The sequence below is a fragment of the Acidiferrobacterales bacterium genome (assembly GCA_028820695.1).
GTDB lineage: Bacteria > Pseudomonadota > Gammaproteobacteria > Arenicellales > JAJDZL01 > JAJDZL01.
In genome coordinates this window covers 115344-199121 of the sequence record JAPPIB010000055.1, presented here as the reverse complement: position 1 = coordinate 199121, position 83778 = coordinate 115344, and the positions used below count along the sequence as shown (strand labels likewise).

At 53.0% G+C, this 83778-nt stretch carries 68 protein-coding genes and 1 tRNA gene (1 of these 69 cut by a window edge); 34 read left to right on the top strand and 35 right to left on the bottom strand.

Going from position 1 to position 83778, the window contains the following annotated elements; translation table 11 throughout:
* Nucleotides 1-4948 (bottom strand): hypothetical protein (locus tag OXI60_11595; GenBank protein ID MDE0310453.1); only part of this gene is annotated, 4948 nt, incomplete at its 3' end.
* Nucleotides 4949-5564: 616 nt separating this feature from the next.
* Nucleotides 5565-5816, bottom strand: coding sequence for a hypothetical protein (locus OXI60_11590; protein ID MDE0310452.1), 252 nt, complete (start codon nt 5814-5816; stop codon nt 5565-5567).
* A 186-nt stretch (nt 5817-6002) separates the two neighbouring features.
* On the opposite strand from OXI60_11590, the gene OXI60_11585 reads away from it, so the two are divergent.
* The 4 genes from OXI60_11585 to OXI60_11570 all read left to right on the top strand — a co-directional run bounded on the left by OXI60_11585 (nt 6003) and on the right by OXI60_11570 (nt 9771).
* On the top strand, nt 6003-6632 hold the full coding sequence (locus tag OXI60_11585) for a hypothetical protein (GenBank protein ID MDE0310451.1): 630 nt from the start codon (nt 6003-6005) through the stop codon (nt 6630-6632).
* 335 nt (nt 6633-6967) lie between these two features.
* Nucleotides 6968-8062 (top strand): hypothetical protein, encoded by a 1095-nt coding sequence (locus OXI60_11580; GenBank protein MDE0310450.1) that lies wholly within the window; start codon nt 6968-6970, stop codon nt 8060-8062.
* A 25-nt stretch (nt 8063-8087) separates the two neighbouring features.
* Nucleotides 8088-8828, top strand: a complete 741-nt coding sequence (locus OXI60_11575; GenBank protein ID MDE0310449.1) for an SDR family oxidoreductase — start codon at nt 8088-8090, stop codon at nt 8826-8828.
* 37 nt (nt 8829-8865) lie between these two features.
* The gene (locus OXI60_11570) at nt 8866-9771 is read left to right on the top strand and encodes an NAD(P)-dependent oxidoreductase (GenBank protein MDE0310448.1); all 906 of its coding nucleotides are present in this window, start codon (nt 8866-8868) and stop codon (nt 9769-9771) included.
* A gap of 2 nt (nt 9772-9773) precedes the next feature.
* Here OXI60_11570 and OXI60_11565 read toward each other — a convergent pair whose 3' ends face one another.
* The 5 genes from OXI60_11565 to wrbA all read right to left on the bottom strand — a co-directional run bounded on the left by OXI60_11565 (nt 9774) and on the right by wrbA (nt 14590).
* On the bottom strand, nt 9774-11324 hold the full coding sequence (locus OXI60_11565) for a hypothetical protein (GenBank protein MDE0310447.1): 1551 nt from the start codon (nt 11322-11324) through the stop codon (nt 9774-9776).
* Between the two features lie 36 nt (nt 11325-11360).
* Nucleotides 11361-12176, bottom strand: coding sequence for a methyltransferase domain-containing protein (locus OXI60_11560; protein ID MDE0310446.1), 816 nt, complete (start codon nt 12174-12176; stop codon nt 11361-11363).
* Between the two features lie 3 nt (nt 12177-12179).
* Nucleotides 12180-12785 carry a dephospho-CoA kinase gene (coaE, locus tag OXI60_11555; protein ID MDE0310445.1) on the bottom strand — a complete coding sequence of 202 codons (606 nt, stop codon included), beginning with the start codon at nt 12783-12785 and terminating at the stop codon, nt 12180-12182.
* A gap of 1 nt (nt 12786) precedes the next feature.
* A complete protein-coding gene (mnmA, locus tag OXI60_11550) occupies nt 12787-13866 on the bottom strand; it encodes a tRNA 2-thiouridine(34) synthase MnmA (GenBank protein ID MDE0310444.1) in 1080 nt (359 codons plus the stop codon).
* 133 nt (nt 13867-13999) lie between these two features.
* On the bottom strand, nt 14000-14590 hold the full coding sequence (gene wrbA, locus OXI60_11545; GenBank protein MDE0310443.1) for an NAD(P)H:quinone oxidoreductase: 591 nt from the start codon (nt 14588-14590) through the stop codon (nt 14000-14002).
* Nucleotides 14591-15037: 447 nt separating this feature from the next.
* On the opposite strand from wrbA, the gene OXI60_11540 reads away from it, so the two are divergent.
* Entirely contained in the window at nt 15038-15325 is a 288-nt protein-coding gene (locus OXI60_11540; protein ID MDE0310442.1) for a co-chaperone GroES, read from the top strand.
* Nucleotides 15326-15366: 41 nt separating this feature from the next.
* Nucleotides 15367-16995, top strand: a complete 1629-nt coding sequence (groL, locus tag OXI60_11535; protein ID MDE0310441.1) for a chaperonin GroEL — start codon at nt 15367-15369, stop codon at nt 16993-16995.
* A 98-nt stretch (nt 16996-17093) separates the two neighbouring features.
* On the opposite strand, the gene OXI60_11530 is transcribed toward groL, so the two are convergent.
* Nucleotides 17094-18494 carry a tetratricopeptide repeat protein gene (locus tag OXI60_11530; protein ID MDE0310440.1) on the bottom strand — a complete coding sequence of 467 codons (1401 nt, stop codon included), beginning with the start codon at nt 18492-18494 and terminating at the stop codon, nt 17094-17096.
* A 1158-nt stretch (nt 18495-19652) separates the two neighbouring features.
* Here OXI60_11530 and OXI60_11525 point away from each other — a divergent pair.
* Nucleotides 19653-20279 carry a GPP34 family phosphoprotein gene (locus OXI60_11525; protein ID MDE0310439.1) on the top strand — a complete coding sequence of 209 codons (627 nt, stop codon included), beginning with the start codon at nt 19653-19655 and terminating at the stop codon, nt 20277-20279.
* A gap of 182 nt (nt 20280-20461) precedes the next feature.
* Here the strand turns inward: OXI60_11525 and boxB are convergent, their stop codons facing one another.
* The 6 genes from boxB to OXI60_11495 all read right to left on the bottom strand — a co-directional run bounded on the left by boxB (nt 20462) and on the right by OXI60_11495 (nt 27390).
* Complete coding sequence (gene boxB, locus OXI60_11520; protein MDE0310438.1) at nt 20462-21913, bottom strand: benzoyl-CoA 2,3-epoxidase subunit BoxB; 1452 nt, start codon at nt 21911-21913, stop codon at nt 20462-20464.
* Nucleotides 21914-21960: 47 nt separating this feature from the next.
* A complete protein-coding gene (gene boxC / locus OXI60_11515; protein ID MDE0310437.1) occupies nt 21961-23619 on the bottom strand; it encodes a 2,3-epoxybenzoyl-CoA dihydrolase in 1659 nt (552 codons plus the stop codon).
* Between the two features lie 224 nt (nt 23620-23843).
* A complete protein-coding gene (locus OXI60_11510) occupies nt 23844-24671 on the bottom strand; it encodes an alpha/beta hydrolase (GenBank protein MDE0310436.1) in 828 nt (275 codons plus the stop codon).
* Nucleotides 24668-26215 carry a benzoate-CoA ligase family protein gene (locus OXI60_11505; GenBank protein MDE0310435.1) on the bottom strand — a complete coding sequence of 516 codons (1548 nt, stop codon included), beginning with the start codon at nt 26213-26215 and terminating at the stop codon, nt 24668-24670. Before OXI60_11505 ends, OXI60_11510 begins: the two co-directional genes overlap by 4 nt.
* 483 nt (nt 26216-26698) lie before the next feature.
* Nucleotides 26699-27118, bottom strand: coding sequence for a type II toxin-antitoxin system VapC family toxin (locus tag OXI60_11500; protein MDE0310434.1), 420 nt, complete (start codon nt 27116-27118; stop codon nt 26699-26701).
* Nucleotides 27115-27390, bottom strand: coding sequence for a type II toxin-antitoxin system Phd/YefM family antitoxin (locus OXI60_11495; protein MDE0310433.1), 276 nt, complete (start codon nt 27388-27390; stop codon nt 27115-27117). Before OXI60_11495 ends, OXI60_11500 begins: the two co-directional genes overlap by 4 nt.
* A gap of 250 nt (nt 27391-27640) precedes the next feature.
* On the opposite strand from OXI60_11495, the gene pcaF reads away from it, so the two are divergent.
* Nucleotides 27641-28834, top strand: a complete 1194-nt coding sequence (gene pcaF, locus OXI60_11490) for a 3-oxoadipyl-CoA thiolase (GenBank protein ID MDE0310432.1) — start codon at nt 27641-27643, stop codon at nt 28832-28834.
* Nucleotides 28835-28889: 55 nt separating this feature from the next.
* Here pcaF and OXI60_11485 read toward each other — a convergent pair whose 3' ends face one another.
* The 4 genes from OXI60_11485 to OXI60_11470 form a co-directional block, all read right to left on the bottom strand.
* Entirely contained in the window at nt 28890-30224 is a 1335-nt protein-coding gene (locus tag OXI60_11485; protein MDE0310431.1) for a 3-hydroxyacyl-CoA dehydrogenase NAD-binding domain-containing protein, read from the bottom strand.
* Between the two features lie 132 nt (nt 30225-30356).
* On the bottom strand, nt 30357-30539 hold the full coding sequence (locus OXI60_11480) for a hypothetical protein (GenBank protein MDE0310430.1): 183 nt from the start codon (nt 30537-30539) through the stop codon (nt 30357-30359).
* 14 nt (nt 30540-30553) lie between these two features.
* Complete coding sequence (gene mlaE / locus OXI60_11475) at nt 30554-31348, bottom strand: lipid asymmetry maintenance ABC transporter permease subunit MlaE (protein MDE0310429.1); 795 nt, start codon at nt 31346-31348, stop codon at nt 30554-30556.
* The gene (locus OXI60_11470) at nt 31338-32144 is read right to left on the bottom strand and encodes an ABC transporter ATP-binding protein (GenBank protein MDE0310428.1); all 807 of its coding nucleotides are present in this window, start codon (nt 32142-32144) and stop codon (nt 31338-31340) included. The genes mlaE and OXI60_11470 overlap by 11 nt, the downstream gene beginning before the upstream one ends.
* 54 nt (nt 32145-32198) lie before the next feature.
* Here OXI60_11470 and lptC point away from each other — a divergent pair, with 54 nt between their 5' ends.
* From lptC to mgtE, 17 genes are all read left to right on the top strand, one after another.
* On the top strand, nt 32199-32660 hold the full coding sequence (lptC, locus tag OXI60_11465) for an LPS export ABC transporter periplasmic protein LptC (protein MDE0310427.1): 462 nt from the start codon (nt 32199-32201) through the stop codon (nt 32658-32660).
* Nucleotides 32661-32697: 37 nt separating this feature from the next.
* Nucleotides 32698-33210 carry a lipopolysaccharide transport periplasmic protein LptA gene (gene lptA / locus OXI60_11460; protein MDE0310426.1) on the top strand — a complete coding sequence of 171 codons (513 nt, stop codon included), beginning with the start codon at nt 32698-32700 and terminating at the stop codon, nt 33208-33210.
* A gap of 35 nt (nt 33211-33245) precedes the next feature.
* Nucleotides 33246-33995, top strand: a complete 750-nt coding sequence (gene lptB / locus OXI60_11455) for an LPS export ABC transporter ATP-binding protein (protein ID MDE0310425.1) — start codon at nt 33246-33248, stop codon at nt 33993-33995.
* Nucleotides 33996-34461: 466 nt separating this feature from the next.
* Nucleotides 34462-34683 carry an acyl carrier protein gene (locus tag OXI60_11450; GenBank protein ID MDE0310424.1) on the top strand — a complete coding sequence of 74 codons (222 nt, stop codon included), beginning with the start codon at nt 34462-34464 and terminating at the stop codon, nt 34681-34683.
* 118 nt (nt 34684-34801) lie between these two features.
* Entirely contained in the window at nt 34802-35533 is a 732-nt protein-coding gene (locus tag OXI60_11445) for a 4'-phosphopantetheinyl transferase superfamily protein (protein ID MDE0310423.1), read from the top strand.
* A 5-nt stretch (nt 35534-35538) separates the two neighbouring features.
* Complete coding sequence (locus tag OXI60_11440; protein ID MDE0310422.1) at nt 35539-36474, top strand: alpha/beta hydrolase; 936 nt, start codon at nt 35539-35541, stop codon at nt 36472-36474.
* 346 nt (nt 36475-36820) lie between these two features.
* Nucleotides 36821-47068: an SDR family NAD(P)-dependent oxidoreductase gene (locus tag OXI60_11435; GenBank protein MDE0310421.1), complete on the top strand. Its 10248-nt coding sequence runs from the start codon at nt 36821-36823 to the stop codon at nt 47066-47068.
* 100 nt (nt 47069-47168) lie between these two features.
* Nucleotides 47169-49343, top strand: a complete 2175-nt coding sequence (locus OXI60_11430; protein MDE0310420.1) for a SulP family inorganic anion transporter — start codon at nt 47169-47171, stop codon at nt 49341-49343.
* A 120-nt stretch (nt 49344-49463) separates the two neighbouring features.
* Complete coding sequence (locus OXI60_11425) at nt 49464-49688, top strand: hypothetical protein (GenBank protein MDE0310419.1); 225 nt, start codon at nt 49464-49466, stop codon at nt 49686-49688.
* Nucleotides 49689-50055: 367 nt separating this feature from the next.
* Nucleotides 50056-51432, top strand: coding sequence for an RNA polymerase factor sigma-54 (gene rpoN / locus OXI60_11420; protein MDE0310418.1), 1377 nt, complete (start codon nt 50056-50058; stop codon nt 51430-51432).
* 15 nt (nt 51433-51447) lie between these two features.
* Nucleotides 51448-51771, top strand: a complete 324-nt coding sequence (gene raiA / locus OXI60_11415; protein MDE0310417.1) for a ribosome-associated translation inhibitor RaiA — start codon at nt 51448-51450, stop codon at nt 51769-51771.
* A gap of 7 nt (nt 51772-51778) precedes the next feature.
* On the top strand, nt 51779-52309 hold the full coding sequence (locus tag OXI60_11410; GenBank protein ID MDE0310416.1) for a PTS sugar transporter subunit IIA: 531 nt from the start codon (nt 51779-51781) through the stop codon (nt 52307-52309).
* A 52-nt stretch (nt 52310-52361) separates the two neighbouring features.
* Entirely contained in the window at nt 52362-53252 is an 891-nt protein-coding gene (gene rapZ / locus OXI60_11405; protein ID MDE0310415.1) for an RNase adapter RapZ, read from the top strand.
* Nucleotides 53249-53521 carry an HPr family phosphocarrier protein gene (locus OXI60_11400; protein ID MDE0310414.1) on the top strand — a complete coding sequence of 91 codons (273 nt, stop codon included), beginning with the start codon at nt 53249-53251 and terminating at the stop codon, nt 53519-53521. Before rapZ ends, OXI60_11400 begins: the two co-directional genes overlap by 4 nt.
* Nucleotides 53518-55311 (top strand): phosphoenolpyruvate--protein phosphotransferase, encoded by a 1794-nt coding sequence (ptsP, locus tag OXI60_11395; protein MDE0310413.1) that lies wholly within the window; start codon nt 53518-53520, stop codon nt 55309-55311. Before OXI60_11400 ends, ptsP begins: the two co-directional genes overlap by 4 nt.
* Before the next feature lie 327 nt (nt 55312-55638).
* Entirely contained in the window at nt 55639-56043 is a 405-nt protein-coding gene (locus tag OXI60_11390; protein MDE0310412.1) for a hypothetical protein, read from the top strand.
* A 305-nt stretch (nt 56044-56348) separates the two neighbouring features.
* Nucleotides 56349-57695 carry a magnesium transporter gene (gene mgtE / locus OXI60_11385; protein ID MDE0310411.1) on the top strand — a complete coding sequence of 449 codons (1347 nt, stop codon included), beginning with the start codon at nt 56349-56351 and terminating at the stop codon, nt 57693-57695.
* Here mgtE and lnt read toward each other — a convergent pair.
* From lnt to OXI60_11340, 9 genes are all read right to left on the bottom strand, one after another.
* Nucleotides 57692-59176 (bottom strand): apolipoprotein N-acyltransferase, encoded by a 1485-nt coding sequence (gene lnt / locus OXI60_11380; GenBank protein MDE0310410.1) that lies wholly within the window; start codon nt 59174-59176, stop codon nt 57692-57694. The genes mgtE and lnt overlap by 4 nt on opposite strands.
* Before the next feature lie 40 nt (nt 59177-59216).
* The gene (locus OXI60_11375) at nt 59217-60068 is read right to left on the bottom strand and encodes a CBS domain-containing protein (GenBank protein ID MDE0310409.1); all 852 of its coding nucleotides are present in this window, start codon (nt 60066-60068) and stop codon (nt 59217-59219) included.
* The gene (gene ybeY / locus OXI60_11370; GenBank protein MDE0310408.1) at nt 60065-60526 is read right to left on the bottom strand and encodes an rRNA maturation RNase YbeY; all 462 of its coding nucleotides are present in this window, start codon (nt 60524-60526) and stop codon (nt 60065-60067) included. The genes OXI60_11375 and ybeY overlap by 4 nt, the downstream gene beginning before the upstream one ends.
* A gap of 2 nt (nt 60527-60528) precedes the next feature.
* Nucleotides 60529-61509, bottom strand: coding sequence for a PhoH family protein (locus OXI60_11365; GenBank protein ID MDE0310407.1), 981 nt, complete (start codon nt 61507-61509; stop codon nt 60529-60531).
* Nucleotides 61502-62863 carry a tRNA (N6-isopentenyl adenosine(37)-C2)-methylthiotransferase MiaB gene (miaB, locus tag OXI60_11360; GenBank protein MDE0310406.1) on the bottom strand — a complete coding sequence of 454 codons (1362 nt, stop codon included), beginning with the start codon at nt 62861-62863 and terminating at the stop codon, nt 61502-61504. The genes OXI60_11365 and miaB overlap by 8 nt, the downstream gene beginning before the upstream one ends.
* A 321-nt stretch (nt 62864-63184) precedes the next feature.
* Nucleotides 63185-64096 carry a cysteine synthase A gene (gene cysK / locus OXI60_11355; GenBank protein ID MDE0310405.1) on the bottom strand — a complete coding sequence of 304 codons (912 nt, stop codon included), beginning with the start codon at nt 64094-64096 and terminating at the stop codon, nt 63185-63187.
* Nucleotides 64097-64123: 27 nt separating this feature from the next.
* The gene (locus OXI60_11350; protein MDE0310404.1) at nt 64124-65299 is read right to left on the bottom strand and encodes an acyl-CoA dehydrogenase; all 1176 of its coding nucleotides are present in this window, start codon (nt 65297-65299) and stop codon (nt 64124-64126) included.
* Nucleotides 65300-65301: 2 nt separating this feature from the next.
* Nucleotides 65302-66501 (bottom strand): acyl-CoA dehydrogenase family protein, encoded by a 1200-nt coding sequence (locus tag OXI60_11345; GenBank protein MDE0310403.1) that lies wholly within the window; start codon nt 66499-66501, stop codon nt 65302-65304.
* A 161-nt stretch (nt 66502-66662) separates the two neighbouring features.
* Entirely contained in the window at nt 66663-67850 is a 1188-nt protein-coding gene (locus tag OXI60_11340) for a pyridoxal phosphate-dependent aminotransferase (protein ID MDE0310402.1), read from the bottom strand.
* Between the two features lie 472 nt (nt 67851-68322).
* On the opposite strand from OXI60_11340, the gene OXI60_11335 reads away from it, so the two are divergent.
* Complete coding sequence (locus OXI60_11335) at nt 68323-69555, top strand: benzoate/H(+) symporter BenE family transporter (GenBank protein MDE0310401.1); 1233 nt, start codon at nt 68323-68325, stop codon at nt 69553-69555.
* 35 nt (nt 69556-69590) lie between these two features.
* Here the strand turns inward: OXI60_11335 and OXI60_11330 are convergent.
* Nucleotides 69591-69667: transfer RNA gene (locus OXI60_11330), tRNA-Met, on the bottom strand.
* 87 nt (nt 69668-69754) lie between these two features.
* Nucleotides 69755-69976, bottom strand: a complete 222-nt coding sequence (locus tag OXI60_11325; protein MDE0310400.1) for a hypothetical protein — start codon at nt 69974-69976, stop codon at nt 69755-69757.
* Nucleotides 69977-70477: 501 nt separating this feature from the next.
* On the opposite strand from OXI60_11325, the gene xth reads away from it, so the two are divergent.
* A complete protein-coding gene (gene xth, locus OXI60_11320) occupies nt 70478-71248 on the top strand; it encodes an exodeoxyribonuclease III (GenBank protein ID MDE0310399.1) in 771 nt (256 codons plus the stop codon).
* Nucleotides 71249-71255: 7 nt separating this feature from the next.
* On the opposite strand, the gene prmC is transcribed toward xth, so the two are convergent.
* Together prmC and prfA are read right to left on the bottom strand one after the other, a co-directional pair.
* Entirely contained in the window at nt 71256-72113 is an 858-nt protein-coding gene (prmC, locus tag OXI60_11315) for a peptide chain release factor N(5)-glutamine methyltransferase (protein MDE0310398.1), read from the bottom strand.
* A complete protein-coding gene (gene prfA, locus OXI60_11310; GenBank protein ID MDE0310397.1) occupies nt 72110-73198 on the bottom strand; it encodes a peptide chain release factor 1 in 1089 nt (362 codons plus the stop codon). The genes prmC and prfA overlap by 4 nt, the downstream gene beginning before the upstream one ends.
* A gap of 218 nt (nt 73199-73416) precedes the next feature.
* On the opposite strand from prfA, the gene OXI60_11305 reads away from it, so the two are divergent.
* The 3 genes from OXI60_11305 to ispE are packed head-to-tail and all read left to right on the top strand — an operon-like array spanning nt 73417 to nt 76614.
* Nucleotides 73417-75138: a tetratricopeptide repeat protein gene (locus OXI60_11305; protein ID MDE0310396.1), complete on the top strand. Its 1722-nt coding sequence runs from the start codon at nt 73417-73419 to the stop codon at nt 75136-75138.
* Entirely contained in the window at nt 75138-75767 is a 630-nt protein-coding gene (lolB, locus tag OXI60_11300) for a lipoprotein insertase outer membrane protein LolB (protein ID MDE0310395.1), read from the top strand. Before OXI60_11305 ends, lolB begins: the two co-directional genes overlap by 1 nt.
* 40 nt (nt 75768-75807) lie before the next feature.
* A complete protein-coding gene (gene ispE / locus OXI60_11295) occupies nt 75808-76614 on the top strand; it encodes a 4-(cytidine 5'-diphospho)-2-C-methyl-D-erythritol kinase (protein MDE0310394.1) in 807 nt (268 codons plus the stop codon).
* 55 nt (nt 76615-76669) lie between these two features.
* Here ispE and OXI60_11290 read toward each other — a convergent pair whose 3' ends face one another.
* The 3 genes from OXI60_11290 to thrC are packed head-to-tail and all read right to left on the bottom strand — an operon-like array spanning nt 76670 to nt 79516.
* Nucleotides 76670-77221 (bottom strand): queuosine precursor transporter, encoded by a 552-nt coding sequence (locus OXI60_11290; protein MDE0310393.1) that lies wholly within the window; start codon nt 77219-77221, stop codon nt 76670-76672.
* A 24-nt stretch (nt 77222-77245) separates the two neighbouring features.
* Nucleotides 77246-78103 carry a M23 family metallopeptidase gene (locus OXI60_11285; protein ID MDE0310392.1) on the bottom strand — a complete coding sequence of 286 codons (858 nt, stop codon included), beginning with the start codon at nt 78101-78103 and terminating at the stop codon, nt 77246-77248.
* Between the two features lie 27 nt (nt 78104-78130).
* Complete coding sequence (gene thrC / locus OXI60_11280) at nt 78131-79516, bottom strand: threonine synthase (protein ID MDE0310391.1); 1386 nt, start codon at nt 79514-79516, stop codon at nt 78131-78133.
* Between the two features lie 455 nt (nt 79517-79971).
* On the opposite strand from thrC, the gene OXI60_11275 reads away from it, so the two are divergent.
* The 4 genes from OXI60_11275 (at nt 79972) to OXI60_11260 (ending at nt 83351) form a co-directional block, all read left to right on the top strand.
* Nucleotides 79972-80721 (top strand): transporter substrate-binding domain-containing protein, encoded by a 750-nt coding sequence (locus tag OXI60_11275; protein MDE0310390.1) that lies wholly within the window; start codon nt 79972-79974, stop codon nt 80719-80721.
* Nucleotides 80722-80889: 168 nt separating this feature from the next.
* Nucleotides 80890-81651 carry an amino acid ABC transporter permease gene (locus tag OXI60_11270; GenBank protein ID MDE0310389.1) on the top strand — a complete coding sequence of 254 codons (762 nt, stop codon included), beginning with the start codon at nt 80890-80892 and terminating at the stop codon, nt 81649-81651.
* Nucleotides 81648-82544: an amino acid ABC transporter permease gene (locus OXI60_11265; GenBank protein ID MDE0310388.1), complete on the top strand. Its 897-nt coding sequence runs from the start codon at nt 81648-81650 to the stop codon at nt 82542-82544. The genes OXI60_11270 and OXI60_11265 overlap by 4 nt, the downstream gene beginning before the upstream one ends.
* A gap of 84 nt (nt 82545-82628) precedes the next feature.
* Entirely contained in the window at nt 82629-83351 is a 723-nt protein-coding gene (locus tag OXI60_11260) for an amino acid ABC transporter ATP-binding protein (GenBank protein MDE0310387.1), read from the top strand.
* Nucleotides 83352-83768: 417 nt separating this feature from the next.
* Here the strand turns inward: OXI60_11260 and OXI60_11255 are convergent, their stop codons facing one another.
* On the bottom strand, nt 83769-83778 hold the final stretch of the coding sequence (locus OXI60_11255) for a hypothetical protein (protein ID MDE0310386.1). Its footprint extends 929 nt past the window's final position; the window shows 10 of its 939 coding nt (coding positions 930-939); its start codon lies off the right edge, out of view — the gene reads right to left on this strand; its stop codon occupies nt 83769-83771.

Genomic DNA, 83778 nt, shown 5'->3' with positions numbered 1-83778 from the left:
CCGTCAGCGTAGTCGGCGAAACCGTCACGCCCCGGGTGTCATCGTCAGTGATGGTCAGCACGACTTCAATCGGCCCGGCAATCACCTTGCCTTTATCGTCAACAAACACTGCATCATCGGTGACACTGTCACTTAGGTCAGACAGTCGAAACCGAAATGTCTCATCAGTCTCATCAACTTGATCACTGGTGGTATCGATGCTCACCACTGTGTTCGCGTCGTTTGCCAAATTCAGGACCTGCGTCTCACTCACTGCTGCGTAATCTGTTTCAGCTGCTGGATTGCTACCGTCGCTGTCTACGAGGGTCTGCCATTTGAGTGTCGCATTAATACTCTTGTCAGCTTCATTGCGCACGACTGTAATGTTTATCGTCTCACCTTCGGTCACCGGATCCGGCGTAGCGAGCTTTACCTCCACAGTGTTTACATCAGTGACGCTCACTTCAACGGGGGATTTTGAAACATATTGGTTGCCGTCTTCATCGACGGCTCTTACGACTACTTCGTAAACGTTGTCCTTATCTGCGTCCGTCGGCCTTTCGAAATTTTGTGCTGATAAAGTTAACTGACCGGTTTCTGCATTGATACTGAAAACCTTTGCATCTGCGCCTGATATGGTCCAGTTAACGTCCCCGTGTGGTTGACCAGACACAGTTGGTACGTTGGATCGCCAGATCTCGTTTTCTTCAATCGTAATGGATTCTTGATCACCAAAGCTGACACTGCCCGGATCATCGTCACGAATAGCGACTACTGCTGCATTAGGGCCCTTAATAACATTACTAGGTGTTACATTTATTACCTGTACATGAAAATCTTCGTCCGGCTCGTCTTTATCATCTTCCGTGGTTAGCACTTTAACTTTAGCTGTTGTTTCCCCAGCCTTGATCGTCAATGTAGATTTTGTTACCCCTGTATAATCTATACCGGCTTTAGCTTCTTTGTCACCTATATCTTCTGTAGACCAGTCAACAGTCACGTCATAATCACTTGCGCGGTTAAGACGTGCCGTTACCACAGCCTTATCACCTTCTTCTACAACAGTATCGACGAAGCTTACTTCGTGAATATCATTGTCTTCGATTGTGCCGATAGCTTTACCTTTGTTGGTTAATTCAAAGTCATAACCTTTGGAAGGCTTGCTTAACTTCAACGTGAATGTTTCGTCGGGTTCAAATTTGTTGTCCTGGGTGGTAGGAACAGAAATCGTACCCCAAGAATTAGACAGATCCGCTGGTGCTGTCAGAGTAATTTGACGGGGAATATCTACGGAAGTGTAATCTTTGAATTTTGTTGCGCTACCATCGACTGTGTTGTAGTAAAACGTCGCCGTATCGCCTGGCTTGGGTTTTGGGTCTTTCGGATCAACGAAAATTTTGAAGTCAACCGTATCACCTTCTTTCGCTCTGGCATTATCAACTTTGATTCGGTGCACATCATCGTCAATAATGGTAATTTCGTAGCGGAACAGTCTTGACTGTTCAGGTACTGTTCTAGAACTGTTGTATGGGTCTGTAATCTCAAACTGAAGAGTAAATTTTTCGTCGCCTTCTACTAAATCATCATCCGTTGTGATAATCTCTACCGTGTGCTCCCAGGGAGATGCAGATTTATTAAATCCAATAGAAACATAACTTCCAAGGCCTGCGTCTGATTTCACTCGGCAATGGTTGCCTTCGCCGGTGGGTGTAGATTTGGCAAGATATACATCATCGTCTTTTTTGATTTCTCCGCCACCTATGTTTGCTCGACCGTCTTCTGGCTTCTCTTTATAGTTTTCATAGCTTTCTATACCACCAATCAGGCAAACACGAAAATGATGTCGTAATAACGGTGTTCGATAGCGCTCGGCCCAACCTCCAAGTATGTGATCGATATTTTTCGGACGGCGTTCGAATCTGATTTTGATTTTCTTGCCCTCCTTGACAGTGTTGGGCTGACCGGGTGATATCAAATATCTGATGCCATCGTCGTCTAGGATAGTAACCATCCCAGTATCTCTAGCAGCGTCAATTTTTGCATTAGTAGCTTTATATAGTTGCAGGCGAAATACCTCATCATTTTCGATCTTTGTATCGTCATAAACTAGAACGCTGACTTCAGATTCTGGTCGTGTTTTGCCAGATTCAATGGTTATTTCCCCTTCCGCCTTTGATTTATCATACTCCCCCTGTCCACCACCGCTTCTAGGACTGGCTGGCCAACGCCCAAAATCATTACCATTAAGTATCCTAGCTTTGACTTTGACGTCATATGGGGCCGGTGCGGATAATTTGATATCGAAGTACACCGCCAGAGGCAGACCACCCATACCATCCCAAGATTCAGGAATACGACCACCGTCCAGTTCTACTCTTTTGTTTTTGTCTACACCACCATCAAGAAGTTCAAAGCTCGAAATCTTGTTGATATACACTGTCGGCATATCATCATCTTCAATAGTTCCGATACCTTCGCCATCGATGAGGGCCGCATTAGGCGCATGGGAAAGCAGCACTCTGAAGGTTTCGGAACTCTCCGGAACAACATCATCGTAGGTAGGAACCTGGATCTCGGCGCTAAGTTCTCCCGCCGGAATTGTCAGTGTTTGCTGTACAAAAAATTTGTAGTCTCGATCTTCAGCTTGTGCCGGGTTCTGACCGTTTCCATCAGCAGTTTGCCAGCGTACGGATACTGGCCGGTCTGACTCTTCGGACAAAGAAACTGTAAAGACGGCGGTGCCGCCTTCAGTAATAGTTGGCGCGTCGGCAATATTCATGCGAGGGCGAGCATCATCGTCTCGAATAGTGGCCTTTCCACGAGTCTGATCAATTTCAATATTTGTAGTGGATTTTTTTCCTTTTTGATCGACTTCAACTGCGGACTTAATCTTCAGATAGAACTCTTCTCGACCTTCATCGATATAATCCTGCAAAGTCTCCACCCGCACTTCCTTACGAGATTTGCCTGCTGAGATTATTACTTTTTCATCTGTCTTTACTTTATAGTCGTGGCCTTCACCGCTTCCAGTTGGAAGCCCGTCAGTAGCGCTTCCATCTTCGGTACCCAAGGTAATCTCGACATCTTTGGCAAGAGGTTCGGTTAGCTCGATTGGAAAAACAGCATCAGCACCCTCAGTGACCACTTCGGCATTAAGTACTGATACCGCGGTTCCGTCAAGTATCGTTCCTATAGCTTTGACGGCACTTGCAAAAGGTCCGTCTCCTTTAAGCACGAACTTCCCGGGTGGCCCTAAAAGTCCCAGCACGACAATATATTCCTCGATCTTTTCGTCTAATTTATCGCTCTTAATTTCCACGAGCAATGTTTTAACCGTTTCCCCTTGCTTGATAACACCCTCGCATGTAGCGTCACACGTAAACCCGTCCACGACCATAGAGAAGTCTAGTTCTATTGTTGCGTTTTTTTTGCTATTACCATAAGTTGGGCCGACGGTCCACCATTGAAACGCAATATCCTCTGACCAAGCTCGATCGAGCTCGATGCGAAACGTGGCTACTTCACCCTCCTTTGTAGCTGAACCCGGAGCACGCAAGGTTATTGTCAGGGGCGTATCATCATTCACGATAGTACCAACACCATCTAGATTTGCTCCACCACCTACAAAGGTGGCGTTTTCTGGGTTCTCTAGACGTAAAACTATGCGTTCGTTCTGTTCTTCGGTAGGATCGCCTTCAATCGTGATCTTTACAGTTTTTTCGATTTCACCTGGTGCAAAAGTAAACTTGCCATCTTCGACCCCAATGTAGTCATGAGTTGTGTTGGCTTTTTTGCCTGCTTCTTTGTTTTCATCGGCGGTTTTTTTGCTTGTAGCATCGCCTGAACGTTCAAATAAACGGTAATTGACCGTGACTCCTTTCTCGCTCGGGCGATCAAGTTTGATATTGAAGGACATTGTGCTAATTCCACTGTCGCCTTCTGGTACGATCGGGGACGTAACCGAAATTTCAGGATGTGGGTCGTCATCTTGGATAGTTACAAGTACCGATGGCCGCGTAGGGGAGTAAGGGGAAATTTTGCTAACATCCACCCCACTGGACCCGCCATGAGAAACAACCAATGCAAAAACTTCGTCTAGTTCATCGATATTGTCACTCGTTGTCGGAATTGAAATGTCTCGGTGCTGCTGCCCTTCCTTCCAAGTGATCAACTTAGAATTTTCATCTGAAAACGCGGAAAAGTCGTCGTTACTTGCTACGGTTTGATTTGTCTGTAAGAAATCTATAGGCGCCCTGATGTCTGTGAAAATCCTGGCTTGGGCATACTCACCTTCCTCAAGCGGACGCTCAAGCGAAAATCGGAACTTCGCCAAAGTTCCTTCAGCCACACGGGTGGACTTTTCTATGGACGTTGTATTTGGTTCGGTGTCGACTGTCAGAGCCAAAGTGTCGCTATTGTCGGTGATCCAAACTTTAAGCCGAAGTTCCTGAGCATCATTTGGGAATTTGATATTTCCCCCAGTCTTGGTGAATCGAATCTCAAATTGCTCTGGCCCTTCAATCCGTGTGTCATCTGCGATTACAATTCCGACCGCGTTTGAATTCGTTTTACCTGATGGACCTGTAATTACGCCATTTTTTATTGTCAACCTAGTCCTACTTCCACCACCAAGAATCTGAAAATCACCGTCAACATTTTGACCGGGTTGATCTACAGTCAATTTGTTTTCTGCTAAAGTTGTAAACTCCTGGGTTTCCACCAGATCAACCTGGATCTTTCCATCGGCATCAGCACCAACGTCAAGCTTCACCCAATGAAGTGCGTTGTTTTTCTGTTCAGTTACGTAAAGATAACCGGACGTTCGAATGTGCTCGTTAGGATCACTAATTGACACTTCGACGTCCGTTTGGCCAGAAGTATCCGCGTATGTCATGTGCGCAATGACAAAAAAGGGCACTGAAAAAATCAGTACCATTAATACTCCTGAGAATGTTCTTTTTTGACCCAATATTCTAACTCCTTCCTTTGAGACTGAAGGTTTTTCCTGTTTCAGCCACTACCTTCACTTCGATTTAACCAGTATGAATACTTAGACTATTTATGTTTTGTGTTTCAACATTTTAGGGTCGTCATATGCTAAAAATTCATATACATTCTCAATACTTAATTTATATTACCTGCATATTACTTGCATGCATGGAATATATTATTTATCTGTTTGTTTTAATGAGTTTTTTTGCATCATATTGGTCAATTTCGAACAAATATCTTCAAATTTAAAAGAAATCAGGAAAAAATTGAATTTTTGGGAAATGTTGCATTTTTGCAACGGCATCTAGCCCGGAAAACTCACCAAAAAACTGAAATGGGCTTTGTATTGTGATAAATTGCTAATAAATACAAGCAGTTAACACATCAAGAGACGCAAAGCCCATGACTACACAGTGTGCCACAGCCAGCATCGAATTTGACCGCTTGTTCAACCGCCAGGTTTCCGCCCGTTTCGATGGCGGACGGCTCACCTCAGATGCCGGAGGCTTGCTGCTTCGGGAAACCGAGCACAAGCTCAGCGTGTTTGAGCGACTTGCCGGGTGTTTCACCGATTCACCCCGAAGTGGGGAATTTCAACCGCTACTTCTGGGGATTTTGAGACCGTTACCTACATTGGCTTCCTTTTTGTTGTTGAGCACATAAGTCTTCACCCACCTTGTCGGCAACAACCGAACCGGTAGTCCCAACTCCTGAAACTTGCGACCCCAGTCATGTGCCCCACCACAAGCCTCCATCGCCACACAGCGGACCTTGGCTGCATCTAATCTGGCAAAATACCCCAACACCTGGTTGCGCTTAAGCTTGGCCTGACGGATCAATTTCATGTTGCGGTTCATCTCCGACAAGTAAAACACGTTCTTGGCCAAATCCAACCCAATGGTTGTGTTATCGTATGTAGTCTGCATTGTTAACCTCTCACTTTGTGTTAGTTGGTTGGTTCAACCTTATTCTAACTGCCAAGGTGAGAGGTTTCCATATCATCTAATTTGTTCACGGAGGATTCTTCAACTATGGACCAAGAGTCAGCGAAAGCAATACTTGAAAATGATTTGACAGACATCAAATCCAGTATTCATGACCCTGAAAACTACTATATACGCTCGTATCCATATCTATTGAGAAGTTGCAAAGTTCTTTATGAACAAACCAAATCTAATACTGAAACTGAAGATGATGCGATTCTGGCCATTGCGCACATAGCTTATAGTTGGATGCCAACAGTCCTGAAGTCTTGTGAATTGAAGGAAGCACAAATTGCGCAGCATAAAAAAGACCAAACTATTTTGGATGCTTTCAGAATCTCATGTGAAGAAGCGAAACATTTCGCAGCCGGATTCGAGCATTCACCAATTAACGATTCTTGGATTGGCCTTAGCAAGGCATTGCATTTCATCAATCCCAAAGTATTTCCGATTTGGGACAGCAATGTTGCTAGAAGTTTCGAAACAAATATTTCCAGTAGTAAAAAGAAACAGAAAAAAGATTATTTATGCTACTTTGAGTTTTGTCATTCACATTTGGATTTGCCGTCAGTTAAAAAAATACAGGATTACTTTGCTGAGCACAAGAAATATGAAATCTCAAGAATCAGAGCAGTAGAGTACATTCTGTTCATTTCAGGTCAAAAAAATAAAAAGTGAATAATTGCACGATAAATGAACATCAACATAAGATTTTCGCTAGTCGCGGTCCAGTGACATCAAGCGCAAAAGACACAAAGCCATGCACCCAGACCCGGAACATCGCGAGCACATTTTTGCGGAAGCTGATCGGTTATAAGCAGAGTACCTAATGAAAACATTCCTAATTTCAATACAGACCTCACGTAAGCAGTTATATGGACCCATCAATCAATCCTTATATGCCAGGTGCAGGCACGACACGCCAGAACTCGCCGGACGCGATTCTATGCTCAATGATGCGCGGGTCGCCGTAAAGCGCAGCAACTCCATGCGCTCATCGCGCAGTTTCATATTTGTCGGTTTGCGCGGGGTCGGGAAAAAATGTCCTGCTGAATGAAATTCAGGAGATTGCAGAAAGCGAAAACGCGATTACCGAATATATTGAGGTGAGCAACACAGAGCCTTTTCTCAAGTCGATTGTTCCCGCATTACGCTCGGTTTTACTGATACTGGACAACACCGGTAGAGTCAATGGGTACGTTAAATCGGGCCTACGGGTGCTTAAGAGTTTTGTTGAGACAATCAAGGTAAGAGTGGAAGGTGTTGAGATATCCTTGGATATTGATCCACAACGAGGTACCGCGGACAGCGGCGTATTAGCCCGGGATCTCGCTGAACTGTTTTTGGCAGTTGGTGAAGCGGCTAAGTGTCGAAACGTGTCAATCGTAATTCTTATCGATGAAGTTCAAAGTCTTCCTTCGAACGAGTTCGAAGCGCTCGTTATGGCCATGCATCGCACAAATCAAAAGAACCTGCCCATATTGGTGATCGGCGCGGGACTGCCTTCTCTGATTAAACTCGCTGGCAATGCAGGAACTTACGCAGAACGACTGTTTCAGTATCCAGAAGTTGGACCACTCAGTTCTGTCGACGCAAGGCGCGCACTCGTCGTTCCAGCCCAACGTGAAGACGTTGAATTTGAAAACAACGCTATAGACGACGTGTTCAGTCAAACCCAAGGTTATCCGTATTTTCTTCAGGAGTGGGGATACCAAGTATGGAATACAGCTCAGGGACCTGTTATCACCCTTTCCGATGTCAAAGACTCAAGTATTCTTGCCGCGCACCGACTGGATCAAAATTCTTTCAGGTCTCGTTACGCGCGGACTTCGGATACACAAAAAAATTATCTGCATGCAATGGCTCAATGCGAGAACAGACCGTATCGGACCGGATTAGCAGAAAAAATTCTGGGGAAAACTTCACAACAGGTCAGTTCCACTACAGAGGCATTGATCAGCAGCGGACTGATCTACAGCCCAAGTTACGGATTTACCGACTTTACTGTTCCGCTGTTTGATGAGTTCATCACTCGTGTTCACGGTGCGGTCAACAACGAACAAATACGTGGCGGACCGCAGAGGTATGTGAGAGTCGTACATCACTGATTTTATTGTTCACAGAGCGAATATTATGGACAGATTGGAAAACAAGATCGTGTTTATGACTGCTGCTGGAATGGGTATTGGCAGGGCCAGCGCGATTGCCATGGCCAATGAGGGCGCTACCGTATTCGCGTCGGATGTCGATGCACCTTCATTGACCAGTCTGGAAAAGGAAAGTGACAACATTCACTGCCTTCAGCTGGATGTGACCGACAGCTCAGCGATTGCCCGCTTACCACAGACAGTGCCGACACCTGACGTAGTATTCAACTGTGCCGGATATGTCCATCACGGCACACTAGAAGACGCTGATGATGACATCTGGGAAAAGTCACTTTCTATCAATGTCCGAAGTCATGCCAGAGTGATCGAGACGTTTCTTCCGGCGATGATCGAGAACGGCGGCGGTTCGATCATCAATATGGCAAGTGTTGTTTCTGCGATCACCGGTGCCGCCAGTCGCTGTGTATATGGCGCAACCAAAGGCGCGGTGCTTGGCCTGACCAAGGCTATCGCCCGCGACTATATCAAGCAGGGAATCCGATGCAACGCCGTATGCCCCGGGACCGTTCTGACTCCCTCACTCACAGAGCGGCTGAAAGCTCGCGGCGATTATGAGCAAGCCTACCAGGAAATACTCACCCGCCAACCTACAGGAAAGATGTCGCAACCGGAGGACATTGCTCCGATCATCGTTTATCTTGCATCGGATGAGTCGAAAGTCGCAACCGGTCAGTTCTTTGTTGTCGATGGCGGTTGGACAATCTGACAGCTCATAACAGGAACTTTGTGTTTAGCAGGCAGTGATGAGTGAACGGATTACGGTGATTGGACTCGGTGCCATCGGGTTTGGGATTGCATCGAACCTGCTCAAAGGCGGTCATCAGGTGTTCGTAACGGTGCATCGAAGCAAAGACAATGTGGATCGACTGGTTCAATTGGGAGCCCGGTTATGCAAGTCAAAGTCAGAGGCTGTCGAAGTCAGCGATATCGTAATTCTCTGTCTGCCAACCTCAGACGATGTGAGCAACACCATCACCGAGATATGGGCGGTCCTGAATGACCAGCATCTGGTACTGGATACCGGGACGTCATCAGTTGGCGCGACATTGGAGTTGGCGCAACGACTGACGGAAAGATCAGTGCTGTTCGCCGAGGCGCCGCTCGCTGGCGGAAAAGCCCAGTCCGATGCAGGTGAGCTCGGTGCATTTGTCGGTGCTGACGACGAGGTACTCGACAGGGTCGAACCGATCCTCAACAATTTCTGTTCATCGATTTTGCACTTCGGCCCCATCGGGTCCGGTGGACAAGCCAAACTGATCAGCAATTACCTCGTTTTGGGCATGGTACGCTCCATCATCGAAACCTTCCATGCCGCGGATGTGTTGGGAATCGACTGGGAGAAGTTTTACCGAATCATCTGCCGAGGATCAGGAAATTCGGTTGCTCTGGACAGGATAATCGGACAGATCGTCAATGATCATGACTACGGGGGCTATGTCTTCAGTGTGCAAAACGCGCTGAAAGATTCAAGATACATTGAGCAGGTGATCCGACAGGCAGGACTGGAATCATCAATGAGCGATTCGGCACTGAAACTCTTTGAGAATGCGACAGCCGCAGGACTTGGCGATCGGATGATCTCAGAACTTCTTGGCGAAGATTTGCGTACCGGATTGACGGCAATGCTGAATCGCGGCGACTCTCGCTGAGTTCACCGAAGTAATCGACGTTTCTCACGCGTTGGGATGGTGGATTTTTCCGGAGGCTCGCAACCGGTATCGCAACATTGACCGGGCTGCTTCGCGGTATTCCCGGAACTTTCATGAACACCGCGCTCAATGAGGCGCTGAACGAACTCCGCCTTGGCTGCGACCGGGTATTTCCTGTAAATTTCCCGTTTCATCGCTTCTGGTGACCCTCCGCCATGTACGCTGATTACCGAATACCAGGCTCCGGAATGGGAGGCTGTCAGATCCTCGATCAGTCGGGCGACAGTCGCACGGCGATGCGGTGGAATATCGGGACTCGCCGACATCAGTGTGTCCAGTTTGTGCATCGTATCAGGATTGTGGTCATCGTCTGGGTGCGGAAGTGTCACGATCAGGCCGCCCGAAACAGTGTTGGCGATTCGATGCATGTCATAGATTGAGTTCGCCAGCATCAGCTTGCCGATGTTCGAATAAACCGCATCCGGCTCGCAGTTGCCCGCCGCTGTCGTAGTGCAATACACCGACGCCGAAACACCGCATGCATAGAAACTCTCGACGGTCTTGATCAACTCCACCATCGAGTCTTTCAGATGCGGCTCAGCATTGGCATCAAGACCGTTGGTCTCGATCATCATCCCGGACGCCCCGATCAAAAGGTCGCCAAAACCGGCTCTGGCACCAATACAGGTATGGCGATGATGGTTGGCGTACGTCTTGGTCAGATACTCGGCGTGCTCCCATTCGCCGCACATATAGACCCGGTCATAGGGTACGAAGACGTTCTCGAAAATACACACCCCGGTTGACTGTCCGAATCTGCTGCTGAATTCGGCCGTGGGATCGCCGGGACGCCCCGCAGGCCGAGCTATGATCGTAAGTCCTTTCGCGTCAATCGGTACCTGACACGCGACCGCGAAGTCCTTATCCTCGCGGGACATGTTCCGACCGGGCAACACAAACAGCTCATGCACATAAGGTGCGGCGGTGACAATCGCCTTTACACCAGAGATCTCGATACCATCGGGTCTTCGATTCACAATGTGCAGATGACTGTCAGGCTTGGGCTGTTCGCTCGGTCGCAGCGAGCGGTCGCCTTTCGCATCAGTCATCGCGATGCCGACTGTCAGATCCTCTTGCTGGATACGATGCATCTGCTCGATAAGACGGGTGCTATATTCGGTGCCGTATTCCGCATCCATCTGATAGGTGGCCTGAAACAAGGCGTTCAGACCATCCATGGACAGATATCGCATCGCACATCCGGTCAGCTGACAAACCGCACGGACATATTCCAGCTTGCAAAGAAGATCGTCTGCATCGCGATTGATATGCACAAATCGATTGACGGTCCGACCTGAGGTGTGCTGTTCAGCGAGAGCGTAGTCCCGGTGTTCGGACATCCTGGCGAAGTCATAGGTCATCGCGATGGCGTTCACTCCGGGCGCAAGCATCGGATGGCTTGCCACACTATCCACTTTTGAGCCGCGAACATAAACATTCGGACTGTAACTGTCCAACGACTCGCAATACTCCTGAGATGTCATCAGATTCATGGAAACTCACCAATCGATCAGATATCGCCTGAACAGCTATGCCTGCACCGGATGAAAATGCACATGGGCAGTACTGCCGCCGGACTCATTTTTCCACGCAACTCCATAAATGACGTCTACGGTCAGCATGAAATTGTCGTTGCCATCCAGATCATGAAACTGTTCGGATAGTTCAGATTGTACGCTTTTTTTCGATAGCGGTCGGTGATCGCCCACCATCGCAGCGAATGCTCCAGACTGATCGAGAACTTGGATGAGGGATTGAATGTCGGGATAACGCACACGCCTGCAGTCAGTGTCAACAACCGGATTTGCGAAGCCGCCGGCCAGTAGCAGATCACCGATGTCGCGCATTTCGGGAAACCTCCCATCAATGAGCGCGATACCTGAATGGCGGCAGGCGAGGCGGAACTCCTCCAACGATCCAGCCGCGAACATCGAAAACAAAAGTGCGCCGTCCGCGCGCAGTATCCGATAGCATTCTGCAAAAAATGCCTTCGGATCGCAATATGAGGCCGAAAGATTGGACACGATCAGTCCTGCAGAGCCGTCCTCAAGTGACATCCGTTCCAGTTCAGATAAACTGTCCGGGCAACAGTCTGCGACCTTCCCCTGTTCTGTTTCAGGGCCTGACCGCGTCAGGGCATCGCCTGAAATGACCGACGCATCAGGAAAATTCGAGCGCAGCGACCGACTCAGCGGTCCGACACGACACCCGACATCGACGATCCGTTGCGGCTTGTTCGGGAGGAACTGCAATCGTTCGCCGAGTTCCTGCCCGCATTCTTCATGAAACCAACCTGTATCGGCAATCGAGCTGTGATCGGACCTGACTTCCTTGCGGTCGGACATCAGTCAGCATCCCATATCTTCGGCGATCGCCAGATACTTGCTGTGCAACTCATCCACTGCACTTGTGAGCGATTGCCTGGTGCCGGTGTTTGAGATGACATCATCCGCGACTCTCAACCGATCCTTTCGCGTCGCTTGCAGACTGATGATTTTTTCGACTTCCTGCGCAGTCTCACCGTCGCGATCGGACACCCGGCTGATCTGCAGCTGCGATGGTGCATCAATGACCAAGACCCGATCAAGCGGATAACTGCGTTTGCTTTCTGCCAGCAGCGGAATCACAACTACGGCGTACGGCGCTGACAGATCAGACAGCCGGCGCAAGATTTCTGCGTGAATCTCCGGGTGCAGGATGTCTTCAAGCCGGGTTATCTTTCCGGAGTCGGAAAACACCAGTTTTCTCAGCTTGCCGCGATCCAGTCCGCCGTCGGCGGCAGCGAATTCAGCGCCGAAAGTTTCGATCACTTTGCTGCATGCGGGTCGACCAGGCTCCACAATTTGCCGTGCAATCACATCGGCGTCGATGACAGGAACGCCAAGTTCGGCGAACCTGTCTGCGGCAGCAGACTTTCCACTGCCGATTCCTCCAGTGATTCCGACGGTAAGCATGTCAGGTTTGCGTGGCTTCGATTATCGCACCGCCCAGACAGATCTCATCGTCGTAGAAGACAATGGATTGCCCGGGTGTGACTGCGCGAACGGGTTGCTCAAATTCCACAAAATAGCCCTGATCCTGTGAATGACAGACAAGACAGTTTTGCTCTTCGCTCCGATAGCGCACCTTTGCCTGTGCCGCATGAGGCAAACTGTGCTGTATCGAGATCCATGCGGGTTTGGATATAGTGGCTTGCCGACTGTATAGGAGAGGGTGATCGTGACCCTGTACCGCCACCACCTTGTTGCCTGCAATATCCTTGTCTGCTACGTACCAGGCCTCACCCGGCCCGCCGACCCCAAGTCCGGTGCGCTGACCGATGGTGTATAAAAAGGCACCGTCATGTTTTCCGAGCACTGTACCTTGTGAATCGATGATCGGGCCTTCGGTCGATTCCAGGTAGCGGCTGACAAACGACTTGAAATTTCTCCGTCCGATAAAGCAGATGCCGGTACTTCCCTTTTTGTCATGAACTTCAAGACCCAGCTTTCGCGCCTTTGATCGCACCTGGTCCTTGGTCATCAAACCGATCGGAAACATCGCATTGTGGAGTGCGTCCGACTTCAATCCATAAAGAAAGTAGGTTTGGTCTTTGTCCCTGTCGACTCCCTTGAGAAGATTCAAGGTGCCGTTCTCGCGCACAATTCGCGCATAGTGACCGGTAGCGACGTAATCGGCACCGAGCCTCATCGCCCATTGAGGAAATTCGCGAAACTTGATCTCAACATTGCAGATGATATCTGGATTCGGTGTTTTTCCGCGTTGAAGATCTCTCAGGAATCCGGTAAACACGCGCTCCCAATACTCATATGAGAAGTTGACTGTCTTCAGGGGTATATCCAAAACATCACAGACAGCCTGGGCATCCGCCAAGTCCTCTGTCGCGCCGCACTCATCATCGTCATCCTCCTCCCAGTTTTTCATGAACAGTCCGATAACGTTGTACCCCTGTTCCAGCAATAACGCGGCGGATACGGACGAGTCAACACCGCCGGACATCCCGACTACGACTGTTTCAGCAGTATTTGAGGGCATGATTGTTACGGTTACGACACAATTCGAAATGATCGAATGAATTCATGGATGACAGAGCAAGCAGTTTGAAAGGATGCGGAACACCGTATGCAACGTGGCTTGTATTTGATGCTGAACTGGCCCAGTACTGATTTTACCGGAGTTTGGTTGCTATTCTCGCCAATCGTTCGCCCAGCGCCATGCACAACCTTTCCTCATCCTTGCTGAGAGTTGAGTTGCCGGTAAAGCCAGCAACATGAGAAGCGCCATACGGCGTTCCGCCGGTGGCGGTATCGGACAATTCCGGTTCAGTATACGGAATCCCAATCATGATCATGCCATGATGCAATAGCGGTGTCATCATCGAGATCAGTGTGGACTCCTGTCCACCGTGCATGGAAGACGTTGAGGTAAAGACACAGGCTGGTTTTCCGGCGAGTTCACCTGACAGCCACAGCGAACTGGTGGAATCAAGGAAGTACTTCAGCGGTGCCGCCATATTGCCGAACCGGGTGGGACTGCCAAGCGCAAGGCCGTCACAGCCCTCAAGATCCTCCAGCGTCACATACGGGTGGCCATGTGATGGGATTTCGTCGTCAACCGCTTCGATGGTCGTCGAGACCGGTGGTACGCACCTTAGTTTTGATTCGCATCCACTGACCTTGTTGACGCCGCGGGCAATCATTTTCGCGAGATTTGCAACACTGCCATCGCGGCTGTAATACAGAATTAGTATGCTGCTCATTGATGCTCCTACCCACCCCAACCGGAGAGGTGCATATTATAATAGGATGCACAATTTCGCACGGTTTATGGGTTTACTTAAAGCTGCAGCACATAACAGATTTGAGTATGCACGACCAATGTCCCGTAACCGGCAGCAGCCACAATTCGATCCATTTCTCGCTTGAACGCAATCCCGGCTGAGCCCGACTTCGATCTCAGCGCAATTTTTTCACGATAAATATTGACATTGATCATTTAATCCCTATAATTTGTTAGCACTCAATCGAGGTGAGTGCTAACAAACCTCGATTTTTTGTCGGAATTCACTGCCGAATGGTTGGTTCAACCGGTTCACTGGTTGAATCATTTTCGTTTTGTGTTCCGGATTAATTTGAATTGCTTGCTGAACATTCAGCATTGGAAATTCAAACCTAAAACTATTCAATCTGAAACTTGGAGGTTGTAAGTGAAAATTCGTCCACTTCATGATCGTGTAGTCGTTCGCAGGGTCGAAGACGAGCGTAAAAGCCCTGGCGGTATCGTGATTCCCGATACTGCGGCTGAAAAGCCGATGCAGGGTGAAGTCCTTGCCGTTGGTAATGGCAAGATTCAGGATGACGGTGGTGTTCGTCCTCTCGACGTCAAAGTCGGCGACAAGGTGCTATTCGGCAAGTATGCCGGTACCGAGTTCAGACAGGACGGCGAGGAAGTCCTCATGATGCGTGAAGACGACATCATGGCGGTAATCGAGTAAATCATTTATCTGCAACGATTAAATTTGGAGAAAAGCAAATTATGGCTGCTAAAGAAGTCAAGTTCGGCGAAAGTGCACGCAATCGCAAGATTGCCGGTGTAAATGTACTCGCCGATGCTGTAAAAGTCACATTGGGTCCGAAGGGCCGTAATGTCGTATTGGAGAAGTCTTTCGGTGCGCCGACAGTCACCAAGGATGGTGTATCAGTCGCTAAGGAAATTGAACTGAAAGACAAATTCGAAAACATGGGAGCCCAGATGCTGAAAGAAGTCGCTTCAAAGACTTCAGATGTGGCGGGCGACGGAACCACCACCGCAACAGTACTTGCGCAGGCGATGCTTCGCGAAGGACTGAAAGCGGTTGCCGCCGGCATGAATCCCATGGACTTGAAACGGGGCACTGACAAAGCTGTCAGCAAGGCTGTTGAGAGCCTGCTGGACGTGTCGAAGCCTTGTTCCGATTACAAGGAAATTGCCCAGGTTGGTACCGTTTCGGCAAATGCTGACGAAAAAGTCGGTGCGATTATTGCTGAAGCAATGGAAACCGTAGGCAAGGAAGGCGTGATCACAGTCGAGGAGGGTTCCACACTTGAGAACGAACTGGACACTGTTGAAGGTATGCAGTTTGATCGCGGATATCTTTCCCCTTACTTCATCAACAATCAGGACAGCATGTCAGTCGAGCTCGACAACCCGCTGATTCTGGTCCATGACAAGAAGATTTCCAACATCCGTGATCTGCTCGGCCTGCTGGAAGCGGTTGCCAAATCCGGACGTCCGTTGCTGGTTCTCGCCGAGGATATCGAGGGTGAAGCACTGGCGACTCTGGTTGTGAACAACATCCGCGGAATCGTCAAGGTCTGTGGTGTGAAAGCCCCTGGTTTCGGTGACCGAAGAAAGGCAATGCTTCAGGATATCGCAATTCTGACTGCCGGTCAGGTAATTTCCGAAGAGGTGGGCATGAGTCTTGAGAATGCCAAGATCGACGATCTTGGTTCCGCCAAGAAAGTTCAGATCACCAAGGAAAACACCACCATCATCGACGGTGCCGGTAAAACCGAGGACATCAACGCCCGTGTCAATCAGATTCGCGCCCAGATTGAGGAAGCGACTTCTGACTACGACCGTGAGAAGATGCAAGAGCGTGTTGCCAAGCTCGCCGGTGGTGTCGCAGTGATCAAGGTTGGTGCGGCAACGGAAGTCGAGATGAAGGAAAAGAAAGCCAGAGTCGAAGATGCGTTGCACGCCACCCGTGCCGCAGTCGAGGAAGGTGTTGTTCCTGGCGGCGGTGTGGCGATGGTGCGAGCGATCGATGCCGTTGCCGGTGTTGACGGTGCAAACGATGATCAGAACGTTGGAATCAGAATTGTTCAGCGTGCATTGGAAGAGCCGTTGCGACAGATTGTCGCCAATGCCGGTGAAGACAGTTCAGTTGTGTTGAACAATGTCAAGGAAGGTGAAGGTAACTACGGTTACGACGCCGCAACCGGTGACTACGGTGACATGATTGATCTGGGAATTCTGGATCCGACCAAGGTAGCCCGTACAGCACTTCAGAATGCTGCGTCAATCGCAGGATTGATGATTACGACGGAAGCTATGGTGGCGGAAATTCCAGAAGAGAAACCTGCCATGCCGGCAGGACCACCGGACATGGGCGGCATGATGTAATCCAACCGCTCAGTCGATCGGAAAAAGCCCTGCCTCTGCGCAGGGCTTTTTATTGGGACACAAGCACCGGTCAGTGATCAGGTCAAGTCAGTTTTCACTCAATCTGCCGACATCCTCGAAGAGGCAAGCAATGACTCCGCTCTTCGTCTCGCACGTTGTGCCTCATCAACACATTGCAACTGTTCCAATACACTCGCTGTCTTTTGCCAGATGTGCGGACTTGTCGGCTTTCTCGCAGCCCGCTCTGAAAGCAGCGATCGCGCTTGATTCAACCGACCGGCGCGAGCCGCGGATTCTATCAGCGTCTGCGGGATAAAGTCCCGTTGGGCGTGACTGCCGCCGAACTGATTGGCGATATAGCGGATCTTGCAAAGCAGATCGGTGCAAACCCCATAGTCACCCTTGCCGAATGCCACTATGGCCTCGCCAATCGGCAATCCAACATTTCGGATCATGCCGCCCGAGTCATTTGTATTCGATGCACTGCATCTGAGCTGACTGACCATCCTGTCGGCCAAGTCAAGCCTGCCGCTTCCAACGAAAGCCAGTATCGCATGCACATCATTGAAACAGTAGTATCCGGCTTTTTCTATCGTCTCAGCCCACTTGTCACTCAATACCTGCCAGCGGTTTCCGGTGTCGATCCCCATCAGATGCAATCGCCAGAGCAATGCACTTGCATCCAGCATCTCCAATGCGACAATACCGTCAAAGATTGTGTTGTCGTATATCTCCAATACCTTGTCAGTTCGGTAAAGGTCAAGATAGAAAAGAGCAAGATGCCACCAGTTGTGAACTGCAAACCCACTGTCGGAAGACCAATCGCTCACACGGGATTCATACCAATTAATGCCATCATCCTGTCGTCCTTGCATCTCCATGACATGCGCCACCGCGTGAGTCGCCCAGACATCAGCGGCGTTCATCTCAACCGCCTTCCTGCCGGTTTCTTCGGCGATCGAGTATTCATTGCATTCTTCCAATCCAAATGCGTACATTCCGAGCACGTAGCCATACTCAGCGTCATCTTCGGAGTACTGGGGCAATACCCGGGCTACGCGATCGCGAAGATTGTGCGCATCACCGCGGTAAAAATCACCGAGATGTGCGATCAGCAAAGCCAGAGTATCTCTCGGGTAGTCCACCAGCACGGACTCCAGCAACTCGGCCGCCTGGTTGAAATTTCCATCCAGCCATTTGCGTGCTGCCGCAATATGTTTTCGCTCGCGATCATTGGCTTTGCCAGCCAGCGCCTCAGCATGCGCTACAGATTCCCGCACCTGATCACAGAATGCGGCATCCACCATTACACCGCCGGCATGTGCGCGCAGACAGTGTCCCATCACAAACTCTGGATCTTCGGCAATGGCTTTATCAATCGTCCCGACCGAGTCACCCGAATAGGTGAGCATCTGGGAAAGCGCGGACTCGAAATTATCCACGACGGTCTGACTTGCAACTGTCATCGCAAGACCTCGGTTGTCTATTAACTGTGTCATACTCGATCAGCCTTCTGGGTTTCCTCGATGTTCCATCGTTGTGAACACGTTGACATTCCAACATGGCAATACGTCTCGACATCCTGCTGCCGATGGAGGCGCAAATTCTTGGGTCATTGTTTACAGGATATTGTTTTCACTTGTCAAGAACATATTCAGGATCTCGAATGAAAAACACTCTGCCTTGTCGCGGTACATTCGATGTTGTCGCCAAAGGAGATTGAATCGGCAGTCAAATCAAGCGCTGTTCGAAGTTCAAGCGGCTCAGACATGGAACATTTTCCGCAATCCATACCGAAGCCGCTTCAGTACGGCGGCGACATTTGCGCTTTCTCGATCTAATCTTGTGGTCTCATGGATGGTATCGATTCGGCGCGCTGCACAGATGCTCAAGCAGATCGGCATCTGGCAGAAAAATGTCCTTCAACGGCTAAAACTCACTGAGCGCCAAACACGTCGCCCGCAACGATATTGTTTTGAACGCGTTGGTCGACTCGAAATAAAATGTCGCCAATCCATTACCTCATTCCATCTGCCCGATTGAGTGCGTGTCTATGAATACCGCTGCGTCAGTCAGCGAACCGTTTTCGGAACGTTGATACCGTGGTATATCGAAAGCATTTAAAGTCATTCTGGCAGGGCAGCAGTGCGTTACCGGCTTTGGACGCGACAGACCTTAGTGATAGTACGACAGCTGTTCTGATCAAAAGAGGAGGCGAATTCCCAGAATTTTTGGGATCGGCATAATTCGTTCACAGAAGCGATGGAGTCGGCATATATCAGAATTTCGAACAAGAACAAGGCTGCGATATAGACAGGGCAATTGATCCTTCTTCCGATTCACCATGACTTTTGGCGGCAACCGCTTGCTCATTTGAACGGATTGCACAATCGCGGGCAATGCGATTGTCTGCTGGTCCACAACTTTCTTCGCTGTGAAACACCGTGCCGCTTTGCTGTTTTGGAAAAGTCTGATAATCCGTACCCGTTCATCCGCTGCAGCACTTCGCATAAAATAGTCAGAGGTGCGTATTTGTTCAGTGATATTGGACGATTTGTTTCATGACAGTCTATTCAGTTGACCTGTTAGCTTACGGACGTACCCGTTCGTCTATTTCCGATGGCACAATTACAAGTTCACGTGTTGGATAATTTCAGATGATCACGATCAGCGAGGAAATTTTCATCCTGATGCTGGATTCGGAAACCGGCAGACTGACAGACAGGCTGCCATCCGAAACCATCAGCAATACACTCAGCGGCGCACTCCTGATGGAACTCGCGATCAACAATCGCATAGATACCGACCTGGAAGGGTTGTTTGTGACCAGCAATGCATCGATGAGGGAGCCGTTGCTTGACATTGTGCTGGAACAGATTGCCGCTGATCCGAAAAAACGACCGACACGTTATTGGGTTCGTGTATTCGCGACAGGTGCCGAACGTATCGCCGACCGACTGACCGAAAGCCTGGTGGAACGCGGTATTCTCTTGCGCCAGCGCGATCGACTGCTGCGATTTATTGGCAACTATACCATCACCCATGAGTCCGGCAGATCAGATCGAGATGTCCTGCATCGAATCGCGGGCATTGTCCAGACCAACGACATACCAGCTCCAAGAGACATCATGATCATCGCATTGGCGGATGCCTGTGGTCTTTGGGAACTCGTATTCGGCCCTGATACATTTACAACTGTAGAACCGCGTATCAAGAGTTTCGCCGGTATCGAATTGATTGGACAGGCTGTCGTTCAGGAGATTGCCAAAGCGCGCACAGATTGAACAGCAAAACTCATAATTTATGAGTCTCCGGCACTGCCCCTGTCTGCTTCCTGATAACTGACCATGGCCCTATGACAGTCGACGGAAGATCGGTTGTCATCTTGAATGAAAAATCACTCCCGGTGTCCCCAGGCTGACGAACTTGCCGGATAACATTATTTTCGCTGGGAGTGCCTTGACGTTTACGCCATATGCAACCTGACGTACTCGAAGTCACCGGGCCTGTTGTTGATGCCCGCTCTGGGCGGAGCAATCCAACTCGCATATTCGCCCGGCTCATAGCAGGGCTCCATCAACGACTGGACAAAGTCCTCATCACCGCCCGTCGGCAACCATTCGCTGACATTCCGGTCCCACGTGCCCTGGTCGATCAGGTTTCCACCCACATCCGCATGAACAGCTGCAAACACGCCGATCTGACGATGGAAAGCCTCGCTGGGAAGTTTCATCTCGAACGGTATCCCGTTTCTTCGAATCAGACTATTCCATCGTTTGACACCCCGTGATGCGTCAACAATGTAGTCATCTCTCAACCGCATATTGATTGCGGTCAGCGCCGGAACCTGTTCGGAGACAATTTCACCATTCTTTACAGTTCGGACAGCATACGTCGCCTCCACAAGCCTGTGGTCGTCCTCAAGCTTGGACTCCATGTAACGCCCCTTGATTCCTGCATTGAAGGCGTTGGCGGCATTGGTTGACATTTCCTGACCGAACAGGTCAAGGCTGAGCGAGAAGTGAAGATTCAGTTTTTTCTGAATGGTCGGCAAGTCAATGACACCGAGCTTGCGAATCCCCTCGACATCATTCGGATTGTCGATACCGGCCCGGTTCATCGCCTCCAAGGTTGCCTGTATGGTCCGCATGATGCCGTTTTCGCCGACAAACATATGATGCGCCTCCTCTGTCAGCATGAAGCGGCAGGTTCGGCTCAGAGGGTCGAAACCGGATTGCGCCAGACTCTCCAGTTGCATTTTCCCGTCGCGATCAGTGCAGAACGTGAACATGAAAAACGACAGCCAATCCGGGGTCTTCTCATTGAACGCGCCGAGCAATCTCGGCGTCTCCGCAGAGCCGGACGAACGGCGCAGAAGGTCCTCGCCTTCTTCGCGACCGTCCCGCCCAAAGTACTTGAAAAGCAGGTACACCATCGCCCACAGATGACGGCTTTCCTCGACATTGACCTGAAACAGGTTGCGCATGTCATAGAGTGACGGGGCGCTCAGAGCAAGCAAGTGTTGCTGTTCCACAGACGCCGGTTCGGTATCACCCTGAATCACGATCAGGCGCTTGAGCATGTTCCGATACTCTCCCGGCACATCCTGCCACGCAGGCTCGCCGCAATGCTCACCACAGGGAATCGTGCGACCTTGCTGACGCGGCGCCAAAAGTACACCCCAGCGATAGTCCGGCATCTTCACATAGTCAAATTTTGCCCACCCTTTCGAGTCTGCGGAAATCGCGGTACGAAGATAGACCATGGACTGCTGATATCGCGCTGGAATCAGCTCATTCCACCAATCGATAAAACCAGGATGCCACTTCTCCAAAGCCCGAAGAACCTTTCGGTCGGCACTTAGCCCGACGTTATTGGGAATCCGTGTGTCGTAATCGACCTTTGTGTGATCTTCCACTTGACTGCCTCGAAATTTTTCTGAATCTGGTTTGCTCCGCAACCGACTCAAACCCGTTCCATGTCAAATCTGCCGCGCACTCCGCTGCCATAGCGTTGCAACGCACCTTCAGTTCCAACTGCATTGGGACGGTTGAATATCCAGTTCTGCCAAGCGGTCAGACGTCCGAAAATCCGTGTTTCCATTGTCTCGGGACCAGCGAATCTCAAATTAGCCTCCATTGCCGTCATGGCATCGGGACTGAAAGACGCACGCTCTTCTATGAAAATTCTCAGTTCATCTTCCCAGTCCAGTTCATCCAGCGACCACGTCACCAAGCCAAGTTCTTCAGCTGTCTGCGCATCAAGACTTTCACTTTTCCGCTGAATCGCAGTCTCGAGACAGTTTCCATCACCCAAGAATCGGGTCTGCAGCCGCGAAAGGCCGTTGGCCATCGGAAACATTCCGAAGTTCGCATCCGTCAATGAAATATGCGCAAACGGCCTATCGTCGTTCTCAAATTCATCCATCATCATATAGCTGCGATCAACAGCAAATATGATCTCCGCCAGAATTCCGCTGAAACACGAACCGTGTTCGATTGCTGCAATCATGGAACGCGACGTGATGTCGATACGTTTCAGAACTCGCTTCCACAACTTCAGCACTTCATTGACCAGCCAATGGTCAGTGTTATTCAACAACAAGGTCTCATGAGCAATGAACTGTTCGTGGCTGCCTTGCGACCTGAACACCAAAAGTCCGATCTCAAGTTCGTTCAGACGCAGATGAAGAACAGCATCGTCCAGTTCGCGGGCAAGACGGAGCAGATAGTTCTCCGCACCGTGCCTGACAAACGATTCGATGTCCGGGGGAGCTGAGTCGGGACCGAAAATGTCAATCGTGGCCTTTCTCGACGCACGATCAACCTCAACACTGACAGCAGAGTATTTCACATTTCCATCACGCTCAAAGGTTCGATCCAGGTCTGTCAGCACAATGCCCTGCGCGACTGCCGGCTTTTCGGACGCATCAGCAAACCCTGTCGCGCGTTCCAACACAGCCTGATTGAAGCTGGAATTGCTGACCACCTCATCGACCAGTCGCCACTCCTGCGCCCGCTTGCCCTTGACTCCCTCCTCCGTCGAACAGAAGACATCGGCCAAGTCGCGGCGGACTTTGCGCTTGTCTGTCAGACGGGTGAGACCGCCTGTTCCTGGCAACACGGCAAGAAGGGGCACTTCAGGAAGAGAGACTGAAGTGTTCCGATCGTCTGTCAGCATGATGTAATTGCACGCAAGGGCCAGTTCATAACCGCCCCCGGCACAGGAACCCCGGATCGCCGCAATGTATTTCTGACCGCTGTCAGATTCTGCAGATTCCAGAGCATTTCGTGTTTCATTCGTGAACTTGCAGAAGTTAACCTTGTGGCTGTGTGACGCGCCGCCCAGCATGCGAATGTTAGCGCCGGCGCAGAAAATCCGATCCTTGCCGGACTGAAGTACCACGACCTTAACCTGCGGATGCTCAAAACGCATCCTCTCAACAATATCCGCAAGTTCAATGTCGACACCAAGATCGTAGGAATTCAGTTTCAGTTCATATCCGTCAAATAGTCCACCTTCGTCGTCGACATCCATATAGATGCTGGCAATCGCACCATCATAATCGACGCGCCAGTGGCGGTATCTTGACGGGTCGGTCTGAAAGTTTATGAAATCTCTCAATTTTCCATCTCGATGTTAGTCAGCACCCTGAAACCAAACCGGCGGTGCAGATCAGTACAAATGCCCGCGTCTCAACCTGAAACCGAAATCAAGTCGACGCAGGTAAAGCCGGTGATCACCGAATCGAATTATAACGTCTCAACCGAACGACAGATTTTGCGCAGGTCGCATCTCATAGCACAGTGCAGCCATTCCGGCTCACGGCCAGCGCTGCACAGACGCAATCAAGTGGATTGAACAACTCCACTTTCGAACCTGTCAAACCGCATCGAGAACCTGGCGATTGCTGCAACCGTCTCTTGGGGCCGGCTCAGGTGGGGCGAGTGCTGGCACTGCGGCAGGATCAACTTCTCGAAAGGCGCATTGACTCGGCTTTCGATTTCTCTGACTTGCGCCAATGTCCCATACTGATCATCTTCACCCTGAATGGCGAGAACCGGAATACGCAGGTGATCGATCACGTCGCTCACATTCCATCTTACAAAATCAGGATGCAGCCACGCATCGTTCCAACCGCGGAATGCAACATCGGGATTTCGGTGATACTTGGCCATCTTGAGTCTCAGTTCGCCCGTCCTGAAAATTTCGGCAGCCCGTTGGATCTGCGATAGTCCGACCTCTTCAGCAAAAAAATGTGGCGCGATCAGAACAAGCCCTCGAATTCGAGGATCGGAAACTGTTCCTGCATAGATCGCGGAAATTGTTGCGCCATCCGAATGCCCAAGCAGTATTCCGCATCTCAGTCCTATCGAGTCGAGAACGTCCGGAAGAACGTCCTGTGCTTCAATCGTCATGTAGTCCAACGGTCGCGGCAACTCAACCGCATCAGACTGACCATAGCCGGCACGGGAGTAGGTGAAAACACCGAATCCGATCGATTGCGAAACCAATTCCGGGAAATCCCGCCACAGGCCCACACATCCGAGGCCCTCATGCAACATGACAATTGTCGGAGCGTCGTGCGGTGGCGGGCCGAAGCAGGCGAATTCGAGACGATGGCCGCCAGCGGAAATGAAACCTGTGGCACCGTCAGCCCACCGGACCTGGGTCATTGAGGTTCCCGCAGTTTGAATCGCTGAATTTTTCCAGTCGCTGTTTTTGGAAGTTCGTCAACAATATCAATCCAACGCGGATACTTCCATAGTCCGATCCTGTCTTTCACAAACTCCTTGAGAACGCCGCGAATGTCCGAATCATCCGCATCATGATTGAGTACGACGAATGCCTTCGGTTTCTCAAGTCCATCTTTGTCTCTCGCCGCCACAACCGCCGCCTCAAGGACAGCATCGTGAGACACCAGTGCCTGTTCCACCTCGAACGGCGAGACCCAGATACCCGAAACCTTGAACATATCGTCGGTTCGGCCGCAATAGACGTAACGGCCCCCGCCCGAGTATTCGAATTTGTCTCCGGTTCGTGTCCACTCGCCCTCGAATGTTGACCGACTTTTGCTGCGCTGGTTCCAATATCCATCGGCGGATGAGTCTCCTCGCACCAGCAACTCACCGATTTGCCCCGCCTGAACCTCTTTGCCATCCTCGTCAACACAACGCAGCTCGTAACCGGGTACCGCGGTTCCCGACGTGCCAAATACAACATCATCCGATCGGTTGCTGAGAAAAATATGCAGCATTTCGGTTGAACCGACCCCATCGAGAATGTCGACGCCCCAGATGTCCCGCCAACGAAGACCGATCTCCTCAGGCAAAGCCTCACCCGCTGATATGCAGACCCGAAGATTGGATGACGGCGTCTCACTGCCCTCCAACCTGGCAATCACCGCTGCATACAATGTCGGAACACCGAAAAACACGGTTGGCTGTTCCTGCTCGATGACTTGCAGCACCATGTCCGGGGTGGGTCGACCGTTAAACAAGACTGCGGTAGCGCCGACCGACATCGGAAACGTCATCGAATTTCCAAGCCCATAGGCAAAGAAAATCTTGGCCGCCGAGAAAACCACATCACCGCTGCGTATCCCAAGAACTTGTGCGCCATAGGTTTCTGCAGTCGCCCGCAGGGCGCTGTGGACGTGTCGTACACCCTTGGGATTGCCGGTTGATCCTGACGAATAGAGCCAAAACGCACACTCGTCTCCATCGACATCAATTGGCTGACGCGGTTTTGTATCCGTTATGAAGTCACTGTACACAGACATGCCCTGCGGTGCATCGCGGCCGACCACGACAACCTCGCGCAGGTAAGGGTTGCCCTCAACTGCTGGCATCACCCGGTCAAGTAACTCGGACGAGACAATCAGGCACACCGCCCGGCTGTCTTCAAGGATGGCGCTGTACACTGCTGTTGACAACAATGTGTTGATCAGCACAGGTACAACTCCCGACTTCAATGCTCCCCAGAACACTTCAGGGTATTCAATCTGGTCAAGCAAGAGACAGGCTACTCTTTCTTCGCGTCGGATATCCAGTTTGGAAAAAGCGTCCGCTACCAGACTGGAACGCTCGGCCAACTCACCATAGGTCAGAGTTCGGCTCTCATCCGACGCCTCCCGGAACGCCACCTTGTCGGACCTGCCCTGTTCGACATGCCGGTCGACAAACCAAAGCGCAGCATTTTTGTTGTTCGTGCTTTCCATAAACTCACTCGACAATGCTGAACATCTATCAATCAACACTCCCCCTGAAGAGTTTGTGGTTGAACATTATAAGTACGCCAGATCATTTGTATATGTTTGGGAAAAGTGTCGGAAATCCATGCCCTGCAAACCTTCTCGCAAGCACAAGCCTGCCGTGAGGCTGGGATTTCAGCAAAGATCAATCGTCTCTTGTGATCCAATGATCGCCGCGGCATTGCTTCTGCATCACGCGAACACTCATAGAAAATACTTGCGTCTTCCAATGCAGCATATCTGATGTCTGCAGCTCCGCGTTGAGGACGGCAACACGGGCTTAAGTCATGGCGAGAAAAGCATCAGGAATGCACGATCGCAGAGGCATGATCTTGGTGGGATTGCCGGTCAGATGTCCAGACGAAACAGCGGTAAGGGAGCGGTTTGCGCAGACAGGATGTCAACCGCCCTCAAATGTCCAAACTGGTATTCAGCTGACGTCTATACGAGTCAACACGACGTTCTCGGGAACTGCTCAGACGCGTCCAGCCGCTCAAGTTCGCCAGGCCAATCAAGGATACGTTTGTCAGCGGTAACCAGGCAATGGCCGTTGAGTGCGGCGGCAACGATCACGCGGTCGGCACGGTCAGTGTGAAAGTCAGCCAGACTGGCCGCTCGCAGGCTTATGCTCCCATCCACCTGAATCTCCACCACGCCCTGTTCCAGCAGGACGCGCCGCCAATTTCCAATGTTCTCAGATAGCCTGATTCTGTCTTTGCCTTGGAGCATGAAAATTTCCCAGAATGAAATCGAGCAGACAGCAATATCCTCCGATTGCCAAGCCTGATCGATCTTTTTCCGTGCAGCAGAACCCAGAGACTTCTCACCACTGCGAAGCCACAAGAGAACGTGCGTATCAAGCCGAATCAATTATCGACTTCCGTGGATTTGTCCGCATTTGCTTCCCATTTGACATCCACCGGTTCAATGATGTCCCCAAGAATCTCGATTTTACCCTTATCGATTCCATACAGGCTGACAGGCCTGCTTCGATAAGGCACGAGACGGGCGATCAAACGGCCATTTTTTGATATCACCAACGCTTCACCAGTGTTCGCGACCTCGTCCATCAACTTGAGACACTTCGCCTTGAATTCAGACGCCTTGATTGTTCTTTCACCAGTCGACTTGTCAATTTCCATCGGCTTGCTCCAAAACTGGATAGGATCGGATGGAATTGCATATTGACCATAGTCATGACTATAGACTTATTGTTACCTTGGAAGTTATTTGACCTTCGTCACGCCCGAAATCCGGCAGATGCAATGTCCTTTTCTGGAATACACTGATAGTGGATCGGGCAGTTCGAATCGCCGTCGGGGCACACGAGGATGTTTTTCCTGCCCAACACAAATGAGACAGGTTGTCAATTCAATTGGAGCTAAAACCCCCATGCCGGAATCCTTTATCTGTGATTACATCCGCACACCGATCGGCAGATTCGGCGGCACACTTTGCGATATCCGTACCGATGACCTCGCCGCCATTCCCATTCAGGCACTGCTCGAGCGCAATGACAGGCTCGATCCGGCAAGAATTGATGAGGTAATCCTGGGGTGTGCGAACCAGGCCGGAGAGGATAACCGAAACGTCGCTCGCATGGCACTCCTGCTCGCAGGGATTCCACATTCAGTTCCGGGTACAACCATCAACCGACTGTGCGGGTCCGGAATGGATGCATTGATCATGGCATCCCGCTCAATTCGCTGCGGTGATCTTGATCTCGTCATCGCCGGCGGCGTCGAAAGCATGAGCCGTGCACCATTCGTCATGCCAAAAGCCACCCGGCCTTTTTCGCGCAAAGCCGAAATTTACGACACGACCCTGGGCTGGCGCTTCGTCAATCCGCTGATCAGACAGCAATACGGAGTCGACTCGATGGCGCAAACTGCACAAATTGTTGCCGAAGAATATGGCATATCCCGCGATGACCAGGATCAATTCGCACTGAGAAGCCAGACCCGCGCCAATTCCGCCACAGCAAGACTTGCCACCGAAATTACTCCTGTCGAGGTTCCGCAGCCGCATACCGAACCCATTGCTGTCAGCAAGGATGAGCATCCACGCGAGACAACACTTGAGAGCCTGCGGGCGCTGCCGCCATTGTTTCGCGACAATGGCTGCGTCACCGCGGGCAATGCTTCCGGTGTCAACGATGGGGCTGCGGCATTACTGGTCGCGAGTGAAGACGCCGTGCGCCAGTTTGATCTGAAACCGATCGCCCGCATTGCCGGCGGCGCGAGTGCCGGCGTAGCGCCCAGAATCATGGGCGTCGGTCCCGTCCCGGCCACCCGCCGATTGTGCAACCAGCTCAACCTCACACCAAAGTCGTTCAGTGTGATCGAACTGAATGAGGCGTTCGCAAGTCAGGCGCTTGCAGTTCTGCGCGAGCTCCGTGTCGACGATGACGCCGGACATGTCAACCCGAACGGTGGTGCAATCGCACTCGGACACCCACTTGGAATGTCCGGTGCGCGCATTGCAGGCAGCGCCGCACTCGAACTGAAAAATGCCGGAGACTTCGCGTTGGCGACGATGTGTGTCGGTGTAGGTCAGGGAATAGCCATCGCGCTTGAGAAAGTCTGAACGGTACCTGCGCAGGACTGATTTGCCGACGGCAACCTGAAATCCCAATCGCGTCTCATGCGCGATAATCGGAGATTTTCAGGTTTTCGGCGGCACATGAATACAGTAGCGCACTGGGCACCCAGACCACTGGGTCCTGATTCCGAAGACTTTCCAGCCTGAGCACAATCTCATCAACACCAATCAAGTCAGCGTAGTGCATGAGACCACCGCGCCAGCGCGGAAATCCGTAGCCGAAAATCGTAACCAGATCGATGTCAGCCGCACAGTTCGCAATGCCCTCGTGCAGGATATCGGCCGCCTCATTGATCATCGCCAGCACCAGACGTTGTTGAACTTCATCTGGGGAAAATGAGGTGCGACTGACTGCCATCAGACTGGACTGTTCCAGTATCAATGCCTCAACCTGAGGATCGATCTGCTTTTCACGTGACGTCGGATAACGATACCAACCGAGTCCGGATTTTCTGCCGAGTCTGCCGCTTTCGACCATTTTATCGGCGATTGATACATATCGACGATTTGGATCGCGGCTTGCATCGCGTCGTCGACGGCTTGCGTAGGCGATGTCAAGTCCGGATAAGTCCTGTGCCTCGTAAGGTCCCATTGGATAACCGAAACTTACCATGGCCTGATCAACTTCCCAGGGCAATGCGCCATCCAGCAGCAGTGAGTCGGCGGCCTCCCGATAGCGGGCCACAATACGATTGCCGATAAACCCATCGCAAACACCCGCCAAAACCGGTACCTTGCCCAATCGTCGCGCTATGGCAAGCGCTGCAGAAATTACGCGTTCCGAAGTGGCGTCACCGCGGATGACTTCCAGCAGTTTCATGATGTGAGCCGGCGCGAAAAAGTGAAGACCGATCGCTCGAGACGGATCTTCAAGAACACTCGCAATCTCGTTCAGATCGAGATACGAGGTATTGGAAGCAAGGATTGCGCATTGTGCAACATTCGTCTCCAGCATCTTGAAGACGGATTGCTTGGTCTGCATATCCTCGTATACCGCCTCGATCGCGACCGATACGTCAGCAATACCCCCATAGCCTGAACTGACGACAAGTCGGGCACGACAATCTGAGCCCTCCGGCTGTGTGATGTAATTGCGTTGGATGCTGGCATCAATAAGCCTATGAACATTGGATTGCGCACGAACGCAGGACTCGGAATCGGACTCGATGATCGTCACCAGATAACCGGCAGTCAGCAACACATAGGCGATTCCTGAACCCATGTGTCCGCCACCGATGACCGCGACATGATCGTTCATTGCCGGTTCAGATTCAGAAAGTCGCATCGACCTTGCCTCGCGTTCGGCAGCAAGAACGTGTCGAAGCGCTCTTTCCTGATCGTCTGCTCCGAGCTCAAAAAACGCTTCCCGTCCCATATTCAAATCCTCGGCAGGCGGCAAATCGACGCCTGAAGCGAGACTGTCTGGCAGTCGAACTCCCTGATGTCCCTAGCGGCTCGCAAATCGTCTTTTCCCGCCAGTGTCACCCATGACACTGCTTCAGGACGCTCACGCTGTCTCATCGAATGCCGCAAGTCCAATCGCATTGACTTCAAACTGACCGATCCCGGCAACAGAACCTGATCGTTCGCGGTGGGTACAGACTGCCATGCTATCCATTGATCGGATGACGCCCGGACTGTCCGCATTATCGTCTTGCCAAAATGCAAGATCCGCAGGACACAGGTGCATGCGGGATTTTCCAGTCAGAACCTGAACATCAGCGCAGTGAGAATGTAGTCGACCCCCAGGACAGCCAAAGATCCCGCTACAACTGTGCGCGTTGTCGCACTGCTGATGCCTTCGGCAGATGGATAGGAGTCATAACCTTCAAACACCGCAATCCAGGTCACGATCACACCGAATACAACACTCTTGATCATTCCGTTCGCGACATCCTGGTGAAGATCCACACCATCGCGGATTGCCGACCAGTAAACACCCGCATCAACGCCGAGCTGCACGACCCCGATAAAGTATCCACCGAATATTCCGACAAAGGTGAACATTGCACACAGCAGGGGCACTGTGATGATTCCGGCCAATAGACGCGGGGCGACGACCCTCTGAATGGGGTTGACGGCCATCATTTCCAGGGCCGCCAGCTGTTCGGTGGTTTTCATCAGTCCGATCTCCGCAGTCAATGCTGACCCCGCCCGGCCGACATATAGCAAGGCCGACAAGACCGGTCCGAGCTCGCGTGTAAGGCTCAATGCCACGACCAGTCCGAGTGAACTCTCAGCACCAAAATCAACCAGAGTGTAATAACCCTGAAATCCAAGAACCATACCCACGAACGCACCTGCGACAATTGTGATCACCACCGTCAGCACACCGACCGAGTACAGCTGCTGGACAATCAAGGAGGGCCGCATGACCACTTTGGGGAATCGGGCCAGACACCGTGAAAGGAATACGACCGCGTAACCCAACCGTTCCACAACGCCCAATGCTGTTGCTCCGATGGAGCGGATCCAGTTTGTGAGGCGGTCAGCGTTCAAGCAGGTCGTCCCGGTAATCATTGGCCGGATAGTGAAACGGAACCGGTCCGTCGGGCAGGCCGTGCAGGAACTGTCTCACCTCCGGCTGGGAACTTGCCAGCAATTGTTTCGGGGTACCGCTTGCCAGCAGTGCGCCGTCCCCCAGCAGGTAGACGTAATCGGCGATGCTCAATCCCTCCTCGACATCGTGCGTCACCACTATGGAGGTTGTATTCAAGGCGTCCGTCAATTCCCTGACGAGCTTGGTGATCACCCCGAGAGAAACCGGGTCGAGACCGGTAAAGGGTTCGTCGTAAAGCAACAATTCCGGATCCATGACCGTCGCTCTCGCCAGTGCGACACGACGTGACATGCCGCCCGACAGTTCTGACGGCATGAGTGCCTGTGTGCCCCGCATGCCCACCTGCTCGAGTTTCATCAGCACCAGAGCCCGAATCAACTCCTCGGGCAGATCGGTGTTCTCGCGTACGGGAAATGCCACATTCTCAAAGACGCTCAGGTCTGTCAGCAGCGCATTGGACTGAAACATCATTCCCATTCTACGTCGCAACCGGAAAAGTTCCGGCTCGCTCAGATTCGAGACGTGATCTCCGAATACCCTGACATTGCCGCTGCTCGGACGCAATCTTCCGCAAATCAGGTTCAGCAACGTGGACTTGCCGCAACCACTAGGTCCCATGATCACACTGATACCACGAAGAGGTATTTCTATGTTAACATTACAGTAGACCTTCTTCTCACCAAAGAAGAAGCTGACCTCTTCGATTGAAACTATAGATTTACTTGATTCCGACAACGGACAAACAGTTGGGTAAGTGTCTGGTTTCGTTGGCCGATACTGCGATCTGAAATGAATGGACTTAAGGGTTTGCTGCGCGGACAACTGAGAAAGTTGGTAGGGTTGACCTCGATCGTCGCAATTGGTCTGATTGCTTTAACAAGCTTGACAATGCAAGAAGACGAGGAAAATTCGAACGATTCAGATTTTTTTCAACGCACCCGAGTCATTCAGGAAGTTGTGATCAACGGCATCGTACCTGATATGAATGTCAATTATACGATTGAAGCGAGCAGTCTGTTGCAGTTTCCTGAGAAGGGACATAGTGATCTGATCGAGCCGCGGGTACTGCAGATTGATGCAAAGGGATTCACACGCACGCTTGCGGCAAACAATGGAAGGTATTATGAGGATAGTCAGGAAATGTCGCTGACAGGCGATGTCACCATTTCCCTGGTCAACTCGGATGATGTGAAAATTTTTGATTCAACAACCACTAACCTTACATTTCAATTGGGTGACATGGGCCAATGAGCCTGAAATCGTGAAATGCGGATCGAATGGATGGAAAATGTATCTCAACAGTAATTTTGGCAGAACAGCAGCTGGCATTCTGGTCTGTTGCATAACAACTTGGCCAGCTGCGTTGCTTGCTGACGATGAGGTCAAGATCACAGCAGTGACAGCGACGTATGACCACGACAGGGAGACGACGGTATTCAAAGGTGATGTCGAACTTGTCAGTGAGGCCGTGATGCTGACCGCGGATCAGGTCGAGATAAAGACCCTGGAAGATGGTAACAATAACATCACCGCCACGGGGAATCCATTGGAGTTTATGGTCAACGAAGCGGATCAGGAGTCAGCCAGCGGCGTTGCTGATCAAGCTGTCGTGCAGTATTCAGACGATCAGATCAATCTGGTGGGGAATGTCACATTCGAACAGGGTGATGTCGTCATCAATACCCATGCGGTCGTGTACAACTGGTCAACCGGGGAGTTTCAGACATCTCAGCCCGAAGATGAAGCCAAGACCTCGCCCGACGAGGGTCGCACGACGGTTATCATCCAGTTGCAGAATTGAAGTCGAACCGTCTGGACGTGAGTTGAGCTGACAAAATGCTGTCAACCATGAACTCCGTAGCCAGCCGACTGGAAGTTGTCAATATTTCCAAATCGTTCCGGTCCCGGAAGGTTGTCGATTCAGTCAGTCTGCACGTCGATAGTGGTGAAATCATCGGTCTGCTGGGACCCAATGGCGCGGGGAAGACAACCTGTTTCAATGCCGTAATCGGGTTGGAAAAGTGCGACAGTGGATCCGTCCTGCTCGATGGGGATGATATCTCGGGGTTGCCGATGTACGCCCGGGCCCGAAAGGGTGTCGGTTATCTACCCCAGGATTCGTCGATCTTCCGTAATCTCACTGTCGAACAGAATATTACCGCAATGCTGGAAACCAACAGGTCCGTCACGCATTATCAGCGCCAGGAATGTCTGTATGACTTGCTGAGCGAGTTCCAGATCGAACACCTGCGCGACCAGAAAGCCGCAACACTGTCCGGCGGAGAACGACGGCGGGTCGAAATGGCGAGATCACTTGCACTGGAGCCGAGATTCATCTTGCTGGACGAACCGTTTGCCGGTATTGACCCCATCGCGGTGATCGAACTGACCGAACTGCTTCAGGCGCTGTGCAGGCGCAATGTCGGATTTCTCATCACCGATCACAATGTACGCGAAACGCTGACGGTCTGCCACCGCGCCCACATCATGAACGACGGCGTCGTCGTTGCCTCCGGAACTGCCCAGCAGATTATGGAGGATGAATCCGCAAAGAAATTCTATCTGGGTCATAGTTTCCGGATTTAGCAGAGCGTTGAGCAGAACCGGCTCAACTGACCGGATCACATATGTGCAGGCACACCGCCAGTGGAGAATCTCCTGCCGCGCGGCGTGACGCGTGGATACCGTTTCAAGAATTCTCAAGGACATCGGCTGATGAATTATGCAAGGCGCATCCCGTACGCTCGCATTCGCGGCTGTCAAAACGCCCCGACCGACTGTTTCGATATGCGATTCGCAAATTCAGCCAATCTGCATGCGCGAACACGGCACAGCCGGCATCGTAGAATCAGGGATTTTGGCAGCGAGACAATTGGACGCGTCCTTGCCCTTGAATGAGCGCCATCAGGCGAGCCCTCCACTGTGCCGAAATCAAGTTGTGATACCGCTCACATAATGAGAAAAATTAAACTACAATTGAAACTGCTTGAAGTTTGGCTGAGGTTGCAGCCACCTGGTAATTCATGTAAACATCAATTAAGGAGGTTTTGTCATGGGAAGCGTTGAGCAACGCGTAGGAGATTTAATTGAGCTGCACTTGGGCATATCCGATCGAGCCTTGCTGGATTCCAATTTTTCTGAACTAGGGGTGAATTCGATGGATGCTGTGAATTTTCTCAAAGTGATTAATGAGGAGTTCGACGTAACAATAACGAGCGATGTCGCTTCCGGTTTCAGCAGTTTACGAGATCTGATCAATCATCTTTCCGGATGAGACAGACTTCGATCAATTCTGGATAATTTAAATCGGCCCTGTTGTTGTATCAGAGGGCCGATTTTCATTAAGGGTAGACTGGCACGGCAAACAACGCATTTTTGAATGCAAGAGCATCATGCTTAACGAAGATGAGGATTTGTGGTTCAGATGTTTTTGTGAAGTTGCAGATGTGTCCGTTGTCCATGTTGATCTGACCCCGAATAAATCGCGTGAGGAGCGTGCCTTCTCGCAGCTTGACAAGTCTGAGCGGGAGCGCTGGCACCGGTATAAGTTTTCTCGTCCTCAGCGCGAGTTTGCGCTTTGTCGGGCAGCGTTGCGCATGAATCTTTGTCATAGGCTCGACTGTGACAACAGACTGCTTTCTTTTGACAATTTCGAATACGGGAAGCCGTTCGCATTGATCGACGGTGTGGCGGTTCAAACGAGTTTCAACCTAAGTCACAGTGGCATGCATGGGTTAATCGCGTTTGCTTCCGAAGGACGAGTTGGAGTGGATGTCGAGGAGCGCATCGACAGCAACGACTTTGATGGAATAGGCAAGATAGTGTTTGGTGAGCAAGAGCAAACCGAGTTGTCTTCCAGACAGGTTCGAGAAAAGCCTCACTTTTTCTATACCCTGTGGACACTGAAGGAGGCACTGATCAAAGCCCTTGGCACTGGATTTTCTCTTGATCCGTCCAGATTCCAAGTCCCGCCAAGCATGCGACATGGCGCCCGGTCCGCCACATTCAGGTTCCCGCACCTTCCGGATATTTTCTGGAAGCTTGAAGATATGGGCAACACTGATTTCGCTGCCGCAATTGCACACGAGTTGGTTCCAGCTATCGCTCGCATCGCGGATGAGTAATTTCCATGGCATGTAAAGATAGGGTATGGGAAGTGCCTGAGCCGCTTTCCGTGCACAGAATTCGCATGGACGACGGTACTGTCATCCATCTGCGGCAACATGGGAATCCAAACGGACCGAGGCTTGTATTGAGTCATGGCAACGGTCTTGCCATCGACTTGTATTATCCGTTTTGGTCGCTTTTAGCCCAAGACTTTGAGCTATTTGTTTTTGACCTTAGAAATCATGGCTGGAACGCCGTCGGCGCACAGGCAGATCACATTGTTCCAGCACTTGTTGATGATCACGACCGTATACTCGATGAAATTGATGTCAGGTACGGCAAGAAGCCGAAAATCGGAATATTCCATTCTGTTTCCGCTTTGGCCTCACTTGTCTCCTCCACCGGGAACTGTGATTTCGCCGCGCGCATTTTGTTTGATCCGCCATTGTGCAAACCTAATGACTACCCTGAAGAATACGATATAGCAACCAGACGGTCGACAGAAGCCGCCCTGCGTCGAACAGATACTTTCAAGTCCTTGGATGAGTTTGTCGATTTGCTTAGCTGGCTTCCTGTGTATCACCGCACCGTTCCTGGTGTACTCGATCTTGCAGCAAGAACAATGCTAAAAAAAAATGACGGGGGAGACGGCTACAGTTTGCGCTGCCCTCGTACTTATGAAGCACAGATCATCAACTACGCCAGGATGTACACAGTCTGGGTTGACTTGGAAGAGATTGACTGTCCGACCAAAGTTGTTGGTGCCGACCCGGTTCTCCCCTACTCATATCTTCCGACATTTGATTTGAGCCAAATCCACAGCTTGGATTACGATTTCCTCCCCGACACAACCCATTTGCTTCAACTCGAACAGCCCAAGGAATGTGTTGCTGTAATAAGGGAATTTCTCGAACAGCATAATCTATTGGACAATCGTAAAGTCCACATTGGTCAGTAGCCGGATTGAATGGTGGGCAGGTATCCGGCGAGTGTGATTCCGGTTGACAGGCTGTACTCGAAAACTTCCCGCCGACTAGTCCGACAAACTGTTTCAAGTCGCACCATCGCACCGGTGGGGCCCCGCACTGTCCGTTCGGCAAACGCCAGCGTGTGCACGTACAGAACCGTAAGGCAATATCGCAGCTTCGAATGATTCGAAACAATCCCGCTTTGGCCAAGCCTTATAATTCATTGGATTGATACCTGAATTGTCAACATGGGTACACATAAACAATAGCTTCAAATTTTCCAGCTATTCTGTGAAGGATCACGCAAGAAATTTACAACCTGTCCAACCAGTCGCAGTGATAGGAATGGCGTGCCGGTTTCCAGGTGCGTCGAGTATTTCTGAATTCTGGGAACTTCTTGAATCTGGCGGAAACTCGGTCTGCGAAATCGTCCCGGGTAGCGGAAACCAGCGCGTGGATGAACTATTTCCGGATCTTGAGGAATTGGACAGCGCCTGCCGTTACTGTGCCTTCGTTGATGGGATCGATGGTTTTGACGCTGGTTTCTTTCGAATTTCGCCTGTCGAGGCCGACTTTCTCGACCCGCAACAGCGAATGATGCTCGAGACCAGCTGGCACGCTCTTGAGGACGCAGGAATAGACCCTGATCAGCTGATGGGCAGCCGCACCGGCGTATATACAGGGATCAGCAACGACGAATACAGGATGCTGGTGGTGGGATCGAACAAGCCTGCCGAGGCTGCCGCCTGCCTTTATGCCCTCAGCGGCACCAACCTGAACGGAACCAGTGGTCGGGTCTCTTTCGTACTGGGACTCAGGGGGCCTTCGAAAGCGGTCGACGCCGCTTGCGCATCGTCCCTGGTTTCGGTCCACGATGCGGTTTCAGACCTTCAGCAGGGGAAGGCGGATCTGGCGATCGCAGGTGGTGTGCAGGCAATCTTGAGTGGCCGCATATTCGAACTGCGCGCAGATGCGATGATGCTTTCCCCGGATGGCCAGTGCAAGGCGTTCGACGATTCCGCGAACGGCTATGTGCGAGGCGAAGGCTGCGGTGCCGTTGTCCTCAAGCGGCTGAGCGACGCGGAACGCGACGGTGATCGAATTTGGGGCGTCATCCGAGGTTCAGCGGTCAATCACGGCGGTGCCAGCAGCGGGCTCACGGTTCCGCACACACCAGCGCTTGAGCAAGTCATGGAAGAGGCGCTCTCGCAGGCAGGAATCACCGCGTCGCAAGTCGATTATCTCGAGGCGCATGGTACCGGAACGTCGGTGGGCGATCCAATCGAGATCAATGCGGTAGCGTCAGTCTATGGAAACAATCGCATGGCCGACCGACCGCTTCTGGTCGGTTCTGTGAAAACCAACGTCGGTCACCTGGAGTCGGCCGCCGGAATTGCAGGCCTGATCAAGGCAGTGCTCGTCATGCAACGCGGTACGATTCCCAAGCACCTGCACTTCAACAATCCGAATTCGAGTCTGGATTGGAATCTTCTGCCTGTACAGGTCGTCACTTCGATGATGGACCTGCCGCAACACGACAGACGTCCGCGCCTTGCAGGAGTGAATTCTTTCGGAATTTCCGGCACGAACGCCCATATTGTCGTGGAAGAATATTGTGCACCTGACAAGGCACCTTACGAACAAGATCTGACGGCAGGATCTGCAAAACCTATCGCGGTAACTTCGTCGACTGCAGCAAAGAATATTTCGATGCCGAATGAAGAGCTTAAGCAGCGTGCCAGCCGCTTGCTTCCGCTTTCGGGCAAGTCGGCAGGTGCACGAGCTCTCGCCGAACGGTACCTCTCATGGCTCGATGCGCAGGCAAAGGCGATTGGAGCACAAGACACTGCAGCAGGGGCTTTGCTGTCCGACATGGCATGGACAGCCAGTGTCGGACGAAGTCATTTCAGTCACCGAACGGGCATTGTGTTCGAGGACGTCGGGTCGCTGCGGGAGCAGCTTCGGTTATTGGTCAAACAGGATGACGAAATCCCACAGCATTCTCAGATCAAGGTGGCATTCGTCTATACCGGGCAAGGCAGCCAATGGACCGGCATGGGGCAGATGCTTTATGAAAGCGAACCGGTGGCGCGGGCAGTGTTCGACCGCTGTGAGCAAGTATTTCGCGAACAGGGAGGCGCTTCTTTGCTGGACGTAATGTTCGCGAGGGACGGCGCAGGACAAGGCAGACTGGACGACACAGCGTGGGAGCAGCCGGCGCTTTACGCACTCGAGTGCGCTTTGACAGCACTTTGGAACAGTGTCGGGATTCGTCCCGACGTGGTTGTGGGACACAGTGTCGGAGAACTGGCGGCCGCACAGGCAGCGGGCGTTTACAGCTTGGAAGATGGCATGCGGTTCGCACAGAGGCGGGGCACCATCCTTTCGAATACCCAACCCGGTGCGATGGCCGCGGTATTTGCTCCACACGACACGGTTGCGTCAATCGTCGAACAGTTCAATTCATCTTCCAGTCGCGCTGGCATCAGCGTGTCAGCAGACAATGGCAGCCATCAGGTGGTGAGCGGCCCGGTCGAGGATATTGAAAGCATATGCAAGCGTTTCGAAGTCGAAAGTGTTCGCACAAGGCGGCTGAATACGAAGCGGGCGTTCCACAGTGCCTTGCTGGACCCGGCATTGGATGCACTGGAAACGTCGCTGGATGATATATCGATCAAACCCGCCGCCCTCGCCATCGTCAGCAATCTTACCGGACGGCCGGTTGAGACCGGCCAGCTGCTTGAGGGAGCGTACTGGAGGCGACATGCCCGCGAACCGGTGGCATTCGCTGCTGGAACTGCATCGCTGGCGCAAGCCGGGGTCGGTGTGATCGTGGAAATAGGGCCGCGCCCGTTGTTGGGCGCGATGACGCTCTCAGCTTGGCCGGATTGCGACGATGCGCAGTTGCCGACAGTGCTCGCAAGCATGCATCCACCGAAGGAAGATGCACAACAGTCCGGTAGCAGCGATGGTTTCTTCGAGGCGGTTGCGCAAGCGTACCGGGCGGGGCTCCGGGTAAACTTTGAAGGGCTATACGCTGGAGAGCAACGCCGGCGAATCGCAATCCCCAACTATCCGTTCCAGCGCGAACGCCACTGGCTTGATTCGACCCGGGAACGGCGTCGCGGTGCCGGGCATCCACTGCTGGGCGATCGCTACGAGTCGGCTAGCGGGGAGGTTACATTCGAGACGGAGATCTCTGCGTCGGACCCGCAGTGGATGAGCGATCATCGAGTGTTCGGCCGGGTCGTTGCGCCAGGGGCGCTCTACGGCGCCATGTCGATATCTGCGGCCCTTGACGAAGGGGACCGCGCGGTGGTTGTTGAAGATATGCAACTGCTGAATGCACTGATCTTCCAGCCGGAAGATCCTGCGAAGAGTGTGGATGAGACAGTCCGCAGGCTTCAGCTCGTGGTTGACTCCGAAGATGAAACGAAGTCCCGACGTGTCAGGATATTCAGCAAAGGCAGCGAGGAGGGATGGACGAATCACGTGGAGTGCCGAGTCTTGCGTGGTGCACCGGATGTGCAAAACGAAGACCGAATCGATCCCGACAGTCTGAAATCCGGCTTCGAACCGGTGGATGCGGCGGCTTACTACCGCGCCCGTTCCGCCACAGGGATTGATCTCGACTCGTCGTTCCGAACACTCGGCGGCATATGGTGCCGGCCGGGAGAAGCACTGGGCGAGGTGACATTACCCAGCGTTTACGACCAGCAAAAACTTGATGTTCATCCGCTCGTGCTGGACGGCTGCTTCCAGGTCGTGGCTGCGGCGCGGACTATGGGTGGAGTTGAAGATGAAACGACTTATATGCCTTTTGGCTGGAAGCGACTGTGGATCAGGGAGCGACTGCCGCGAACGGTCTTGTGCCATGTACAGATGACGCAATCCGTCCAGGAAGCTGAAACGCAAGCCGAGCTTCCGGCGGAGGCAATGAGTGGTGAAATACGCATCTACGATTCGGCCGGGCACCTGATCGGCGCATTGGAGGGCTACACCGTAAAACGCGCAACGCGTGCTGCGTTGCTGTCGGCAGTCGAAGGAGTCGATGATCTTCTTTACGAGATCGTCTGGCGAGAAGTCGTTCTGGCCCAGGGAATGGTGCCTGCCGACTTCCTTCCGTCACCGGCTGACGTGGCGCGCCGTTCCGGTCTGCTTGCCGAATATCTCGCTGAAGAAGGCGTTTCGCGCGACGACAGAAGCGCTCTGTTGAACGACTTGGAACAGTGGTCGCGTCGTCATGCACTTGCGACCTTGGAGAAACTCGGATGGAAGCGCGAAACGGGCGCAACGCTGAACGCTGAGAATCTGCGCCAGCACTTAGGGGTTGAAGCTATCCATAAACGCCTGTTTCGCAGAATACTTGAGCTGCTGGCAAAATCCGGAATATTGGAACAGGCAGGCGACGGATTCGTCGTCCGGGTTGGTCCGGATGACCCGTTGCCGGATGAATTGCCGGAGGACATCGAGGAATTTGTTTCCACGATGGTCTCGCGTTATCGCCACGGCACCAACGAAATTGGCCTGTTCAGACGATGTGGCGGTGCCTTGGCTGATGTACTGCGCGCCAAAGAGGATCCTTTGACGCTGCTGTTCAGCAGCGGAGATCCGACACCTGGAGATCTGTATCTGAAAGCACCTGTGGCGCGGGCAGCCAATCGGATATTGAAAGAGACAATTCGCACCCTCGTGGCCGACCGGCCCGAGGGAAAGCGTCTTCGGATAATTGAAGTCGGCGCGGGGACAGGTTCGGCGACCGCTGCCATCTTGCCGGAACTGCCGGATGGACAGTTCGATTACATGTACACGGACATCTCGGCAGGATTCTTTGCACAAGCAGAATCACGCTTCGGTGATGGTGGAGGCGCCATCGAATACCGTCCTTTGGATATTGAGAAAGATCCGCTGGTGCAGGGCTTTGCCGTCAACTCCTATGATTTGCTGATTGCGTCGAACGTCTTGCACGCAACTCGCGATCTTCAAGAAACACTGACACATTGCCTTTTGCTTCTCGCGCCGTCGGGTCAGCTGGTTGCACTCGAAAATCTCAGCGGTCAGGGTTGGATGGATCTCACTTTCGGGCAATTGGACGGATGGTGGCGGTTCGCTGACAGCTACCGTCCCCACCATGCCCTGGCAAGTCCGTCAATATGGCGCCGCGCGCTCGCTGATGTCGGTTTCAGTGAAGTGGAAGTTCTGGGAGTGAATGAGTCGGACCCAACCGAGTTTCCGGACAAGGGGGTGATCGTCGCACAAAGTGCAGCCGAAGTAATGGAAGCGCCGGGGGTCTGGATTCTCGCGGGGGATCGCTGTGAGATGGCAAGCGAGCTGGCAACCCGGCTGGCTGCTCGCAATCAGGTAGTGATGCTGGTTGAGAACGGACCGTCGAATGACAAGTCATGGGAGATATCCGGAGCCGGGGTGGTTGACGTCTCCCTGGACATGGAACATCGAGATTCCTGGTGTTCGCTCATGCGAAGTCTTCCATCGGATATGGATTTTCACGGTGCCGTACACCTGATGGCCTGCAATGGCCGCGGGTCGGATGCATCGCACGAGGAAATGGCTGAGGACGTGAGACGGATCGGTGCCAGTGCGTTAGCGATGGTCCAGGGAATGATGGATGTTGATGCGAAACCGCAACTAGGTGTGTGGTTTATCACCAGCGGGGCGCAGGTATTGGAACGGGAACAGGGCGGGGAGCTCGCCGGCAGCGTTCTTTGGGGGTTCGGCAAGGCCGTGATACTTGAAGCGGCGGACCTGCAACCGAGGATGATTGACCTGGATCCTGCACCGATATCGCCGGAACCCGATTTGGTCAATGAACTTTTGTACCCCGACTCGGAAAACCACATCGCATACCGATCGGGACGTCGTCACGTTGCACGCCTGGTCCGGGGAGACGCCGGGGCCGAGCGACTCTCCCTGCCGGATGATGCGGCGTGGGTGCTGGCACCGGATCCGGGCGGCGTTTTTGAAAGACCGTGCATCAAGCCCTTGCAACCTCGCAACCTGAAGCCGAAGGAGGTATGTATTGCGGTTGAGGCGATCGGCCTTAACTTTTGGGATGTGTTTCGCTCGCTGGGCTTTATCGAAGAGGGTGATCTGGGCAGGGAGATGTACGGCCGTGTAATTGAGCTCGGTGCCGAAGTGTCAACTGTTCGTATTGGCGATCACGTAACCGGACTGGGATTCGGCGCGTTTGCGTTTGAAATGATTACGAGAGAGGAACTGGTCGCGCCGGCCCCGACCGGATTTTCCGCATCGGATCTCGCCACGGTGCCAAGCGCATTCGTCTCGGCCGCCCTGTCTTACGAGTTTTCCGGGCTGAACAAGGGAGACAAGGTGTTGATTCACGCGGGTGCCGGCGGCGTCGGTCTGGCGGCGATCCAGCTGGCGCAGGCCGCGGGGGCGGAAGTCTTTGCTACAGCGAGCGCGCCCAAGCAGTCATACCTTCGTTCGCTCGGGGTGGAGAACATTTTTGACAGTCGCCAAACCACATTTGGAGAAGAAATTCTCAATGCCACCGGCGGCGTCGGTGTGGATGTGGTGCTAAACAGTCTGACAGGGGAAGGCTTCATAGACGCGAGCCTATCCTGCCTGGCGAATGGCGGACGGTTCGTCGAGCTGGCAAGGCGGGACATACTCAGCGAGGATGAGATGGCACAGGTTCGTCCTGACGTAGCCTATGCCATCCTCGAGCTCGATGTTATGAAGAAGACCGAACCGGCCAGGGTTGGCAGGGTTCTTCGCGACGTCATGAAACAGCTTGCGGCAGGACAAGTGCGACCGATTGTTCATAGCAGATGGCCGCTGGCGGAGGCCGGAACGGCATTGCGATTCATGCGGGCGGCCCGCCATACCGGCAAGATTGTCCTGACGGTGCCGCCGCTGGCAAACGGCCGCTTGCGGCAGGACAGGACGTATCTTGTCACCGGAGGGCTTGGCGGCATCGGATGTGCAGTCGCCGATTGGCTCGCCGAACGCGGAGCCGGAACGATCGTGCTGAATGGACGACGTTCTCCAGACCCGGAGGTTGATAGGGCAATCGATTCGCTACGCGAACGAGGGTTCAGAGTCAGGGTGGAACTCGCGGATGTATCGGATGCCGGCCAGGTAAATTCAATGCTGGCGCGGATTAAAGAGGAACTTCCCCCGCTGGGCGGCGTGATCCATAGTGTAGGGCTTTTGTCCGACGGTGCGCTGACGAACCAGAATTGGCAGCGATTCCAAATCGTGTTATGGCCGAAGATACTAGGGGCTTGGCATCTGCACCGCTCTACTGTCGATATTGATCTGGATTTTTTCATTCTGTTTTCGAGTCGGGTCGGCGTGATGGGCAACCCGGGTCAGGCGAACCACGCCGCGGCCAACGCGTTTCTGGATCAGCTTGCCGGATATCGCCGAGCACTGGGACTTCCGGGACAGGCAATCGCCTGGGGAGCGTGGTCCGAAATCGGTGAGGCAGCAGAACAGCGCGACCGGATTGAACGACAGCGTGCCGCACGAGGCGGTCGCTGGTTCACCCCGCAACAGGGCATCAAGGCATTTGAACGGCTTGTACGGCAGGACATCACAAATTCTGTCGTGATGGCCATGGATTGGACCGTTTTCCAAGAGGCCGTCGAAGAACGGCCGCCGCTGCTTGAGGATCTGCTCTTCTTGGACCCTGAGGAGAGTGCGGATTCACCTGCCCTGGCGGTTGATCTGATCTCTCGTGTCAGGCAGGTACCGGTGGCGGAGCGCGAAGACCTGCTGGGTTCGTTCCTGCAGCAGGAATTAAAGGCCGTACTGCGATTGTCATCGCTGCCAGAGCCTACGGTAGGTTTCTTTGATCTAGGGATGGACTCGCTCATGTCCGTGGAATTTCGTAATCGGCTGAATAAAGCTTTCGCTGACACCTACACGGCATCGAACACGGTGGTTTTCGATTACCCGGACATCGCGGCACTTGCCAGACATCTTGCCAGCGAGCTCGGCGAAGTGGAACCTGCTTTCGCTCCTCCAGCACAGGACGAGCCCGTTTCGGTGCAACCAGTAAAGATTGGTGCGGAAAAGGACGGAATCGCGATTGTGGGCATGGCGTGCCGATTCCCTGGCGCACCTGATCTGGATGCTTTTTGGCAACAGCTCGAGGCAGGTATGGACGCGATAACGGATGGGCGCGAAGACCCTGGTCCCTGGCACGGCGTTTTCGGAGATCCCGCCGCCGAGGACAGTGTCTCTCGAAGAGGAGGATTCGTTGAGGGAATCAATCTTTTCGATGCGGACTTTTTTGGCATCAGGCCTATCGAGGCACGCACCATGGATCCGCGCCAAAGACTGTTGCTGGAAACGAGTTGGCTGGCACTCGAAGACGCGGGCATATGCCCTTCGCCGCTCGCAGGCTCTCGCACCGGCGTGTATATCGGTTTGAGCGGCAGCGAGTACCGGGACCTGGCCATAAGCAGAGGCGCGGATGACAGTTTTCTTGGCACCGCACCGAGCGTGGCCATCGGAAGGGTCGCTTTTACACTGGGGTTCATGGGTCCGGCGGTTCCGCTGGACATGACTTGTTCGTCATCGCTCGTGGCGGTGCATCAGGCTGCCGCAAGCCTCAGGGCGGGTGAGATTGACATGGCTCTGGCGGGCGGAGTGCAAACGGTACTTTCTACTCGAGTTTCGAATTTCATGAAGGAGTACGGGATGTTGTCATCGAGCGGGCGGTGCAAGACATTCGATGCGGCCGCGGACGGCTTCGTTCGCGGCGAGGGTTGCGGAGTCGTGATTCTGAAGAGGCTGAGCGATGCCGAGGCGGATGGCGATCGCATCTGGGGTTTGGTGCGAGGTTCAGCGGTGAATCAGAACGGGTTGAGCGCCGCGCTGACCGTACCGAAAGGAACCGCGCAGGAAGAGGTGATTGAGGAAGCGCTTCAACAGGCTGGAATCCCTCCTTGCGAAGTGGATTACCTCGAGGCACATGCGACGGGATCGCAGTTAGGCGACCCGATTGAAGTGCGCGCCGCTGCCGCTGTGTATGGCAGGGGACGCGAGGCTGACCGCCCGCTTCTGCTCGGCACGGTCAAGACCAACATCGGTCATCTGGAGCCGGCGGCCGGCGTCGCGGGATTGATCAAGGTCCTGCTGGCGATGAAGCGCGGGGTGATCCCGAAACATCTGCACTTCCGGGACCCGAATCCCCACATACAATGGAGTGATTTTCCGGTGCAGGTGACATCGGAGATGACCAAGTGGCCGACGAGCCGCAGTCGTCCACCCCGAGCGGGAGTGAGTGCATTCGCGATCTCGGGAACAAATGCTCACCTTGTGGTCGAGGGTTATGAAGCGCCACAGTATCCGATGGAAGGAGAAAGCGGAATCAATTCCCCGGCAGGTGCCGCGAATCGCATCGACGTTTCTCTGCCGGCACCGGTTACAGAACTTGCCGTGGACGATCTGCAGACAAGACCGTTGCGGATATTACCGCTTTCGGGCAAATCCGAAGACGCGCTGCGCAAACTTGCAGGGCGCTATCTTGCATGGCTCGACAATGGCAGCGCAGCCCATTTGAACAGCGATGCCCTTGGTTGCAAGTTGACTGATATGGCGTGGACGGCAGGTGTGGGACGCAGTCATTGGATGCACCGCGCTGGCATACTATTTGGGGATGCCGATTCCCTGAGAACCAGACTGGCATCGCTTGCGGAATCCGATGCCAACCATAGTTCGCCTGCGACAATCAAGCCGGCCTTCGCATACCTGGCAGATGACAGCCACTGGCGCGGGATTGGTGAAAATCTTTATGGGAGTGAACCGGTAGTTCAGGCAGTGCTGAACCATCTGCACACGATGGCGTCAAGTGAGTTGCAAATTTCGTTACTGGATGTGGTGCTAGGCGATTTCGGGAAGCTCGACGATCCGGCTTGTGCGCAACCGGTCATCTATTCGCTTCAATGCGCGCTCACAGCGCTGTGGTCGAGCATCGGCATCCGGCCGAGCGTCGTGTTTGGGACAGGTGCGGGTCAGATTGCTGCGGCGCAAGCGGCGGGCGTGCTGTCTCTAGAGGACGGTTTGCGCATTGCTGCTCGCAGAGGAGCCCTGATGGCTGCATTACAGAATGAATGCCCACCGGATGCCACAGCACTGGAGGAACTTGAAGCGGCGTTCGATGGAGTCAAGGCTAACCCGCCATCACTGTCTATGGTGAACCAGGCTACAGGCGAACTGGTGGGATCGGGTGAGGTTTTCGATGGGGCATACTGGTATCGACAGACTTACGACAAGGTGCGACCGGGACGAATTTCGGAAACTCTCGCGCAACAGGACATCGATTTGATTATTGAAGTCGGTCCGCAATCGGCGACAGGATTGAAGGTGGCCTCGACCTGGCCGAAAGCCGCAGACGGTGAAAGCCCGGTGACAGTGGCCACTCTAAGTCGCTCGTCGACCGATGAAACCGCTTATCTTGAAGCAGTCGCGAAAACCTATGAGTCGGGATTGACGCCAGAGTTTCGCGGGCTTTTTGCGAGCGAGGAGAGACGTCGTATATCTTTGCCAGGCTACCCATTTCAGCGGCAGCATTTCTGGTCTCTGGAGAGCTGACAGGCTGATGGAGCCGCTCGACCGATTCGCCCGTCATTGTTGATCTCGGAGTAATGCACCTATCGTAAAAGGCAGGTTGCTGCTGAATCAAAGCATACTGATGCCAAAAAGTGTAAACACCGAATCGGCTGGAACCATCCAGTCGTTGAAAATCATTCCTGCGCTTTCAGCAGGTTCCACCGCGGGACTGAGCATACTGGTTGCTCACATTGCTTTCGCCGGTGCGATTTTTTCCGGACCGTTACAGCCATATTTGCCGCAAGGTGTTGGACTGGTACTGTTCGGCGTATTTGTCGGTTGCATTTCGGTCGCTTTGACCGGTAGTTTTCGCGGGGCGATAGCAGGGATTTCACCCGCGCTGGTGATTGTCATGGCGCAGGTGGGACTTACGATTGATGCGAGTGGCGAGGTTCTTTTTGTAACCACTGTGGTGGCATTGACTCTGGGCTCGGTCGTCGCCGGCACGATGTGTCTGCTAATTGGACGACTGCGTCTTTCGATGCTGGTCAGATTCATTCCGTTTTCGGTAGCGGCAGGTTTTGTCGGTGGAATGGGAATTGCGGTCGGCATCGCCACGGTATCCATCGCGGGCGTTGAGCTTGACCCGCAAAATTATACGCACCTGTTTGAACCGTCTTCATTGGTTCTTTGGTTACCCGGAGCGATGTACGGCCTTGTACTATTCTTCGCAATGCGACGATGGAAAAATGCGCTGATCCTTCCGTTCAGTGTCGTTGTCTTGGTCGGGGCATACCATTTGGTCTTTGTCGCTCTTGGGTTGTCGATTGAAGATGCTCGAGACTCCAAGTTGCTGCTGAACAGTGTTGAAGGCGTATTATGGCCAGTGATCACTCCGACAGACTTGGCGAAAGTAGACTGGAACGCGGTTATAGATCAGATACCGAATTTGCTGGTACTTATTTTTGTCGCTCTTGTCTGTGTAGTGATGAGTCTTGCAGGGCTTGAGACGTTGGTCGGCCGGGAACTGAACTGGGACAGGGAGTTTTCCGCCGCTGGAATTTCAAGTATATTTTCGGGAGTCAGCGGCGCGACCTTCACTTACATGGTCGTCCCTCCAACCTACCGAAGCTGGCTTTTCGGGGCATCAACACGATTGACAAGCGTAATTTGCGCACTGGTCATTGGCGGAGGATTGTTTTTTGGATCCGGTGTGCTCGAATTCTTGCCTGTATCATTGTTGAGCGGACTGTTATTCTTCGTTGCCATAGGACTGCTCGACGAAGGGCTGTATCAAAGCTACAAAAAAATGCCTGCGACCGATTACGCGATCGTATTGCTGATTGTAGTCGTAATCAATGTCTTTGGCTTTGTCGAGGGTATTGTGGCAGGCTTGCTGGCGACTCTTGTCTTTTTTGCGCTGAGGCTGAGTCTCGTCGATCCCATTGCAGACGAGTTTACGGGTCGAACGTATCGAAGCAAGAAGGTTCGACAGCCGCCCGAACGCACTATTCTTTTACAGTCAGGAGATCAGATATGCGGGTACAGCCTGCGGGGATACTTATTCTTCGGCAGTGCCAGACCCTTGGTTGCACGACTCAGAAAGCCGCTCAATAATTCTGCGCCTCCAACCTGCCTGATACTTGATATGAAGCTTGTTTCCGGTGTCGATTACTCAGCTGTCAGCATTTTGGGTCAGTTTATCCAGAATTCGACGGAAAATGGTGTGCAAGTCGTAATTTGCGCAATGTCGGATGCACTGCATAAAGGGTTGATGCGGGATGTCCCGACTTCTGCATTCGAGAAGTTGTGGTTCGAATCGAGCAAGGATCAAGCACTTGAGCGATGCGAAGACCTGGTCATAGAAAACTGGGAATCCGATGCTGAAACCGCAGACCTGAAACGGGAGTTCCTGCTGACCCAATCGGAAGAACTTCTCGAGCGATACCTGGACAGAATGACTAGTTTTGAAGATGTAGTCGAATCATTGTCAGCATGGCTTGAAACCCGTGAATACAAACAGGATGAAAAGATAGCAGCAGTGGAAGGTGAGGGTATTCATCTGCTTGCATCGGGTAGAGCTACAGTGTTTGACCAAAACGGAACCAGAGTTCGTCAATGTGGAGTTGGAGATGTAATTCTTCCTGTGCTTGATGCGGATACCCGTGCACACTCAGTGGTTGCCGAATTGCCTTGCAAGGTATGGCTGCTAGGCACGCAGGAGTTGCGCTGGATTGAACAGCAAGAAAAGTCGCTGGCACTCAAACTATACCGGTATTTGTATACCTCGTGCGTCATTCTGGACTCTCCTGACTAGCGGTAGTGTACATCTTTCGTATGCATCGGGGATATCGGACCCGATCCGGAATTTGCGAATCTGGAGCCATATGTCAGGTAGTCGCTGGAGTCCGAACAGGAGCGGGTAGAACTTAAGCTCATGAGTTCGGCAGATGAGATGCGATCGTTTTACGATGCCATGACACGGCAGATCGACGAGGTGTTGAATTACTTGGACAAGAGGTGGGGCGAGGAAATGTCAGTCGCCGACCAGCGCCTCCAACTGCTCGTGCTGTCCCTTGTGGAAATTTCAACCTTCGTGGAGCTTTATCGCCTGCAGGAACCAACGCATGCATGCGACCAGCACCGGTTCGTACGGATCTAGGATCCATGTGCGCGGCCAAGGACAATTCCCGTAGCGGCAAATGGATGGCCTGATGTTTGTCGAAGCGTCAGAGCAATTTGTACCAAATGTCACTACCGGTAAGTAAATTTCCAGATATTCCGGTCAGAAATTTCAACTTGAACAGCACGTCGAGGCACTTGACCTGGTCGTCGTGCTGTTGCATGAACTCATGGGGGCTGAACCTGTGCGGGACCGGACCAATCATCGTTCCGTGATGTATTGCGTATTAATGATCAATGACTTGCAATGACATCGCTGTACACAAAGCATACTTATAACTTGCGGCAATCAGGAAATCCTTTGCGTAATTCTCACCGGTTGCAGTAGAATAAATAATCAGTTAATCATGAGACAGACCGTAGAATTACGCCAACGCCAAAAACAGACATTCAACGCGCGATTCAGCACTGCCGTCCGGGTCTTGCAACTATCCAGTTCCGAACTGGCAGAAGAAATCAGGGACGTTGTTGACTCCAATCCACTTTTGGAAGAAGTCGATCGCACCGTCCCGGAAGAAGGCGATGAGACATGGCGGAACGGAGAGTTGCCATCGAACGGCGTGCAACGCACCGAGCTCGACTCCGATGAGATGCTGGAGTTGGCGGCAAATCGGATGGAATCCATATCCATTCGCGAACACCTTGCCCAGCAGATACTTGCCTCCGGGCTCTCAGAGTCGGATCGCGCCATTGCCGACACAATCATTGATTGCATTGATGAACGCGGATACCTGACAGAATCCATCCAGGACATTGTCGAATTCCTGCCATGGACTGTCGAGCCTCAACAGGTTGAGGGGGTGTTGGAGGTGGTACAGCAACTCGACCCGCCGGGTATAGCGGCGAGAAATCTGACCGAGTGCCTGTCAATCCAGCTGGACTTTGCCAATTCTCCCCGGTCTGTGCGACAGAACGCAAAATCGATACTGCGCGATCACCTCGAGTTGCTTGGCGACAGACAGTTGGAACAGATTGGCGCCCAGATGCAAGTTGATGCGGCGTCGGTGCGGGCGGCGGTTGACCTGATACAGTCGCTGAACCCTTCACCGGCGATCAATTTCGGCGCGGCTGCGTTGACCGTGATTCCTGATGTGGTCACACGCAAGATCGATGACAAGTGGGCTGTCTTACTCAACTCGGAATTCATCCCAAACCTGAAAATCTCCGAACACTATCGATCGATGATTGACGATGGAATACCAACAAAAGATCGCAGATACCTTGAGAGAAACCTGGTGACAGCACAGCATTTTCTTGACAACGTCAGTCGACGAAACGATACGGTTCTTCGTGTTGCCAAGGCGATTGTCAGACACCAGAGCGCCTTTCTCGACAATGGCGAGCATGCCATGAAACCATTGACACTGCAGCAGATCTCGGACGCGGTCAACCTGCATGAGTCGACCGTAAGTCGGGCGTGTTCCGGCAAATATATAATGACGCCAAGAGGCACATTCGAGTTGAAGCACTTTTTTCCGGCTCGCATAAGACGTGACGTCGGCGAGGATGAATCGGCGATGTCGATCAAACACAGAATCCTTCAGATTGTTGAATCCGAAAATCAGCTGACCCCATTGAGCGACCAGCAGATCGCACAACGCATGTGGGACAGCGGAATAAATATCGCACGCAGGACTGTCGCCAAGTACAGGGCTGAGATGCGTGTACCGTCTTACAAGGCTCGTCGCGCAATCGCGGCAGCCCAATTGTCCGACCCACAGTGAGTGAGAGGTATTGTTATGGAAATTACGATCACAGGCCACCATATGAACATTACAGATTCCGTTCGGGAATATGTGAACAAGCGCCTGAAGAAGGTGGGAAACCATTTTCGTCATCCCACCAAAGTTGACGTGATCCTGCACAAGGAGAAGTCCACTTTCCAGTCGGAAGCGACTGTTCATGCGCGCAAGGTGTACATTCATGCGAAGTCAGAGGCACCGGATATGTTCAAGGCAATTGATGCCATGTCCAGCAAGCTGGACCGGCAGGTGATCAAACACAAGGAACTTCGTACTGATCATGGCCGGCACAGCGACGGTCAGCGAACCATCCGCTATTGACCATGTCATGAGTGAAAGTCCGGATCACTCTTCAGCCGACGCGGGTGTTCTGAACTCGGCGCGGCTGACGGAAATTTTCTCGCCGGCCAGAATTCGGACGGCAAGCAAGGCCTCGACCCTGAAACGGATGTTTGAGGAGATGGCGGGGCTGCTGACCCGGAACAGCCCGCATCCATTGGACCAGGATACGGTTTTTCGAGCCCTGCTGGCACGCGAGCAGATCGGCAGCACATGGATTGCTGACGGTGTGGCGATTCCGCACTGTCGCCTGGAATCACTGACTGAGTCACTGGGTGTCATATTGCGCATGCAGACACCCTTGTGTGTGGATTCGGGAGAAGGGAAATACGTCAGTGTGGCCTGCGGCTTGCTGGTTCCCCGGGAAAGTGCAAGTTCGCATCTGAAGGTCCTGTCCCGGCTGGCTCAAGCTTTTCTGGAGTATGGTATGTATTCGAAGTTCATGCAAGCGGCCGACTCGGAGGAAATGTACGGCATTCTTTCGAATATCGAGTCTGAAGTCGACACAGCCCGATCCTAGGCCAGCGAACTCAACGGGTGTTAAGACACCACTTCATTCGAGACCAGATTGCGTGAAACAAGGTGCCAACAACGACGACGTCAGGTACCTCAAGGTAATCACTGGGTTATCAGGTTCGGGCAAAAGTGTCGCGATGCGGGCACTGGAGGACCTCGGTTACTATTGCGTGGACAATCTTCCGATTGTGCTGCTTAAACCATTCATCAGTTCGGTGTTGGAGCCTGAGTTTGTATTCTGTCGAAGGACAGCGGTCGGTATCGACTCCAGAAACAGGAAATTCTTTGACTCCCTTGATGACAACATCCAGTACCTGCAGCGCAGCGGCGTCCAGTTTGAGATCATCTATCTGGATGCTGAGATCAGTTCGCTGATCAAACGCTTTGGAGAGACGCGGCGAACTCACCCCCTGATGGAGGGTACGATGTCACTGCTTGAATGCATTGAGACCGAAAAGCGGCTGCTTGCGCCATTGTCGGATATGGCGTCCAAGCATTTTGATACGACGAGCATCTCACCCCATGAGCTGCGCAATCTGATTCAGGAGGATGCTGCCGGTTTCGGGGTCAGCGACTCGTCGCTGCTGTTTAAGTCTTTTGCCTACAAGCATGGCACGCCCCTCGATGCGGATTTTGTGTTTGATGTCCGCTGTCTGCCCAATCCCTACTGGATTGACGAGCTGAAAAAATTCAATGGTCTCGAAGGCCCGATCAAGGAATACTTCTCCACCAAACCCGATGTCCAAAACATGATCGAACAGATTGACTGCTTCATAGCCGAGTGGCTCTCAAAGTTTCATGATGCCGGTCGCGTCTATCTCACCATCGCAATCGGATGCACCGGCGGTCGACATCGGTCGGTGTATGTTGTTGAACAGATTGCACAGCGCTTCGTCGACCGCGGGCACGACGTTTTCAAGCGCCACAACGAACTTCCGAGCCCATGAGGTCAACGACCATTCAAGTGCGCAACAAACTCGGGCTGCACGCCCGCGCCGCTGCGCAGCTGGTTCGTGTCGCGTCCGGATTCGAGAGCGAGATAACACTGGTTGACGGTGCCAAGTCAGCCGATGCAAAAGGCATCATGGGATTGATGATGCTGGCGGCAACGCAGGGAACCGAACTGGAGCTCAGGATAGATGGTCCGGATGAGGCGGTTGCCGACAAGGCGGTTCAGCAGCTGTTCGACTCAGGATTCGGGGAGAACGAAATTTGATTCTGCTGCAAGGATCAGGTGTCGGGTCTGGAATTGCAATCGGCACCGCTTTCGTCGTCGATAAGGCTATTGTCGATACATCGATCGAGGCCGTCGGACCCGAGCGGCTCGAAACTGAGGTTGAACTTCTTGATCTCGCACTGAAACGTACCGCCGAGTCACTTCGCAGAACGCGGGCTGAGGTGCCCGCGAACGCACCTCACGAAATCGATGCGTTTCTTGAAGCGCATGTACTCATGGTTGAGGATGCAACACTGCGGGATGAGACCGTCAGGATCATTTACAGAGAGTCTGTCAGTGCTGTCGCCGCGCTCATGATCCATCGGGATGATCTGGTCAAGGTGTTCGATGCCATGGATGATGAATACCTCAGAAGCAAGAAAGATGACGTCAATCAGGTCATATCCCAGATTCATCGCCAACTGCTCGTCTTGTTGGGCGACGATGACAGTCGCCCCGAACAGGATCTGAGTGATTACATCGTCGTCGCTCATGAACTGACTCCGGCGGATACTGTGCTGTACATGAAGATGAATATGCGGGCATTCGCAACCGATCTGGGAAGCCGGATCTCCCACGTCGCCATACTTGCACGAAGCCTCCAGATTCCTGCTGTCGTAGGGCTGCACGGCGAGGTCGGGCAGATTCCGCATGGGGCGACGGTCGCGGTCGACAGTCAGAGTGGACAGGTTATCGTCAATCCGGATGAGACTGCACTCAGGGAACTCACGCTTCGTCTGCAGGAGTACGATCGGCAGCACCAGCGACTGCTGGCGACCCGCAACCTGAATTCACTCACACTTGACGATTTTGAGGTAAGCCTGCTCGCAAATGTCGAATTGCCGTCAGAAATTGATGCCGCGCTGGAATCGGGCGCGAGCGGTGTCGGCCTGTATCGGACAGAATACCTGTTCATGAACCGTGAGCAGTCGCCGACTGAGGAGGAGCAGTTCGAGTCCTATCGGCAGGTTGTACAGGCACTGAAAAATGTCACCATCCGTACGCTCGATCTCGGAGCCGACAAACAGGTGGATGGTGGACGCAGACAGGGGAAAGTCGCGATCAATCCCGCACTCGGAGTCCGTGCAGTGCGATTCTGCCTGCGCTCTGAAGACATATTCCGCACACAGTTGAGGGCGATCCTGCGAGTCGCGGTGTACGGTGAGGTCAAGTGCATGATTCCGATGCTGTCGAACCTTGAGGAGCTCACACAAGTCAAGGCGATCGTTGCCCAGGTCGCTGATGACCTCAGAGCAGAAGGGATAGAGCATGATTCAGCAGTCCCGATCGGAGGGATGATTGAGGTGCCGGCGGCTGCGATCACGGCAGAGCAGTTTGCGCAGCACCTGGACTTCCTATCCATCGGCACCAACGATCTGATCCAGTACACCCTGGCGATCGACCGGGTCGACGACGAGGTCAACTATCTATATGACCCGCTGCATCCATCCGTGCTGAAACTGGTCAGGCACACAATCCAGGCCGGGCAGAAATTTGACAAGCCGGTATCACTGTGCGGGGAGATGGCAAGCGACAGCAACTACACGCGATTGCTGCTTGGTATGGGACTGAGGATTTTCAGTATGGACCCGGCAACCCTGCTTGAGGTCAAGCAGGTTGTGAGGAACAGTTCCGTCGGACAGGTTGTCGGACAGGTCGACGGCATCATCGAGTGCCACGACTCCTCTAAGCGCCTCGAATTGCTGGATCAGCTGAATCGGATCGATTCCGCAGACACCCGCCCGCAAGAACCTCAAACCAGCCAACAGCCGGTCAGACAGATTCAATGAAATAGTCCGCTGATCGCGAAGCCACGCAATCACACGGATTGGGGCAATTGGGATTCGGCCGTGAATCACCAAGTGCCAGATCAATGACTGAAATATGGTTGATCCTTGTTTTGACCGCAATGTCTTTGGAATAGACTGAGGCATGCAAAATGCATGCAGCGCCATACCTCATCCGCTGAATGGTTTCTCATTTCGCACTTGCGAACTTTCCGCGGACTGTAAAATAGCTGCTGGACGGGTGTATGTTGTGTCACTCCATTTCTGGATCACAATAACATCAAGTCAGCATCCGTTAAACGCCAGATCTCGAACACAGGAGGCAGCAAGATGGAAAACAACATTTCGAAACATATGGTGGCGCAAGCGATTCTGACAGCACATTACGTTGATGCCGCGATCAAGGCCGGACTGGATGCCGGCGCGATCAATGCGGTACTGACCAAGGTGGCGAACCAATCGGTCATTTCAGAATTCTGGGTCAGCGATGAACAGGGTAACGTAGAGTTCACGAACACTGGCGTCGAATCCTTCAAATTCCCTGCCGATTCCGAGGCGGATTCTCAATCAGCTCCATTTGCCGCCCTGCTGAGCGGCACCCAGACCGTTGTCGTTCAGAATACACAGCCCCGCGAGCTGGACGGCGCGTTATTCAAGTATGTCGGCGTCGCAGGCGTTGACAAGCCGCGCATCGTCCAAGTCGGAATATCGAATGCGGAGATGTCGCAGGACTAGCCGCATACTTTACCAGCACTGTTTTTTTCTTAACTGCCCAGGCATCCATTCACGCGATCAGTTGCTGATCAGGCAAGATTGCTGCAAGCGAACTGTCTGCACCATTCCAATACAAGTCCCGCATCCCGGATGCAGCCAGCCGGGATAAGCGCTGCCCGTTAGTGGCGGAAAGTCTGAACTGTTTGCCGGTTCAGGCTCTGTCCGTATAATGAGTCGAATATGACCTGAGCAGTTGCGTGCTACACTTATAACCTCCGAAACAAGCGGTCGCCCTTCTCACCGCGCCTGATTCACAAGTAAATCCCATGTCCACCGGCGAACATTCCGAACTTCGAGAGTTTGTGTTGCAACGGCTGCAACACGGCGCAGCCAGTGAGTTGCGCGATACGATTCATGGCCTGCACCCGGCCGATCTTGCACAGATACTCGAGAGCATTCCACCCGAGCAAAGACGTCTGATCTGGTTTGAGGTCGCGGAGTCAGACATGGGTGAGATTCTCGCCAAGGCATCCGACGGGGTTCGTGAGAACCTGATCGCCAATATGGATTCAAGCACCTTGGTGCGCGCGATCCAGAAGTTGGACATCGACGATATTGCCGAGCTGGTGCCTGACTTGTCGTCGCAGATTATCGCCGATGTGATGGTGGCGGTCGACGAGGATAGGCGGCAAGGTCTCGGTGCGGTCTTGTCCTACGAGGAGCAGACCGCCGGGAGACTGATGAACGTAGATACCGTCGTCGTTCGCGAGACGATTTCAGTCGGTGTCGTGATGCGGTATCTGCGTCTGCGAGGAGAACTGCCTGAACCGACCGACAAACTCTATGTCGTAGACCGGGAAGGGATGCTTCGAGGCACCCTGCTGCTGCGTAATCTTGTCACTTCTGATCTGAGTCAGCAGGTTTCAACCGTCATGGACGAGAGCCCACACACGTTCAGTCCGTCTGACTCGGAAGAGCATGTCGCGAATTCGTTTGAGCGTTACGACCTGACCTCTGCACCGGTCATTGATGACAAGGGTCATTTGATCGGCAGGATTACGATTGATGATGTGGTCGACGTGATTCAGGATTCCGCCAGTCGTACATTTCTGGCTCCAGCGGGGCTGGACGATGAGGAGGATATCTTCGCACCGGTATTTCAGACTGCGCGAAAACGCGCGATCTGGCTTGGTGTGAATCTGGTCACAGCAGTTTTGGCATCCTGGGTGATCGGACAGTTCGAGGAGGCGATCGAAAAACTTGTTGCGCTGGCTGTACTGATGCCGATCATCGCCAGTATGGGAGGTAATGCCGGCACCCAGACCCTGACCAAAGTCATCCGCGGATTGGGCGTGGGCACAATCTCAATCGCAAATGCGAAGGACGTACTGAAAAAAGAACTGTTGGTCGGGGGGCTGAATGGACTGGTGTGGGCACTGGTTGTCGCCTGCATCTCGATTCTGTGGTACCAGAACTATGGTCTCGCGGCAATTGTCGCGATTGCAATGCTGGTCAACATCTGTGTGTCTGCGGCATCGGGTGTGCTGCTGCCAGTGCTTCTGGAACGAGTCGGCATTGACCCCTCATTGGCTGCCGGGGTCGCGCTGACCACCATCACCGATGTAGTAGGCTTCCTCGCGATACTCGGGTTTGCCGCACTGGTGCTCGTCTAGCCCGCTTCCCGGGCAGGTCTCCTACGCACCAACGCGAGCGCAAACGAGATCACACATAACAGCAGCACAGGCACGTTTCCGAACCGGACGTAAGGCGTAGACCCTGACTTGGGCGTGATCTGTGTCTTCAGTACCTTGCCCTCGTCCTGCATGAGTTGGGCTACGACGTTCCCTTTGTGATCAACGGCCGCAGAAATGCCTTTGTTGGCAGCCCGAAGTAGCGGCCGGGCAGCCTCAATCGCCCGCATACGCGACATCTGCAGCCTCTGAAACGGAGCGAGTCTGTCGCCAAACCATGCATCTTCGCTGAGATTGACCAGATAAGTAGCTTCCGGAAGCACCTGGAAGAACTCGAGGGGGAAGGCATCCTCATAACAGATTGAGATGGCTGCCGGCTGACCCGCGAGAACGAGGGGAGGCTGAATTCCATCATAGGATGTGAAATCTGATTCCGGAATCTCGATATAGTTGTTCAGCCAACCGAGTAGCGAACGAAACGGAATGAATTCGCCGAAGGGAACGAGGTGACGTTTGCGATACTTGTGAACATCATCACTGATTCCGAATGCGCTGTTGTAGTGGACTGTCCTGTCGTCGATCTGCTGTTCTTCAACCACGCCTACCAGAACATCCGGCGCAAGGCTCTCAAGAAGCCTCCACAGCTTGAGCTTATCAAGTCGCCTGTCAGTCTGGACAATTGCGATCTCGGGCCACAGCACAAGGTCCTGATTCACCAGTGCCGCAGTCTGTGCGACGAAAAAATCCAGATGCGAACGGGCGTTGTTGAAGTTCCACTTATCCAGAATGTCTACATCGGCTTGAACAATCGCCACATTGATCGGCGGATGAGTTTCGCTGGTCCAGTCAATCGTCCTGCCCCACAGTCCAGCCAGTGCGACGGCGAGTGTCAGGACCATCACATCGATCCGGAATCCAGTTCGGTACGAATGCACCAAAAACCCGGCAATCAGGCAAACCATGAAACTGACTCCCAGAACACCCAGAATCGGAGCCCATCCGGCCAGCCAGCTGTCCGTCTGACTATAGCCGACGTAAAGCCACGGAAACCCAGTCAGTATCCAGCTGCGTATCCACTCCACAGCAACCCACACTGCAGGAATGACTGCCAGGCAACGCAATGTCCCGGAAATTCGCAACCTTGCCTGGAGAAACCCACCGGCCGCGACCAGCAACGACAGGAAACAGGCCAGTGCAAAAACCATGAACCCGGCCAGCCCAGGAGGCGCTCCGCCGAAATCGTGCAAGCTGTTGTATATCCAGTGGATTCCGAATCCGTAGAATCCCAAGGCAAACACGAAGCCGCTCCACGCGCAGATTCTGGCAGATGATTCGCTCCAGATCCAGAACAGGACGGCAAGCGTGACAAACACCAGGGGAAATACACCACCCGGCTCAAACGCGGCATTGGTGAGAAGCCCGGCCCCGAACGCCGACAGAAGCTTCAGCAGATTTGATTTCAATTCGCTACCGTCAGATCGCCGGCTGTCAGTGTCGCACAGCTTACCTGTCAGAATTCTTGGGAGTTACCCGTAAAGAGAGAATTTTCCGCTGATCAGCACTGACGATCGTAAACTGCAGTCCCTCGTAGTCGAAAACATCTCCCTCATCCGGAACCTTGCCAGCCAACTTTAACATAACTCCTCCGATCGTGTCGGTATCTTCGTCGATATTGACGTTAAAAGTCTCGTTGAAGTCACTGATCTCAGTTTGTGCATGCACCATGTACTGATTGTCGGCGATTTTTGTGATTCTTTCGGACTCGTCATAATCTGACTCATCCTCAATCTCGCCGACAATCTCCTCGATCACATCCTCGATGGTGATCAACCCGGCAATTCCATTGTATTCGTTGACCACGATAGCCATATGGTTGCGGGTCGACTGAAACAGTTTGAGCAGTGTATTGAGGCGCATCGCTTCGGGGACCAGCATTGCATCGCGCAGATTGTCATGAAGACTGAACTCCTGTATGGAGACGTCCTGAATGTACTGCAGCAGATCTTTCGCCAGCAGAACACCCTGTTGTTCATTGTCTGAATGACCGCCCAGCACCGGAAATCGCGAATGGCCGGATTCAGTCACAATTTTCAGAACTTCGTCGACACTGGAGTCGATGTCGATCGTAACCATCAGTGCGCGGGGAATCATCACATTCTTGACTCGAAGTTCGGACACTCCGATCACACGTTGGATGATTTCGTTAACGTCCGGCGCGATTACGTCATTTTGGGTGGCATCGTCAACAAATTCAATCACCTCTCGCGCCGATTCCGGTGATGATGCAATCGCGCGTGCAAGTTTGCTTCGCAGCTTTCCGGACAGCGACTGGAGTAAAAGTTTTCGATCGCTCATGATTCCGATCTCAAAAGCTCTGCATGAACAAGTCCGACTTGCTTAAGGATTTCCGCCTCCGCCCGTTCCATGTGTGTCGCATCGTCGGGTTGTGCGTGGTCATATCCACACAGATGCAAAATCCCATGTGCAATGACTCTGGCCCAGTGAGCTGATTGGGAAATCTTGTGATCGAACGCGTGCTGGTTGATTATCCCGGCACAGACAACCACATCACCGAGAAGATCCATGTCGATTTCCTGTGGCAGGGGATTTGGAAATGCGAGCACATCCGTGGGAGAGTTCTTATCCCGATAGACGCGATTCAGGTCGGTGATTTCCGACTCATCCACAACCCGCAGCGTCACCTCGGCATCGACCCGATTGGCGTGGACCAAGGTCTGACGTATCCAATCGTCGATGTCTGTATCGGCGGGCAGGTCTGTGGACGAACTTGAAACTTGAATATTTATGGACATTGTTACCGACCGTCGTCCTTGCGGCTGGAATCGCGTTCATAGGCATCAACAATGGTCTGTACCAAGGGATGGCGAACGATATCAGAATTGTTGAATCTGACAACGGAGATGTCCTTTATCCCATTGAGGATTCGCAAAGCATGTTTGAGACCCGACTGGGTACTGTGGGGCAGGTCGATCTGCGTGATATCGCCTGAGATCACCGCATGGGAATTGAATCCGACGCGAGTCAGGAACATTTTCATCTGAGCGACCGTGGTGTTCTGTGCCTCGTCCAGAATGATAAACGCATCATTCAGGGTTCTGCCCCGCATGAATGCCAACGGTGCGATCTCAATGGTACTTCGCTCCAGCAGCCGGCCAACCCGGTCAAACCCCAACATCTCATATAACGCATCATAGAGCGGACGCAAGTAAGGATTGACTTTCTTTTCGATGTCGCCGGGCAGAAAACCAATGCGCTCACCGGCTTCGACAACCGGTCGAACAAGAACAATTCGACTGACCGTGTCATTGGCCAGTGCGTGTGCGGCACTGGCAACCGCCAGGTACGTCTTGCCGGTACCGGCAGGGCCGACACCAATCGTAATGGTATTGTTCTGTATGCTGCGAAGATAGGTTTCCTGATTGCCGGACCATGCCCGAATGGTACTTTTCCTGACTTTCAGGAAATAGGATTGATTGTCCGGCTGGCTCCGGTTCAGACGGGAAATCACGCCCTGAACGTCGTTGGAGTCAAGACGGTCGGACTTCCCGGTCTCATCGTAGAGCACGCGAAGCACCGATTCCACATCACGAACCGAGTTCTCGTTGCCCTCGATATAGAAAAGATTTCCCCGATTTGACACCCGGACGCTGAAATGCCCTTCGATCGATTTGATATTGGCATCGAACTGCCCGCAAAGGTTCGCCAGCCGCCGGCTATCGGCGGGGGTCAGCACGAGAACGTTCTCGACCTGGGAAATGTTTGATGGTTCAGCCAATTCGGGCAGTTTGTGAATCCTGAATGTGTGTTGCAACGGCAACACCGCGAAGTGAGTTTGGCATGGTCTCAGTAATTTGCAGATCGATGAATTCTCCGACCAGCTCGGGTGACCCGTCAAAGTTAACCACCCGATTGTTTTCGGTACGGCCGCACAACTGACCGCGTCTTCGTTTTGACGGCCCTTCAACCAGAACTGTCTGAACTGAAGATACCATGGCGTCGCTGACTTCGGCGGCATAGGCATTCAGTTTATCTTGCAGGCGATAGAGGCGGTCTTTCTTTTTCTCAATGGGCGTATTGTCAGGCAACTGTGCAGCCGGTGTGCCGGGGCGTTTGCTGTATAGGAAGCTGAAAGACTGATCGAATCGAACCTCATCAACCAAATCCATGGTCGCCTGAAATTCCTGCTCCGATTCTCCCGGGAAACCAACAATGAAGTCCGATGTGATGCTGATATCGGGACAATGGCTGCGGAGGTTGGCGACGATGTCAAGATAGCGCTCGCGCGTATATCTGCGTTTCATTTTCGTCAGGATGCTATTCGAGCCGCTCTGTACCGGCAGATGAACATGTCTTGCGAGCGACTGAAGGTCGTGATGCGCCTGCGCCAGCTCATCGGTGAATTCCAGTGGATGGGAGGTTGTATACCGAACCCGGCCAATGCCATCGATCTCACTGACATATCGCAGCAAGGTGGCGAAGTCCACTTCCCGGTTCATATGACCGCTCGCGCGGTAAGCGTTGACATTCTGTCCAAGCAATGTCACTTCCCGCACGCCCTGCTCGGCAAGCTCGTAGATTTCTGTAATGACGCTATCGAATGGTCGGCTGTATTCCTCCCCTCGGGTGTAGGGCACCACACAAAAACTGCAGTACTTGCTGCAGCCTTCCATGATCGACACGAAAGCGCGGGGACCATCGACCCGTCTCGGCGGCAGACAGTCGAATTTCTCAATCTCCGGAAAGGTGATGTCCAGGCTGTGATTGCGCCCGGAAATCGTCTCGTCCAGCATTTCACTGACCCGGTGATAGGTCTGCGGTCCGAATACGAAGTCAACAAACGGGGCTTTTTTCAGGATGTTTTCGCCTTCCTGGCTGGCGACACAACCGCCCACCCCGATTACGATATCCGGATTGTCGACTTTCCATGGTCGCCAACGGCCGAGCAGCGAAAAAACCTTTTCCTGCGCTTTCTCCCTCACTGAGCAGGTGTTCAAAAGCAACAGATCGGCATTTTCCGGTGTGTCGGTTTCCCGGTAGCCATGTGAGACCGCGAGCGACTGCGCCAGTCTTGACGAATCATATTCGTTCATCTGGCAGCCGAATGTCTTGATGTAAAGTTTCTTGTTCACCAATGTCAATGATCGTTCACAGGCCTATCCGATACTGCACTATGGAACCGAGAGCGCAGCCGCGTTCATCAGCCATATTGTAAACGAATGACTGCAAAGAGTTGACTCACTGCGATTGCGCCTGGCATCGAGCATACTCCCGTGCTCCAATACTCAAAGACCCGTTGTGCCATTCCGAATCGGCGCAGCCGATCTCTCATGCAATCACTTCGCTCAGGTACGAATCGTGTCATCGCGGTCGGATTTGATCAGGGAGATGTCCGCACAATCGACTATGAGAAAGATCACCGATGAGCGGCCAACAACATAGCCCGACTCATGTCACGCCCAGACATCAGTACTGAGATAACGCTCGCCGGTGTCCGGTAGAATCGCCAGCAGGGTCTTGCCTGCACTATCCGCCCGTTTGGCCACTTCCAGCATACCGGAAACTGCCGCACCCGACGAGATGCCTGAAAATATTCCTTCATCCCTGGCGAGATAGCGTGTTGTCCGATAGGCCTCTTCGGTCGTCACAGGAAGAATCTCATCGTATGAGTCTGTGTCGAGAATGTCCGGAATGAACCCCGGTGCTGTACCCATGATCTTGTGCTTGCACGCGATGCCCTTTGATAGAATTGGCGAATCGGCCGGTTCGGTCGCAATGATCCGAAGGTGCGCAATCCGCTTTCTGAGATAGTGATTCATGCCGGTGATCGTACCGCCGGTGCCGGTTGTACACACGAGATAGTCCAGTGTATCGCCGAAGTCCTCGTAAATCTCATCTGCCGTCGACTGGTGCGATTGCGGATTGGCGGGATTGAAATGCTGACCGACGAAAAAATAGCCTTCCTGTTCTTCCAGTTCCCTTGCTTTTTCTATCGCACCCTTGGTCCCTTTGTCAGCCGGTGTCAATATGATCTCGGCTCCGTATGAGGTCAGGATTCTCTTTCGCTCCTCACTCATGTCTTCCGCCATGGTAAATATCGCTCGATATCCCTTGTAGGCTGCCACCATGGCTAAACCGATACCGGTATTGCCGGAGGTCGGTTCGATTATCGTGTCACCGGGTTTGATAAGCCCTTGTTCTTCTGCGTCCTCGATCATATTCAGCGCCGGGCGGTCCTTGACAGAACCTGCAGGATTGAAACTCTCGATCTTGACCCAGACATCCACATCAGCCGGTGCCGATGACTTGTTCAATCGCACGACCGGTGTATTACCGACGGTCTGCAATATGTTTTCGTACTTCATTGACGTCTCACAGTTTTATTTTCGAAGTTATCTTACGCCCGGCAATGCACGCTGGATCCACTGATCCTGGCTGAGTTGGCGATAGCGACCCTGATGATATTCAGCATCTCCATATAGACCATTGAGCGCAAAAACTCGCTTGAGAAAATGGCCCACTGGCATTTCATCCATCATTCCCATCGCGCCATGCAGATGAACCGCCTCCTCGGCATTCACAGTCGCCAGCCTGCCGACCTCCGCCTTGGCGGCGGCGATCAGCCGATCCTGATCCGGACCGGCAAGATCATTGACTGCCCTTATTGCCTCCGTGCCCATGGAAGATGCCAGTTCGCAGCGCGTGTACATGTCGACCAGCCGGTGCTGGATGGCCTGGAAAGATCCGATACGACTGCCAAACTGGCTGCGGGTCTTGACGAATTCCAACACCGCGGTGAATGTCGAATCCATCACACCAACCATCTCGGCGCAGACCATGGCGAGGGCGAAGTTCAGGGCCTGGCGCAATTCCGCCAGCGCCAGATCCCTGGATCCGATCAGACTGTCATGCGCTGTGGCGACATTATTCAGATGAACAATGGAGACCCGTCCGCCGTCATGGGTACGATGATGATCAAGGCTGATGCCCTCGAGGTCCTTCGGCACCAGGAACATCGACAATCCCTCACAATAGGGCCGGCTGGCTTCAGTCCGGGCCAGAATCAGCAGGTGTGTGGCGACATTTCCGTACTGCACACCAACTTTCGAACCCTGCAACATATAGCCGTCAGCCGATTCAGTCGCCGATGTCAGGACATTGCACAGGTCAAACCTGGATTGCTTTTCATACAATGCGGCCGACACGATCGACGTGCCATCGGCAATCTGATTCAGAAAATCGGTCCGTACAGCACCTTCAGCCATCGCTTCGATGATCTTCGCCGCCACCACCGCACTGGCAAAGTACGGACTTTGATAGTTGTGCTGGCCGAATACCCGCATCAGGACCGCGACGAAGTCGGCAACACCACCATTGTCGCCAATAGGTTCCGCAACAGGCAGATGCATCCAGCCGAGCTCAGCGGTCTCCTGCCACTGATCGCGGCAAAACCCGGATGCTGAACCGATCAGTTTCTGGCGAACGGCAAATGGATAATTCTTGTCGAGAAATCGCATCGCCATGTGCTCGATCAGATTACACTGTTCGGAAATCGCTCCCTGATTCACGGCTACAGTCCCAGTGCCGCCTTGGCGACGATATTGCGTTGGATCTCATTTGATCCTGAATAAATCGGTGTTTTCCGATAGTTGAAGTAATTCCTGGTGGCGTTGCCGGGTGCATAGGGAGAATCCGTTTCGACGTCAATCTGATCGCGGGACAGATCAAGCTGCGAATAGTGGGCACCGGCCAAAGCCGTCAGGCGAAACACATCACATTGGATTTCGGTCCCGCGCACCTTGAGCATGGAGGCTTCAGCACCGAAAGACTGTGTCGCGTTCTCGGCGAGCAGGAATCTGCGTTCGGTCATCTCAAGTGCATGCAGGGAAATCTCCAGCCGGTCGAACTGTTCGGCGAACGATGGATTGTCAATCAGTCGCGAGCCGCCGGGCACTTCTGAGTGGGCGATTCGCCGCAACCGCTCAAGACTGGCTTTGGTGCGTGACACCTCAGCGGTTCCGAAACGCTCGAGACCAAGAAGATATTTTCCGATCTCCCAACCGTGGTCCTGCGCACCGACCCGATTTTCCACCGCAACCCGGACATCTTCGAAGTGTACCTGATTGACTTCGTGTGTTCCCTCAAACAACAAAAGCGGATCAACGGTAATTCCCGAGCTCGACAGGTCAATCATCAAAAACGTGATGCCCTGCTGCTTGCGGTCCCCCTTACCCGTACGAAAAAGACCGAATATCCAATCCGCGATATGTGCCTCGCTGGTCCAGATCTTTGAACCGTTGATGATGTATTCATCACCGACACGCTGCGCGTCGCACTTCAGTGAAGCGAGATCTGATCCGGAATTCGGTTCGGAGAAACCCTGACACCAGAAAGTATTGGCATCAAGAATGTCCGGCAGTATTGTTTCCTTCTGGGACTCACTGCCGTACCTGAACAACGTTGGACCCAGCATGCCGACGCCGTAGATCATCAGCCGCGGCGCATCGTTCAGCGCCAGTTCCTGCTCGAAAATATACTGCTGCGCATCGCTCCACTGCGGCCCGCCGTACTGCGAAGGCCAAGAGGGGCAGCACCAACCGCCCCGGTCCCGCAGGATCCTGTGCCATTGTGCCTGTACCTCCTTGGGGAGATCCATCTGCTCTGCCGCCACCATCTTTCGGGTGCGCTGCGGCAGATTTTCCTGAATGAACTCGCGGACGGTGCGGCGAAACACTTCCAATTCAGGATTGAATGGCGGTGCAGTTAGCATGATCGTTTTATCAATTCGGTTGTTGGCATTGTACGGGCAAATATTATTTCACAATTTCTAAAATTACGACAATAATATTGCACACGTCAGGGGATCCGTGATCCGCTCACTGATACTAATATTGCGCTGAATGGAATTATTTCAAGGCGATGATGATTCGCTCATCGGCTACCGCTGTTCAGGGATTGTGCCAGGGTACGGATGCGTTCACAGGCCGTCAGCAGATTTGATTCCGACTCGCCGATATTGATCCTGATCAGGCCTTCAGCACTTGCGCCGAAGGCATCGCAAGGTAGGGCGGCAACCTGATATTCGTCCAATAGGCGCCAAGCAAAATCAATGCCGGAAATACCCAAGTCCCTGACCTCAAAAATGACGAACATGCCATATCTTGAACCGCGGATGTTGATCCCATCGATCTGACCCAGGCGGGAAATGACCATATTTCTCTTCCGGTCTATCTCATCGCGCACTGCATTGGCTATACGGTCTGTGTGCTCCAACGCGGTGACCGACGCATCCTGGATGAACATCGGCAACCCGTAACTCATGCACGTTGACAGATTGAAAACCTTTTCTATGACAGGCTCTGACGCGATGATCCAGCCGAGTCGCCACCCGGTCATCCGGTGGGACTTCGATAGGCTGGACACAGTGATGCAGCAGTCAAACGCATCGGGCAGCGTGGCAGGACTGTGATGCGAGCCGGGCGGCAGGAGACAGCTGTAGACCTCATCGCTGATGAGCCAGATGTTGCGCGACCGGCAAATGTCGACCATGGCCTGCATGAAGTCTTGGTCATAGACCACCCCGGATGGATTGTGCGGCGAGTTGACAACGATGACGCGCGTCCGTTTCGAAATGCTCTTCTCCACCTCGTCAATCCTTGGCATGAAGTCATCTTCGGCTCTGGTATTGATTGAGGTGACGTCGGCGCCGCCCACTGAGAATGTTGCCGGATAAGTGGCGTAGTATGGCTCCATGATGATTGCCTCATCGCCGTGCTGAAGAGTGCACAGTGAGGCAGCAAAAAGTGCATTCTGCGCACCTGCGAGAACCGCACAGTTGGCAGCAGAAACTGTCAGGCCGGATTCGTCGGAAAATCGCTTTGCGATAGCCTCTCTCAAATCCGGCTCGCCGCCAATTTCGCTATAGTGGTGTCGACCGCGCTTGAGGCTCGAGTAACAGGCTTCGACGATAACGTCGGGTGTGCTCTCGATCATTTCCTGACCAATCGAGAGTATGACGATGTCGGCACCTTGGCGCTGACGCTCGATCGCCGCATAGTGAACCTCCCACGCGTCCGAGCCCTTGCCGCCGACACGCTCTGTCAGGCCTGTGAAGTACAAGTTACTTCCTGGATAATGCCCGGACGATAGGCAGCAGGGCAGGTTTGCGGATTACAGACGCATTGGCGGTGAATGGCGGTGATACGACACATGGCAGCAATCGTCGATTCGGGAACGGTTCGGTCCTGTCTTGATTCTCATTGAATGTGCGATTGAACGCAGTCAAGTCCCATAACGTCAATGCGTTGGATTGCGCGACGTCTGAAAGCGACCTAATTTTATCAAGTAAATCAAAACTGCCTGTAAAATTGTTGGATTACGGTCATGGGTTGCCGGTTTGAGACTGGTACAAGGTGACTGCGCGCCTGCATCTGTTCAACACTGTTCACTTGCATTCTTAGCGGATCAGCGTTTTCGACGATATCGGAATGGATAAACGAAGTCCCTGCAACAGCCAATTGTCCGATCCGGGCAGAGCCCGGAAACCATCGGTGGCCGCGGGCCTGCCAAAGTCCAGGACACAGCAAGCTCAATGATTCTGGAACCGATTCGGCGACCTGTTGTCGGCATCAGCAATTTTTTCCGCGACATTGGCACGGTCTACGCGGCAAATGCTATTGTCGCAATTCTGTTTTCGTGCACCGGGCCTGTCGCAATCATTGTATCGGTCGGCCTTGCAGGCGGGCTGTCACAAGCCGAGATCGCATCGTGGATCTTTGCGGGTTCGTTCGTAGGCGGTGTACTGACGATCCTATTCTCAATTGCATACAAACAGCCTTTGAGTTTTGCCTGGACGATTCCGGGTTCTGTCCTGCTCGGATCTTCGTTGGATCACCTGAGTTTTGCGGAAGTGATCGGTGCGTTCTGGGTAACTGGAGTTCTCGTGGGGGCTATTGGATTGTCGGGCGGCGTGCGCAAAGCGCTTAAGTACACTCCGATGCCCATTGTATTGGCCATGGTTGCCGGGATATTTCTCCAATTCGGGCTCGATCTGGTGTTGGCGTTTGAAAACGAATTGCTGCTCGCGGCGGTCATGGTCATCGCCTACTTCGCAGTTTTGACGATCCCTCAATTGACCGCTGTGTGTCCTCCGGTCGTTGCGGCCCTGGCCGGGGGAGTTGTGGTTGTCTTGGCAACCGGCAACTTTGAGGGCGAGCAGGTCATCCGATGGTTCGACTGGCCGGTGGTGCACACACCTGAATTTTCGCAACAGGCGTTGTTCGAGCTTGTGATTCCGCTCGCGGTCACAGTGCTGGTGGCGCAGAACGCCCAGGGGTTTGCGGTTCTGACCGCCAGCGGTCACGCGCCGCCGGTGAATTCGATGACGACGGCCTGTGGCGCGGGATCATTGGTGAACGCGGTGTTCGGGTCCGTATCCGCCTGTGTGACAGGACCTGCCAATGCTGTACTGGTGAGCGGCGGTGAACCGGCAAGACAGTACACCGCAGGCGTGCTGTTCGGCATGATGAGCATTGCCTTTGGCCTTATGGCGTTCGGCGCCACATGGCTGATCCTGAAACTGCCGACGGAGTTTATCGCTGTTCTGAGTGGGCTGGCGTTGCTGCCGGTCCTTCTAAAGTCGTTTGTAACCGCGTTTTCCGGAAGGTTTCAGATGGGTGCCCTGGTCGCACTGATCGTAACGATATCCGACATAACGATCTGGAATATCGGCGCACCGTTCTGGGGGTTGATGGCAGGGTTGGCGGTCGGGCTCACGATTGAGCGGAACGATTATCGCGAGCACCTGAAAGAAGCGAGATCGTAGTCCACTCGAACTGCCGCGACAATGAGGTCACTGTGTGGTGGCTATGGGTGGACTCGAACCACCGACCCCGGCATTATGAGTGCCGTGCTCTAACCTGCTGAGCTACATAGCCACGATCAACATGTGAAATCTGCCTGTGGGCAATTCGGCGATTAGTATAAATTACGCCGCCACTCCACATGAAATAAATACCTTTATTTCATTCATGTTCTTTTTCGTAGAGATAATAATCAAGATTTTCAATCTGGTCTGACGGGAGTTTCGCCCATTGCTCATCGGGAACCTCACTTGCAATCCTCGCAATCCTTTCTTCAAAGCTGTGTTCTGAGGAACGGATATCTCTCGGGGCACTCGAAACAGTCTGCTCATCGATAGGTTTCAGACTTTCGATACCTCTGCTGTCGATGATTTTTACAGCCACGCGTCGCTGTTCTCCTAATTCAAATGGTTAAGGCACAGAGCCATGGTACGCTTTAATCGAATCAGCTTCGAGTTCGGTTCGAAGACTATCCTCCAGTTCGTCCCAACCGTCACCTTCTCCTGCCATCGGGCAGCATATCACATGCATCCAAGTTGAAATGCTTGACGATTTCTGACCGAGTCAGCTGTTCATGCAGAGGCGGATATCTGACCTTTTTTGCCAGCGGCAATCGGGCTCGCAAGCAAGTCAGATAATGTCAAATGCATCTGCTTGTCTTTTCCAGACCCATTATAACGTCGGTACTCTTGCACTCCCGAGACCGTCGGGGCCTTTCCGGGCCGGACGACATGGTACCGCCCAGGCAAAATATCCACACCGGGATAAGGCGGCGCGCGTCGGTCATCGAATCGCGTCCTGCGAGGTGTGCTGGTATCATGGTACCCACTTTGCATATCAAAAACCCCGTCGTCTGACACCTTGAGACATGACCGGAAAGATACAGTGCTTAAGCTAGCCACCTGGAACGTGAATTCCCTGAAAGTTCGACTGACCCACGTCAGCGACTGGTGCCTCGAGCATCAGCCTGATGTGGTTTGTCTTCAGGAGACCAAAACCATAGATGAGAACTTTCCGCAGGAAGCACTTTCGGAAATCGGGTTCACCTCATGTTTTTCCGGACAGAAGACCTATAACGGTGTGGCGACACTGGTGCGGGGCGAGGTCGAGGATGTGGTATTTGGTCTGCCGGGTTATGACGATCCCCAAAAGCGAGTGGTCTCGGTGACCGCGAACGGGGTTCGCGTCATCAACGTGTACGTACCAAATGGAAAACAGGTTGACGATCCCAAATACTTCTACAAACTGGAATGGTTCAGCCATCTTGCGGCGTTCGTCGAACAGGAACTGTCCCGTCATGACAAGCTCGTCGTGACCGGGGACTTCAACATCGCCCCCGCAGATGAGGATGTTCACGATCCGCAATTGTGGAAGGACAAAATTCTATGCAGCAAGGCGGAACGGGATTGTTTGCGACAACTTGTCGACCTCGGACTGACCGATGCATTCCGCGATTTTGACCAACCTGCTGAAAGTTACTCATGGTGGGACTATCGCGCCGCCGGCTTTCGTCGGAATCTCGGCCTTCGAATCGATCTCATCATGGTCAGTGAAGCGCTGCGGAAGACCTGTTCAAGCTGCACAATCGATATCGAGCCCAGAAAGCTGGAGCGGCCATCCGACCACACGCCGGTGATCGCACAGTTCGCACTATAGAGAACCCTTATCCCGCCACCTGTCCCTCGGTAACCCGAGACAAGCCGGCGAGATCCTTGAAAGTGCGGATCTGAGCATAACCGCAACGCGTCATCACCTCGCGAGCCGCCTCGCCCTGATTGAAGCCGTGCTCAACAATCAGCCAGCCATCCGGATTGAGATATCTGACCGAAGATTCGATGATCCGGCGTACCGCACTGAGTCCATCACTACCGCCGGTCAGAGCGAGCCTCGGTTCGTGTTGCATGAATATATCCATCAGGCACGGATCGTCTTCCCGGATATACGGTGGATTCGAGACAATGGCATCAAATCGCAACGATGACAACGTGTCGGTCCAGTCGCCCTGAATGAATGTCACATTGTCCAAGTTCAGATTCTGCTGATTGCGGCGCGCGACCTTAAGGGCTTGTTGTGATATGTCGGTCGCGGTAATGTCCGCGTTACCAAGCTCAAAAGCCAGCGCCAGGGCAATGGCACCGCTGCCTGTTCCGAGGTCTGCGATGCGCGGTGATTGCAGCTCCCTGCAGCGGGCCAACGCGCGTTCGACAACCAGTTCGGTTTCCGGGCGCGGCACCAGCGTCGCCGGGCTGACGACAAGATCAAGTGACCAGAATTCCCGCATTCCTGTAATGTAGGCGATGGGCTCGCCTTTCATGCGTCTGGCAAGCAACGACTCAAACCGGTTCTGCTGGGCGACATCCAACTCGACATGTGACACCAGATTCAGCATATTCCGATGTATCGGCATGGCTTGCGACAGAATGATATCGACATCGAGCCTTGCGGAATCGCTGATGGACTGCAGCCGGTTGATTCCGGCCCGTCGCGCCTGCCCGACTGTCACCGACAACGGAATGTTCATCGCCCTTCCATTTCCATATCGGCCATCAGTGCGGCCTGGTGTTCCGCGGTCAGCGGGTCGATGACCTGATCCATATCCCCGCCAATAAATTCTTCAAGTCGATACAGCGTCAGATTGATCCGATGGTCGGTAACCCGACTCTGCGGAAAATTGTAGGTTCGAATTCTTTCCGAACGATCGCCGGAGCCCACCATGAGCCTGCGTGTTTCGCTGCGCTCATCGTGTTGTTTCTGGATTTCGGCCTGTAGCAGTCGCGTCCGGAGCATGGTCATGGCCCGCGCACGGTTCTGATGCTGCGAACGCTCATCCTGGCACTCGACCACGATACCTGACGGCAGGTGCGTTATCCGAACTGCGGAATCGGTTCGATTGACATGCTGTCCACCCGCTCCGGAGGCGCGATACGTGTCCACCCGCAAGTCTTGTGTATTGATGTCAACGCTGGCCTGCTCTGTTTCTGGCAGCACAGCAACCGTACAGGCCGATGTATGGATTCGGCCCTGGGCTTCAGTCTTAGGCACTCGCTGCACCCGATGCGTGCCAGATTCAAACTTCAACCGTGAATGGGCACCGGTACCGATCACTCTGAGAATCACTTCCTTATAACCGCCGTACTCACCTTCGTGCTCGCTGACTGTCTCAATTTTCCAGCCCCGGTTTTGCACATAGACTCGGTACATTCGGTAAAGGTCACCGGCGAACATCGCCGCTTCGTCCCCTCCGGTTCCCGCACGGATCTCAAGGAAAATATTGCGCTTGTCATTGGGATCTTTTGGCAAGAGCAATCGTTGCAGCTGCCCGCTGGTAGTCTCAATGCCCTCCTCAAGTTCCTGTATCTCTGTGCGAGCCATTGCCTGAATCTGCTGATCGTCGTCCTGTAACAGGACTTTGGCCTCCTCCAGCTGCTCCTCAAGACTGCAATGCTCGCGGTACTTCCGCACGACTTCCGAAATCTCGGACAGCTCAATCGAAAGCTGTCGCAGACGTTCCGGATTGCGCAGATTTTCAGGTTCTGACAACTGAATGTTCAATGTATCGTGGCGGGCGGTCAGCGTATCAAGCTTATTTCTCAGCGAATCTTTCATTGGCAGGCCTTATCGCTGTGGTATTTATAGTTATTCAATCACTTGGTATCGGCAGTTTCGACAGTGATTCTGTCTCACGAATCCGAATGTCAGAGGTTTCTATCATTATAATGAAGTGATTAAATCGACTTCAGACACTACGAGATGATTCACACCCGGTCGATCAGTTTCCGAGCGTATCGTCCCGACCACACGATGACCGAAACACAGCTTCAGCAATGACAGAACCGAAGGCAGTACCAATTCGAAAACTCGCGGTCATTGTATTAGCGGCGGTCAGTTTGGGAGGCTGTACTGCCTCCATGATGTCGCCGCAGCCCGACCCGGGTGAGGTCAGCGACGGTTCCACCACCGCAAACCTGCCGGACGTCCAGCTCAATGCAGACTTGTTGTCGAAACTCATGCTCGCCGAGATGTCCTACTTCCGTAACGATGCTCACGCCGCCATTGAGATTTTTGAGGAAGTCGGGTTTGAAACGCGCGATCCCAGAATTGTAGCGAGAGCTTCAATAATGGCAGTCGAGAATTCCCGGTTGGATGTCGCAGCCAATACAACGGATTTATGGGTGGAGCTCAGTCCGGAGGATTCTGATGCGTGGTACTGGCGAGGGACGGTCAAGGTCATTACTGGCAACCATGATGACGCATCGACCGACTTTTTCCAGGCCATGGAATTGGCACCCGACCAGTCCGACATGATTCAGCAGATCGGGCGGATTCTCAGACTCAATCTGAGCCCTGATGTGGCATTTGATCTCCTCAGCGTTGTGTTGTCTCGGTTTCCGGACAACCAGGAAGGGCGTCTGTTCCAGATCAGTTTTGCAATTTCTGCCGGCAAGAGCAATGAGGAGACTGATGCGCTGCTTGAAGCTTTGGAGGATGTCATAGAAGATACCGACTTGCAGGCCCACGCGAAATTCAACCTGCTTCGTTTCACCAATCGGGAACAGGAGGCTGAATCATTCGCAGTCAGGCATCTTCGATACAATTCCGAATCGCCGAAACTGAGAGAGGCTTACGCACAATATCTGTCAGATAATGGATATTACCGGGAAGCTGTCGATCAGTTTGAGCAGATCGAAAGCGCAGAGTCACTTCTGGAACTTGGTGACCTGCACTCGCGGGCAAACTATCCGGATCTGGCGTACGAGAGCTATCTAGGCTACCGGGAACTCAGACCGCGGGATCAGGTGGTATTGCTGGGACTCGCGGAAATCGCGCTTAAACAGATGAGATACGATGAAGCCAGGGAGTGGATCAATCAAATCAGATCGCCAAGATTTGTCTTTCAGAGAATTTCGCTGTCCGCACAGTACATCGCAAGAACCGATAGTGTGGAAGAAGGGATATCGCTGCTGGAAGAATACAGACCCAGCGACGATCGGGAGCGTGTCCGCCTGTCTTTGTCCGAGAGTCAGGTTTATCTGGACGCTCACAGATATGATCAGGCAAGACAAACCCTGGATGAGGCGTTGGAGATTTTGCCCGGGAACGCGTCGTTGCTGTTGGCTCGAAGTCATATTCTGGCCGAACTCAATCAGGTCGAACCGGCGGAAGCTGACATCAGAGCGATACTTGAACAGGACCCTGACAACCCCGCTGCGCTCAACTCGTTGGGTTACGTGCTGGCGGATCAGACCGATCGGCTGACCGAGGCCCTGGAACTGATCGAGAAGGCACTGGCCTTGAAACCGAACGATCCTTATGTTCTCGATAGCATGGGTTGGGTTCAGTTCAAACTCGGAAACCCCGATTCTGCGATCGATTTTCTCGAAACCGCCCTCGACAGGCGGGACGACCCGGTTATCGCGGCTCATCTAGGTGAGGTGTACTGGGCGATCGGCAACCAGAGCAAGGCAAGAGTCATTTGGGACCGGGCCCTGAAGAAGTCGCCCCAGGACAGGATATTGAAAGAAACAGTCGAAAGATTCGTCAACTGATGAATCGCGCACTGATCATATCGCTGGCTTTGGTCTTCATGACGGGCTGTGCGACCGTTGAGACCGCAATCGAATCAGTCGATCTTGACGTCTATCGATCCCATGCCGCGACCGTATCCACCATCGATCACTGGAATCTGCGCGGTCGGATCAGTATCCGAGCGGGGTCGAAGGGCGAGATCGGCAGATTGCTCTGGGTCCGTAACGGGGATGCACACCAGTTGGAGATTTATGGGAATTTCGGCTCGCGGCGAATTCGCATCATTCAGGATTCAGATGGTGTTGTGCTTGAGGACACACAGGGGCGCAGGATCATCGGCTCGAACATGCAGGCTGTACTTGAGCAGCGAACCGGACAGTCGCTGCCGGTCGAAGCGCTCATTTACTGGCTGGTCGGTGCGATTGATCCGAAATTCGGTTCGGTAAACGTATGGGATGTAGAAGGTCGCTTGATCTCGGTCCAACAGGCCGGCTGGACAGTCAGCTTCTCAAAATACCGCGATGCAGGCGGCTATCAGCTCCCGACAAGGTTGAATCTTGTGCAAGATGCACAAACGTTAACATCCGATGAGTCTGGTGAGAAAATCGAAGAGATACGGATTGTCATCTCCGATTGGGGAATCGAATAATTCCACCATAGCCGTTACCGGTGTCTGAACGGCGAATTCAATGAAGATCTGGCACGCCCCGGCCAAGCTGAACCTCTTTCTTCATGTCGTAGGCCGTCTGGAGAACGGATATCACCAACTGCAAACCGTCTATCAGCTCATTGACTGGAAGGACGAGCTGGAATTCGAGGTCAGTCCGGATGGACGGATAAGGCGGCCATCCGAGGTGCCAGGCATTGCGGAAGAACAATGCCTGACCGTGAAAGCGGCCTGCGCGCTGAGAGACCGGTTTCCGGGCACTGAAGGGGTGGATATCCGACTGAAGAAGAATATCCCTGCCGGGAGCGGACTGGGTGGCGGCAGTTCGGATGCCGCGACAACCCTGATCGCATTGAACAGCCTGTGGAAACTCGATCTTTCAGCCGCTGAACTCGCTGAAGTCGGTGCGGACGTCGGTGCGGACGTTCCAGTGTTCATCCACGGAACAAACGCGTGGGCGCAAGGCATCGGGGAACACCTATCAGGGATTTCCCTGTCTGAGCAGCTTTACCTGGTAGTTGTACCGCCGGTCGAGGTCTCTACCCGACGAGTTTTCTCGCAGTGCGATCTGTCGCCTTATCGCGACCGAATTTCGATGCAGGATTTCTACGACGGTGCCGTCTGCAACGACCTGGAGCAGACTGCCTGTCGACTTTACCCCGAAGTCAGGCTGGCCCTGGAGTGGCTTGGACAACACGGGGAGGCCAAGATGACCGGTTCAGGCGGAGCGGTGTTTGCGGCGGTCAAGTCCGAAGAGCAGGCCGAGGAGCTCGTACGCTCCCGGCCATCTGGCTATCGGTGCCGATTCTGTGTCGGTATGGGCAGCTGATCCAGGTCCGAACGACTCGATCGGCTACCCGTCCAAACCTCCCGAAAACAGCCTGTCACGCCTGGTCTGCCGATGTACCTTGGCCGGACCAGATTCTGTTTGTGATGACAAAAAACGGCAGGAGGAGAAACACAGCGGTGAGGAGTTTGACTGCATAATCACCGATCGCCCACGTGATCCAGGGCATTCCGGTGGCGGCGAACGCAATCGAGTAGAAGATGATCGTGTCGACAGTCGAAGCAATACTTGAGGAGATCAGCGGCGCTCGCCACCATTTGAGTTTTCGCAGGCGGTGGAAGACCGCAATGTCTGTCAGCTGTCCTGAGATGAAGGCGAGCCCTGATGCCAGTGCGATGCGCGGTGTCGCCAGCCAGATTGACAGCATCACAGCAGCAACAAATCCGGCATATGCAACGATACGGGCGTGGGAGGGGCCCAATTTGCGGTTCAGCAGATCGGCGATCAGGAAGGTGATGGGAAAACTGAAATGGCCCCATGTCAGCCAGTCATTGATCGGGTATTGGACCAGCACATTGGAGATGGTGATGACGGTACCCATCGCCACGATGCCAATAGCGATGCCGCGATAGTTCCGGACCGATTGCATGGCAAGTCTTGTGATTGAAGCGGATCAGTCGAGCGGCGGCATCTCGCCGACAAGCAGTCCGACATCAAGCCGACTCGAAAAAAGATTGATTCGCCAATCGAGGTGTGCGCCGGTACTTCTGCCCGATGACCCGACGGTCGCAAACGGCTGTCCTTTCTTCACATGCTCCCCCTCTGTGACAAGAATTCCTCCAAGATGCAAGAAGGCTGAGGACAATCCATGTCCGTGATCAATGATCACTGTGCCGCCTGAAAAGTACATATCAGGGTGTGCAACGGTAACAATGCCGGATGCCGGTGCGCGCACAGGCGTATCGGCAGGCACCGCGATGTCAATGCCATAATGTGGTCTTCGCGGCTCACCATTCAGGATTCGCTGGCTGCCGTATACACCGGTGATGATTCCATGGACCGGCCAGTCAAACGGTTCGAGAAAATCCGTTCTTTCATCATCAATCTTCCGTGCTTTATTTATGAGTGCGGTTTCCTGAACAATTCTTTCAAGGTCCTCTTCCGAGGGGGTAACCATGCTCGGCGCAAGGCCATCAATGCGCTGGATGTCATATTCACGTTTCGATATCTCAACTTCACTCGTGAAAAGTTGGCCATCAGGGTACTCGATGACCAGTGGCCACAAGGGCTTTGCATCGCGTCCGAATCCGATCAGAAACTTGCCCTGTCCGGAGACACGTACCGGATTCCCGTTGAACACGACTTTCGCGCCGGGCCTGGTGGTACCGATAATCAGCCCGCCCTGGGTAAAACTTCCGTCGAGCGAGGCCCCGGTTGACGCATCCGACCTGATCTCAGCACCGGCCGGACTGAAAGCGAGTGGCAGCCAAAGTGCAAAAAGCGCAACGACAGCACTCGAAATTCCAGACACGGTGATGTTTCCTGTCCGGCGCATCGTTCAGGCAGCAAGCATCAGTTTTTTCAGTTCGTCCGGATTGCTGGAAATTCGCCTGTAACGCTCCGGCATGTCCAGCAGGCCCGCCAACCGTGACGGAACCTGCACACCGGCACTGACTGATCGTTCGATGGTATCTGGAAACTTGGCCGGATGGGCGGTTGATATCACGACCAACGGACTGTCGGAATCGGAGTCAAAATGATCAACGGCTGAAAGGGCGACAGCACTATGCGGATCGATAATCATGCCGGTTTCCGAATACAGCCTGGCAATCGCATCACAGGTCTCCCGTTGGTCCGCACGAATAGCATCGAAGTGGCTGCGAGCTCTGTGCAGCGTATCCGGATCAACCTCAAATTGTCCATTTTCCCGCAACTGGCGCATCAGTTCTGTCACCTCGTGACCGTCGCGATCGAGCAAGTCAAACAGAAACCTTTCAAAGTTGCTCGACACCTCAATATCCATGCTCGGAGTCACGGTTTGTCTCACGCCCTGTTTTTTCATCACACCGGTCTCAAAGAATCGGGTCAGAATATCGTTCTCGTTGGAGCACACAATCATCCTCTCGATCGGCAGCCCCATACAGGATGCGGTATACCCTGCGAAAACATTGCCGAAGTTCCCGGTGGGCACGGCAAAGGAAACCGCTGTTTGTGGCGCACCTAACTGAACGGCCGCGTGAAAGTAGTAGACAACCTGCGCGGTTATTCTTCCCCAATTGATGGAGTTTACGGCACCGAGTGATCGGTGCATGCGCATTTCGTTGTCGTTGAAAATTTCCTTGACCATTGCCTGACAGTCATCGAAAGTGCCGTCGACCGCGTAGTTGAATATGTTGTGGTCCTGATTGGTTGTCATTTGACGTCGTTGCATGTCTGACACCTTTTGAAACGGGTGCAGCATATAAAGTTCGATCACCGGACATCCGCCAACCGCACTGATTGCAGCAGACCCGGTATCACCGGATGTCGCTCCAACTACTGTGAGCCGCTGACTGTTTCGCCGAAGGCTCCAGTCCATGAAACGTCCCAGAAACTGCAATGCGTAGTCCTTGAACGACAGTGTCGGTCCGTGGAACAGTTCCAGCAGGTACAGCCCTTCCCGAAGCTCGCGGACAGGTGCAATCTGCGGGTCATCGAAGTCCTCGTAAGCGGATTCAATCAGCAGTCCCAACTGTTGGGGGGAGATGGTGTCGCCCACAAAGCGGGCGATTACCCTTTCGGCGATCTGTGTATAGGACAACCCTTTCAGTGTGGCGATTTCGTCGCGGCTGAACTTCGGCCACGATGCCGGCACGTACAAGCCGCCGTCGGCTGCGAGTCCACAGGTCGCGGCATGCTCAAAGTCAATGACAGGGGAATTCCCTCGTGTGCTGATGTAGTCCACAGATAACCGGCAGGAAGGTTGACAGCTGTGTCACTAGTATATAACTGTAGCAACTAACGGACTTAATCAAGAGAGATCGCAGATGGGACAGAAAAGATTGAATCACCTCCTGATGATTCTGAACCTGTGTCTTGCAAGAGGCAAATCAACCGCGGTTGAGGGTGAGGATTGTCAGCTGATCAGGGTTTGGTGCGACAAACCGTCTGAGAACTGAACTCTACGCCGCAGGTACCGCCTACACTCTCTATCTGCGGATTAGAACGGATAGACACTGCTGAAATAGAAGTCGCGAGTGGCTATACTTAATTCATCAAGGGCGTATCGGTTTCGGTACTGTTGCGTTGATTCTGTGTGGGTATGGCACTGACTGTATATCCGATCAAGTCCACAGGCCTGAGGCAGGCAAGGACACCCGCATCTGAATTTATCTTTGAGAATAATTTAAGGAGGACATCATGAAGAAGAAAGCTATAACACTGACGACACTGATTGCATTGACATTTGGATGGGCCGGCATAGTTGTTGCCGAGTGTACGAATGACGTCTGGAACAAGATCATGAATCGCGGCAAGATTGTGATCGGTGTCAAGGCGGACTACAAGCCTTGGGGATACCGTGATTCCGATGGGAGTCTGGTCGGTATGGAAATTGACATGGCGATGGATGTCGGCTCCACCTTGGGCGTGGAAGTGGAATTGGTCCCAGTCCAGTCATCCAACCGCATGCAGTTTCTTGAACAGGGAAAGACTGACATGTTCATCGCGACGATGTCAGATCGCGAGGACCGGCGGAAAATTGTCGGCATTCCTCAGCCGAACTACTACACATCAGGCACCAACATCATGTCGCCCAAAGCACTTGGTTTCAAGGAATGGGAGGAATTGCGCGGCAAGTCGGTATGCGGAAAACAGGGGGCTTTCTATAACAAGATTGTCACCGAACGGTACGGCGTGAATATCGTCGCATTCACAGGCAATGCGGAAGCCAAACAGGCTTTGCGCGACAAAAAGTGCGTCGCCTGGGTGTATGACGATTCCTCGATCGGCTCCGATCTGGCATCAGGAGATTCGATGCGTTCGAAATGCCGCTCATGTCTGAAGATGACAATCCATGGGGGCTGGCTGTGCCGCTTGCCGAGAATGATTGCATATTCGGCCGCTTCATGTCCGGTATGGTCTTCAGTTGGCATCAGAGTGGCCAGCTGATCGAATGGGAGAAGAAGTGGGGCATCAAGCCCACCGCATTTCTAGTCGACCACAACGAGAAGTTCACGGACTGGCTGAGCAAATAGCCCAAAGTGTTTCATACCGGCGGTGAGGCATCGCCTCAACGCCGGTATCAGTCTGTACAGGCAGAATCGACAGGCTGTTTGAATGATTGAGACGATCACGTCATTTTTTCTCCAGCTGGCGGACGACTATCCTCGCTGGAACTTCATTTTCTTTTACGATTCGTTTCAATGGTGGCGACTTGTAGGCGGATTGAAAATGACGGTCCTGTTGTCCGTCGCCTGTGTGCTGCTGTCGGTCGTCATCGGCATCGTCGGTGCCTGGCTGCAAGGCTCACCCAAGCGCTGGGTGCGGTTGCTGGTACAGGGATACATCCAGTTCTTCCGCAACACACCGCCATTTGTCCAGTTGCTGTTCTTTTACTTCGCGCTGGGGCAGATCACACCCACGATCACCGGTCCCGATGGCTGGACCGAAGTGCCTTTGATCTCGAATGTCGGCTGGGCGATCATCTCACTGTCGTTTTTTGCCGGATCGTTCAACGTTGAGATTTTCAGGGCCGGCATTGAGGCAGTTCCGGAGTCCACCCGGGAGGCTGCTGATTCACTGGGGTTTTCCAGATTCCAGTCTTACGTGGAACTGATTCTGCCGCTGGCATTTCGGGTCTCCCTGCCGGCACTGAACAACAATCTGGTGAACCTGATCAAGACCACTACCCAGGCGATCGGAATTGCGGTACCCGAACTGCTCTACGAATGCGTGGGCATCTGGAACGACTATCCAAGCGCACTTTATCCGACGATGACGGTGCTGTTCGTTGTTTTCATCATACTGGTGGGGATTCTTGTCGCTGGCATGCACAAGTGGGAGCATTCCATGAAGATTCCAGGCTACGGATCATCATGAGGGGTTCACGGCCCATACCCGGGCTTCAGGCGCGCGCGAGCACCGACTTGCCGGTACTGTTGCCTTACCGATATCGGGGAACTGACGAAAATGGACTGGTTGGATTCAGCAGCTGGCTGGTCAGCGCCGCTCCCTGGATTGTTCCAGTCGCCTTTGCGCTGTGCCTGATCTGGCCGCTCACCGCGCTGGCCGCAGGTTATGGATATGACGATGCGATCAAGGCGCTGTTCAAGTGGCTTCCTTTTCTATTCTTGAGTGGTTTTCTGTTCAATCTGCTGATCTCGGTTCTGACCATGATGATCGGCACCATGGCCGGCGTTCTATTGGGAATCGCCCAGATTTCACCGATTTGGGCAATCCGGTTTGCGGCCAAGTTCACGACCCAGTTATTTCGCAATTCTCCATGGTTGGTGCTTCTGTTCATCGTGCTGCTGGCGTTACCGTTCGAGATTACGATAGGCGGAATGATCATTTCTGTACCCGACTGGTTCAAAGCGGTGTTCGGATTGTCATTGCCCATCATGGCGAACATATCTGAAGTGGTTCGCGGCGCAATCCAGTCGGTACCGACAGGCCAGTGGGAAGCGGCCGAGTCGTTGGCTTTCAGCAGAAGGCAGATTCTTTGGCAGATCATTCTGCCTCAATGTTTCAAGCGGATGATTCCACCATGGATGAACTGGTATGCGATCCTGACGATGGCCACGCCGTTGTGCTCGCTGCTGGGCGTGGAAGAACTGATCACCTTGAGCAGGCAGGCAATCGAGTCGGAAAACAACCATCCGGAACTGCTTGTGCCGTTTTACAGTTTCGCGTTAATGATATTCTTCGTATATTGTTATCCTATCGCACGACTGACGATTCGACTGGAGAAACGTTATGCCGTCAAGCTTTGACATGGTCGCGACGCTGCCAACCGCCGCCGGACTACCGGCTGCAAATGGAAACGAATGGTTATGAACTGGACAGAATCCGAACCTATCGTTTCGATCCGGGACTTGTACAAGTCATTCGGTTCACTTGAGGTTCTCAAAGGAATCTCAATGGATGTCATGGCAGGCGAGGTGGTCTGCGTGATCGGTCCTTCCGGTTCGGGCAAGTCAACCCTGATTCGCTGCATCAATGCACTGAATGACATCAATTCCGGTTCGATCAGGGTGGAAGGGCAGGAGGTGCACGATCCGAAGCTCGACAAGCTTGAGCTGCGCAAGAAGGTCGGCATGGTGTTTCAGCAATACAATCTGTTTCCGCACCGTACCGCATTGCAGAACATCATGATGGCACCGGTGAAAGTGCTCAAGCAAGATCCTGAACAAGTCAGGGAACGCGCAGTCCACCTTATGAAACGGGTCAACCTGACTGGCAAGGAGGACAGTTTTCCGGGAGAACTGTCGGGAGGGCAGCAACAGCGAGTCGCGATCGCCCGGTCGCTGGCAATGAATCCGCGGGTTATGCTGTTCGATGAGGTAACAGCAGCTCTTGATCCGGAAACAGTCAAGGAAGTCCTCGTCACGATCAAGGATCTGGCAGAAGATGGAATGACATGCATATTGGTCACTCACGAGATGGGTTTCGCGCGTGAGGTTGCGGACTGTATCTACTTTACCGATCGCGGAGTAATCGTTGAGTATGGACCGCCATCAACATTCTTTTCCGAGGCAAAGGATCCTCGAACCAAGGAATTTCTCAGTCAGATTCTCTGACTGAATCCACACATCGCTTTCTGAAGGGAATTATGCAGATGAGCGCCACATTTGCCTTGAAAATTGTTTTCATTGTGCGGGAAGAATGACACCAATCATGACCGTTTAGTGACTGCCACGTGGCTGTCTATCGATTACCCATCCATTGTCTTTCAACAATTTTGACAATTTCCTGTCATGCGACGCCATGCTGATTTATGAAGCGCAGGCGCGTTCAAGATGAGGATTGTCTCTCCAACTATAAGTCAACCCGTGATCTTCTTGGTCTGCTCTTGACTTGTTCCTGTCATATTCCATTATCAGCACTTCCACAGCTTCGATATTTACATCTATATTGAGATTGTGAAAAAGAAGTATCGGAACAAGCCTGATCCGCGGCGAAAACAACCGCATCGCAACAAGCCGAAGTTCATTGGCTCACCTCAAA

What these genes read in the sequence shown, in the direction of transcription:
- OXI60_11590 (MDE0310452.1), bottom strand. Translation starts at nt 5,816, where the DNA reads ATGAAATTGATCCGTCAGGCCAAGCTTAAGCGCAACCAGGTGTTGGGG.
- OXI60_11585 (MDE0310451.1), top strand. Translation starts at nt 6,003, where the DNA reads ATGGACCAAGAGTCAGCGAAAGCAATACTTGAAAATGATTTGACAGAC.
- OXI60_11575 (MDE0310449.1), top strand. Translation starts at nt 8,088, where the DNA reads ATGGACAGATTGGAAAACAAGATCGTGTTTATGACTGCTGCTGGAATG.
- OXI60_11570 (MDE0310448.1), top strand. Translation starts at nt 8,866, where the DNA reads ATGAGTGAACGGATTACGGTGATTGGACTCGGTGCCATCGGGTTTGGG.
- OXI60_11565 (MDE0310447.1), bottom strand. Translation starts at nt 11,324, where the DNA reads ATGAATCTGATGACATCTCAGGAGTATTGCGAGTCGTTGGACAGTTAC.
- OXI60_11560 (MDE0310446.1), bottom strand. Translation starts at nt 12,176, where the DNA reads ATGTCCGACCGCAAGGAAGTCAGGTCCGATCACAGCTCGATTGCCGAT.
- coaE (MDE0310445.1), bottom strand. Translation starts at nt 12,785, where the DNA reads ATGCTTACCGTCGGAATCACTGGAGGAATCGGCAGTGGAAAGTCTGCT.
- mnmA (MDE0310444.1), bottom strand. Translation starts at nt 13,866, where the DNA reads ATGCCCTCAAATACTGCTGAAACAGTCGTAGTCGGGATGTCCGGCGGT.
- wrbA (MDE0310443.1), bottom strand. Translation starts at nt 14,590, where the DNA reads ATGAGCAGCATACTAATTCTGTATTACAGCCGCGATGGCAGTGTTGCA.
- groL (MDE0310441.1), top strand. Translation starts at nt 15,367, where the DNA reads ATGGCTGCTAAAGAAGTCAAGTTCGGCGAAAGTGCACGCAATCGCAAG.
- OXI60_11530 (MDE0310440.1), bottom strand. Translation starts at nt 18,494, where the DNA reads ATGACACAGTTAATAGACAACCGAGGTCTTGCGATGACAGTTGCAAGT.
- OXI60_11525 (MDE0310439.1), top strand. Translation starts at nt 19,653, where the DNA reads ATGATCACGATCAGCGAGGAAATTTTCATCCTGATGCTGGATTCGGAA.
- OXI60_11510 (MDE0310436.1), bottom strand. Translation starts at nt 24,671, where the DNA reads ATGACCCAGGTCCGGTGGGCTGACGGTGCCACAGGTTTCATTTCCGCT.
- OXI60_11505 (MDE0310435.1), bottom strand. Translation starts at nt 26,215, where the DNA reads ATGGAAAGCACGAACAACAAAAATGCTGCGCTTTGGTTTGTCGACCGG.
- OXI60_11495 (MDE0310433.1), bottom strand. Translation starts at nt 27,390, where the DNA reads ATGGAAATTGACAAGTCGACTGGTGAAAGAACAATCAAGGCGTCTGAA.
- pcaF (MDE0310432.1), top strand. Translation starts at nt 27,641, where the DNA reads ATGCCGGAATCCTTTATCTGTGATTACATCCGCACACCGATCGGCAGA.
- OXI60_11485 (MDE0310431.1), bottom strand. Translation starts at nt 30,224, where the DNA reads ATGGGACGGGAAGCGTTTTTTGAGCTCGGAGCAGACGATCAGGAAAGA.
- OXI60_11480 (MDE0310430.1), bottom strand. Translation starts at nt 30,539, where the DNA reads ATGCACCTGTGTCCTGCGGATCTTGCATTTTGGCAAGACGATAATGCG.
- lptC (MDE0310427.1), top strand. Translation starts at nt 32,199, where the DNA reads ATGAATGGACTTAAGGGTTTGCTGCGCGGACAACTGAGAAAGTTGGTA.
- lptA (MDE0310426.1), top strand. Translation starts at nt 32,698, where the DNA reads ATGTATCTCAACAGTAATTTTGGCAGAACAGCAGCTGGCATTCTGGTC.
- lptB (MDE0310425.1), top strand. Translation starts at nt 33,246, where the DNA reads ATGCTGTCAACCATGAACTCCGTAGCCAGCCGACTGGAAGTTGTCAAT.
- OXI60_11450 (MDE0310424.1), top strand. Translation starts at nt 34,462, where the DNA reads ATGGGAAGCGTTGAGCAACGCGTAGGAGATTTAATTGAGCTGCACTTG.
- OXI60_11445 (MDE0310423.1), top strand. Translation starts at nt 34,802, where the DNA reads ATGCTTAACGAAGATGAGGATTTGTGGTTCAGATGTTTTTGTGAAGTT.
- OXI60_11440 (MDE0310422.1), top strand. Translation starts at nt 35,539, where the DNA reads ATGGCATGTAAAGATAGGGTATGGGAAGTGCCTGAGCCGCTTTCCGTG.
- OXI60_11430 (MDE0310420.1), top strand. Translation starts at nt 47,169, where the DNA reads ATGCCAAAAAGTGTAAACACCGAATCGGCTGGAACCATCCAGTCGTTG.
- OXI60_11425 (MDE0310419.1), top strand. Translation starts at nt 49,464, where the DNA reads ATGAGTTCGGCAGATGAGATGCGATCGTTTTACGATGCCATGACACGG.
- rpoN (MDE0310418.1), top strand. Translation starts at nt 50,056, where the DNA reads ATGAGACAGACCGTAGAATTACGCCAACGCCAAAAACAGACATTCAAC.
- raiA (MDE0310417.1), top strand. Translation starts at nt 51,448, where the DNA reads ATGGAAATTACGATCACAGGCCACCATATGAACATTACAGATTCCGTT.
- OXI60_11410 (MDE0310416.1), top strand. Translation starts at nt 51,779, where the DNA reads ATGAGTGAAAGTCCGGATCACTCTTCAGCCGACGCGGGTGTTCTGAAC.
- OXI60_11400 (MDE0310414.1), top strand. Translation starts at nt 53,249, where the DNA reads ATGAGGTCAACGACCATTCAAGTGCGCAACAAACTCGGGCTGCACGCC.
- OXI60_11390 (MDE0310412.1), top strand. Translation starts at nt 55,639, where the DNA reads ATGGAAAACAACATTTCGAAACATATGGTGGCGCAAGCGATTCTGACA.
- mgtE (MDE0310411.1), top strand. Translation starts at nt 56,349, where the DNA reads ATGTCCACCGGCGAACATTCCGAACTTCGAGAGTTTGTGTTGCAACGG.
- OXI60_11375 (MDE0310409.1), bottom strand. Translation starts at nt 60,068, where the DNA reads ATGAGCGATCGAAAACTTTTACTCCAGTCGCTGTCCGGAAAGCTGCGA.
- ybeY (MDE0310408.1), bottom strand. Translation starts at nt 60,526, where the DNA reads ATGTCCATAAATATTCAAGTTTCAAGTTCGTCCACAGACCTGCCCGCC.
- cysK (MDE0310405.1), bottom strand. Translation starts at nt 64,096, where the DNA reads ATGAAGTACGAAAACATATTGCAGACCGTCGGTAATACACCGGTCGTG.
- OXI60_11345 (MDE0310403.1), bottom strand. Translation starts at nt 66,501, where the DNA reads ATGCTAACTGCACCGCCATTCAATCCTGAATTGGAAGTGTTTCGCCGC.
- OXI60_11335 (MDE0310401.1), top strand. Translation starts at nt 68,323, where the DNA reads ATGATTCTGGAACCGATTCGGCGACCTGTTGTCGGCATCAGCAATTTT.
- prmC (MDE0310398.1), bottom strand. Translation starts at nt 72,113, where the DNA reads ATGAACATTCCGTTGTCGGTGACAGTCGGGCAGGCGCGACGGGCCGGA.
- prfA (MDE0310397.1), bottom strand. Translation starts at nt 73,198, where the DNA reads ATGAAAGATTCGCTGAGAAATAAGCTTGATACGCTGACCGCCCGCCAC.
- OXI60_11305 (MDE0310396.1), top strand. Translation starts at nt 73,417, where the DNA reads ATGACAGAACCGAAGGCAGTACCAATTCGAAAACTCGCGGTCATTGTA.
- lolB (MDE0310395.1), top strand. Translation starts at nt 75,138, where the DNA reads ATGAATCGCGCACTGATCATATCGCTGGCTTTGGTCTTCATGACGGGC.
- ispE (MDE0310394.1), top strand. Translation starts at nt 75,808, where the DNA reads ATGAAGATCTGGCACGCCCCGGCCAAGCTGAACCTCTTTCTTCATGTC.
- OXI60_11290 (MDE0310393.1), bottom strand. Translation starts at nt 77,221, where the DNA reads ATGCAATCGGTCCGGAACTATCGCGGCATCGCTATTGGCATCGTGGCG.
- OXI60_11275 (MDE0310390.1), top strand. Translation starts at nt 79,972, where the DNA reads ATGAAGAAGAAAGCTATAACACTGACGACACTGATTGCATTGACATTT.
- OXI60_11270 (MDE0310389.1), top strand. Translation starts at nt 80,890, where the DNA reads ATGATTGAGACGATCACGTCATTTTTTCTCCAGCTGGCGGACGACTAT.
- OXI60_11265 (MDE0310388.1), top strand. Translation starts at nt 81,648, where the DNA reads ATGAGGGGTTCACGGCCCATACCCGGGCTTCAGGCGCGCGCGAGCACC.